Here is a 112070-nt window from a genome sequence, read left to right on the forward strand (position 1 = left end):
TTTTTGCCGCTGTTGAGTTTCTAATTCGATCGATTCAGCTAAGTCTTGAATAATATTTTTACAGTGATCGCCCATTCGCTCAAAATCTTTGGAAAATTCTAGTAGCATCGCTTGTTTTTGACTTTCTAGTGGAGAAAGGGAAGCCGTTGAAATTTTGGCTAAATAATCGGTTAAGGCGACATCGTAATGGTTAATGGCATCCTCGTACTGCATCACGTCTTCGTAGTATTCATCTTTATTTAAACGATAGTATTTGTGAGCGCCTTCCAAAGCTTGGAGGACATAGCTGCCCATTTGTAAAATTTCTGCGGTAGCTTGTTCAATCGCCATAGCTGGAGCAGTTTGAATCAGTTGCTCGTTTAAAGTAACTGTTCGAATATTTAAATTTTTCTCGGTACCTGGGACTATTTTTTTCACTAATTTTTCAATCTGTGGAATAAATTTAAACTGTAGTAATAAGTTGGAGATATTAAATAAACCGTGAGCAAAGGCAATTTGCATCGCTGGGTTTAGATTTAATTGACTGGTTATCGCCATCACCACTTGAGTAAAAGGTGCCAATAATAAGGTGAATATAATGGCGCCAACTAAATTAAAAAAGACATGTGAGGCAGCTGTACGCTTAGCAGCGACACTAGCACCTAACGCAGCAATTACTGCGGTAATCGTTGTTCCAATATTATCACCAAATAAAATCGGTAAAGCGGCAGCTAAATTTAAACTACCTTGCATATAAAGCTGCTGCAAGATCCCGATGGTAGCACTGGAACTTTGCAAAACCATGGTTAAAAGGGTTCCAATTAAGACACCTAAAACAGGATAGTCAGCGACATTTAGCATTAATTGATGGAATTGTGGTAAGTCTTTTAAAGGAGCCATACTATTTCCCATTAATTCTAAACCGAAAAATAATGCCCCAAAGCCAAATAATACTTGACCAATATTTTGAAAATTTTTCCCTCGAGTAAAAAATAAAAGTAAGGCTCCAACACCGATAATTGGTAAAGAATAGGCACCTAAATCAAAACCAATAATAAAGGCGGTGACGGTTGTACCGACATTGGCGCCCATAATGACGCCAATCGCTTGTTTTAAGCTCATAAAGCCGGCGCTGACTAATCCAACTGCTAAAACGGTTGTACCAGAACTACTTTGAATTAACCCGGTTACGATGATTCCTGCTAACACAGCTCGTAGTGGAGTAGAAGTAAAGCGGTTCAAAATTTCTCTCAGACGATTACCAGCAGCTTTTTGTAAACCATCCCCTAAATATTTAATCCCGAATAAGAAAATTCCTAATCCCCCGAGAAAAGTAAAAAACATCTCTTGATATGACATGATTACCTCCATTTAAAAACGTTCTATCTATAAAATAATAAAAATCGGAGCAAAATGAAAGCCTTTTATTAAAAATAATTTTGTGAATTTTTTGTTGTTTTGACTTGAGAATTATTTATTAAAGAATGTTTTGAAATCTTGCTGGTTTTCTTATATCATTAAAGTAAGAAATGAGATAACGTAAATTGATCGGAGGAGATTTTAATGAAAGTCGTTTTTCATGTTGATGAGTTAGAGAAATTGAGACAGGCCCGCCACAGTATCGAAAGTTTACTATTAGATGAACCAAAATGCCAAGTTATTTTAGTGATTAATGGAGAAGCTATTCAAGGCTATTTGTTGCCAAAAATGACAAAATTTATTAAAGAGTATCCGAATGTAGAATTTCATGCATGTCACAAATCAATGCGCGGTTTCCAAGTTCGAACCAAACAATTATCTGAAAAAATTAAAGTTGTACCAGCTGGCATTACTGATTTGGTTCGTTTGCAGGCTGAAGGTGCCCACTATATCAAATGTTAAGTAGTCCAAGATTAAGTTATCGCGAATTTACTGATAATGATTTCGATAAGCTAAAAGAAATTTTGCAAAATCCAGTGTTAATGCTACTAGGTTGGCAAAAAACTTTTGATGATGCGGGCGTTATCATCTGGTTAAAAAAGATTCAAGCGCAATATCGAGATTTTGGTTCCAGCTATTTTTTAATTGAGGAAAAAGAATCTGGAGAGTTTGTAGGAATGATTGGTGTGCTACCAATAGATTTATTCGAACAGCAGCAAATCGAAATGGCGTATCTCATTAAGCCGGAATTTCAAGGTCGAGGTTATGCATTTGAAGCAGCTCAAGCGGCGGAATCATTTATTTTTCAAAAACTGCAGGCTGAGGAATATATTGCACAGTTTGTGGCAGAAAATATTTCTTCAAAAAGAATCGCTGAAAAGTTAGGAATGCATTTTTGGCGAAGCTATGATCGGACAGATCAAGCGGAAACTCGTAAACATCTAATTTATCGTAAAACTGTAGGGCAAAAATAAATCATCTGTTGATTATTTTTGCCCTATTAATTTTTTATAAGTAAGGAGAATATATGGTACACAATAAGATTTTGATTGTAGAAGATGATCAAAAAATCAGCCAAATTATTCAATCAGAGTTGAAAAAGTGGAATTATCAAGTGCAAGGAATTACTGATTTCCAAAATGTTTTACAAGAATTTGCAGCTTTCCAACCTGATCTGGTGTTATTAGATATCTCGTTACCGTATTTCAATGGCTATCACTGGTGTCAGGAAATCCGTAAAACATCTACAGTACCAGTTATCTTCCTGTCTTCAGCAAATGATAAAATGAATATGCTGATGGCGATGAATATGGGCGGCGATGATTTTATCGGAAAACCAGTTGATTTAGAATTATTGACAGCAAAAATTCAAGCAACTTTTCGACGGGCTTATCAGTTTAACGAAACACCACAAGAAATGGTTTATAAAGCAGTAAAACTGAATGTACTAACAGGTGAACTTTTTTACAAGGAGCAAATGGTTCGTTTAACGCCGAATGAAACAAAAATCGTGGCTATCTTGTTTCAGCATCCTGAACAAGCCGTTTCAAAAGAAACCATCATGGAGAAACTATGGGAAAGTGAAGAATTTATCAGTAAGAATACGTTGACTGTCAATCTGACCCGCTTAAGAAAGAAATTAAGCGCCAGTGGATTACCGGTATTGATTCATACGATAAAAGGGGTCGGTTATATGCTAATGATGTCTGATGATTAGAAAAAATATGTATTTTATGAAGCAGCTTCTGAAAGAAAATGCTGGTGTTATTTGGCTCTATATTTTAGTGGTTGTTTTATTTGCGAGCACTTTTTTTCTTTATGACATTCCGACAAATGTTTATCAAGATGCCATAATTTTTACTTTTCCATTGCTAATCATATTTCTGATAATTCGAGGAATCAAATTAACTAGGAAACATCAAAAATTGCAGCATTTGTTGCAAGAACCGATTTTAAATGATTGGCACAAACAAGAGGAAGAATTTTTAACTATTCTTGAAAGTGACTATCAAGAAATTATTACAAAAGTGACCCGGCAAACCCGAGACATGCAGGAGCAACAAGAAAAACAAGAAAAAGAGTTGATGGATTATTACAGTCTTTGGACCCATCAAATAAAAACACCACTGGCAGCCTTGGATCTAATGATTCAAACCTTTGATCAGCCGCAAAAAAACGCTATGCAAGAAGAAACATTCAAAATTCAGCAATATTTAGAGATGATGCTACAGTATTTGAGAATGCAGTCGATTCAACAAGATTTTCGTTTCGAAGTTATCTCGATTGAAAAAGTAGTTAAAAATGTCGTGAAAAAATATGCTCGCTTTTTCATTCATAAAGATTTAGAAGTAGATCTGACCCAGTTGACTGGTGAAATTATTACTGATGAAAAATGGTTTAGTTTTATCTTGGAGCAAATCATTTTTAATGCGATTAAGTATACTCAAATTGGAAAAATCACGATTTATACACCGGTTGATCGTCTTCAAGAAATCGTCATTAAAGATACCGGACAAGGGATTTTAGCGGAAGATATTCCCCGTGTATTTCAAAGAGGTTTTACCGGATATACCGGTCGACAGAATCAAAAAGCTAGTGGACTTGGTTTATTTATGAGTCAAGAGATTGCCCAAGAACTGGGATTAAACCTGCGTTTAACCTCAAAAGTCGGTGTTGGTACAGAAGTAACTATTGACAGTTCGAAGCTGCAGACCTTTTCTTTAGAGTAAGCTTACAAAAATGTAGGATTGGAGCAATTGATTGTCACTGTTTTTTACCTTTGATCGCCCTTAAACTAAAAGTATCAAGAAAAAGAGAAGGGGCAAACAAATGACATTATTAGAAGTAGAACATTTAAAAAAAGTTTACCAACCTAGACTTAGTAATTTACAAGTAGCAGCCTTGAAAGATATTACATTTACGGTCGACAATGGAGAATACATCGCCATCATGGGAGAATCAGGCTCAGGAAAAAGTACCTTGTTAAATATTTTGGCGACTTTGGACCAAGCTTCTAGTGGTCGCGTACTACTGCAAAAAAAAGATCTAAGTCGGATTCCAGAAGGAGAGCTAGCAAAGTTTAGACGAGAACATTTAGGTTTTGTTTTTCAAGATTTTAATTTACTCGATACCTTTAATGTGAAAGATAATATTTTTCTCCCCTTAGTGTTATCGCGAGTAGCCGTCAAAGAAATGAAAAAGCGGATTGAACCATTAGTGAAAGCCTTACAAATTGAAGAACTATTAAATAAATTTCCTTATGAAATCTCTGGTGGACAAAAACAACGTGTAGCGGTGGCAAGAGCTTTAATTACAAAGCCAGACTTAGTGTTGGCTGATGAACCAACAGGTGCTCTAGATTCCCGCTCGGCAGATGCTTTACTGCAATTATTTGATCAAATCAACCGTCAAGGTCAGACAATTTTGATGGTGACTCATAGTGCCATTGCAGCAAGCCATGCACAACGTGTCTTATTTATTAAAGATGGCCAAATTTTTCATCAGCTTTATCGCGGTGATAATAGTCAAGAGGAATTTGTCACTCGAATTACTGAAACGACGACCGTCCTGTTAACAAAGGAGGTCTAGCGATGTTTTATTTTAAATTAGCTTGGGGAAACTTACGAAAAAACAATACAGTCTACTTGCCATTTTTAGCTTCAATGACTTATTTAGTAATTATGAATTTATTGATGCAAGTGATGGTGAATAATCCTGGAATGCGCTCGATGCCAAGTGCTATGACAGTTCATTCGATGTTTAGTTTTGGTAATGTTGTGATTATTATTTTTTCAATTATCTTCTCCTTTTATACCAATAGTTTTCTGATAAAACGGCGCCAAAAAGAGCTAGGATTATATAACATTTTAGGGATGGACAAAAAATCGTTAAGCTTCATGCTAGCGATTGAGAGCTTGTTGAGCTTGATAGCTGTTCTGCTTGTTGGATTGATTTCAGGAAGTATTATTGCAAAATTTTTATTTTTAGTATTGAAGAAAATGACTGGCTTTGGTGAAGATTTCGTTTTTCATCTTTCGCTATCAATGTTTGTAGTAGTGACGGTATTTTTTGTGGTTTTATTTTTATTATTGCTGGTAACAAATATTCTTCAATTGATGAAAACAAACCCTATTGAATTAATGAAAAAGGGAGAAGCAGGTGAAAAAGAGCCGAAAAGTCATTGGTTCCTCACTTTAATCGGCTTAATTTCTTTAGGCAGTGGTTATTATATTTCTTTAACATTAGAATCACCCATTGCAGCACTTAGCGTCTTTTTTGTAGCAATCATTTTGGTAATCATTGGAACATATTTATTAATGATTACAGCTAGTGTGACAATCTTGAAATTTTTAAGAAATAAGGAAACGCTATATTATCGTCCCAAACCATTTATCAATATTTCTGGAATGATTTATCGAATGAAACAAAATGGCGCTGGCTTGGCAAGTATTTGTATATTATCAACTATGGTATTGGTGACCGTAGCTTCCACAGCTGGCTTATATTATGGTAAAGAAGATATCGTCAAACAGCGTAATCCTAGCGATGTGAGTTTTACTACCCAATTGGTCAATGATCAGGTCCAATCGCAATTAAATCAACTTGCTAAAGAACATCAGCTGAAGGTTGATGATAGTTTGAAAGTGGATACGCCTAATATTAACTTAGTCCAACAAAAGGGAACCCGATTTCAAGTTTTTAATGGTAACGATCAAACGCAAAATGGGTTGGTGGCTTTGAAGATCTGGACTGAAGATGATTATTATCAGATGACTGGAAAAAAAGCAAATTTAACAGAGAATCAGATATTGTTTTATCCAGTTACGGGAGAATATTCAGGAAAAACAATCAGCTTTGGCGATGAAACCTATTCGATAAAAAAACAAATTGAAATTTTAAAGCTACAACCTAAAATAAATGATATTTACAATTCCTATATTTTGTTTGTAAAAAATGCTGAATCTGTCGAAAAGATATACTCGGCTTTGGAAACAATAGGAGCACAGGAACCATTAGCCTATTCAACCGAGGTGATGATGAACGTGTCTGGTAGCCAAAAAAATCAAAAGGAATTCACTGACGGAGTATTTAGTTATCAAGAACAGTTAAATCAAGAACTCTCACAACAAGAATTACCAAGTCCTTCTATGCCATATGCTAGAGCCTCCGAGATAGAAAGAGACCGACAAGAAGCTAATCAATTTACGGGCGGATTTTTATTTATTGGCGTTGTTTTCGGGATTAGTTTTACTGTCGCCGCTGCCTTAATCATCTATTATAAGCAGGTATCTGAAGGTTATAGTGATGCCAACCGTTTTGAAATTATGCAAAAAGTTGGTTTGAGTCACCGAGAAGTCAAACAGACGATTAAAAGCCAAATTTTAATGGTCTTTATTTTGCCAATTCTATTAGCCGTCATTCATTTAACTATCGCCTTGCCGATCATTCGGAAATTATTAATTCTCTTTGGTTTAACCAATAATCAATTGATTACGATTGTAACGGTGATTGTGGTGGCAATATTTACACTATGTTATCTATTCTTTTATTGGCAGACATCAAAAGTTTATTATCGTATCGTGAAAAGAAATTAGTCGCACATTTACCGAAGTGAAAACCGCTTCGGTTTTTTTGCGGATCAAATTGACAAGTGGAAATAATACTTTTATAATATAATTGAATGAATGGTTCAATTAATTTAAGAAAAGAGTTGATCTGAATGAAAAAATTTTTTGTACTGTATCTGACGGGTTTCATGTTGTTTATTTTAACCAGTTGTGGAAAAAAGGCTGAACCAGAATTAGTGAATACTGTTGAGATCAAGCAAGTTGTCAATCAGATCAAAGTGGATTATGACGCAGATGATTTGAAGGTAAAATATCATAATCAACCTTCGATTATTCTAAAAGAATATATGAATGAAGATAATCAAAAGTATTATGCAGAAATTGATTCGAGTCAAAAAAGCGTGAAGATTACTGAAGGTAAACGACCGAAACGGACAAGCTTTAAAGCTTTTATCGAACTAATCTTACCTGAGGAATTTGATCAAGACCTGACGTTGCACACTACTAGCGGAGATATTGATCTGCTAGAAACTAAAAAAGAATTTGATAGCATTTCTTTAGATACAACTAGTGGCGAGATTCAACTGAGAAATAGCCAGGCTAAATCAATCAAGCTAACGACGACTAGTGGGAAACTAATGGCAGAAAAACTGGCTGCAACAGATGAAATGATTGTTGAAAGCACAAGCGGGTCGGTCGAATTTAAAGATATCGCTGCTGAAAACTATCAGATAAAAACGACAAGTGGAGAAACAAGTTTAGAAAATGTAACGGGTAATGTGCATTACACAACCACTAGTGGAAAGTTAAATAGTTCAGACTTAGTCGGTGGCGGCAAATTTGAAGCAACAGGTGGTGGAGATATCCAGTTAGTGTATAAAAAAGTAGAACAAGATATTTCTATGGATGCTAAAAACGGTCAAGTTACTTTAGATTTACCAACAAAAACCAATTATCAGATTAAGATCAATACAAAAAATGGAACAATTGAGAGTGATTCAGAATTTAATTTGAAAGGAAATCAACAAGAAAAAATTGGTGGGACAAAGGACCCAGAATATGTAGTAAAATTGGCTACAAAAAATGGTAACATAGATCTTAAAGGTCACTAAAAGGAGTGAATCAGATGAAAAATCGTTTGGATTTATTTTATGGAGCAGGCAGCCATTTATTTATCAACAAAGGCTATGCCCGCACGCAAATGAAAGACATTGCTCAACAAATCGGTTTGTCAACTGGCATGATTTATCAGTATTTTAAAGGTAAGAATGATTTATTGGATTTTATTATCAAGTGTACGATTGAGCCTAGTTATCTGCACCAAGATTTTGACTATCCGATTCAAGGTCAGTTGTTTGAACATCTAGATCAGGAAATAGATGCTGCTTTTGAAAAAAATGCTGCCGACTTTAATAAAGGCATGGAAAATCCCAATTATACCTTGGTAGAAATGTTTTCTGATGCCTTTGATGTGATTGCAAAATATGGAGTGGGTTGTTTAATTATTGAACATAATTTAGATGATTTACCTAAGTTGGCTGAGTCTTACCGTGATTTTAGAAAGATTTATTTTAAACAAGTTTATCAATATGTTGAACGATTTATTAATGAAGGTCAGATGCGAGAAGTTGAGGATAAACATTACACTACTCGGACAATTATTGAACTATTGGCTTTTTGGGGAATGCATATTATGAACGATGCTTTTGAGCGAGACGAAGCTTTGACCCATGAAAAAGCCAAAAAAATCTGTTTGGACAATCTTATACCTGCTTATAGTAAGAAATAATCTGGATGATTAACTATCCAGATTGTTTTAGCACAATTTTATGAATGAATGGTTCAATTAATTCGTGGAGGTGATAAAATGATGAATAAAAAAATGAAGATACGACAGTTTTTTTGGCTTTTTGTAATTGGTTCGGTAATTGGTTTTTTAATAGAAAACTGTTATAGCTGGATTCTTTTAGGAGACTTGAGTTTTAGAAGAGGCTTAGTTTTAGGACCATTTACGCCAATCTATGGTTTTGGAGCGGTCATATTTACTTTATTTTTAAAACCGTTTCGGCGAGAAAATCCAGTGATTATTTTCTTTTTCTCTAGTTTACTTGGAGGAATTATAGAATTTACAGGTAGTCTAATCGAAGAACTAATTTTAGGAATAAAAATGTGGGATTTCAGTCAACAGCCATTTAATTTAGCTGGTAGAACTAGCTTGATATACATGTTCTTTTGGGGTGTGATTGGAGTATTTTATTTGAAATTTCTGTATCCATTTTTAATCAGACTCATTAATCATTATTTAATCCAACAACGAATGATTTATTTTATATTTGTTGGTTTCTTTATCATGAATTTCACCTTATCAGGATTAGCTATCAACCGTTGGACGGAAAGACAATCTTATCAAAAAAGTGACAATCAAATCGATAAAAAATTGGATCATCGATTCCACGATGATTATTTGACTGAAATTTTTCCCAATTTAGAATTAGCTGAACAGGAGGAGTAGAACATGAAACAACTTTATTGTGATTCGGAAAGTATCACTAGTGGCTTAATTCATTTGTGGGGAACCATGTTGGCGATTGGTGGCACAGTTTTATTAATTTTAAATGCCAAAAGTTCTGAGGCAATCGTAGCTACCTGTATTTACGGGGCTAGTTTAATTGGATTGTTTCTTGCATCGACAATTTTCCACATTTTTTATGTATCAACAAAGATTCATCGCATTTTACAAAAAATCGACCATTCATTCGTATTTTGTTTAATCGCTGGAACGTATACGCCTATATGTTTATTGGTTTTAAATAAAACCATCGGACTAGTATTGTTAGTCAGCATTTGGTCATTGGCACTGGTAGGTATTTTAGGAAAAATCATTTGGTTTCAGCAAAGTAAATGGTTTTCGACGATTATTTATTTGCTAATGGGATGGGGGATTGTTGCATTTAGTGGGCCTTTGATGGATAAACTTCCGAGAGAAGCGATCTTGTTTTTACTTACTGGTGGAATATTTTATACTATTGGTGCAATTATTTATGCGACAAAACCTTTACAGTTTCATTTTAAAGCCTTTGGAAGTCATGAATTATTTCATCTTTTTGTGTTAGCTGGAGCTATTTGTCATTATTATTTGATGTATCAATTCATTATCTAATCTTAGAAAATGAGAGAAGAATCTCTATGTGAGGTTCTTTTTTTGTGTTTAAGACAACAAAAAATATAGTGATCCGTTATTTTAAATACACTTATTTGTAACGAAAAAGGAATCTTACTTAAATCATCTGGTTGTCTCTTTTAAAATATCACATGAAGGGTATGAATAATCTGATAATTATTATATATTCAAATTTTTATTTCTAAAAAACAAAGTATGTTTATAGTAGATAGAATGAATAATTAGTTATTTTCTGCGAAGAACCAATTATCTAACATTAATAAAGAATTTTTTGCCGTACCAATCTAGCAAGCCTTCATCTCAATAAATAGGTAATATAAAAAATGTTATCTATATTTATTCAATAATTATTAATATTAAGCAATTGATTTTAAATTAAACGATTGATATTTTTGTGAAAATGAGCTAAAATCAATCTAATTTATAAGAAGGTAGGGAACAGCTTGGACGGAAATATTTTAAGTTTAATTGGGGTGCTGATTGTTATTGTTGGATTCGCCCTGAGATTAGATTCAATTTTAATTGTAGTTGTGGCTATGATTGTGACGGCACTAGTAAGCGGTTTAGGGATTGAAACGATGCTAGAAACTTTGGGTAGTAGTTTTGTCGCAAACCGAGGGATGGCAATTTTTATTATTATTATGTTGGCAACTGGAACTTTGGAACGTAATGGTTTGAAAGAATCCGCTGCACGAATGATCAAAAAATTCAAACGGGTGAATACAAGTGCTATTTTAATGATTTACGGTGTATTCAGAACTGTTTTTGCGGCCTTTAATGTCAGCTTTGGCGGTGTAGCTGGTTTTGTGCGCCCAATTGTATATCCAATGATGGAAGGTGCAGTTGAATCAAAAGGCTTGCCAGATAATGAAGAATATTTTGAAGACTTAAAAGGGATGTCTTCCGCGATGGAAAATATCACTTGGTTCTTCGGACAAAACTTATTTATTGGTGGTGCCGGAGCGTTGCTGGTACAATCTACTTTGAAAAGCTTAGGCTATGATGTTTCATTGGTTAGATTAATGGTAGTAGAAATCCCAGTTGCATTGGTAGCATTAGTCGTAGCATGTATTTATTTCCATTTTAAAGACAAACGATTAATGAAAAAATACTACGGCGACAAGGGGGTTAAGTAGATGTCATTTTTCTTAGGCTCAGAAGCTTTACTTAGTGAAAAATTATTAGAAATTATTTATATCGTAATGGGACTCATTGCAATTGGGACAGGTATCTATAATTTAATGGACAAAACCAACAAAAATCGCTATGGCTCAGGACTTTTCTGGCTGGCGATGGGGATAGTTATCGGTTTTGGTCGTTTTATTCCTAGTTTATGGACAGGTATTATCATTATTATTATGACAATTCCAGCCATCCTACAAAAAGTAACAAAAGGTAAAAGCAATGCTGCAAGTCGTGAATATATGGAAAAAATGTCTGATAAAATTGGCATGCGAATTTTCATTCCAGCTTTAACCATTGGTTTCGTGGCGATTATTGTGGCATTATTTACCGATTTAGGAGCTTTAGTCGGTGTGGGAATTGGTGTCTTACTATCAATTATTATTTTGATGCTATTTTCTAGAGACAACAAACCATCTGTTTTCTTTAAAGATGCGGTAGATATGTTGGGAACAGTTGGTCCATTATCAATGTTACCAATGCTTCTAGCTTCTCTTGGGGCAATCTTTACAAGCGCTGGAGTTGGTGAAGTGATCTCAAGTGGTGTAAGTAGTGTCGTTCCAGCTGGGAATTTACCGCTAGGAATTACGATTTATGCGATTGGCATGGTGATCTTTACGATGATTATGGGTAATGCTTTTGCGGCGATCACTGTAATGACTGTTGGAATTGGCGCACCTTTTGTTTTAGCTTATGGTGCTGATCCAGCATTAATCGGAATGATTGCTTTATCATGTGGCTTCTGTGGTACTTTAATGACACCAATGGCAGCCAACTTTAATGTCGTACCTGTCGCGATTTTAGAAATGAAAGACAAATATGGCGTTATCAAAAATCAAATTTTCGTTGCGTTATTTATGCTAGTTTTCCAAATTTTTTATATGATTCTATTTAGTTAAGAAGGGAATTGATCTTTAATGAAAGTTTTAGTTACCGGATTCGACCCATTTGGCGGAGAAAAAGTAAATCCTGCCTTTGAAGCAGTAAAATTATTACCGTCAGAAATCGCTGGCGCAGAAATTATCAAATTAGAAGTACCAACAGTTTTTGATGAAAGTGGTGAAAAAGTTGCAGCAGCCATTAAATCAGAACAACCTGATCTCGTAATCTGTGTTGGACAAGCTGGCGGACGAGCTTCTGTTTCATTTGAACGGGTAGCAATTAACTTAAATGAAGCCCGGATTGCAGACAATAAAGGCAATCAACCATTAGGTCAAGCGATTCAAGCAGATGGAAAAAATGCATACTTCACCTCATTACCAATTAAAGCGATGGTTCAAAATGCCAATGATCATGGCTTACCAGCGTACATTTCTTATACTGCCGGCACATTCGTCTGCAACGAAATCATGTACAATTTATTGTATACGATCGAAAAAGAAGGCTTAGGTATCAAAGGCGGATTCATTCACGTACCTTTTGAACCAAGCCAAACAATCGGTAAAGCAGTCGACGTACCATCAATGCCAATTGAAACAATTTCTAAAACAATTGAGTATGGTATTGCAGCAGCGGTTACCAATAAAGATGATATTGAAATCAATCTTGGCACCACACATTAGAAAGTAGTTGCTTATGGAGTTCTTTTTAAATTCAGAAATACCTATGAATGATAAATTATTAGAGCTCATGTTTATTGTGATGGGCCTCTTATGTATTTATCTTGCTTTAAAACATTTAAGAAGCTGGCAAGGATTCGCCAGCTTTGAAGCTTTTTTATTCTGGTTCTTATTGGGTGTGGTTTTGGCAGCGGGACGTTGGTTGCCTAGTTATATAACTGGTATTTTAATTTTGATCATGACCCTACCAGCGATTCAACGGAAAAGTCAGCCTTTTACTGGAGTAGCGAAGAAAATTAAGTTTGATCCCCAACTATTTCAAGGAAATAAGATTTTTATTCCCGCTTTATCCATCGGTACAGTCGCTATTTTGTGTTCTTTTTTCACAGATATTAGTTCGCTGGTCGGCATTGGGATTGGCGTCGTTTTAGCGATGTTCATTTTATTCATTTTTTCGCGGAAAAATACTCCACGGGTCTTCTTACGAGATGGCGCTAATATGTTAGAAACAATTGGCCCGTTGTCGATGTTACCGATGTTGCTAGCCTCGTTGGGAGCCATTTATACCGAAGCTGGTGTTGGCGTAACGATTGCAGAAATCATGCAAAACATGGTGCCAAAAGGAAATGTCTATGCAGGGATGATTTTACTTTCTGTCGGCATGGTAATTTTCACGATGATCATGGGAAATTCTTTTGCTTCGATTACAGTGATGTTAGTAGGAATTGGTTATCCTTTTGTTTTGAGCTATGGCGTAGATCCGGTGATTGGCATGATTGCTTTAAGTATCGGCTCCTGCGGAACGTTAATGACACCAATGGCGGCAAATTTTAACATTGTCCCGGTAAATATCCTAGAGATGAAAGACAAGTATGGCGTGATAAAAAACCAGATTGTGGTGTCATTAGCAATGTTTGTTTGTCAGTTGTTGTATTTGTTTATGTTTATATAGTGAGAAGTCAATTCAATTTAGCTTGAATTGGCTTTTTTGTTGTCTAGTTTAAGAAAATTTGAGATGTTATCCTTAATTAAGATGAAAAAATGACTTTATTATTTTTTTCGAATATTTAAAGAGAGAGTTTATAAATGATTAAATTGTTTTCGATCAAGTATCAAGGTCATTATTATGAATTGCTGCAAATACTTGACGAAATCTAGTAGGATAAAACAAAAGCATCTCTAATGATGCGACAATATGAAGTCAAGAGATCAAAAAGAATAAAAAGCCAAAAGATGATTAGTTCGTCAATGCTGTATTTTCATGCCTTTTAAGCATGTTTGAAAATTTAATAAGTATTGGCATCAAACGAATCTCTCCGTTAAAGTTGAATAAACATTAAAAGGAGAATCTGCGATGGAATATACAAAATTAGGTAATACAGGATTAGATGTCTCACGAATTTGTTTAGGAGCGATGAGTTTTGGTGATCCGGTGAATTGGGTGCATAAATGGGCTTTAGAGGAAGATGAAAGCCGGCCGATAATTAAGAAAGCCTTGGATTTAGGAATTAATTTTTTTGACACAGCCAATGTTTATTCGATTGGTCGCAGTGAAGAAATCTTGGGCGCAGCCTTAAAGGATTACGGTAAACGCGATGAGATTGTTTTAGCGACTAAAGTGCATCAAAAAATGTTTGATGGACCAAACGGTGCAGGACTTTCGCGGAAACATATTATGTCGCAAATTGATCAGAGTTTGGCGCGCTTGCAGACGGATTACGTGGATTTATATATTATTCACCGTTGGGACTATGGCACGCCGATCGAAGAAACGATGGAGGCTTTACATGATTTGGTAAAAGCTGGAAAAGTCCGCCATATTGGTGCTTCAGCGATGCATGCTTTTCAGTTTGAGCAGGCGAATCATGTGGCAGAAAAAAATGGTTGGACTAAGTTTGTCTCGATGCAAAACCATTTGAACTTGATTTATCGTGAAGAAGAACGGGAAATGATTCCTTATTGTGAATCTGAAAATATTGCCTTAACGCCGTATAGTCCGTTAGCTTCTGGTCGTTTAGCACGTAGTCCGCAAGAAACTTCGAAACGTTTAATTACTGACGATGTTGCCCGATCGAAATATGATGAGACGGCAGATAAAGATCAGTTAATTATTGATCGTGTTGGTGAATTGGCTGAAAAATATCAGGTTAGTCGTGTGGAAGTATCTTTGGCGTGGTTATTTAGTAAGCCGACTTTAGCAGCGCCAGTAATTGGAGCGACAAAATTATCCCATGTTGAGACAGCCGTAAAAGCAGTTGATTTAAAATTATCTATTGAAGATATACAATATCTTGAAGAACCTTACGTGCCGCATAAAATTGTTGGCTTTTCTTAAAAAAGTAATCTGTGCATAAATTTTATGCGCAGATTATTTTTTTACATTAAATCAATAATTTTTTTTCCGGCAGTTTCTTCCAAAATAATTGAAGTTGATACTTTGCCGTAATGCATCAGTGCAGCTAGTAATTTTTCTATTTCTACAATCGTTTGAGCGCGTCCCTGTATAATATAGTTTTCTTCGCCAGTCACTGAGTCAAAAGATAGAGTGGGGTTAATTTGTTGTGCCTTTTTTATAAAATCGGTGAAAGAGATGGTTAAATTACTTATTTTTACATAAAAAGGGATACTGTAACCCAATTTGCTATAGTCTATATCAATCGTAAAAGCTCTTAAAATTTTAGCATCTACCATTTTTTCAATTCGGCGTTTGACACTTGGCTCTGACAATTTAACGGCTGTTGAAAGATCTTTGATGCGCATGCGGCTATCAGTCGATAGTAATTTCAAAATTTTTAAATCAGTTTCATCAATCGTCTCCATAAGTTGGCTCCTTCAAGATAAAAATTGTGTTTTTTTTCGAATAATGTCATTTTCTCTAAAAAATGATGGGTCATTTGTATTTTAAACGAAAAATTAGTCGAAAGAAACTTTTTTAAGGCATATTCAAACAAATCAATCATTCGATATAATAAGTCCATAGTTTGAAAGCGCTTTTAAATTAATTAAAAGAAGGAGGAAGTCAGTGAATAAATGGATGAAATTTTTCTTACTTTATTTGGGTGGTACCTTAATCGGAATGTCTCAATTAAAAATTGCGCCAGTTATTAATCCATTGTCGCAATATCTCCACACCTCTTTAACCCAGATGTCACTACTAACATCAGTATTTACTATTTCAGGAATTTTTATTGCGATTCCTGGCGGCGCATTAGTTACTAAAATTGGTGCGAAGAAGTTGCTTTTGGGGATTATCGCTTTGTTGGCAATTGGTAATTTCTTAGGAACTGTTGCAGGCTCGTTTTCAATGTTACTAGTCACCCGTGTGATTGAAGGGATTTCTTTTTCGACAATTGTTATGACGGCAGTCGTTTTAATTAGCTACTGGTTTAGAGATAGTCAGTATTCTGGCACGGCGATTGGTATTTTCACAACCTTTCCGGCTTTGGCTTCATTGATCTCAATGAATTTGTTTTTACCTTTGTCAGAAAAATATGGGCATTTTGCTAGTTGGTATTTAATTGGTGGGCTTTCTGTTATTCTATGGATTTTATATTTCTTTTTCTTAGATGCACCGAAGGCAGAAGATCAGTCAGTAGAAGAAAAAATTGATGCACCTTTTCGTACGGTTTTAAAAAATAAATCAGTTTGGATTTTGGGAGTTTTACAAGGTTGTATGGCGTTTGTATTATATGCTTACATCGCTTTGTATCCAGTATTGTTTAGTGATTATTATCATCTATCGCAAGGTACGGCCAATTTTTACTCGGGCTTGTTTGGTTTATTTGGGATTCCTTTTGGTGTTGTGGCAGGATTTTTATTGGATCGAGTGAAAAAATCTGGTTTAGTGATTTTGGTGGCTTTTTCTACGATGGCATTGGCGTGTTTAGCAGCACCTTTTTTAGGTGGAGTTAGTGGTTTGATTATTGCTCAAGTCTTTTTTTTATCAGCAGCAGCCATGTTGGCTTCCTCTTCCATCACCATTTTAGTACCAAGAGCGGCAGGAAAAGAACAGTTGATTGGTTATTCAATGAGCTTTGTCAATTTATTTTATTATACGATGATCGTGATTGGTGCCCCTTTAATTTCTAAAATAGTTGAACAATTTTCTTGGTTGACAGGATTATCAGTTTTAACTGGGGTGGCTTGTATCGGCGTGATTGGATCAATTATTTATTTAGTAACAAATCAGACAATTAAAAATTAGGAGGAATTATTGTGAACACAAATTTTGAAACAGGTTTAAATTATGCCAAAGATTTAGATACTAAGGATGAGTTACATCAATATCGTGAAGGTTTCTTTATTCAACCGGGTGAAATTTATATGGATGGCAACTCTTTAGGAATGGCTTCTAAAGCTGCTGTAGAAAATATCGATAAAATGATTGAACGTTGGAAAAAAGAAGGCGTCAGAGCCTGGAATGATTTATATATTTATGGCGAAAAAATTGCGGCTTTAATGGCGCCAATCGTGAATGCTTCGCCTCAAGAGATTACTGTGACAGGCAGTACGACTTCAGATATCCATTCGGCTTTAGCAACATTTTATCATCCGACAAAAGATCGTTATAAAATTTTAGTTGATGACTTGAATTTCCCAACCGATCGTTATGCTGTCGATAGTATTGTAGAATTAAAAGGATACTCTATTGAGGATGCAGTGAAAGTTGTCAAAAGTCCAGATGGTGAATTTATTGATGAAACAGCTGTGATTGAAGCGATGACAGATGATGTAGCAGTGATTTTATTACCAACTGTTTTATATCGAAGCGCTCAAATTATTGATATGAAACGTTTGACTGAAGAAGCCCACAAACGCGGAATTATTATTGGCTTTGATTTATGCCATGCGATTGGCGCGATTGAGATTGACTTTAACGATGTGCAACCTGATTTTGCTGTTTGGTGCACGTATAAATATTTGAATGGCGGTTTAGGTTCGACGGCTGGCTTATACATTAATCAAAAACATTTTGATAAAAAACCTGGTTTGGCTGGTTGGTTTGGCAATCGCAATGATACCCAATTCCAATTAAAACATCAATTCGAACCACAACCTGATGCCAGCGGTTGGCAAATTGGTTCCCCAGCAATTTTTTCAATGGCTGGCTTAGAAGGCTCGTTACAAATTTTCAATCAATTAGGGATGAAAAAAATCCGCGAAAATTCATTAAACAAAACAGCCTATCTTATGTATTTAATCGATCAAGAATTAGCAGAATATGGCTATTCTTACGGAAACAGCACCGATGATCAAGTTCGCGGCGGCCACGTTTGCTTACAACACGAAGAAGCGTATCGGATTGCTGCAGCTTTAAGAGATAATGGTGTGGTACCGGATTTCCGTGAACCGAATGTGATTCGCTTAGCACCAATTGCTTTATATACTTCCTATGAAGAAATCTATCAAGTTGTTCAAACCTTGAAAAAAATTGTTACAGAGAAAATTTACGAAGATTATAGTAATGTGCGGTCTTCGGTGGTTTAAAATAGAGCAAGAAAATAGGAATTGAGAGGGTAAAGTCTTCTCAATTCCTATTTAAATTTCGCAATTTTTATTTTTCTGCTTTTTCATTCCATTTATTAGGACTCCAAATATTTCCTTCTAACGCAATTTGTAAAGACTCGTTATCATCTTCTAATTGCTCGATATATTTGATGGCTTCTGTGATAGCTAAGTTATTTTCGCTATTTTGTAATTTCGTTAATTCTTCAGCTAACCATGTATTTCGCATTTCCTTCACCTCAAAAAGAGTGTATCATGGATATTGGGAGTCCAATAAAATAATGCTTGTTAGGAGAAATACAATGAGGCTTAATGAAAACGTTATCAAAGAAGTTCAAGCTGAGATTGAAAGTGTCAAAGAGGAACTGGCTTATATAGAAAGCAGTAATTTTTCTGGTGAGTTAAAGGATCAGCGGATTTTAGCATTGACGAAAGCATTAAAAGAAGCAGAAGATTTTTTGGCTGCACAAGCAGAATCTTAGTCTAAAAAAACCTACGATGGTATACTCAAATGGTAGTAAAATTATTAAAAATTTGAGAAGTGGGGGACAGAATTATGACAAACAAAGATGAACTAAAAGGCAAAGTAAATGAAGCCAAAGGTAAAGTGACTGATGATGAGTCCACTGAATTAAAAGGGAAAGTACAACAAAAATTTGGTGAAGCTAAGGATGCTGCGAAAGATAAAATGAACAAAGCTGCTGGCAAAATCAATGAAAAACTAGATAAAGAATAATATTTTACCTGTCTCCTTTAAAGAGGCAGGTTTTTTTCGTATAATATTGCTTAAGACAAAAATTAAGGAGATAGCATGGTAGACTTTAAATATTGTAAAGATTCATTCGCAATTCAAACTCATCGGATTTTCCCATTAGATTTAAATACATACGGTTTCTTATTTGGTGGAAAATTAATGACATTAATTGATGATACAGCGTCTATTTCAATTTCTAGACATTGCCGCCGAGCTGCAGTAACAGGTTCATTGGAGGAATTAAATTTTTTAAATCCACTTCATAGCAATCATTCCGTCTGTGTGGAAAGCTATGTTTCAGGTGCGCATCGTAAATCAATGGAAGTTTTTGTTAAAGTGATTGGCGAAAATTTAATGACAGGAGATCGCTATCTAGCGGCCACTTGTTTTATTAACTTTGTAGCAATTGCTGATTCAGAACATCCAGATAAAGATTTTGTCGTGCCTCAAGTTCAACCACAATCAGAGGAAGAAAAATTGATTTGTGATGGTTATCCAGCAAGACGGGCTGAGCGCTTAGCGAAAAGAACCGATTATAAAGAGTTTATTGAAAAGCTTTCAATTGCTTTACCATGGGAAGCTGAAGCTTAATTTGACAAACAAGTAAAACTTTTCAATAATACTTGAGAATACAAATCCAAATGATTGAAGGAATTTTTGATGCAAAAAGTTGAAATATTAAAGCGATTAGAAAAAACTGGTGTCATTGCTGTTGTTCGTGGTAGCAGTAAAGCTGAAGCGTTACAAGCAGTAGATGCAATTGTTTCTGGTGGGATGAATGGTATTGAATTGACTTTTACTGTTCCCCAAGCAGATCGAGTAATCGCCGAATTAGTCTCAAAATATCATGATCAGCCGGAAGTGGTCATTGGTGCGGGGACAGTTTTAGATGCTGTAACAGCTCGCTTAGCAATTATGGCAGGTGCGCAATATATTGTCAGCCCGAGTTTTGATAAAGAAACCGCTAAAATTTGTAATTTATACCAAATTCCTTATTTACCAGGTTGCATGACAATCACCGAAATGAAAGAGGCTTTAACTTACGGTTCAGATATTATCAAACTATTTCCTGGTAGCGCCTTTGGGCCAAGTGTGATTAAAGCATTTAAAGCCCCACTGCCTCACTTGAATATTATGCCAACAGGCGGTGTCAGTTTAGATAATATGCAAGAATGGTTTGATGCTGGCGTGATTGCTGTTGGTGTTGGTGGAAACTTAATGGCACCAGCTGCCCATGGCAACTTTTTAGAGGTCACCAATATGGCGGAAAAATATATGGCTAAATTTAACGAAATTAAAAAATAATTTTTTGAGCTGAAGATGAAAATCTCAGCTTTTTTTGTATCCAATAAAGAAATCATTTACAATAAAAGTAATATTAATTTAGGAGGATATAATGAAAAAATATTTGTGGGGATCAATTATTTTTTTTGCCTGTTTATTTTTAGGGGGAACTGTCTCGGCTAATGCAGAGGCACAAATGTATCGTTTATACAATTCTAACTCGGGAGAACATTTTTATACAAAAGATCCAGGGGAACGGAATTATTTGATTACTTCTGGTTGGGATTCAGAGGGGATTGGTTGGATTGCGCCAGACAATGGGGAACCAGTTTATCGTGTTTATAATGCAAATGCTGGCGATCATCATTACACCATGAATCTGAGTGAAAGGGATTATTTAATTTCGGTGGGCTGGAAAAATGAAGGAACTGGCTGGTTTTCTGATGAGGATAAGCGAACACCTATTTATCGAGCCTATAATCCAAATGCGAAAGCCGGTAGCCATAACTATTCGGCACATTCTAGTGAACAACAAGGCTTGATTTCTGCTGGTTGGCAAGATGAACAAATTGGTTGGTATGCTGTTGCGGCTGGTGGAAATTACAGTGCTGCTGAAAAAATAGCACAAATAAATGCATTGTCTCAACGCTATAGCAATCGAAATGTTAATATTTATTATGAAGGTTTAGTCGATAACAATGCTGGTACAGCTGGAATCAATCCTGACCGACAAATTTTTGCTGCCTCAGTAGCTAAATTACCGATTGCTGCTTATGTACAAGATCGAATAAATCGTCAGTTGTTGGCGCCATCGGCTGAACTTTTATATTTAAATTCAGCCAATTATGTAAATGAGGCCACTTCAACTGGTGGGACTGGTTCAATCCAATTTGAAACAAATTTTTGGAACAAACACTATACTGTCGATGATTTAATGCGGCGTTTATTTGTGAATTCAGATAATTTAGCTAGTAATCAACTACTCGCGCAAATTTGTTACAATAATATGGAAGACTTTCAGCGTTATATCAATAACGTTTATGGAGTTAGTCAATATTCAAGAATGATGACGGCTAGAGAAGCAGGTAAATTAATGGCTGCTATTCATCGACAAAATGGGATTGCTAATCAGGTCATGTCAGAAACAGATTGGAAAAATGATAAAATTGGCGCTTTACCAGTAAAAGTCGATCATAAAGTTGGTATGGCAAATCGTTACAATCATGACGCTGCAGTTGTTTATGGCAGTCAGCCGTTTATCTTGGTAGTACTAGGAACAGATATTAGTAATCAAGAAATTACCAAAATAGCTCAAGGAATATATCAAATTGTTCAAAGTTAAAAAAGACCTCAAAAGCTAGACTAGCTTTTGAGGTCTTTTATTTGGGAAAAAGTCTTTTTTCATTTGGATTAAACCATAAAGTAAAAAACTGACTGCGAGTAAGACAATAGTTACCAATAAAATAATGCCACCAGATAACAATACAGGAGACTGTAAAACAGTGAGTAATGGATTGATTAAAAAAGTTGAGCCACCTTGCTCTTTCAAATTTTCTAAAGCTCGAATCACATCATTTGTTTGAAAATGATTAGGCATTGACTGACTTAAGCTGGCTAATGGACGATTGGCGATGGCTAAATAGCCAGCAGCGAAATTTCCCAATGCCAACAGACCTAAACCAAAATTCCCCATGCTTAATATGCCAATCGAAAAGTTACCAAAGCCAGCTAATCCAGCTGTAAAATTGCCAAAAGCCAGTAAGCCGATAGAAATGGCACCGATGGAAATCAATCCAAAAGAGAAAACACCAAGACTGAAAATTCCTTGAGAAACGATGCCAAAGGAAACAATTCCCCGTGAAAATAAGGCTAAACTAAAAATGCCAGTGGCTTTTGGGAGTTCTCTTAGCTGATGAAACAATTCTTTTTTAGTAAAGCTTTGCCGATATAACCAATTAAAGTTAGGAATGACTATATGAATTAATGGAAGCATACCAATCATAAATGAACTGCAAAATTCAAAATAAGTGGGTGGCGCTTCTTGATCTAACAATTCGTCAAGCGATATATTTAATAAATTCGAAATTTGTTTCAAAGTTGCAATATCCGGCAGACCTGCTTGACGTTCCCATTTTGAAATTGTTTTATCTGAAACATGTAAAAGGGCAGCCAACTCTTTTTGTGTCAGATGATGATTTGCGCGATAATTTTTTAATTGTTGACTTAAATTATTTTCCATATGCTGCCTCCTCTTTTTTGAAAGTTTAGCAAAATAAACTCGAAAAATGAATAGTTTTTAAGGAATTCATGACTCTACTCTTAGTAGAATACCGATGTAACAGCAAAAAACGACAGATCAACTGCCGTTAGAAATCTATTTCATCTTGATGTTCAGCAACATAAGCTTTGGCTTCTTTGTTGATTGTTTTCAAATCAACACCTTGTTGTTTTGCCGCAAAAACACAACCACAATAACATTGACGATAGACGTCATATTCTTTGCACATTTCTACCGAACGTTTATAGCCTGAATTTTTCTTAAAGTCGCTTGGCAAATAATTAGTATCGTAAATTTTTTGGATATCCATTCCAATTTGATTAATCAATTGACTGTTTTTCTTTGGAGAAATTGTTAAAGCTGAACCAAAGTAATCATAACCCCGCTCAACAGCTTCCTTAGCAGCTAAATCTAGACGCATATTAAAGCACGCAGAGCAACGGGCTCCACCTTCACGTTCTTCAGTCAAATTATTTTCAATCACCATTTTAACAAATTCATTTGGCTTATAATCGTCGACGATTAAATCAACTGTATTACCAGTATTTTCATTAAAATCATCAATAAATTTCTTTTGAACTAAAACGCGCCGTTGATATTCACTTTCTGGATGAATATTTGAATTGGCAAAAAAAATTGTTACATCGGCATATTCAGTTAAAAATTCCAAAGTATAAGTGCTGCAAGGTGCACAGCAAGAATGAATCAAAATTTTGGGACGTGCTGCTTGTTTTTCCCAATCTTGAATCATTTTATGTAACACACGGTCGTAATTGACCTTTTGATTTTTCATTTTATCTACAATCGTTGTTGCATCTATCATTCTCATCACCTGTTGGTATTATAACAAAAATAAGAAAATTTGAAAGTAGCATCCTCAGCCCCGTACTTTCTTAAAAAAAAGAAAGTGTTTTCATCAAACTTTAAGGCGAGTACCTGCGGTTCTTTGATATAATTGACTTGTTAAAATTAAAGGAGGACATTTCATGAAAATCAATCAGTTTGGTTTGAAAAAAACTTCGTTAGCTGATGCTAAGCAGGAATTGCAAGAGCTACAGTTTCTAACTGGAAGTGCAACAGACGGTACAGCATTATGGTTTGAATTTTTACAAAAAAGTTTATTAAAGGTCAAAGATGAGAGTGGTTTTATCGCAAAACTTGGTAATTTCTTGGCGACTGAAACTTCTGATTTAGCAAATTTTTATCAAGAAAAACAAGTATTAACTAAAAAAGTTTTCTATACTGTAGCTTTACAACAGTTGGAATTCTTTAATGAAATTGATTTCAATGTAGAGACTTTAGAAGAAGATCTAGTTAAAATTAATATCCCAGTTGTAGAAGGCGATTTTACTGATCCAGATGTATTAATCGAAGCTTGGTATTTATTATTAAATTCGCATACTAAAAATGGTTTGGCTTTCATTGATAAATTAGCAAATCAAGGTTTTTATGCTGACAAAGAATTACCTAAACCTTACTTTTTCAATGGAAAGGCCCAAGCTGTATTTGCGACAGATAAATTAATCCGTGAGGTCGTCTATGTAGAAGCACCATTAGACACTGATTTAGATGGAAATCGTGATTTATTAAAGCTAGAAATTTTACGGCCATCAGAAACCGAAACTGGTTTAAAAGTACCTACATTATTTACCGCTAGTCCTTACGCACAAGGGGTAAATGGTCCTGCCGGAGAAGCTTTAACTTATGATGTAAATGTTCCATTAGAAAGAAAAAAACCAAAGGATACTCCTTATGAGCAAATTCGCTTTAAAGGAAAAGATGAAACGATTCCTACTGAAAGAGAAGTCAATGGTGAAAGTAAATATGCAACTGAAACTTTCACACGAGAAGGCAGCTATACACTAAATGATTATTTCTTAGCTCGTGGTTTTGCAGTTGTTTATGGTGCTGCAATCGGGACACAAGATTCAGATGGTATTCAAACTTGTGGCTCAGTAGAACAGACTACAGCAATGGTTGCTTATATTGAATGGTTAGCAGGAAATCGCCGGGCTTTTACCAATCGAATAGATAATATCGAAATTAAAGCTTGGTGGTCAAATGGAAAAGTTGCCATGACTGGAAAATCATATTTGGGCACTTTAGCGACTGCTTGTGCGACTCGACAAGTAGAAGGCTTGGAAACAATTATTTCTGAAGCAGCGATTTCTGATTGGTACCAATATTATCGCGACAATGGGTTAGTAATTGCACCAGGTGGATTTCCAGGAGAAGATGCCGATGTATTAGCGGTTGAAACTTTCTCTAAAATGCATAACGCAGGAGATTATTTACACACCAAAGATTTCTTCAATAGCTACTTGAAAGAAATGGCTGTATTGCAAGATCGCACCAGTGGAAATTACAATACTTTCTGGGATGAAAGAAATTACTTGCCATTTATTAAAGATATTAAATGTGATGTAGTCATGGTACATGGCTTAAATGATTGGAATGTGAAACCACGTCAAGTTGGTGATTTGTGGGATGCGCTAAAAGATGTACCAGTATCGAAAAAATTAATTTTACACCAAGGGCAACATATTTATATTAACAATATGCCATCGCTTGATTTTCACGATATGATGAATTTGTGGTTGTCCCATAAGCTTTATGGTGTCGAAAATAATGCTAAAGAAATTTTACCAGATTTATTGGTTCAAAATAATACTAAAGAAGATACCTGGGAAACGTTCAACGATTGGAAAGGCATGGAAGAAAAAGTCTATTATTTCGATAAAAATGAATTATCGGAAAGCGAAACCAATGGTGAAACAACTTTCTCTGATAAATTACCAATCGCACAATACGAACGGTATAGTAAAAATAACCCGCTATGGGAAACAGAAATGCTGACAGACGATGCAATGGAAGGCCATCGATATTTGGCAAAAACATCAGAATTAAGTGAAGAATTGCTGATTAACGGTCGAGTAAAAGTTAAGGTCCGTGTGGCTTCTTCAGTTGATTTTGGCATGTTGAATTTTGAGTTAATTGATTTTGGTACAGCGAAACGATTAAAACCTGTGCCAGACACTTTGGCATTAAAAGGACTACAATTAGGACAAAATTGGCGAGAAGACAACTTAGTTGAAATGAAACTAGGGGCACCAACTGAGTATAAAGTTATTACCCGTGGTCATATCAATTTACAAAATCGTGAAAATCCATGGAAAGTCAATGATTTAATCGCCGGAGAATTTGTTGAAGTAGAAATTGATTTACATCCAACGATTTATCGACTAGTCAAAGGACATAAGTTAGGCTTAGCCATTTATGGAACAGATTTTGCGTATACTGTCCGCGGCAATCAAGACATTGATTACACGATTGATTTTAATGAATCACGTTTAACTTTACCATTGGATTAATTGAGGTGAAAAAATGACAGATTTTGAGGATTTTCAAAAAAAAATGTCACGTGATTTTGCTAAACGGCTTCAAAAACGTCAATCTGATCGAACATTGTGTCGAAAGTATCGCCGTTACGCTTTTAAAGGTGTGGGCTATGAGGACAACAATCAAATTATCTATCGTTTTCCTAACCATTATGGTGCGTCTGTCATTGATGGCTTTGGTAGTCAAGGTTTGGAGTTGATGCCGGTTCATTTCTTTGGTAACGACTATCATCATTATGAGAACATGGCTGATTTTCCTTTGACGTACTTGTCTGATGAAAATTTGCAATTGGTTTTGACTGAAATTTTCGAAACAGGTTACACAACGAAAACAATTTAAAATAAAACCGATACAATTTATTAAATGAATTGTATCGGTTTTTTAATTTATTACATAAATGTTAAATACGTTACTATTATTTTAGAATTTTGAATAAATATCAATGAATAAGGATTTAATTTATAATTTATATATGTTATATTTATTTGTAATTAAGAAAGCTAAAGTGAGGGATTTGTTGTGAGTACTAAAAGAGAGATGATTTTTAATACAGCGCTTTCGATGTTTAAAAGTGAAAAATATGGGAAGGTTACGTTAGATAAAATTGCTGAAGCGTCAGATACGAGCGTATTTGCCATTAAACACAACTTTCATGATAAAAAAGAATTATTTAGGTTGATTATCTTATTAATGATCGAGCCGATAGAAGAGGAATTAAGTGACATTTATGCTACAACAATGGAGTATTCTCAAAAGTTGGTTAAAGCTATTGAATTAATAAATAATCAACTATCAGTAATTATTGAACGTAATTTTGAAGATCACATCTTATCAGACCTTGCTTCAGTCAATCAGATTCAAGAAGAAGTTGAAAAATGGGTAGACTCAGTTTATTTAAGATTTATCAATTTAGGATACAATACTCATGATATTGACAAAAAAATTCAACGAGAAACCATTTTATCTTATATTCAAGCTGCTGTGAATATTCAGAAGAATAAAAAATTTAAAGCAGAAAGCTTCCATTTCAATCATCAATTACTACACTTATTTTTATATGGTTTAGTAGGTATTCCTGAAATTGATTATCAAAATGTTGACTCGCTCCAACTATTAGAAATACTAACGGAAAAAGCCAGAAGAGAACAACCGTCCTCAAATTAATTTTTGAGGGCTTTTTATATGATGTTATTCATGTTAGAATATTCAAAAAATAAGAGGTGAAAAATGATAAAAATTCGAACTGCCACAATAAAAGATGCCACTCAATTATTAGAAATATACCGACCTTACGTCCTTAATACCAATATTACTTTTGAATACACAGTACCAACCATTGCCGATTTTACCCAAAGAATCAGTGGAACTTTACAGCAGTTTCCTTATTTAGTAGCTGTTGAAGAAGAAAAAATTGTTGGCTATGCTTATGCTCACTCCTACAAAGAAAGAGCGGCCTATGATTGGGCCGTGGAAGTGACTGTCTATGTGTCAGTAAAAGATCAGGCAAAAGGAACCGGAAAAATGTTGTATGATGCTTTAGAAAATGAATTGAAGAAACAAAACATTTTAGTTTTGACGGCTTGTATAACGGGTGGAAATGATAATAGTGTCACCTTTCACGAAAAATTTGGCTATCAAAAGGTTGCTGAATTTAAGAAAATCGGCTACAAATTTAATCAATGGCATGATGTCATTTGGATGCAAAAATTTTTAAAAGAACCAACAAACCAAGTCGAGGCAGTGATTCCTCATTCTGAACTGTAATAAATGATAAAGTTGCCACTGTATTCTCATGTAAAACATGTTGAATTGCCCTTTATTATTTTTCTGAAAGAGTGGTATCCTTACATCGTCAAGTAAATTGAGGAGGGCAAAAACAGACCATGAAGAAGAATGCGTTAAAATCGCAATCACCGGTCAAGACTAGCGACATTTTAATTGAAATGTTAGGTTTAGTTATATTGATCTCTTTAGCAGTCTATGCCGTTTCTACCGGGAAAATATTCTAAAGGAAGTTGGGGCTTTGGCCGTCAGCTTATTTTTGTTTTTTCCGAGAAAAAGCTTCAGTTAGGTCAAACTTACCTAGTTGAAGCTTTTTAATTTGATCCATGTTATAGTCAAGTAAAACGCTTGCACGTTTTTCACAGAGTAAAAATGAATTCTAAAATTTTTATCATAATTCTCCACTTTTTTTCCACATGCTAAAAAATTTTTTGTTATAAAAAGGAGTTTATATGTCACGAAAAGAAGATAGTTTGCAAACAAGAGAACGTTTGTTAATAGCTGCATTTAATAATTTTTATGAATTTGGTTTTCAAAGTCCTTCTTTGGAAAAGATTTCACGGTCAGCTTCAGTCAGTCGTGGAGCAGCTTATTGGCACTTTGAGAATAAAAGTCAAATATTTAAAGAAGTGATCAAAGAGGTATTAAGTAAAATTCAATTGGAAAAAGAAAAAATCATTCAAAATGACCAATGGGATTTTCAAGAAAAGACAGCTCGTTTGATTCATGTACCAACTAAACATCTCAAAAATTTTAAATTCCTGCAACAATCCATGCAAACCTTGGAAACAGAGGCTGAGTTTTCTGAAGTGTATCAAGAGATTCAAGCTTCTAAACTACGATTGTATCAATTTTTTGAAACAGGTTTATTGACAATTGGATGCGAAGCTTCTCAGGCCAGTGAGTTAGCCAGTCTTTTTTATACTTACTTTGAAGGAATGTATGTCTCTGGCATCCCTAAAGAAGTAAAACCGACCTATAAATTATCAGTCATTAATAATAATTTAGAAATTATTTTTTCTCAGTTGAAAAAAATTTTGTAGCTTGTTGAAGTTAAATTCGACAAGTTTTTTTTTTTCACTTTATTGACAACGCTTTCAATTGCTTGTTAAACTAGGTTTGTAAACATACAACGATGTATGTCAAAAATGAAAGGAGCTTTTAAAATGACAATTGAAGAGATGGTTGCAAAAGCCCGAACAGCAATGGAGGAAATTGCTAAGTATGATCAAAAACAGGTGGATGATATGCTTTATACGATGTCAAAAGCAATTTTCGAACAAGCAGAACCTTTAGCAAAACTTGCAGTGGAAGAAACAAGGCTTGGTCGTTTCGATCACAAAATTGGAAAAAATCAAAATATGGCAACCAATATTTTTAGCTCATTAAAAAACAAACCATCAGTAGGTATCATCAGAGAAATACCAGAAGAAGGTCTGATTGAAATTGCACATCCAAGAGGGGTCATTGGCTCGGTAACTCCAACAACAAATCCAACTATCACACCGCTTGGTAATGGCTTAATGGCATTGAAAGGAAAAAATGCCATGATTGTTTCGCCACATCCTCGCTCAAAAAAGACAACGAAAAAAACAATCGACATTATGCGCGATGCATTAGAGAGCATAGGTGCACCAAGAGATTTGTTGCAAGTAATTGAAGAACCAAGTATTGAGTTGTCTCAAGAATTAATGAAAAATGTTGATTTAATTGTGGCAACTGGTGGGCCAGGTCTTGTTCGTTCTGCTTATTCCAGTGGCCATCCAGCCTATGGTGTTGGGCCTGGGAATGTTCAAGCAATTTTGGATGAGGATTTTGATGTGGCAGCAGCAGCAGAGTTAAGTGTTATTGGACGCTCATTTGATAATGGGATTGTCTGTGCTTGTCAGCAAAGTTTGATTTATCCAGCAGAAAAAGAAGCCGAAGTTTTTGCAGAATTAGGTAAAAATCAAGCAGCAGTCATTTCCGATCCAGCTGAGGTTGATCGTTTGAGAAAAGTTGTCTTTCCAGAAGGGGTAGCTAATCCAGAAATGATCGGTCAGGATCCTGATATTATTGCTAAAGCAGCTGATGTTTCATTACCTGAAGGTAGTCAAATTATTGCTGTGAAGGTCGAAGAAAATGGCAAAGCAGAATTGTTCTGTAAAGAAAAAATGGTTCCAGTTCTAGCATTGAAGAGCTATCAAAACTTTGAAGAAGCAGTTGGTTTTGCAAAAGAAAATCTAGAATTAGAGGGCGCCGGTCACTCAGCTGGTTTGTTTAGTCACAATAAAGAACATATGATTTATGTTGGTGAGGCATTGCCAGTGAGCCGATTAGTTATTAACCAACCAACAATTGATGCCGGCGGCTCACCTGCAAACGGCTTAAATCCAACTGTTTCATTAGGTTGTGGTTCATGGGGAAATAACATTATTTCAGAAAATTTATATTACAAACATTTAATTAATATTTCACGAATCGCAATGCCAATTGAAGCCAAAGATACAGGATCACCTTGGGATTAGGTGAGAAAATGGATAAATTTGAAAGTCTCTTAAAAAAATTTGACGTAAAACAAAAGGTCCGGATTGGCGTAGTTTGTCCCCATGATAAAGTCAGTATTCAAGCAGTTTTTAATCCTTTAGTAGTTGATTATGTCCAGCCAGTTTTAATCGGTAATAGTCAAATTATCACTGATTTATTAGCTACATTTGATTATCATGCAGAAGTTGTTCCTTCAGAAAGTGAGGAGACTAGTGCAGCTCTTGCAGTTCAATTAGTTAAAGAAGGAAAGTTAGACTGTTTAATGAAAGGACATTTAGCGACTCGCACTTTCTTAAAGGCGATTGTCAATAAAGAACTTGGAATTGCTGAACAACTACTGACTCATGTGGCAGTTAATGATATTCCCAATTACCATAAATTATTATTAACAACAGATGGTGGCATGGTCTTACAACCAACTAAAACCGAAAAAAGAACCTTGATTGCTCATGGTGTGAAAGTTATGCAAAAACTGGGCGTCAAAAAGCCGAAAGTTGGTTTATTGGCAGCTGCTGAAATTGTCAATCCGAAAATTACCTCCAGCGTTGAAGCACAAGAATTAGCAGCCGAATTTGCTGAAACAGCCGATTTTGAAATAGCTGGTCCGATTTCTTTTGATTTAGCAACCAATCGCGAAATTGCTGAAATTAAACACTACGAAAATCCAGTTGCGGGTGAAGCAGACGTGTTAGTTGGACCAGATATTACCACCATGAATGTTTTAGGAAAAAGTTTAACTGGCTTTTCGAAAGCTACCATGGCTGGAATTGTTATGGGGGCCAAAGTACCAATTGTCATGGTATCTCGTGGATCAAATGAAAAAGAGAAGGCTTATTCAATCTTAGTCGCTATGTACTGTAGTAAGGAGTGATCCTGTGAAAATTTTAGCTTTAAATCCAGGCTCTACCTCTACAAAGATTGCCTATTATGTTGATGGTGAAATTATTGAAGAGATGAGCATTGACCATCCGGTGGAAGAATTACAAGATTTTAAATATGTCAGTGATCAGCTTGATTATCGACGAAATCATATTTTGTCATTCTTAGCTGAGAAAAAAATTGATTTAACTCAATTAGATACAATTGTTGGACGCGGCGGTATTTTACCGCCAGTGACTGCTGGAGCTTATGAAGTTAATCAACCGATGTTAGATTACTTAACTAAGAAAACAAAAATTGATCATCCATCAAATTTAGGCGCCTTGCTGGCTTATGAATTAAAAGAGCAAGCCAACAAAAGAACAATTGCGATGATTTATGATCCTGTTTCAGTTGATGAATTTGATGACGTAGCACGTGTTTCTGGATTAAAAGGTGTACCGCGTAAAAGTATCGGTCATGCATTAAATATGCGGGCAGTTGCTATGAAGGTCGCACGAGAAGCTGGAATTGATTATCAAAATGGCAATTTTATTGTCGCCCATTTAGGCGGTGGGAATTCAGTCAGCATACACAGCCAAGGACGGATGATTGATTCAATTTCTGACGATGAAGGACCTTTTTCAACTGAAAGAACCGGTGGATTACCTTTAAAATATGTCTTTGATTTGTGTGAAACCCATAGTAAAAGTGAAATGCTCCGGTTATACAAAAGAGAAGGTGGTTTAAAATCATACGCTGGAACTAGCGATGCCAGAGAAATTGAAGCAGAAATTTCAGCCGGAAATCAAGAATTAGCGATTGTTTATGAGGCTTTTATTTATCAGATAGCCAAAGCGATAGGTAGTCTAGCAACAGTAACTGATGGGAAAATTGATCGAATTGCTTTAACAGGTGGTGTGTCCTACTCACAAAAAGTAGCGAGTGGTGTCAGTAAAAGAGTCCAGTTTATTGCTCCAGTAGTCATTGAAGCAGGAGAACATGAAATGATTGCTTTATCAAAAGGTGGGGAACGTGTCGTCTTAGGGGAAGAAGAATTACAACTATTTAATTATTGAAAGGAGCTTGTTCATGAAAGTCAAAGCAGCGGTCGTTAAAGAAAAAGGTGCCCCTTATGAAATTAGCGAGATTGAATTAGCTGAAGTGGGACAAACAGATGTGTTAGTCAAAATTGTAGCTAGTGGATTGTGTCGTTCTGACTATGGAGAAAGAAACGGCAATAGTATCGAATTTCCCAATGTTTTAGGTCATGAGGGTTCAGGCATTGTTGAGAGAGTCGGCGAAGCAGTTACTTCAGTTGAACCAGGTGATCATGTAATTTTATCTTATGCTTATTGTGGTGAATGCCGTCATTGTACAGACGGTCATCCTTCCAGTTGTGAAAAATGGTTCACAGTTAATAATATCGGAAAGAACCCTCGTGGAGAATATGTTTTACACACTGACGAGGGAGAAGCAGTTAATAATTTCTTTAATCAATCTTCCTTTGCTACTTATAGCTTAACGGATGAATCGAATATAGTAAAAGTATCAAAAGAAATTGATTTACGTTTATTAGGTCCTCTTGGATGCGGGCTAGGTACTGGTAGTGGTGCAGTTTTAAGAGTTTTGAATCCTTCTGTAGGTGAAGGAATTGCGATCTTTGGAACAGGTGCAGTTGGTTTTGCGGCAGTTATGGCGGCAAAAATCGCTGGTTGTTATCCGATTGTGGCAATTGATATCAATGATCAGCGTTTGGAAAAAGCCCAAGAATTGGGAGCAAGCCATATTTTAAACAGTAGTCAAGCAAATCCGCAAGACTTTATTATGGAATTGACTGAGGGTAAGGGCCTAGATTATGTGATTGATTCAACTGGTGTGCCACCAGTAATGACTCAAGCTTTACATTCGCTAGCAAACTCGGGTACCTTTGTACCTTTAGCGGTGACTAAAAAAGAATTTGAAGTGAATACTTTCTTTGATTTAGTTTTCGGAAATAAAAAAGTGCGAGGCGTTTTAATTGGCGATACGATTGCTAAGTATCATTTGCCAAACCTAATTGATTTTTATCAACGAGGAGAATTTCCTTTTGACCAATTTGTAAAATATTATGACTTTGAAGACATCAATCAAGCTGAAGCTGATTCATTAAGCGGTGAAGTGATTAAAGCAGTAGTTGTCATGGACAAAGCTTATCAACCACCTAGTTAGGAGGCTCGCTAATGAAAAAAGGAGATGTTATTTGGCTAGCAATCATGGCTAGTTTAATCTTATTATTTGTCATTCCCGCTACCCGAGCGGCGATTATGGCGCAAAGTGGTGCTCATCCTTACCTTGGTGGATTTATCCAATTTGGCATTTTAGCAACCATGGGTGATTTATTAGGCAAACGAATTGTGACAGGGAATTACCAACTTTCTAAAGAAGTTTTTTCCCGAGCGGTAGTCTGGGGTGTGATTGGTTTAATGGTCACTTTGGTTTTCCCAATCTTCATGGGAGGAGCCGGTTTAGCTCAAATGGAAGGCTTATTACCATTCTTCGAAGTACCATTAGCTCAAGCATTGTTTGGTTCATCAATCATGAATCTGACTTTCGCACCAGCAATGAATACTTTTCATCGTGTCTTGGATGTATTGATTGATAATCGAAGCCAAAACAAAACCAGCACTTTAAAAGGGATTGTTAAACAAATTGATTGGCCAAGCTTTGTGACTTTTAATTGGTTGAAAGTAGGAATTTGTTTTTGGATTCCAGTTCATACGGTTGTCTTTCTATTACCTGAAAATGTTCGCGTAGTGGTAGCTGCCTTCAGCTCGATAGCTTTAGGGATTATTTTATCTTTTGCAGCTAAGAAAAGTAGTCAAATGAGTGATGATGACGGTGCAATTGCATAAATATTTAAGCAAGAATTTTCGGATTCTTGCTTTTTTTATTATTTAGCTTTAGTTCACACCACCTTGTTAATTAGTAGCCCAGCAAGAATTGATGGAAATACGGCAGAAATATTCAGAAAATTTATAAAATTCTCTTTACATTCAAAGGTAAATATGAGAATATCATGAACATATCATGTAAAAAGGGAGTGAATTTTATGAACGGAGTCGTATTATTGGTGTTTGCAATTATTTGTTTTCTAGCAGCTTATTTTGGGTATTCTCGTTGGTTAGAAAAGAAATGGGGCGTTGATCCGAAAGCTCAGACACCTGCTTATGCATTAGAAGACGGCGAAGACTATACGCCAGAACCAGCGTTTGTGGTATTTAGTCATCAGTTTTCTTCCATAACGGGGGCAGGTCCGGTGACTGGTCCGATTATCGCCGCGATGTTTGGTTGGGTACCAGCATTTTTATGGATTTTATTTGGCGGAATTTTCTTTGGCGCCGTTCATGATTTTGGTGCGATGTATGCATCAGTTAAAAATGAAGGTAAATCGATTGGACTAATTATTGAAAAGTATATTGGTAAAGTTGGTAAGCAATTATTCTTATTATTTTGTTGGCTTTTCTCTTTATTAGTTATTGCCGCCTTTGGGGATATCGTAGCAACAACATTTAACGGTTTAACACCGGATGTCGCACAATCAGTTAACAATGCGAATGCTTCAGCAGCTTCAATTTCAATGTTGTTTATTGTTGCGGCAGTAATCGTTGGCTTGATCATGAAACGGGTTCATCTTAGTGGTTGGAAAATGCATGTTTTTGGTATTGTGGTATTGTTAATTACTTTAGCAATCGGTATGAGTTTCCCAATCTTTGCAGATAAAAGCACATGGTTGTTGATTGTTTTTGCTTATTTATTTTTAGCTTCAGTCATGCCAATGTGGTTGTTAATGGCACCTCGTGATTTCCTAAGCACATATATGCTGTTAGGAATGATCATTGCTGCTGTATTAGGTTTGGTTATGCAAAATCCAACGATTGAATTGAATGCATTTAACGGATTTGCAATTTCCGATGCTAATGGCAATATGAACTACTTATTCCCGATTCTTTTTATTACTGTCGCTTGTGGAGCGGTATCTGGTTTCCATAGTTTGGTTTCTTCAGGAACGTCATCTAAACAAGTAAAAAATGAAAAAGATATGCGACCAATTAGTTATGGTTCTATGATGTGTGAATGTGTTTTAGCTGTCGTAGCATTAGTCGTAGCTGGTGCAGTAGCCAAAAATGGTCAATTACCTGAAGGTACACCATTTCAAATTTTCTCTGGTTCAGTTGCTGGCTTCTTAGCAAACTTTGGTTTACCAATCACAGTTGCTCAAGCGTTTATGACGATGTGTGTATCTGCCTTGGCATTGACTTCATTAGATTCAGTAGCAAGAATTGGTCGTATGAGTTTACAAGAATTCTTTATGAATACTGAAGGTGAAACCACTGGTATTGCTAAATTATTAACTAATAAATATGTGGCGACAATCGTAACTTTAGCAGCTGGTTTTGTGCTAGCTTTGGGTGGTTACAACAGCGTTTGGCCATTATTTGGTTCAGCCAATCAATTATTAGCCGCAATGGTAATGATCGCCGTAGCTGTTTATATGAAAACAGCTAAAAAATCTGGCGTGATGTTTTATATTCCGATGGCTATTATGTTAGCAGTGACTTTCACAGCATTAGGAATTTCGTTGTATCGTTTAGTTGCTAAAATGATGTCAGCGACACAATTCTTAATTACGATTCCTGCAGAAGCACAAGCGGGCCAATTTGTTTTATTATCTGATGGTTTGCAACTAGTGTTTGCATTATTACTATTAGGATTAGGTATCATGGTAGCGGTCAAATGTCTAAAAGCATTATTTGCAGTTGATACTAAAGAAAAAGTAAAAGATGTTGCACCAGAAGTAAAATAATTTTTCACTAGCTATCTCGATTGTATTCAGGTAGCTAGTTTTTTTGTGTTAAAATATTCTAAAATGGAATAGGAGAAAATAGATGGATTTCCAGAAGCTTCAATTATTTGTAGATTTGGCTGAAACGTTAAATTATAGTGACACTGCAGCCGAAAATTTCACTACTCAAAGCAATGTTTCAAAAAAAATTACTGCTTTGGAAAAAGAATTAGATAGTCAATTATTTGAGCGTAAGCATCATGTTCATTTGACTGAAGCTGGTGAACTCATTTTGCCCTTTGCCCAACAAATATTAAGAGATTATCAAGGCCTGCAACAGCAGTTAATTACTTTTAAGCAACAACAAGATTTATCCTTAATTATCCATGCTATTCCTACTATGCCCAACTATCAAGCATTTGCTAGCTTGACAACATTCTTAGTGAAAAATCCACAAATTCAGCTGCAATTACATGAAGCTGAAGCCGATGATCTGGCCTTACCCGCTGCCAATAATAGTCTGAGTTTCCTGCGTTCACTGACATTAATTGAAGGAAATGAGTATTTATTGACAGAACAAGATCGATTAGTAGTGGTATTACCGGCAAAACATCCATTGGCTCAAGAAAAATCAATTCAACTAGGACAGTTAAAAAATGAGAATTTTTTATTTTTAGGAAACCATAAGGAAATTTATTATTCTGTGATTGAACTTTGCCAGCAAAATGGCTTTACACCTAAAATTGGTTATCAAGGAACCCGGATCGAATTAATCTTAAGTATGGTAAATCAAGGGATTGGTGTTGCTTTAGTGATGGAGAAAACGACTCAAACGAAACAATCTAATGAAATAAAAACTATCCCTATTGCACCAGAACAAAACAGTTATCTTTATTTCGAGAAGGGTCCAGAAGGAAATGAAGCAGTCCAAAAATTTTGGCAGTTTTTGAAAAAAGAATATTCCAATTTGGAATAGAAGATAAATAAGTCGAATTGAACTTTCTTCACTTGCCTCTTAAACTATAAACATAGAGAGCAAGAAAGAAGGTTTTTTGATGAGTGAATTATACGATCTACGAAAAGTATTAGCCGAATTAAAAGAAATGCCAGGACAATATCATGAAACGGATGAGCAAGTTGATCCTCATGCTGAATTAGCTGGTGTTTATCGCTATATTGGTGCAGGTGGAACGATTATGCGACCAACTCAAGAAGGCCCTGCCATGATGTTTAATAATGTTAAAGGATTTCCTGATACTCGAGTTTTGACAGGTATTTTAGCTAGTCGCAGACGGGTTGGAAAAATTTTTCATCATGATTATCAAACATTAGGTCGACTTTTAAAGGATTCTGTCCAAAATCCAGTCAAACCAGTAAAAGTTTCTCAGAAAGAAGCACCCGCTCAAGAAGTAATCCACTTAGCAACGGATGAGGATTTTGATATTCGCAAAATTTTAGCGGCACCAACTAATACGGAATATGATGCTGGGCCTTATATCACAATGGGGGTTGTTTACGGATCTGATCCCGATAAAACTATGAGTGATGTGACGATTCACCGGATGGTATTAGAAGATAAAGATACAATCGGTATGTACATTATGCCAGGAGGTCGGCATATTGGTCATTTCCAAAAACAATATGAAGCATTAAATAAACCAATGCCTGTAACGATTAATATTGGTTTGGATCCTGCTATTTCGATTGGGACAACTTTTGAGCCACCAACTACCCCACTTGGCTACAATGAATTATGGATTGCTGGAGCTTTACGAAACCAACCAGTTCAATTAGTTGATGGTGTCGCAGTGGATGAAGTCGGTTTGGCACGAGCGGAATTTGTGATTGAGGCAGAAATTTTACCCCACGAAACGATTCGTGAAGATATCAATACCAATACAGGTAAAGCGATGCCGGAATTTCCTGGTTATAATGGTGATGCGAATCCTGCCGTAAATGTGTTAAAAGTCAAAGCGATTACACATCGAAAAGACCGTCCAATCATGCAAACAACAATTGGTCCCAGTGAAGAACATGTATCGATGGCTGGGATTCCAACTGAAGCTAGCATTTTAGACTTGGTGGACAAAGCAATTCCGGGAAAAGTGGTCAATGTTTATAATCCACCAGCTGGTGGCGGTAAATTTATGACAATTCTACAAATTCATAAAGAAACTGATGCGGATGAAGGAATTCAAAGACAAGCAGCAATTTTAGCGTTATCTGCCTTTAAAGAACTGAAAACAGTAATTTTAGTTGATGATGATGTGGATATTTTTGATATGAATGATGTAATGTGGACTCTAAATACTCGGTTCCAAGGAGATCAAGACATTATCGTTTTACCCGGTATGAGAAATCATCCGTTAGACCCGTCTGAACGACCAGAGTATGATCCAAAATCGATTCGGGTAAGAGGAATGAGCTGTAAAACAATTTTAGATGGTACGGTACCTTTTGATTTGAAAGATCAATTTGAACGGGCACAATTTAAAGAAGTACCAGATTGGGAAAAATATTTGAAATAGGTGAGTAGGATGAAAAAAATTGTCGTGGGAATTACTGGTGCGTCAGGCACAGTTTATGCGGTAGATTTGTTAAGAAAACTGCAAGTTGACCCTGAAATTGAAACCCATGTGATCATCAGTAATTGGGCAAAAGAAAACTTAAAGTTAGAAACTGATTTGAAAATGTCAGATTTACGTGCCTTAGCTGATGTTGTCTATGACAACAATAATTTAGGGGCTGCAGTTGCCAGTGGTTCTTTTTTAACTGATGGGATGATCATCGTACCAGCTAGTATGAAAACTGTTGCTGGAATTTCAATTGGTTTTGGTGATAGCTTAATCGCTCGAGCCGCCGATGTAATTTTAAAAGAACAAAGAAAGCTTATTTTAGTGCCGCGAGAAACGCCATTAAATGCGATTCATTTAGAAAATCTGACTAAATTGGCGCAGCTAGGGGTGCAAATCATTCCACCAATTCCAGCTTTTTATAATCATCCAGAAACAATCGCTGACATCATTAATCATCAAACCATGAAGCTACTTGATGCATTAGGGATTGAAAATACCGGTAGAAGGTGGCAAGGATGAGAAAAAAATTTTCAGTCACACAGGCTGGTTATCAAATCAAGCTGACTGCAGAATTTATAGGCAATGATTTGTTATTGGTAATCACTGGCGGAGATACACCACATTTGGGAACGGTTTCGATTTTTAATGCAGAAGAGCAAGACGTTTTACGGTTTCCCAGTCATGATGGGCGATTTCATAAAGACGATTTGTTGGCAGAAAAGCTGATCGAAAATCTGACCGAACAACCAATTGGAAATATTGTGGTCACTAGCGGTGTGCATGTCAATCAAATTACAAAAGAGCAAATTATCGCCAGTTTTCAAATGATTGAAAAGCTAGCTGACCAATTGTCTGGCTGGCTTAAAAATAACCAACCCAATTTACCAGAAGCAGAATATTATCAATAGTAACAACCCACAACATCGTTCTCATTGTTGTGGGTTGTTTTTGGCCAGTTGAGTATACTTTTGAATAAAATCTGTTTTGGCATTTGTATAACCATCACGGTCATGTTCAAATTTTTGCCAAAGGGTTAGTTTCAATTTTTCATATTGTTTCGCAACAGTTGGATGAGTGTTTAGATAATCTTTAAAATAAAGTTCGTCATGATCACCTAAATAACGCAAATGAAGGTGAAAAACTTTTTCAGCAAAACCATTCTCGGTATAGCCTTTATTAAAAGACAATCTACTATCAGACTCAGACATTAGAAGATAGTTCGCTGAGAAGAGGGTCTCTTTTACGCTGATAATATTAGTTTTAGCAGGAATTTCAACTAATATATCAATAATTGGTTTGGCCCAAATCGTATCTATCGCGGTACTGCCGATGTGATTGATTTGAAGGTCGGAGATATTTTTTAAGGAATTTTTCAATAAATTTTTTTCAATTTGATACCAATCGTTCCATTGAGACTGGTGCTCTTGTAACTGAATAGGAAATAATTGCCATAATTCTGCTAAAGACATTTCTGCTAATGGTTTCGTCAAAAGATCCCTCTTTTCTATTGATATTCTTGGTAATAAAAAATTGCTAACTGAGTACGATCACGAACAGCAAGTTTGTCCAATAGCTGACTAATATAATTTCTAACGGTGCCTTCACTTAAAAAGAGTGCTTTAGCAATTTCCTTGTTATTTTTCCCGCGCGCAACTTCCAATAAGATTGCTTCTTCCCGTTCAGATAGTTGAAAGGTCGCTGCTTTTTTTTGAGGTTGTTGCTGTAGGACTTCAGATAATTTTCCTGCAATTTCTGAACCAAAAACGGATTGACCATTGTAAACAGCTTTAATTGCAGGTACGATGGCAGCCAAATTTTGTTTAATTAAATAACCTTTCACACCTAATGATAAAGCTTCGCGGATGTATTCATCATCTGAAAAAGTGGTTAATAATAAGATAATTGCGGCTGTGTCTTGTTGCAATATTTCTTTGGCAGCAGTAATACCAGTGCTATCGCCCATCCGAATATCGCTAAGCAGAACATCTGGTTTTTCTTTTAAGTATAAGGTCACTGCTTCTGAGGCGGATTGGCCAGTTGCAACTACTTTTATTTCACCGCTGGCTTCTAAAATAGTTTTTAGTGATTCGGTTACTAAGCGATCATCGTCAACTACCACTACACGTATCATAAATAAGGCTCCTTTTTCTTACTAAGTTTTTTTAAGAGTGCGGGAATCAGAATGTTTAGGTAAAATAATATTAATTTGAAAGCCTCTATCGGAGGCTTTAATGTGCAGCTGACCATTGATTCGTTCAATTCGTTGTCGCATGCTAGTTAAGCCAATTCCATCATTTAAAGCTAAATTGGGTCGACCGATTTTTCCATTATCAAGGATTTTCAAACGATAAAATGCTGGCAACTCATCAAAGACTAGCTGAACTTGTGTTGCTTGACTGTGTTTCATGACATTAGATAAGGCCTCTTTAATGACAGTTAAAATAACTTTTTCTTCGGTCTGTTCTAAGGAGCTAGGCACCTTGCCGATAATGTCTACCGTGCAAAAGTTAAAGTCTGCAAGCAGTAAATCTACGGATTTTTCCAAATTGAGTGAATCAGCGTGTAAGTCGTGAACACTTTTTCTGACGCTGTTCATTCCGGTATGAATTGTTTCTTCCAGCTTATTTAACAATTCTGTGATGACTTGATTGTTATTAATTGCTTTAATAGCTCCTAGTTGAATAATGGCACTCGAAAGTAAATGTCCGACATTATCATGAATATCTCTAGCAATCCGATTTCGTTCTTCTGCTATTTCTAAATCAAGAAAAGTTTCTCGACTGTCAATTAATTCCTCGTTTTTCTGTCTTAATAATTCTTGCTTTTCCCAGCTATCATCTTTTAATTGCAGTAATTCTCGGCTTAATTGCAAAAAATTTCTTTCACGCAAAGATAAGTATAATGTCAGAACAATTAAGCAAAATAATAATCCGCGCGTCTCCCAAGGCATCGGGACAACCAAGATCAATATGCCTGAACATAACGGCATCAGCCAATCGTATTTTTTCCTTTCGCACCAAACAATTCTTAAAGTGGCCGGTAGAAAAAAACTAAACTTCCAACTCATAATAACTGCAATAAAAATAAATACAAAAGAGTACCAATTGCTGATCTTATTGGTCATTAAGCGAGCTGGTGCCACCAATAAAATAGCTATTAATAAATACCAGATATTTTCAGGTTGAAATTGATCAGCAAATAGTAGAATTGAACCAATGATAAAAAGCCAAAGATATTCCAACCAATAAGTGTATTTTGTCATAAAAACTCCTTGAATGTGACAATTGTCATGTCGTCTTTAGCAGATTTTCACTTTTTTCACTGCTTTATTTCCATTATAGTCATGGTATTAAGAAAAAGAAAAGGAGTTTTCAAGATGAAAATGATTGAGATAGATAATTTAGTTAAGCGGTATGTCGATTTTTTAGCCATTAATCATTTAAATATGAACGTTGAAAAAGGGGATATTTTAGGATTATTAGGTCCTAACGGCAGTGGTAAATCGACCACGATCAATTGCATTTTATCGTTATTGTCTTATGACCGTGGTGAAATTAAAATATTTGGGGAAAAAATGGGACCAGAAAAATATGGTATTAAACAAAAAATTGGTGTCGTGCCGCAAGAGATTGCTGTTTTTGATGAATTAAATGTTCGTGACAATATTGATTATTATTGTGGCTTATACATTAATGATAAAACGATTCGTCGTCAGCATGTGGATGAAGTGATTGAGTTAGTTGGTTTAGAAGATTTTTGTAAATTCCTGCCGAAACAATTAAGTGGCGGTCTAAAACGAAGATTGAACATCGCTTGCGGAATTGTTCATAAACCAGAATTAATTTTCTTAGATGAACCAACTGTGGCTGTAGATCCACAAAGTCGGAATAAAATTTTAGAAAGCATCAAAGAATTGAATCGCCAAGGAGCAACAATTGTTTATACCACTCATTATATGGAAGAAGTCGAAATTTTGTGTAACCGAATTGTGATTATCGATCAAGGCCAAGTAATTGCTGAAGGTAGTAAAGAAGAGTTAAAAAATATGGTTCGTTCAAGTGAAAAAGTTGTGGTAGAGGTTCCTGAAATTCAACAACACCAACTGACTGAGCTGAGCAAATTACCTGGTATATTGGAGATTAGTTATGATGAATTACATCTGGTTGTTTATACCGAAGAGTTGAGAATTAGCATGTTACCTTTATTAAGTTATTTTGAAGCTCAGAATATTCCTTATGCTAATTTAATAACTGAAGAAGCGACATTAAACGATGTTTTCTTAGAAATAACTGGCAAAGAATTGCGGGATTAGGGAGGAAAAAAAGATGTTTTTACGTTTAATTATTTATCGGATTAAAGTTTTATTGAAAAATCGAGTATTGCTTTTTTGGACCTTTGCTTTTCCAGTTGTTTTAGGTTTGCTATTTAATTTCGCTTTTAGTGGTCTAGATGATCAAGGGCAATTGGAAACGACGAAGATCGGAATTGTTTCATCTGATGCAGAAAAAACTGAAAATTTCGAAACAGTTTTATATAGCTTGGAAAATGATGGAAAGCCGGTTTATCAAGGTAAACAGATGAGCAAAAAACAAGCAGTCACACAGCTTTCTGATGAAAAAATTGCTGGTTATTATGAAATAACACCAACGGATATTTCTTTAGCAGTCAGCCAAAGCGGCATTCCACAAACCATCATGGAAGAATTTTTAAATCAATATCTTCAACAAACGACTGAGATTGAAAATTTAATTGCTAGTGGTTCCGTCAATCCACAAGCTATTTCAGAAGATTTATTTGCTTCAACAAATTATGTCGCTGAAGGCCATCAAGCCAGTAGTTATAGCGTGAAATCGTTTTACTTTTTCACCTTGGTAGCGATGGCGATTATGTATAGTTTCATGTGGGGGTTGAAAAATGCCAACGACCAGCAAGCCAATCAATCAGCAAATGGCATGCGGCTATCGTTACTGCCGAAGAATAAACTAACGGTTGCGATAGCGAATTTATTAGCCAGCTTCGTTTTATTTTACAGTCAAAGCATGATTATCTTAGCGATTTTCCACTTTGTCTACCAAGTTGATTTTGGCAATCGTTGGGGCTGGATTTTACTGATTTACGGCGTCGCATCTTTAGCGACACTTTCCTTAGGGACTTTAATAGGAAATGCGTTGCCGAAATTAGGTTTACAGCAAAAAATATCGATTGGTGTAGGGCTCAGTATGGCTATGAGTTTCTTTGCAGGTATGATGGGTTCTCAATCGTTAAAATATTGGATCGATGTCAATTTACCGTTATTAGGCAAATTAAATCTCGTCAACTTGATTAGTGATAGTTTATATCAATTATTTTACTATCAATCACTTAATACTTTTTATATCAATCTGGCTTGGTTAGTCGGTTTTACTATTGTCTTTATGCTATTAAATTATTTCTTTGAAAGAAGGGTGCAATATGACCATCTATAATGCGATTATTCAAATTATTAAAAAAAACAAAGGGGTGCTTTTATTAGGATTGCTAATCACAGTGGTCATTACTTTCTTCTATGCCGGACAATTAAAAGAAGAGCAATCTGATTTAACTGGAGCTAAGATTGTGATTTTAAATCAAGATAACTCTGAAATTAGTCAAAGTTTAGTCACACAGCTGACCCAGCGCAATCAGCAAATTCAGCTGAAAGACACTAGCCAAAAAGGTTTGGATGATGCTTTGTATTTTGAGAGAGTCGACTATATTTTGACGATTCCTAAAAATTTCGGGTCAGATTTATGGGCAGGAAAAAAAGTAACCGTCGATAGCCAAACAAAACCTGGTACCTTTTCTAAAACTTTGGTGGATTCGAATATCAACAGTTTTCTAAATACATTTGAAACTTACCGCTCACAAATGGCTGGAAGTGATCAGGCCGACATTCTAGCTTTAACTAATGACACTTTGGTTCAAAAAGGAACAGTGAAATTTGATCAGACTTATCAGCAGAAAAAACGCCAAGGCTTAGTGGGAAATATTTTCAATTTATTGGCTTACGGTTTATTTAGTACTATATTTAGTGGCTATGCAGTGATTAATTTAGCCTTTAATCGTAAAGAAATTCGTGATCGAAATAGCTGTTCACCAATATCTCGTAGAAAACTAAGTCGTCGAATCTCAACTGCTAGCTTGGTATATTCAATGGTTTGTTTTCTGATTTTCATGGTGTATATGGTGATTGTGACGGAAAGTGGATGGGATGTAATCACCGGATACTTTATTTTAAACAGTTTAATATTCCTATCTGTTATGGTGAGCTTTTCTATTTTAGTCACTAGTATCATGAAAAATAGTGAATCGATTGCCGGAATTAACAATGTATTTATTATGGGAAGCTGCTTTATTGGAGGGATTTTTGTTCCAAGCGAAATTCTACCTGATTTTGTCTCAAAAATTGCTGCTTTTACTCCGACTTATTGGTTTGCTCAGAATAATCTCTTGTTAGGAAAAACAGTCGTCTTTAATCAAGCATTTAAAGAACAATTTCTTCAGCAATCTCTCATTTTATGTGCTTTCACAGCTGTCTTTTTAGTCATTCATCTTATTAGTATGAAAGAAAAAGGTGGATTAAAAATATTCGGGAAAAAATCAACCGTCTCTTTAGAATCATAAACCCAGCCTCCTCACAAAAGAGGAGGTTTTTGTGAATTTAGAAAAAAAGTCTAGTCGAAAAAAATAGTCTCTTGAAAATTCAAAATCAACAACTTAAGAGAATAAATTTTGATCATCAAACAAAAAAATACCAAATATAGCAGTTTTTTTACTTGTTTTAGGCTAAAATAAAAGCTAACTTAGGAGGTTATAAAATGATTGAACTAAAAAATGTCACCAAGAAATATGAAAATAAAACTGCATTAGACCATTTAAACTTAGAAATACCAGCGGGGAAAATTTACGGTTTTCTCGGTCATAATGGTGCAGGGAAAAGTACAACAATTAAAAGTTTGGTTTCAATTATTGAGCCAACAAGCGGAGAAATATATTTTGATGGCAAGCTTTTACCAGAAAACCGTTTAGATATCAAACGAAAAATTGCTTATGTACCAGATTCACCAGATTTATTTTTACAATTAACTGCTAATGAATATTGGGATTTAATAGCGGCTGCTTATGAAATTACCGATACTTCATCTTTGACAGAATTAATGGCTTTGTTTGATATGACGGGTCATCAAAATGAAACCATCGAGAGCTTCTCTCACGGAATGCGCCAAAAAACAGTCATTATTGGTGCTCTTTTAGCGGATCCAGCGATTTGGATTTTAGATGAACCAATGCAAGGTTTAGATCCTCAAGCGGCTTTTGATTTAAAAGGGATGATCAAGAAACATGCGGAAAAGGGCAATACCGTCATTTTTTCTACTCATAATTTAGATACGGCGCAACAATTGTGTGATGAATTGGCGATTTTAAAAAAAGGTGAGCTGATTTATAACGGAACCGTAAAAAATTTATTAGATCAGCATCCTAATGAAAGCTTGGAAACAATTTATTTAGGAATGGCTGGACGGGAGGCGACGGATGAATAGACGTTTAATCCAAAAATTAGTCGGCATCAATATTCTGTACACCAATCCTAAAGCCACCAAACAAGCTCGAGACAAGGGAAAAAAAGGTGCACAAGTTGTTAAAAGCCTGATGTGGGGATACATCATGTCTGGTGGGATTTTTTTAGTTGTTTATGGTCTGATGATGATTTTTATCGATTTTGCCAAAATGCCGGGAAATTTCACTTACTACATGGCTTTATTTGCATTAATCGGGTTTACACAAGGTTTATCGGCAATTTTTAATGTCTTCTTTGACAGCCGAGATTTAATGGACTATTTACCTCTGCCGATTTCCCAAGGAGCCATTTTCATTGCTAAATTTTTAGCCGTTGGTTTAACGATCGTGCCTTTTATTTTACCGTTACTGATTTTATTTTTCTTAGGTAGTCTAAATTCGTTACCGATTGTTTTAGCAGTTGTTTGGTCAATTCTTCTCTTTGTAATTTTCTTTTGCTTACTTTTTGGCATTTGTACTAGTTTAATCTTTGCATTTGCTAGAACAAAATTTTTCCAACAGCATAAAAAAACTTTGACCAGTTTAATGTTAGGTTTTTCGATGATTATTTCAGTGGCAGGGATCATCATGATTAATGCCACGAATTCTAGCAGCTCAATGACTGTAGCCGATCGTCCAGCATTGGCAATATTTATGCCCTTTTATTATGTAGCAGCAACACCGTTTTCTATGAATGGTTTATTATCAATTGCCGGAACCATAGTTGTTTTATTGCTTTTGTTTATCTTACTTAAGAAAATGGTTGTCCCAAGTTTGTATCAACAGATGAGCCAATCTGCAAATGACACACCTAGAAGTAGCCGTAAACATAAAAAACAAGGGAATCTAGTTCAAATTATTCGTAGCTATAATCTACAATTACTTAAAAATCCAAATTTGGTAATGCAAGTAATGAGTGCGACTTTGATTATGCCAGTGGTCTTTATTATTTCTTTTTCCTTGAATGGCGGTATCGCTTTTGACCAATTACCTAATTACTTCTTTGGTGTATTTTTTCTAGTAGGTTTATTTTTAGCAGCCATGATGACCACTCAAAGTTCTTTTGTAGCCAATATGATTTCATTGGATCGAGAGAATTTTTTATTTATCGCTTCATTACCAATTTCATTAAAAGGATATTTAAAAGAAAAATTTCGCTTAGGATTGTTTTTACAGTGTTTAATGGTAGGATTAGTGACGATTTTAAGTGGTGTTGTTTTTAAATTAACTTTTGTATTAATTGTATCAACACTGGTTGGCGGTCTTTTAGGGAGTTATTTACTCTCATTAAGTGCCTTTGCCGGTGATTATCGACATTTAAATTTAAGTTGGAACAATATCAGCCAATTATTTAGTCGTGGTGGTGGTAGTTTTCGCTTGATGTTCCGGTTATTTGGAACTATGTTCGCTGCGATTATTGTCGTTGCTCTTTATACCATGATTATGATTTTTACCAATGGCTTAATGATAGTCAACCTGCTTTTATTTTTAGTGGTGGCAGCTATCTCTGCTTTTTGGATTTGGCGGAATCAAAAAAACTTTTGGCAACGATTGTCAAATTAATTATATTAGCTAGCCTTTTGCTTGAGGCTAGCTTTATTTTTTCGTTGATTTTCAATCACTTCTTTGGCATAATTACGTAGTTTTTCTTCAATTACTGTTTCGCATTTTCCAGGCAAAACAGCAATGTTTCTAATCTTGCTAGTGGAAAATAAGCCTCTTTGAATTGATGCGCTGCCAATTACTTGATCATGATAAGTGGCGATAATCGTCAAGTATTTTTGTTCTTTAAAATAGTCTATTTTATCCTCTAAAACATTCTTCCGTAAATGAATGCCTTCAAAGTATTCTTTACTCATAGGTGTCGTTAAATGTAATTGAATCATCGAACCCCTCCTTATTAATGAAATAAATGTACACCTTAAAGTCCACTTTAAGTCAACTATAAAGTTTAATTAGCACTTATTTTCGTGATAATTATATGGCGAATTTATTAAATAACGATGGTGGATTGATAATTTTTTTTGTCCAATAAAAACATGACTACAGAATTGTTCTTTGCAAGATCAATTATTTTTAATTACTTATGTGAAAAAATATTGTACTTTTTTAAGATTTACTTGAGATATTTTGGTGAAATCGCCATCAATTTTCTGCAAAAAATAGAAAATTCTGACAAAAGAACTCAGGAAATAACAGCGATAGAAAAACTAGATACAACTATATTAAATTTTAATTAATTTATGGTGTCAAAACGAAATGATTTTAATTCATTTTTTTTTGTTATTATAAATGTCTCGATTTAGGATTTTTGACTTTAATATTCCTTGATTTGAAAACAAAAACGACTATAAATTCTACTTTTTTGGTTTTCAAAAAGTATTGCATTTTGTCTTTTTTAGGTGTAAATTTAACGTTGGGGGAATTTTACATAGTCATTTTTATATTTATTTGATTAATAACGAATAATTTTTTCCCAAATAAAATTAAGGAGTGATTTCATTGGATAAAGAAAAAGGCATGAAGCTGGGCGCCTTAGTCATGATGATTTTCACATCAGTTTTCGGGTTCGCTAATGGACCGGTAGCTTACTACTTGATGGGTTATGGATCGATCGTGTTCTACGTAGCTGCAGCAATTCTGTTCTTTATTCCATTCGCTTTAATGATGGCTGAATTTGGTTCATCAATTAAAGGCGAGAACACTGGGATGTACAAATGGTTAGAAGTGAGTGTTGGACCACGTTTCGCATTTATCGGAACATTTATGTGGTTTGCTTCTTATGTTGTATGGATGGTATCAACTTCATCAAAAGTATGGATTCCATTTACAACAACATTTGCCGGTAGTGACCAAACACAAAAATTAGCTATCTTTGGCTTAAACTCAACTCAAGTAGTGGGATTATTAGCTTGTTTATGGATGGTTATTGTAACTTTAGTCTCTATTAAAGGGGTTAAAGGTATCGTTAAGGTAACTAGTTTAGGTGGTTTAGCGGTAACAAGTTTGAATGTTGTGTTAATCGTAATTTCAGGTATTATTTTAGTTGCTAATAAAGGGCAATTGGCACAACCTTTCACAAACATCATGCATTCACATATTCCTAGTTACCAAGGTGGTACAGGGATGTTAAGTTTCGCGGTGTTCGCAATTTTCGCCTTTGGTGGGATTGAAGCAGTTGGGGGTATGGTTGATAAAACGCGTAACCCTGAGAAAACTTTTCCTAAAGCGGTTGTATTTTCTGCCTTAGTTATTTCAATTGGTTACGCTCTTGCAATCTTCTTATGGGGTGTAAGTGCAAACTGGAATGATGCCTTATCAGGTGATACAACAAACTTAGGAAATATCACTTATGTCATGATGAACAACTTAGGTTACACATTTGGTGATGCAATTGGCATGAGCCATAGTGCTGCTATGAGTATTGGTAACTGGTTTGCTCGTTATGCTGGTTTAGGGATGTTCTTATCATACAGTGGAGCCTTCTTTACTTTGACGTATTCACCATTAAAAACTTTAATCATGGGTACACCAAAAGAAATGTGGCCTAAAAAATTTACTGTATTAAATGACAATGGTATGCCATCTGTTGCAATGTGGACACAATGTGCGTTAGTTGTTGGCATTATCTTAATCGCATCATTTGCGACGCCAGATCCATCAGCTTTCTATAACATTTTGACTTTAATGGCTAACGTTTCAATGACCTTACCATATCTATTCTTGATTTATGCATTCCCTAAATTCAAGAAAAAAGATGGTTTGGATCGTCCATTCGAAGTTTATAAAAATCAAAGTATGACTGTTTTAATAGCCGTAGTAATCTTTGTTTTAGTATTGGGTGCGAATATCTTTACAATCTTCCAACCAATCATCGAAGGTGCTGGTGTGCGTGATACATTATGGATGATCGCTGGTCCTGTAGGATTCTCAGCCTTAGCAATTATCTTGTATCAAATTTACGCTAACAAAACAAATAAAGCTTAGTCATTTTCCTAGAAAACAGTAGTCAACACGACTGCTGTTTTCTTTTTTTGGTTCATCAGTTATCATTAAATGGGGTGAAAAAATGACCATAAGCGAAATTTTATACCAAAAGGAAAGTTTTACTGAAACTGAAAAGCGGATAGCCGATTATATTTTGACTCATTTAAGTGAGACCTCAAGATTAAGTGTGCAAGAATTGGCACAAAAAGCTTATGCTTCCCATTCAGCAGTTGTTCGATTGACACAAAAAATTGGTTATAGTGGTTTTCGAGCTTTTCAGACGGCTCTAATCGAAGAAGTTTCAGCTAATCGCTACCTGGGGCAACCTGTTGATCCAAATTTTCCTTTTAATCCTTATGACAATGCTGAAAAGATTGCTCAAAAAATGTTGGATTTAAGTGTTCACTCATTACAAAGAAGTGCGGCGAGCTTACAGTCTGATAGTTTAGAAGAAGTGGCTAAGAAAATGTTGTCAGCTAAACGGATATTTTTATTTGCCACCGGAGATTCTCAAATTCGGGCCCGTAGCTTTCAAAATAAGTTTAATAAAATTAATCGCTACTTGATTATTGCCGATGAATATGGGGAAAATGATTGGGCGGCATTGAATTTAACTAAGGATGATTATGCGATTTTCATTAGCTACAGTGGAGAATCAACAGACTATGAGAAATTTTTAGGATTAATGGTGCAACGAAATATTCAGCATTTATTATTGACTAGTCGTAAAGATTCATCTTTAGCCAAAATAGCCCAACAAATGATAGAAGTTCCTAGCGGAGAAGAAAAAAATGTTAAAGTTGCCACTTTTACTTCTCAGATTGCTTTTGAATACATCTTAAATACGCTATATAGTATCTGTTATGCTAGAAATTACACAACCCATTTAGTAGATTTAAAAGATAAAGAAGAGACGATGGATAGCTGGTACAATTAAATACAGAAAAAAGATGGCGCATGAAGGCCATCTTTTTTTTAATCTTTTTTATCGTACCAAATAATCATATTTATTACGGTTAGTTCTTGGGAAGGGTTCTTGTAAGAATGCTTTTGATCCGCTTTAAACTGGAGACTTTCCTTTTCCGAAATAGTTAATTCATGGGTATTAAAGGTAACTTGAAGACTACCAGAAAAAACAGTAATAAATTCTTCTGTTCCAATTGGATGAGGATCAGCTGCTAAAAAAGCACCAGGCTCAAGTTCAATAGTATAAACTTCAAAGTTTCGGCTATCGGCAAAAAGAAAGATGGGAAAGTTACGGTATTTTCCATCATCTTCCAATAATGGCTGGATGTCATTTTGTCGCACAATTTTATATTCTTCCTCAGGTGCGGCCATTAATTCGGTAAAAGAGATTTTCAATCCGTTGGCAATTTTCCAGACAGTATTTATCGTAGGATTGGCAGTTCCTTTTTCAATTTGGGCTAAGACACTTTTACTAACGCCCGTCAAAGCACTAACATTATCTAGGCTTAAATTTCTTTTTTCACGAAAAAGTTTTAGATTCTGAGCAAATGTTTGATTTATTTCAGACAAAATTTCTCCTCCTTGTTGACATTATAAAGAACGAAATGTACTATAAAAGAAACAAATTGTTATATAGAACATTTTGTTCATTATATCATATTTGAATAAGGAGGAGAAGATTCATGTTTTCAATTGCATTTTTTTCGTATATTTTCTTAACTGCTTTTACTCCCGGGCCGAATAATTTCATGGCGTTAGCGAATGCTGCTAAATATAGCTTAAAAAGAGGTCTGATTTTTTGTCTAGGTATTTTCTTTGGATTTTTAATCGATATGACATTATGTGCGGTGCTTACTTCGGTGATGTATAACTCCATTCCAATCATTGAACCTTATATGAAAATATTAGGGGCTTTATACATGTTCTTTTTGGCATTTACGGTTTTCGTGATAAACCTAAAGTAGAAAAGAAGAATCGTCAATTTTTGAATCCTAGTAGTTTGTTTACTGGAATGGTTATGCAGTTGGTCAATGTGAAAGTAATTATTTATGGTATCACAGCTATGACATCTTTTGTCCTTCCAAATGCATATTCAGTATTTGATATTATTGTAGGAATTTTATTACTGGCGATAGTAGGTTTTTTGGGGACTTGTACTTGGGCAATTTTTGGTTCAGCCTTTCAAAATTTGTTTATTAGATACCATAAACAAACCAATATTATCATGGCTTTATTATTAGTGTATTGCGGGGCAATGGTTTTGAAATAGGGATTAAATAAGGAAGCCAACTAGCTAAATTGTTTGGCTTCCTTATTTGTTTAAATGAAAGATCATTAAATATTCTTCATCATTTTCGTCAATAATTTGAAAGCCAAGGCTTTGGTACATTTTTAAAGCATAATTATCTTTTTGAACTGCTAGTGAAGTATTTTTATAGTCTTTTTCTTTCAGTAATTGCAACATCTCTGCCATCAATTTACGGCCAAGCCCAAGTCCTCGATAGTCTTTGAGTACAGATATAGCAAATTCAGGGGTATCTTTATTAATTTGATCAAACCCAGAAATGATTCTTACCCATACTGCGGCAACAATTTTCCCATTGTGTTCTGCGCATAAGCAATAGTCATCTTTTAAGCTGCCAAAATCTTTAATGTAGATAAATAATTCAGGTTGATAGATTATATTTTTGGGTAGCAAATCTTCTTGGTTACGCTGGAAGATAGCTTCGTATAAAAATTCTTCCAATAAATAATATTCTTCTGTTCTCATTTCGCGAATCAGCATATTTTTCCTCTTTTTAAACAAGTATACTATTTTATTGAACAAGATGTTCAGAGTTAAAAATATTCACAAGAAAATCCTGCACATTTTGACCCAAATATTTAAAAAAAGTCCGATGGGTCCCTTTTCTAGTTATAATCAAAGAAAATAAAGGAGGGCATCACATGCTAAAAATCGCTTATATTGGAAACGGGAAAAGTACCAATCGTTATCACCTACCATTTGCCTTGAAAAATCCCCACGTGGAAGTTAAGACTATTTATTCGCGTAATAATAACAGTTCTTGGGAAAAAATCGAAGGTGTTCATTATACCAATGAGATAGAAGATATTTTTAATGATCCGGAAATTAATCTAGTGGTGGTAGCGACGCCTAGTGAGCAACATTATCCTTGGGCGAAGAAAGTCTTATTAGCAGGTAAAAACGCATTGGTAGAAAAACCTTTTGCTGAAACCTCTGAACAAGCCAAAGAATTATTTGCAATAGCAGAAGAAAAGAATCTATTTTTACAATGTTATCAAAATCGACGTTTCGATTCTGATTTTTTAACAGTCCAAAAGGTCATTAAAAGTGGTGTTTTAGGTGATTTAGTAGAAGTTGAAATGCATTATGATTATTTCCGTCCTGAAGTACCAGAAAATACAATGGCATTTAGTCAGATTAATAGTTATCTATATGGTCATGGCTGTCATACAATTGATCAGGTATTGTCATTTTTCGGTGAGCCGGATGATATTACGTATGATGTTCGTCAATTATTGGGACCAAATCGGATGAATGATTATTTTGACTTAGATTTATTTTATGGCAAGATGAAGGTTTCTGTGAAATCCAGTTATTTTAGATTGAAGGAGCGCCCAAGTTTTGTTGTATATGGCAAAAAAGGTGTCTTTGAAAAAGTCACAAAAGATCGTCAGGAAGAAGATTTGAAACATTTTTATATGCCGACTAATGATGATTTCGGCTTAGATTTTCCTGAACATTATGGTACCCTTACTTATATGGATGAACAAGGGCAATACCACGAAGAAAAAGTTGTCTCTGAGGTGGGGGATTACAGCCGTATTTATGAAGGCGTCTATCAGTCTATTGTTAATGGCGCTGATAAAATTGTGAAAGACCATGAAACGATTAGCCAACTTGAAATTTTGGAAACTGGAATTGAAAAGATGTTAGCTAAAAATAAACAGGAGGTTGAATAGCATGAAATTAGCAATTGTTGGATCAGGGATGATTGTGCATACCTTTTTGGAAATGGCACAAGAATTACCAAATACTGAATTAGTAGCTCTAGTTGGACGAGCAGCCAGCCTTGAAAAGTTGGAAAAAATTAAAGCTGACAACAATATTCAAAAAATTTATACGGATTATGGCGAGAGTTTGAAGGATCCTGAGATTGATACAGTTTACGTAGCTTTACCTAATAATATGCACTTTCAAACGGCAAAAGAGGCTCTGATTGCTGGGAAAAATGTCATTTGTGAAAAACCATTTACTTTGACTTTGGCAGAGTTTTTAGAGTTGAAAGATCTTGCTGCAGAAAAAGACTTGGTGTTAGTTGAAGCAATTACCAATCAATATTTGGAAAATTATCAAGCTATTAAAGACAGTATCAAAGATTTAGGTGATCTGAAAATCATCGAATCTAACTATTCTCAGTATTCTTCTCGTTATGATCGGTTTAAACAAGGTGAAATTTTACCAGCCTTTGATCCCAATATGGGTGGTGGTGCTTTGATGGACTTAAATATTTACAACATTCATTTTGTAGCCGGTATTTTAGGTCGTCCAGAAAAGGTGGAATATTTAGCCAATGTCGAGCGAGACATCGATACTTCTGGTATTTTGCTGCTGGATTATGGTGAAACCAAAGCAGTTTGTATTGGCGCCAAAGATTCTAGTGGGAAAATTTCTTCGATGGTTCAAGGAACGAAGGGTTATGTACGAGTGGAAGGTGCGACTAATACCGTACCTGAAGTTGAAATTGCTGGTGAAATTCAAAATTTTAATACACATCAGCATCGGATGTATAACGAATTTGTGGCTTTTGAAAAAATGATTCGTGAACATGACATGGCAGAAGTTAATAAACAATTAGCCCATTCAGAAATCGTTATGGAAATTCTACAAGCGGCTAAAGATTCAATTTAATAAGACTTATCTTCCAGTGAGATTCTTTCACTGGAATTTTTTTGTTCAAAAGTATCGTGTTGGTTGACTAATTCAAGCAATAGTTAACAATTACTCGATTGTTTTACTGAAAAACTCTTCGTATACTTATAGTGAGGAGTGATTCAGATGGATAATCAAATCGGGCGACAAATATTTGAGCTGCGAAAAGAGCAACAAATTACTCAGCAACAATTAGCGGAATTTTTGAATGTAACCAAAGCCAGTGTTTCAAAATGGGAAAACGGACAAAGTTATCCTGATATTACCTTGTTACCGTTGATTGCTTCGTATTTCAACCAATCAATTGATAATTTACTAGGCTATTCTCAGTTAAGTAAAAAAGAGATCGAAAATATTTACCGACGTTTAAAAAAAGAGCTATCAAAAAAACCTAAGGAAACTTTACAACGAATTCGTCAAATGATAAAACGTTATTGGTCTTGTTACGATTTTGTCTTTTCGATGGCGTCATTGTTGATGAATCATTTAAGTGTATTAGATGAAGATTCAGCAGAAATTGAAGGGGAATGTCTGAGCTATTTGTTACATGTTTTTAAAAATACGGATGAGTTGAGCATCAAAAATCAGGCAAAAATGTTGTTAGGTAGCATCTGGATAGAAAGAGGGGAAACCAGTAAAGTTTTTGAATTATTTGGTGGCAAAGCTCCTACCATTAATGCCGATGAGATGATAATTGCGGCTGCATTGCAAAGGGAAAGTCGTTTTGCTGAAGCCGAAAGTGTTTTACAAATTACCTTGTACCAATATTTGATTATTCAATTAAATATTTTTGGTAGTTATTTGTCTTTGCCTAACTTGTCTAAAGAGAGAATCAATCAGACGATTGGCTTTGCTGAAGGATTAATAGAGACTTTTAAGATTGAAACCTTTCATCCCATGATTGTATTGATGTTGAGATTGTCTTTGGCTCAAATGTTCGTAGCTGAACAACCAGAAAAAGCTTTAAATCAGCTAGAAAAATTTGCGGAACTGTTTGAACAAACGAATTTTCCTATTCATTTAAAAGGGAATGGATACTTTAATAAAGTGGATGTTTGGTTTGATGATTTACTGCTGGGAGATCAGACGCCACGCGATACGATGCTAGTAAAAGAAGATTTGATTCAAGGAGTTATTGCTAATTCAAGTTTTGAATCCTTAGCGGAGCAACCCCGATTTAAAGCTGTCATAGAAATTTTGTTAAGAGGTGAAAAAAATGACAAATCTAAATGAGTATTTACTTTTTTTAATTCCACTGCTCATTTTGCAGTTATTACTTGCTTTAATTGCCTTGATTAAAGTAGTTAAGCAACCAAGTTTTCGTTATGGTAACCGATTATTATGGGGATCGTTGTTTTATTTATTTCGATCTTCGGTCCGATTATATACTTTATGATTGGAAAAGAGGAGAAAAATGAATAGCTTGGTAATCCGTGATTTGAGCAAGCAATTTCACGGCAAGAAAGTCTTAGATCATATGGATTTGACGATACCTCAAGGAACTGTTTTTGGTTTTGTCGGGGAAAATGGTGCTGGTAAAACGACAACCATGAAAATTATTTTAGGTTTAATGAAAAATGACGGTGGTAAGATTGAGATCTTTGGCAAGAAAGTTCATTTTGGGCAAAACCAAAGCAATCAAGAAATTGGTTATTTACCAGATGTTCCCGAGTTTTATGATTATTTAACGGCTCCAGAGTATTTAAAACTTTGTGGGAAAATCACGGGTATTAAAAGTAGAGAATTAAAACGACGAATCGCTCAGACCTTAGCCTTGGTGGATTTAGTAGATAATCACCCAATAAGTGGCTTTTCTCGTGGTATGAAACAACGTTTAGGACTAGCCCAAGCATTACTGAATCGGCCTAAAATTTTGATTTGTGATGAACCGACTTCAGCATTAGATCCGTTAGGACGAAAAAAAATATTAGAAATTCTAGGTAATTTACAAGATACAACTGTTATTTTTTCAACTCATATATTAAGTGATGTGGAAAAAATTTGTCAGCAAGTAGCCATTTTAGATAAAGGCAAAATAGTCCTAACTGGTGATATTCAAAAGCTCAAACAACAATTTTCGAGTACTAATTATCAGTTAGTATTTGCTACTGAACATGAAGCAAATACAATTGCAGAAAAACTTCAGTTGAATCAAATAATATTTCAACAAGCAAAAAAATCATTAACCATTCCATTAATCTCTGAAAAAACGAAAGAACAATTGTTAAGCAGTTTGTCTAACAACGGGATTTTACCGCAAAAGATGGATTTAATGGCACCTACCTTAGAAGATGTATTTTTGGAGGTGGTTAAAAATGATTAGACAAACATTTATTTGGCTAAAAAAAGAGAGTATTGAAGCCTATCGTACGAAAAAGCTAATCATTATTTTATTGGTGTTTGCGATATTAGGGATCATGAATCCTTTATTGGCAAAATTGATGCCAGAAATTATGAAAACTGCCATGCCCGCCAATATGCAAATTAATTTACCAGAACCAACAGCACTTGATGCTTGGACTCAATTTTTTAAAAATCTGACGCAAATGGGTTTAATCGTCTTTATTTTAAGTTTTGGTGATGTGATGTCTAAAGAAATTGGTAGTAGTAAATTGATTCCGTTAGTAACCAAAGGGTTGAAAAGAGGAAGTGTCTTAATCGGAAAATACCTGTTTCTGATTATTTTATGGACAGTTGCAATCACTCTGAATTTTTTAATTTCATGGGGATATACGGTATATTATTTTTCCACTGAATTAGTTAAAAATTTATTTCCCAGTGTTCTAGCAATTTGGTTATTTGGCATTTTATTGATTAGTATTTTGTTGTTAGGCTCGACCATGTTCAGCAAATGGAATAGTTTGTTTGTTTTATTACTGAGTTTGGGTGTGATGTTGATCTTAAATTTTTGGCCCGCATTCAAATCAGGCAATCCCTTAAGTTTAGCTAGCCATAATATGGCCATATTAACCGGAAAAGTTGAGTTGAGTGATTTTTATTGGAGTATTGTTTGGTGTCTGATGATTAGTTTAATCTCAGTTATATTAGCTGGATGGACTTTTCGAAAGAAAAATTTAGGAAGAAATTAAGCTTGGTGATGGACCAGGCTTTTTTTTGTAAAGAAAAATTAAATTTAAATTAGTCTTTTATCATTTAAGTACTTCTGTTATAATTCTAATCACATTAAAGAAGGAGTGAAAGAGATTATGACAATTTATAATTTTTCTGCTGGCCCAGCTGTTTTACCAAAACCCGTACTGGAAACTGCCCAATCCGAAATGTTGGATTTCAAAGGTAGTGGTATGTCGGTGATGGAGTTGAGTCATCGGTCCTCCTGGTTTCAAGCTATTATCGATGATGCTGAAAATTTGTTGCGAGATTTAATGAAAATTCCAGAAAATTACCAAGTTTTATTTTTACAAGGGGGAGCAAGCTTACAATTTACGAAAATCCCTTTGAATTTCGCTCAAAATAAAAAAGCTCTTTATGTAAATACAGGTTCTTGGTCTAAAAAAGCGATTCAAGCTGCTGAAGCATTAGACAATGTTACAGTTGAAGTAATTGCTTCATCAGAAGATCAAAACTTTACTTATATTCCCGAAATACCTGCAAATGTAGATCAGGATGCAGCTTATGTGCACATTACCACCAATAATACAATTGAAGGTACAGCTTACCAAAGTATTCCTAATTTTGGCAAAGTACCAGTTGTAGCTGATATGTCATCAAATATATTGGCTAATGATTACAATGTAGAAGATTTTGGCGTGATTTATGCTGGTGCGCAAAAAAATATTGGGCCTGCAGGATTAACGGTGGTCATTATCCGTGATGATTTATTAGGTGAAAGTGATATCTCAGCGCCGATGTTAGATTATACTTTATTAGCTAAAAATGATTCATTATATAATACACCTCCGACGTACGCTATTTATGTTGCCAAATTGGTTTTTGAATGGTTACAAGAACAAGGTGGCGTTGCTGGTATCACTGCCCAAGATCAAGCCAAATCAAAACTTTTATATGATGCGATTGAAGCATCAGAATTATTTAAGAGTCCAGTTCGCGCTGACAGCCGCTCATTAACCAATATTCCTTTTGTGACTGGTAATGATGAATTGGATAAAAAATTCAATCAAGAAGCCTTAGCTTATGGCTTTGAAAATCTAAAAGGTCATCGCTCAGTCGGTGGTATGCGGGCAAGCTTATACAATGCTTTTCCGGTAGAAGGTGTCAATGAACTTGTGACATTTATGGAAAAATTCGAAGCTGAAAACGGAGGGAAATAGATGTATCATATTCAAACATTTAATGCGATTGCTTCAGAAGGTCTGGAGCGTTTTGAAAAAGAAAATTATGGAATCAACGATTGTGAAAAACCAGAGGGGATTATTTTAAGAAGTAAAAAGTTACACGATTATGATTTTCCCGATTCAGTTGTGGCGATTGCTCGCGCTGGAGCTGGTACTAATAACATTCCCGTTAAAGAATGTACCGAAAAAGGAATCGTAGTTTTTAACACACCGGGTGCCAATGCCAATGCCGTCAAAGAATTAGTGATTGCGTCTCTATTACTTTCAGTTCGTCCAATGGTAAAAGGGATTGAATGGATTCAAACACTAAGTGGATCTGATGTTGAAGAACAAGCCGAAGCAAATAAAAAACAATTTGCTGGTCACGAATTAGAAGGAAAAAAATTAGGCGTAATTGGTTTAGGAGCAATCGGGGCAATGGTGGCTAATGATGCTTATCGCTTAGGAATGGAAGTTACCGGTTATGATCCTTATGTGTCAGTTGATACAGCTTGGAGCATTTCAAGAAGAGTGAAACGGGCACAAAGTATTAAAGAAGTGTTGGCAAATTGTGATTTTATCACTGTCCACGTGCCTTTAAACGAAAACACTCGCCATATGATCGGCGCTCAAGAAATTGCTCAAATGAAAGAAACAGCACATTTATATAACTTTGCTCGTGGCGAAATTATTGATACTGATGCGATTTTAGATGCAGTTAACGAAGACCGGATTGCTGGATTTACGACTGATTTTGCAGAAGAAAAATTATTACATCATGAAAAAATTACCGTGCTGCCCCATTTAGGTGCATCAACTGAAGAAGCTGAAATCAACTGTGCCAAGATGGCAGCGCGAACGTTGAAACGCTTCTTAGAAACAGGTATTATCAAACGTTCAGTCAATTTTCCTAATGTTGAAATGGCTTTTGAATCACCTTACCGGATTACTGTAGTCAATAAAAACGTACCTAATATGTTAGGCTTAATTGCTTCTGACATTGCTGATTTGGATGTTAACATTGATAATATGGTGAATCGCGGGAAAGATGATTTTGCTTATACTTTAGTGGATGTCGATGAACAGGACGAAGCGAAAATCGAAGCGATTGAGAAAAAATTAAAAGAACATCCTGGTATCGTCCACGTACGGACAATCAAGCAAGAAGGAGTGGTTTTATAATGGTCAGAGTCGAACCTTTTAAAGCCATTCGTCCAGCTGAAAAGTTAGCGGATCAGGTAGCGTGTTTACCTTATGACGTCTTAAATTCTAATGAAGCTAGAGAATTGGCTAAAGATAATCCTTATAGTTATTTTCATATTGATAAAGCTGAAATTGATTTGCCTGAAAATTTGTCGCCCTATGATGAAAAAGTTTATCAAAAGGCCGCTGACAATTTAGCTGATTTTTTAACCAAAGAGTGGTTGAAAAAAGACCAGCAAGATTATTTTTATTTGTATCAGCTGACTATGAATGGTCGTAGTCAAACTGGGATTGTTGCTGCTACAGCTATCGATGATTATACTTCTGGTAAAATAAAAAAACATGAATTTACCCGTCATGAAAAAGAAATTGATCGCATGAACCATATCCGTGCCACCGATGCGAATACTAGCCCGATTTTCTTAAGTTATCGTCAAAAAGCTGACATTCAAGACTTATTAAAAGATTGGCAAGCTAATCACACACCGATTTATGATTTTACCAGTTTCCATGATGTGAATCATAAGGTTTGGCAAATTGACGATCCTGCCACGATTGAAAAACTAAAAAATGATTTTAAAGAAGTTGAGGCATTATATATCGCAGATGGGCATCATCGGACCGAATCAGCTGTAAAAATTGGTTTGGAAAAAAGAGCTCAGGGAAAAAATTCACCTGAAAGTGAACGCTTCTTATCAATTATCTTTCCAGATGATGAATTAGCTATTTTAGAATACAATCGTGTTTTAAAGGTTGCTCCACCAGAAAATTTCTGGTCAACGATTGAGCAATATTTTACAGTCACTAAAAACGGCGTAAAAAAACCAGTACAAGCTGGCGATATTTCCTACTATGATGGACAAGATTGGTATACTTTGACCATCAAAACAGAATTAGTTGCAGACGATCCAGTGGAAGGCTTAGATGTTGCGTATTTACAAGCCCATGTGTTTCAAGAAATTTTTGACATTCAAGACATTCGGACTGATAAACGAATTGATTTTGTTGGTGGGATTCGTGGAACGGATGAGCTAGAAAAACTAGTTGATGCTGGTGAGTTTCAGTTGGCTTTTTCAATGTATCCGACAGCTATGTCTGATTTACTAGCAGTGGCAGACGCTGGAAAAATCATGCCTCCAAAATCAACATGGTTTGAGCCAAAATTATTAAGTGGTCTATTTTTACATGATTTAGAAACGAAATAACAGTAAAGCGATGAGATTTCTCGTCGCTTTTTTGTATGTAAAGCTATTTTTACATCAGAGAAAGCCCGATGTAAGGGGATTTAGCTAGTAATCTACAAAATCGAATGCTATGGTTTTGTCAATCGAAGGGAGCGATCAGATGGAAATTGGAACCAGATTAAAACAAGCGCGTGTGGAAGCAAAGTTCACCCAAGAAAAATTAGCTGAAAAAATACAAGTTACGCGACAAACGATTTCAAGTTGGGAAAATCAGCGGAGTTATCCAGACATTAGTAGTATTGTGCAGTTAAGTGAAATCTATAACATTTCTTTGGATATTTTATTAATTACAGTAGAGTGGCAAATCATGTTGGCACGGGGAATGATTATTGTCGTTCTGATGATTCCAGCGATTTTGATTTTCAAGAAGTTGGGGTAAATTCTCACCGCATTTTCTTTATCTTATCATCTCAAATTGACTAAAAAACAAGGCTATCATATATTCTAATTGAGAGAATAATATAGAGGAATGGAGTTTTGAAAATGATGCGTTACATGAAGCAGCGACAGCAGTTGGTCGATTTTGGTAAAAAAATGATGACTGAAGGATTGACCACTGGTACTGGCGGTAATCTGTCAATTGTTGTGCCAGACGAAGCAGCGATGTTAATTACCCCTAGTGGGATTGCCTATAATGAGACAAAAATAGAGGATATCGTATTGATGGATCTTTTTGGCAATGTTTTAGAAGGAGACTGTAAGCCATCTAGTGAGTATCATATGCATGCTATTTTTTATCAAAATAATCCTGAAATAAAAAGTGTCGTTCATACCCATTCAGATTATGCGACGGCGGTTGCTTGTTTGCAACAGGATATTGAACCGTTCCATTATATTATTGCTTCTGTAGGAGATCGCGTGCGATGTAGTGGCTACCAAACGTTTGGCACACAAGCTTTAGCTGAAGAAGCTTATCGGGTGATGGGAAATAATAAAGGCATTTTACTAGGAAATCATGGCGTTTTAGCAGTGGGAAACAGTTGCAGTGAAGCTTTTTCTGTCGCAAAAGATATTGAATTTTTGGCAAAATTAAAAATCCGTGCCCAATCAATTGGTCGGCCTGTATTATTAAGCCCAGAAGATATTGCGATTACACAAGAAAAATTTGCCAACTATGGTCAACCAAAAAAAGAATTTTCAAAACTATAAGCATAAGAGATGAAGCGAAAAACTTCATCTCTATTTTTTTGCAAAAACTACTTTACAAATATATTATCTATGTTACAATTATATTACAAAAACATTACAAGAGGTGATCACGATGAAAAAAATTTTTTTAGTTTGTGTATTGAGTTTGGCATTTCCCGTAGCTGCAATGGCTGATACTACAGAATCTGTTACTAATTCTAGCATTCAACAGGAGCAAAAAGGATATGGTGCAATTGTTACAGACAAAGATGAAATAAATAGTGAAACTAGCAGTAGCAATAGTCTTGAAAAAGAAAAAACAGCAACGACTGATTCAACTGCGACTGATGCAGTAAAAGAGCAGATCGAAGAAACGACTCAATCTGCGCAATCGGAAAAATCTGAATCATCTACCACTTCTAGTGAAGAAAATGCTAAAAAAGATGATGTTAAAGATGTGGAAGATTATACACCAGCTTACATTCGAGAATTATTAACCGATTCAGCTTATCCGATTGATGCTAAAGAATTAGCTGGTTATTCTGATGAACAGTTGGCAAATGCTATGAAATTATTTGAACGTTACAATCAAGATGTTACTGGAATGGATATGGGCGGCTATGTCAGAGTATTACGAATGGTTTATAAAGACCATGTGATTTCTTGGGAGGCGGCCGAAAAAGCTTTAACTTTCAATCCTAATCAATATCAAACAATCAATGAATTATTGGCAAATGTCGATCAGTTATACGATTATGTTCAAGTACTTTATCCAGAAAACACCTTTTTCTCTCTGAAAAATCTATCGAAAACTGAATGGATCCATATTTTAAATTATTTGGCAGATTCAGGAATAGACATGAAACAATTTGGTGGTGGTTCTAGTGTCTTTTCTGGTGTAGCTTGGTGGATTCAAGATTCTTCTGAAGGTAATGCACCTTATGATAACGGTCCAAAGAAAACTGAAGAAGTGAAAAATCTTGCAACAACAGCTAAACCAGCGACTACTCAGGCTGAATTACCAAAAACTGGCACAAGAAACAACGTTTTCTTAACGGTTGCTGGCGTATTCATTTTGGGGCTAGCGGTCTTTGGTATTAGAAAAGTCCGTCATTAAAATAGTAAAAGCCAGCTGGTTAGCAGCTGGCTTTTTTTGCATAAATTGACTAAAGTTGTCTGGGAGCGTATATTTTTAAAAAGAACTTTTTTTGGAGGCTGAAAATGACAAATTATCAAGCACATTTTTTGATGGATGATGAAGCCATTAAAGATTTCGTTGTCAGTGAATTGCAACTTTTTCCTGATAAAAAAACTTTAGAGGTTGCTGAAATTGGCGATGGCAATATTAACTATGTTCATCAAGTAATAGATCAAGCAACTAAAAAAACAGTTGTGGTGAAGCAGGCCGATAAGTTTTTAAGAGCATCAGGTCGCCCATTAGATTTAGCTCGCAATCGAATTGAAGCTGATATTTTAAAAATTCAAGGAGAGTTGGCGCCACAATTTGTACCAGCAGTTTTCAACTATCACGAAAAAATGGCAGCTTTGACGATGGAAGATATCTCAGATTATCAAAATATGCGTTATCAAATGATTGAAAAAAACATATTTCCTAAATTTAGCCAAGAGATCAGTCAGTTTTTAGCTGAAGTTTTGTTGCCGACCACCGATTTGGTCTTAGCACGAGATGAGAAAAAACAGCGGGTGAAAGCTTTTACCAATATCGAAATGAGTGATATCTCTGAAGATTTGGTCTTAACTGAACCTTATTGGGATTATAAAAAGCGGAATATTATCACAGCAGGTAACGAAGATTTTGTGATGGAAAACTTGTATCAAAACGATGCATTGCAGGTTGAAGTTGCATACTTACGAAATCAATTTATGAATAATAGCCAGGCACTGATTCATGGTGATTTGCATACGGGTTCGATTTTTATTAATCATACAGGTATTAAAGTAATTGATCCTGAGTTTGCTTTTTATGGACCGATGGGCTATGACATTGGTAATGTATTGGCACATTTAGTCTTTCCGCTGATTTTAAATCAGATGGATGGTCATTTTGATCAAGATTTTGATCATTGGTTGACGCAATCAATTGAAAAAGTCTTTGATTTGACCTTTGAAAAAATAGCAAATACTTACGATGATCAGGTAAAACTACCGATGTATCTTTTACCAGGTTTCAAGGAACAATATTTGGCTGAAGTGATGGCAGACAGTTTAGGTTACGCCGGTACCGAAATCATTCGTCGCGTCGTGGGTGATACTAAGGTAAAAGAATTGAGTTTATTACCAGAAAAGGCTAGAATTCCAGCAGAAAGAATTTTAATTCAGTTTGCTACTGATTTAATTATGAACCGTGATAAAATTACTCATGGACAAGAAATCAGTGCAATCTTTACAAAGAGGGAAAAAGATGAAACGACAAGATAACGGTATGCCGACTTTATTACAATATGAAAATGTTGCGTGGTATGAGAATGGTGTAGTTAAAATTTTAGATAGGCGAGTATATCCACGAGAAATTAATTTTGTTACTTGTCAAACTTATCAAGATATCGCACAAGCCATCACTGACATGGTGACACAAAGTGCTGGACCTTACACTGCGGCTGGAATGGGAATGGCTCTAGCAAGTTTTCAAAGTCAAGAACTGACAGATGAAGAAAGAATCGCTTTTTTGAAAAAGGCCAGCGAAACAATTGCCAACGCCAGACCAACAACTGCGAATCGCATGCGGATTATTACCGAAAAAGCATTAGAGTTAGCCAAACAAACTTTAGCTGAAGGTCAAGATCCGACTGAAGCAATTTTCCAGCAAACGATTGACTCACTAAATCGTCGCTATTTCACGATGAACAAAGTGGCAGAGCATTTAATTAAAAAAATTCCCAATAACGGAACTGTTTTAACCCAATGTTACGGTGAAACGATTGTCGGTATGTTGTTAAGAGCCGCTAAAAATACAGGAAAAAACTTGAAATTCTACTGTGCAGAAACACGCCCCTATTTACAAGGTGCTCGTTTAACGGCTTCTTGTTGCGCCGAGCTAGGCTTCGATACCACAGTTATTTCTGATAATATGATTGCTTACCTAATGACTCACGAGAAAATCGATTTGTTTACATCAGCTGCTGATACGATTGCCTTAGATGGGCATATTGCTAATAAAGTTGGTACTTATCAGATTGCTATTTTAGCTAATCGGTTTGGTATTCCTTACTTTGTAACGGGGATTCCAGATGAAGATAAAAAAGATCATCATGATATCAAAATTGAAATGCGGGATCCGCAACAAGTGCTAGAATTAAATGGTATTAAACATACTTTAGCTGGTGTAAAAGCGATTTACCCATCTTTTGACGTAACGCCACCAGAACTAATTGGCGCTGTGGTAACAGATCTAGGATTCTTTTCGCCCTATGATTTGGCCAGCTATTATGAAGAAAAACCAGAGAATGATTTTTATTAATCCAATTATTTTTGACTTGATGAACTTTTGCTATTCATCAAGTCTTTTTTTAGTTATGATAATGGCGGAGGGATGAATGTGGGGAAAGTACTGGGATTTATTAAGCAAAATTGTTTGTTTAGTGGGGCATTTTTATTAGCAATAATCGCCAGTTTCATCGGTCGTTTCAGTCTGAACTTTGTTGATTGGAAAGTTATTTTGACCTTGTTTGGCTTAATGTTGGTGATTCAAGGCTTTGAAGTGTTAGGTGTTTTACGTTTTTTTGCTGAAAAATTGTTAGATTATTCAAATAGTAATCGTCAACTAATTCAATTATTAGTTTTATTGTCATTAGTTGGCTCAATGTTTTTAACTAATGATGTTGCCGTTTTGACTTTGCTACCGATTTATTTGAAATTATATATTGAACTGAAGCACTTTAAAGGCGGTATTTTTGGCGCTGTTTTGATTGTTGTTGCGGCGAACTTGGGTAGTAGTTTTTTCCCATTTGGTAATCCGCAGAATTTGTATTTATATCATTATTACCATGTGCCATTAGGGCAGTTTTTATTATGGATGGCTGGATTATTAGCGCTTAGTTGTCTTTTTTTATTTTTACTAACTTTGCGAATCCCCAAAGAAACATTGCCTAAAATTGTTGCTGAAAATGATACGATTGATAAAAAGGGTGTTTTACTGTTTAGTCTTTTGATGGGTGCCATGATTTTGGTCGTTTTAGGTCTGTTACCGGATCTGTGGACGGTTATTGGATTGATTTTAGTGGTATTTTGCTATCAAAAAGACTTATTAAAGCGGGTCGATTATTTGCTATTACTCACTTTTGTCTGTTTTTTTATAATTGTAGGAAACATCGCTGAAGCAGCAGTTGTGAGGGATATTTTAGCCCAACTTTTATCATCAGCAAAACGAGTTTACTTAATCGCTATCGCTCTGAGTCAAGTGATTTCAAATGTGCCGGCAGCCTTCTTAATGGCGCCATTTACCCAGTACCATCAAGCTTTAATCCTCGGTGTAAACGTTGGCGGTTTAGGCACGTTGATTGCTTCCTTAGCCAATTTAATTGGTTTAAACATCATTAAATTGTACACTCCAGAACAACAAAAAAGTTTCATTAAAATTTTTACTTTAGTGAATTTTTCTTTACTAATTGCAATCGGCTGCATTATTTTATTTTTTATCCATTAAAAAGTGGCGAAATAAACTGAAAAATAAATAAAATTCTCATGAAGACTCCTCCACAATTCAGATAAAACGTTTACAAAGGTGTTACAATCCATCTGAGGGGGAATAATCATGAAAGACAATACAAAATACATCCACGGCTACCCAGTATTCGATGAAACTACGGGAGCATCTTCAATACCGATTTACCAATGTTCAACATTTAAACAAGAATCTATTAGAGATAGTCAACCTTATACTTATTCACGCTTTGGCAACCCAACTCGACACGCTTTAGAAGAAGGGATTGCGGCGATTGAAGATGGACGTTTTGCGACAGCATATGCATCTGGTATGGCGGCCATTTCAGCTGTCTTACTAAGTTTCAGTCAAGGTGATCACATTGTGATGTGCAAAAGTATCTACGGTGGGACGTTCCAATTAGTCAACGAAGTGATGAATCGTTTCGGCATTGAAGTTACCTTTGTCGATGAAACAGACTTAGCTGAATGGGAACATGCCATTCGACCAAACACGCGGGCCCTTTATTTAGAAACCCCATCAAATCCATTATTAAGTGTGACTGATATTCATGGTGTTGTAGCCATCGCGAAAGATCATCACTTAATGACGATTATTGACAATACTTTTATGACGCCACAATTCCAAAAACCATTGGCTTTAGGTGTCGATGTCGTGATTCACTCTGCAACTAAATTTATTAACGGTCATTCTGATGTTGTCGCTGGGTTAGTCATCACAAACGATGAAGAATTTGCGAACCAAATTGTCCTACAACAAAAGGTTTTAGGTGGTATTTTAAGTGTTGAAGACTGTTGGTTAATTATGCGAGGTATGAAAACTTTAGGAATTCGCATGAATCAAAGTGTATCCAGCGCAGAAAAAATTGCCGAAGTATTAGAAAATCATCCGGCTGTTAAAAAAGTTCATTATCCAGGCTTAAAGAGTCATCCAGGCTATGAAATTCAAAAACACCAAGCAACGAGTGGCGGAGCAGTAATGTCCTTTGAATTAGAAAATCAAGAAGCCGTTTATACTTTTGCGGATCATTTAAAAATTCCGATCGCTGCTGTAAGTCTTGGCGGTGTAGAATCGATTCTATCTTATCCTGTCACCATGAGTCATGCTTGTGTACCGAAGGAAGAACGAGAAAAACAAGGCGTTACCGATGGTCTATTACGTCTATCTGTCGGGATTGAAGATACGGAAGATTTAGTTGAGGATTTGATGCAAGCATTAAGCTATGTGAAAATTTCAGAAAAAGTTTAATATTTTAAGCAGTAATTGACAGATTTATCTGTTAAATTGCTGCTTTTTTGCTACAATAGAAAGAAAAAAAGGAAGTGTTGGTATGGGGAAAGAACAAGAAGTCTACGATTTGTTGGATTCAAACGGAATAACTTACGATGTGATTGAACACCAAGCAGTATTTACGGTGGATGAGATTGATTTTGATATTCCTGATGGGACCGAAGTAAAAAACTTACTGCTAAAAGCGAAGAAAAAAGAAAACTATTATTTTGTCATTTGTCCAGGAGAAAAACGAGTAAATCTTAAAGCGTTAACGAAAAAGTTAGACGAAAAAAATCTTTCTTTTGCTTCAGCAGACAGACTATTAGAATTATTGGATTTGACGCCAGGATCTGTCTCGCCATTGGCACTATATAAAGATAAAGAACATAAAATTAAATTAGTGATTGATGAAAGTATCGATCGTAACAAAAATATAGGTTTTCATCCCAACGTAAATACGGCTACGATTGTAATTAATTTCCAAGAATTTTTGAAATATTTAAAAGTAATCGGTGTGGAACCTCACTATGTGGAAGTGCCATCACCAGAATAAAAATAGCGAAATGACCGCCAAGATTAGATGAAATTCTAATTCTTGACGGTCTTTTTTTATAAATGAATCCTAATTGTCACGGTTGATATTTTTTTATTAGTTTTTATGTCACGTAAATGATTGGTACATTTAAAAAAATTCTCGACTCAATACTACTCAATAGATTTTTAAATCCACGACATTTTGAAAAGTTATTATTTAAAAAGGGAAGCATGTAGAATTTACCGATGTCGTGGATTTTTTAATCTGTTGCGTATGGCTGGCAGAGAAGGGAAAAATAGGAGTCAAAAGTAGTAAAAAGCATCCTTTAACTGCTGCTAAAAGCTCGATTTGCCATTAAGTGAGGCGCACCCGGATGAAATGGACTTCTTGACTTTGTATCGTCTGTACAATCCAAATCAATTTGCCTTCAATCATCATTACAGTCAGAATGGGACTGAGCGTGATTGGGTTGTGGGACTTGGCTGGAAATATGAGCTTGTAGCATTTTATGGGAAATAATTTTTATAGATAATCAAAAAAATAGACAGAGACAAAAATCAAATGATTTTCGTTTCTGTCCATTTTTTATTTCATTCCTAGCCGACGTCTAATTCCTGCCACACGGCTACCTAATAATTGATCGGCTGTCCGTGTTTTTAAAGCCAATAAGATATAAACCAAGGCACCTACTGCTGCGGTAATCAAAATAATAATCATCGATTGAACTTTGGAATCTGAACTTAAAACTAAGCTTAAACCAAAACGAACGACAAATGCTACAACCGCCATGATTAAAGCCATTCCGAAAGTTTTTATCACACCTTTGGCAGTCGCTTTAAAATCAAATTGACTGCGGACATGGATTTGGTCGATAATAAACATATTTCCCACCAATAAACCAACAAAAGTTGCAATTAACGGACCGTAGGATTTAAATAAGAAGATTAACGGTACTTGCGTGATTAGTTTAACTAAGACGGCAATTCCTAATAAACGCATGGTTACTTTGTTGCCATCCATTCCTTGAAGCATCGTTGAAGTAACGATGAAAAGCCCCATTAAAATTCCCGAGATACAAGAAGCAATTAATAAATTTGAACCTAGCTGATCCGGCCAATAAAATAGTGTATTTAGTGGATACGATAAGACAATCATCCCTAAGGTTGCCGGCGCCATAACAAAGAAAAATAACTGTAGATTATTCGAAACTAAATGAGACAGTCCCGCTTTATCTTTTTGGGTAAATTTTTCTGTAATTAAAGGTAGACCAGCTGTAGCTAATGCTGTACCCAAAGCAATTACTACCATCGATAATTTATCTGGATTGGCAGATACTAATGCAAATAAACTAGTTAGTTCTCGTGGAGAATAATTGGTAAACAGAGCCATTGTATTTTCAAAAGTGTATTGGTCAATGATTTTAAAGATACTCGTTCCACTACCGATAACAATAAAAGGAACCGCTTGTAAAACCATTTGCCAAACCAATTGACGACCGGAAAAAGAAATTTTATTGTCACTCTCTAAAATTTCTTGACGATAAGCCCGACGATTTTTAAATAAACTATAAAGTAAAACAGCAAAAGCGCAAATAACCCCGATAAAAGCAGCGAAGGTTGATTGGACAACAGCTGAACGATAGTCACCACTACCGATTTTCATGATTAGGTATGTTGCAGCTAACAGATAGACTACCCGAGCAATTTGTTCAACAATTTGTGATAACGCATAGGGTTTCATGTTGCTATTGCCTTGGAAAAATCCTCGTAAAACACTCATTGAAGGAAAAATCAGTAAGACAACACTCAAAGAGCGCATCACTGGAATCAAATCTTGATTTCCTTCAGCTAATATCGGTGCTCCAAAATACATCAGTAAGGTACAGATAACACCCGCGACCATCATTAAGCGCAAAGTGTAAAAAAGTAAATCACGACTTAATTTATATTCATTCATGGAATTATAACGAGCGGTTTGTTTAGCTACCGCAGCAGGAATTCCGGCAGTTGATATCATTAAGAATAAAGCATAAATATTATAGCCTTTAGAAAATAGCGCGTTGGCGACATCTGCGTCAGACCCTAGCCAAATGATCCAAGGAATCATATAAACTGCACCAAGTAAGCGCGATGTAATATTTCCAAACGTCAACCAAGCAGTACTTTGGACCATTTGTCCTTGGGCTGAAGTTGGTTTTTGTGTTTTTTTTGAATTGGTGGGGGCTTTTTCCTCTTTTTGTCGACGAGCAGCACGAGAATTTGTTTTTTCACTTTGCTGAGCTTTTTCTAATTGTTCTTGAAAGGCTTGCGGATCATAAATTTTCGTCTCATCGAAATTATTTTCTTCAGTCATATAAACCAGCTTTCTAAAAAGATTCCTATCTATTTTAACTTTTTCTGACAGTACTTACAATAGAGGATCAAATGAACAAAGAAAATATTTAAGAGTTTGTTCTCTTTACAAAACGAACGTATGTTTGTATTCTGTTATTGAGGTGATGAATATGAATTTTAAATATGAGCTGGAGCCTCGGGGAGATTATGCTTTTATCGATATGAAATCTTTTTACGCCAGCTGTGAGGCAGTGGCTCGCGGAGAAGATCCATTGAAGGCTTTGTTAGTTGTTATGAGTCACACAGACAATACGTCCGGTTTAATTTTAGCTAGTAGTCCGATGGCAAAAAAAGAATTTGGGATTACTAATGTTACAAGAGCTTGGGAGCTGCCATCGGTTGAGGAAAATCCTAAAGTTGCTAAATTAATTAAGGCTCCGCCACGCATGCGGTATTATATTGAGCAAAATCTGATTATTCAAGACACCGTTAGAAAATATGCGGCGGAAGAAGATATTTTATGGTATTCGATTGATGAAGGCGTCGTAGATTTAACTGCTTCATTGAATTATTTTCAGCCAGATGAAAAAACTCGGGCCGAAAAACTCAATAAATTATCCAGAAAAATTCAACGTGATATTTATCATAAAACTGGAATTTATTCAACTATTGGTATGTCCAATAGCAACCCACTATTAGCAAAGTTAGCCTTAGACAATGAAGCCAAAGAAGCAGAAAATATGCGTGCTTTATGGAATTATGAAGATGTCACTGAGAAAGTCTGGAATATCCCCGAAATGACTGATTTTTGGGGGATTGGTCGACGAATGAAAAAGAACTTGCATTTAATGGGGATCACTAATATTCGAGAACTAGCTAATGCGGATCCTGGCTCATTATCTAGCCGCCATGGCGTTATTGGTTTACAGCTGTATCATCATGCTAACGGAATTGACCGTACAAAATTACAAGATCGGTATATTCCTAAAGGTGAAAATATTGGTAATAGCCAAATTTTACCGAGGGATTATCAAGGATCTGAGATGCCGCTAGTCATTCGAGAAATGGCTGAACAAGTAGGGATCCGCTTAAGACGAAGAAAAGCCAAAACACAAACTGTGCATTTATTTATTGGCTATAGTCGCGATGAAGCTGCTTCTGGTTTTAGCCGGCAAACGAAAATTACTCCAACTAACAACACTAAAGAATTAGCTGATGCACTGCTATTTTTATTTAATAAGTTTTATCAAAAAGGTGTTTTCGTACGTCAAATTGGTGTCACTTTTGGTCATTTGGTTTATCAAAATGGCAGTCAGTTAAATTTATTTGAAGAGCCAGAAATTCAGATAAAGCAAGAAAAGATCGATCAAGTTACTGATCGGATTCGCGAAAAATATGGATTTGTGAGCATTGTAAGAGCCAGTAGTAAACTAGAAAATGCGAGAAGTATCAAACGGGCTGGTTTAGTTGGTGGACATAATGGAGGAGCTGGCGGACTGGATGGATTGTAAATGACAAAGTATTTCATTTTTGGTTGATTTTGAATAGCTAAAGTTGTGATGCTTTTTTATGACTGCTATAATAATTAAATCTTTTCAAGTTAAAATTTTTAATAAAAATGACTTGTATATGCTATTTTTAATAGGTCATTAAGGAGTGAAAAATAATCAATAAAAAAATCAAAACTTTAGCCATTATTTCCGCTGCTGCAACGATGGTCAGTTGTCTGGTTCAGTTACTGATTGCCTTGGGTTTTCCGTTGGGAGAATTTGTTTTAGGAGGGGAATATATTGTTGCACCGAGTTCGAAAATAATGATTCATCTAATCTTTTCAGTTGTTTGGGGTATCGTTGTCGCAAGCTATTTATCCTACGGTGGTATATTGCCACTAAAAACAAAAAAACTGACGCAGTTGATTATTTGGTTGAATACCTTATTTGTAAGCTATGCAATTATTTGGAATTTCTTTTTGACAACAAGTATAAAAGAAACACTCCTGATGGGTCCACTAACATTAATAACTGCCGTATACAGTTGGGCCTTGATCTTTTTAAAAAGCGAAAGATCCTTGTGTTTTAAGAAATCCTATTAGAAAGGGGAATTTTCGTGTCTGAGAGGCCACTATTAGAGCAATCATTGTCACCAGAAGAATTTCAGGATTATTATTTTTTAAAAGAAGAATTAGTTGCTTTTCTACGTAACCATCAATTACCAACCTCTGGCAGCAAAGAATTGTTAAATCAGCGAATTGTTGCTTTCTTAACTGATGGAACGATCTTGAAAACAGCATCGAAAAATAAAAATCAGCAACAAATAACTGAAATTTCACTAGAATCATTGATTGAAGAAAACATTATTTGTTCTGAAGTCCATCGGAAATTTTTCAAAGAAACTATTGGACCGAATTTTACCTTCAAAGTGGCTTTTCAAAATTGGTTGAAAGCAAATGCCGGTAAGACTTATGCTAGCGCAATTGAAGCCTATCAGGAAATAATCCATCAAAAACCAATTCGTAAAAAGATTGATGGTCAATTTGAATACAATACGTATATTCGTGATTTTTTTGAAAATCAAAAAGATAAAACACTAACTGAGGCTATAATATGTTGGAAATATAAAAAAAGTTTACCAGGACACAATCGTTATGAAACGTCAGATTTAAATAGTTTAATTTAGAGACTTTATGGAATAACATAAAGTCTTTTTTTATTGATTAAAATATTCTAATAATATATACTAATCGTATTAGTTTAGAGAGAAGTGATGAAATGAAGCAATCAATTTTTAAAAATCTGCGCCAAATTACTTTTATGGCGATAATTTTTCCCGTCAATTGTTATGTTTATGAAACGAAAAATTCATTAATTGTAATCGACATGGGAATGAAAGGTTTCGTGAAGGAAATTGAAGAAATCAAAAGGGCAACCAACAAACCGGTTGAAATGTTATTACTGACCCATGCCCATGGCGACCATATCAATGGTATTCCACAGTTTAAAAAAAGTTTTCCTGAAGTTCCTATTGGAATTTCAAAAAGAGATTATCGTTTATTAAAGGGAGATTTTTCGTTAGATACTGATGAGATGCCTGGCAAAATTAAAGGCGGTTATCCTAAAGTTGAAATGCCAATCGATTTTACATTTGATGATGGAGAACAACTTGCAGATATTCTTGTAATAGTGACACCAGGACATACGCCTGGATCAGTTACTTTCTTGACACCAGAAGGATTTGCGATTGCCGGGGATGCTTTTCAATCAAGGGGACGACTCGCCGTTTCAGGGGATCGGGTGAACTCTTTTCCTTTTCCAGCTTTCGCAACTTGGAGTAAAGAAACTGCTTTAAATAGTGCTAAGAAATTTCAACATTTAGATCTACAACTTTTAGCGGTTGGTCATGGGGATATGTTAGAAAATCCTGATAAAGCTATTGAGCAGGCGGTCAAAGAATTTGAGGTGAAAATAAATGGAAAGAAAAATTGATCGAACAGATATTGTCAGAGAAGGTATGCAACTTTTAAATCAAGCAGAACTTGACGGTGTCACGTTGAAAGCTTTGGCAGAACGGTTGGGGATTAAGTCTCCGTCACTTTATAACCATTTTAAAAATCGGGAAGAATTGTTAGGTATTCTGGCTGAAGCTAGTTTAGCAAATTTCTATCAGGCATTATTCAGTGCAAAGAATACTGAAGAACCAATAAAGAATATTCGCTTGATGGCAGACGCTTATTTAACTTTTGCGTTGGATTATCCTAGTCAATATATCTTGGTGCAAAATCCTAATTATTGGCGTAGTAAAGAAGCAGTCGAAATTTCAAATCAGATTGTTTCTTTAGTCCAAGACGAGTTACAGAATTTCTCCTTATCACCAGAAAAAGAAATTCATTTTGTCCGTTTGTTGCGGGCCTATCTAGATGGTTTTTCCAGTTTTTCCAATCGAGAAGCCTTTAAACTTCCAGTTAGTATTGAGAAAAGTTTTATCTTCGGTTTGGATTTAATTATATCTGGCCTAGTTGAGGAGCGTGAGAAATAATAAATATAATTGAAATTTTGATTGTTACTGTTCGTTTCTTATTAGAAATTTTTACTGTTGGAGGTTTAATTTTCGGAAGTTTTCGTGCGGATAAATTAAGTGGGAAAATTATCTATTTGAGTTTGGCAGTATTCATTGTAGCGGTTTGGATGCTTTTTGGTGCGCCCAAGTCAACTTACCATCTAGCGGGAATCAATAAAATTTTATTAGAGAGTGGTATTTTTTTCATTGGTGGTGTGGCTTATTCGTGGATTTTTAATAAAGAAATTGGCTATGTTTATTTTACTGTAGTTGTAATTGATACAGTATTGCTGCATTTTCTTAAGCTATAAAACAGACTTCAGAAAAAAATAGTTTGACAGACGATATTTGATTCGGTATAGTTCATTTTAGATACCAATGGTATGTAAGAGGTGATTATTTGCCAAGAGGACGAAATCCAGAAGAAACAAAACGAAAAATTTTGGCAGTTGCAGAAGGTCTTTTTTTAGAAAAAGGGTATGACAATACTTCTATTCAAGATATTGTTGATGGTTTAGGTGGCATGACAAAAGGAGTGATTTACCATCATTTCAAGTCAAAATTTGATATTTTACAACAAATCGTCGAAGTAAATGCGCCTGATCCTGCCGAGCACATTTGGATAGGAGAAAATGGATTAGAGAAATTGCAAAATGCATTTAAAGAAGCTTTTACAAATTTCCGCAGACAAGAATTAGCCTATTCGGGGGCGATTGTTGTCAGAAGTCCAAGATTATTGGGAGAACAATATTTAGACATGTTTAAATATTCTGTACCGCGTTTGCAAGAAATGGTGGACGAAGGTGTCGCCGATGGTTCTATTGTGACGGATTTTCCCAAAGAATTAGCTGAGTTAATTGTGCTAACTTTAAATGTTTGGGTTGGTTTTCAAATGTTTACCTTATCTAAAGAAGAATTAAAGCGTAAATTGGCTTTCATTAAGCTTACTTTTGATGGCTTAGGTGTACCAATTATCTCAGATGATTTGTTAACAACAACCTATGATTTATTCGATTATTTAAAAAAAGATGACTGAGGATTCAGTTATTTTTTTAACACTATACATACCGGTGGTATCTATAGTGTTTATATTTTAAAATAATACATACCAATAGTATGTAAAATGAAGGATGATAAAATGAACGGCTTGGTAGAGGTAAAAGACGTAAGAAAGAATTACAACGGAAACGAAGTACTAAAAGGAATTGATTTAGTTGCATTTCCAGGAGAGGTTCTTGTGGTTCTTGGAAAAAATGGTGCTGGAAAATCAACATTGTTTAAACTAATTGGCGGTTTAGCCGAACAAACCAGTGGCGAGATTCAACTCAATCAAAATAATACTGGTTTTAGCATTAATGAACCTGTGTTTTATGAGCATTTAAGTGGCTGGGAGAATTTGGCAATTCATTGTCAATACTATAATGTTTCCGAAGAGAAAATCGGCTATTGGCTGAAAAAAGTTGGACTATCGGTAGAAAATCAGCAACCAGTCAAAAATTATTCATTAGGGATGCGACAAAGACTGGTCATTGCTCGATGTTTAATTCATAATCCGGATATTCTGTTAATTGATGAACCCTTAAATGGATTGGATCCTAAAGGAATTAAAGATTTTCGTGAACTATTGCAAGAATTAAAAGAGCAAAATAAAACGATTATTATCTCTAGCCATATTTTGTCTGAAGTCCAATCAATCGCAAATCGGATTGTCGTTTTGTATGAAGGGAAAATGGTTTTACAAACACTTGCAAAAGATTTTTCGACAGAAAGTCCAACAGTCTTTGAGAATAAAATGATTAATTGGATGGAGGGAATTTAAATGTTTAAATTGATGAAATTAGAAATGAAGAAGAATGATTTTAAACCATATATTTTAGCAGCTGGCATCATTTTGGTTGTCACTCTCATGTTTGCGTATTTTTTTGCAGCTATTCCACTAATTGATCCGTCAGTAAGAGAAGGCTCTCCTGAAGTTACAACCTTAAGTTTTAAGTTAATGATGGTTTTTATTTTAAATACGGCTGCGTTTACTTGTTTGAGCACCACCATGTTGGGAAAAATTGTGATGGCAGCTTATCAAGAAAAAAATGGTTATTTAACCTTGAGTTATCCAATCCAACGAAAGAAAATTTTGGTTAGTAAAATTTGGTTAGTTATATTATTAAATACCCTTTGGACAATTGTGAGTATTACAGTGGTGGATATTATCTTTTTAGGAACCCAAAGCTGGTTGCCATTTTCAAATGAGCCTGTGACTGTTGGGTTACTTGTAGATCAGATTCCACTAATTTTTACAGCTGTTTTTTTAGTTACTTCAATCAGTTTACTGGCATTAGCGATCGGCTGGTGGCGGAATTCATTACCGGCAGCATTATTTTCAGGCTTGTTATTAGTTTGTGTCCCGAGTAATTTGTCTTCCCTCCAGAATATTTTTTTAATTATAGTTGTGGCAGCGATCTACACACTTGCTGCAGTGATCGCTTATCATTTAATGGTAAACAAAGTTAAAAGGATGGAGGTCTAATAATGCGACAGAAAAATTTGATTTTTTTGGTTCTGAGCCAAGTGTTCTCGGTGTTGGGAACGATGATTGTTCAATTCACATTGTCCTTATATGTTTTAGATTTAACAAAATCAGCTTTAACTTTTAGTGTTATTACAGCTTTGTCTATGATTGGTCGATTGGTTAGCCTGCCTTTTTGTGGTATTTTGGCTGATCGCTTACCTAAAAAAAGATTGATGATTTTAATGGATAGTTGTTATTTGGTTTTAACGTTAGGTTTACTAGTAGTGATATTTTATCAGCAATCTTTGGTTTTGATCGGCGGTTTAACAGTCTTGATTGGGATTGTTTCTGCTTTTGAAACACCAGTGGTTCAATCAACTATTCCCTTAGTTGCTGACGAAGCAGCTATTCCAAAAGTTAATAGTGTGATCAGTTCAGTGGGGATGTTAGGAAATTTACTGGCGCCGGTTTTAGCAGGTATGATTTATCGTTTTGATCGTGTAAATCTGATTTATTTTTTATGTATCTTGTTATTTTGTTTAGCTCTAATTTGTGAATTCAGTTTAACCATACCTTATTTAAAAAGACCTATGACAACCTCTGTTTTTAAAATGGTAAAAGACGATTCAAAAGAAGTAATCAATTATTTGAAACAATACCGAGTGATTTGGCATATTTGCTTGATTGCTTTTGCTTTAAATTTCTTTTTGTCTTCCTTTATTCAAGTGGTAATTCCTTATTTTAGTCGAATTCATTTGCAAATTAGCAACCAAGAATACGGCATCATGAACGGCATTTTTGCCTTAGGTAGTTTGATTGGTACGATTATTTTTGGGTTATTGGCAAACAAAATAAATATCCAGTTTATATCGAATTTCTTATTTCAAGCAGGAATATTAATTTTATTATTAATTGGTCCTTTTAAATTTATTTCAAACCCTGCAATCGCCTTTTGGACGATGGTTATCTTAATGGCTCTTATGTTGGCCTTAGTTTCTTTAGTCTCCATGCAAATGCTGGTCTACGTTCAAACCCGCGTAAGACAAGAATTATTGGGAAGAATGATGTCTTTAGTTTTAATTGTAAGTACTTTAGCGATGCCTCTAGGACAGTTATTGTATGGTTGGTTGAGCCAAGTGATGGCAGTAGAGAATTTGTTTTATATTGTTATAATTATTAGTCTTTTAACCTGCTTAATGGCATTTTTAGCTGGAAGAGCTTTTCGAGTTAAACAAAAAGTAATTCATGTAGAATAAGTTTTAAAATGAGGCCGGTAAATCCTGCCTTTTTTTATTCAACGCCACTATGGTAAAAAGTCGTAATAATTTTGGCCATTTCTTCTGGTGATTCAGGCTTTGCTTGTTCTAACCATTGGGATACAGCGTTTAAAAATCCACCTGCTTTAAAAGCTAATTGATAGGGCTGTTTATTTATTGGAAAGTCACTTGATTGAAAAACAGACTCAAAAAGATGGTTATAGCTACTAAAACTAGTTAGCAGGAAATCAAATAAATCATTTTTTTTAAGTATTTGTAGTAGTTGCCACTGATCTTTTAGAAAATAAAAATGTTGGCAAATGATTTTTTCTTCGTCTGTAATACCAAGGTTCTTTATCTCTTGAAAATGAACGAGCAAAAGTTGAGTAAGATGGTCATGGATGATGTCTTTTTTAGAGCGATAATGTCGATAAAAAGTGCGCCGATCTAATTGCGCTTTTTCAGCAATCTGTTTAATCGTAATTGATTCATAAGTTTGTTCTTCCATCAAATTATATAATGCTTGCCAAAGCCACATTTTTGATTGGCTAATCTGTTTATTTTTTTTCATTGGATTCCTGCCTCATATTGAATAATTTGTAGCACTTTTTAAAAAGAATTGAATTCCTTATTTTCATCAGTATATAATCATTCCATAAATGTCACAAGTGTGACAAAAGGAGACTTATATGGAATTACGAAGATTTGGTGGAACGGAATTAAAATTGTCACCATTAGGTTTAGGAACTTGGCAGTTTTCTAATAATGTAGGAATCGGTGCGCGATTTTGGAAAGATCTTTCCTACGAAAAAATGAAAGAAATTGTACAATTTAGTTTGGATCAGGGAATTAATTGGTTAGATACTGCCGAAGCTTATGGGAATGGTACATCAGAAAAAAATATTGGGAAAATATTATCAGAACTAGAGCAAAAGCCTTACTTAGCCGATAAATGGTGGCCCTTCATGCGATCAGCTAAATCAATTGGTCAAACAATTGACCAAAGATTAGAACTGCTTCAAATAAATCAGATTAGTCTTCATCAAATTCATCATCCTACTTCTTTTTCATCAATTGAAAGACAAATGGATCAAATGTGTCAATTGATCCAAAAAAATAAGATTCAATATGTAGGCGTTAGTAATTTTTCAGCCAATCAGATGAAAAAAGCCGAAAAATATTTACGGAATGCAGGAGCAAAATTAGTGTCCAACCAAGTGCGCTATAATTTAATTGATCGCAGAATTGAAGATAATGGTGTCTTGGCTTTGGCAAAAGAACTTAATGTCGCGATTATTGCCTACTCTCCATTACACCAAGGATTATTAACTGGAAAATATCATGATAATCCCCAGCAGCTAAAACAATTATTTTGGTTAAAAAAATTCCAATATGGTTTAACTGAAAAAAATCTCAAGAAAACCCAGCTATTAGTTGATCATTTAGTAGAACTAGGCCAAAAACATCAGAAAACTCCTGCTCAAATTGCATTGAATTGGCTTATTAATGTTCAGGGAGAGACAGTTTTTGCGATTCCAGGAGCTAGCAGTTTAGGACAGGTTAAACAAAATGTCGCAGCTGCGAATTTCAGATTGTCTCAGTCAGAAATTTCTTCCCTCAGCGGCTTCAAATAATTCTCTATTCAAAAAAAAACTCCCTTAGATAACTAATGATCTAAGGGAGTTATGTTAATCGTTTAGTGGAACTAATACATCAATTTCCACTTTGAAATCGGGATGAACCAACCCTGCGACGATAACTAAAGTCATCGTGGGTTTATTTTCTCCATAAAAAGCAGTTAATTTTTCTCTAACGGCGTTTAAGTATTGACTATGGGTTAAATAGACATTCATCTTGCCGATATTTTTGCGGGATGCTTGATTTTCAGAGATAATTAGTGCAATTTTTTCTAACACAATGTCTAGCTGTTCTTCGATTGAATCAGGAATAAAATTGTCCTTTTGAGGTGTCTGGCCTGAGATTATTAATAACGGTTCCCTAATGATTTTACTATCAGTATAAATTGCCATAAAAATCCTCCTTTTTTTGAAATTATAGCACAAATGAAGCGGTTTATTTATGGTAGACTGATATCAAGACATTCCACGAGGAGGAGCTACATGAAAAGAAATTCAACAATCAAATGGAAAATCCCAGCAAATGTTGAAAGAGTTTGGGGGATTGTTACGAATAATCAAGATGTTCGTTGGCGTAGTGACGTAGAACATTTAGAAATTATTTCTGAAAATGTTTTTATTGAGCATTTTAAAGGTGGCGGTCAGACGAAGTTCACTATCGTCGCAAAAGAAGCCAATCAAATTTATGCGTTTCAAATGGGAAATAAATTTTTTCAAGGGGAATGGGTCGGTCGTTTTGAAGAAGTTTCTTCTGAAGAGACCGTTTTGAATTTTAGTGAGCAGCTTGACATAAAAAATCCAATTATCTATGTTTTATCGTTTTTCATGATGAATTTAAAGAAAATGCAGCGAACCTATATGGAGGATTTACAAAGGCGGGTTGCTGATGAAAATTGATGAGATCGTCATTCATTTACAAGAACAAGCTTCGGAAAAATATAAAAATAATGTAATTAAATTGGGTATTCCCGCTGAAAACACAATCGGTGTTGCTACGACTGATTTAAGGAAAATAGCACGTAAACTACCAAAAGAGACTGAATTTTTATTAGAGTTATGGGATACAGGTTACCACGAGTGCAAAATATTGTCTGTCTTGGCGCTGAGACCGAAAGACGTGACTGAAGAGATGGTTGAGCAGCTTATGACAGAGATTGTCTCTTGGGACTTGTGTGATTTATTTTGTAAAAATATTTTAATTAAAAAAGATTTTGACCAATATATCCAACGCTGGGTTAGTGAGGAAAGTTTGTATTATAAAAGGGCAGCCTTTACTTTAATCGCTAGTACATCTGTTCATGCCACTTTATCGGAAGAAGAAATCCAAAAATATTTACAATTGATTCAAGTGCAATCAAACGATGAGCGTATACTAGTGAAAAAATCGGTCTCTTGGGCGTTAAGAGAGTTAGGCAAAACAAACGAAACAGCAAAAGAACTAAGTATTTTGACTGCTGAAGAATTGCTTGCTTCTGAAAACAAAGCGCAACAATGGATTGGCAAAGATGCCCTAAAAGAATTGGTAACATTGGTCAAAGTCAGTGGACGACAGCGATTAATTTCTGACAAATCCAAGATGGGACGAGTAGCAAAATAGCTTGATTTTTAATTAAAAGTCTCAATATTGCCGTACAAAAGGTGGCGTATATGAGGCGATAAATTCTTCTATCTCAGTTAAGGAATCAGAGAAAAGAATTTTTTTACGGTCTTCAGCGAAAAGAAAATTTTTATCTACCATATTGTCGTAAGTTTTAGCAAGAAAATCATAAAACCCGTCAACATTAAATAAGATACAAGGGTGAGGATTTTGACCAATCCGACCCCATGAAATCATTTCAGTGATTTCCTCTAATGTGCCAGGACCACCAGGTAAGGCGATGAACACTTCAGCTAACTGAAACATTTGCTCTTTGCGGGCAATCATATCAGGAACTTCGTACATTTTAGTCAAATTAGGATGAGCCAGTTCTCGTTCTTTCAAAAATGTTGGAATTATGCCAATGGCTTTTCCGCCAGATTGAAGGACAGTATCAGCTACAATACCCATTAGACCGGCTTTCCCACCGCCAAAAATTAAAGTATGCCCGTTTTCAGCAATCCATTTACCTAAACGCACTGCTGATTCTTGAAAAATTTCTTGATTTCCTTTATTTGCACCACAATAGACTGTAATATTCATTATTTAAACTCCTTTTTGATAGGTTCAAGTAAATTATACCAAAATCTAAGTCAAGAACAAAAGAATTATTCAAAAGTACTAATTATCTATTACTACTTATTTTCAAAAAAGATAAAAGTATCTCACTAAAAAGCAATTATTAATTTAAATTGAAGGAGTAGATTCAACTATGAAGATATCAGAAATGAAAAATCTAGGTCCTGTAGCTGAAGAAAAATTAATGGCTGTAGGGATTAACGATAGTCAAGCACTAAAAGAAGTAGGTACCGAAACAGCATTTTTAAAAGTGCGTCATCTTGTAGATGAAGGAGCTTGTTTACATTTTCTTTATGGTTTAGATGCAGCTATTCTAGATATTCCCAAAAAAGAATTAACCCACCAACGGAAAGAAAGTTTGAAAGAATTCTTTAATGAATTAAAGTGATGGAGATAATTATTCAATTTTTGATCAGAATAAAATGTAAAAAAGATTTTACATTTTATTTTGATTCAGCTATACTAATTTTTGTAAAACATGTTTTACATTTGAGGTGAAATAATGCAAAATTCGATTCGTCAAAGGCGAAAACAGTTGAAGATCTCGCAAGAAGAATTAGCGAAATTAACTGAGGTAACTAGACAAACGATTTTAGCAGTCGAAAATGATAAGTATGACCCGTCATTAAGATTGGCATTCTTATTAGCGGATGAATTAAACACGACGGTGGATGATTTATTCGAATTTAATCGGGAAATGGGGAAGAAAGATGACTTCTGAAAGCTATTTAAAATTTTTAGCAGTAACAAATTGCGTAAATTATGGGATGTATTGTATCTCAGCCTTTATTCTCTTAAATTATAATGACCGTAGTTTAAGGTTGGGCACGTTGATTGCACTGGTGATTGTTTTCACGGTAACTTCTTTTATTCAAATTCGTTATCCTGCGAGTAAAGGAATATCCACTACTAGAACAGGAAATAAAGATCCTATGAAACAAAGTATTTTATATTGGGCCAAAGATGAACGTGAATTAATGAGTGCTTTGAAAACTACTGCTCATGGTTATGTTTATTCAGCCAATTTTCTGATGATTGTACCTTTTCTTATTTTATTCTTTGCTTTAACGAAATTGCCACTGGTTCAGCTGTTAAATCTTATTTTACTTATATTTTTCTTGTTTTGGGCTTTCTTAAATGTCAAATATGTTACAGATTTTAAGAATTATAGTCAAGAAGGGTAGATAGTTGTTACTTTTGTATTCCATCTGCTAAGATAAATGAAAAGGCGTACTTTAATTAAATAGTAAGAACGATTTTCATGAATACGGAGAAAATATGAAAAAAAATATATTAGTGATTGGTGCTTCCGGCAGTCTTGGTTTTGAAATTTGTCGTAGTCTTCACAAAGTCTTTGACGAAAAAGTCACAGTTTTAGTTGGCGACTATCGAAAAGAACGAGGACCCAAGACTGTTGAACGCTTAGAAAAATTAGAAATCGCAGCCAAATTTATTTACACAGATTTTTCTGAATACAAAAGCTTAGATGATGCAATTAACCAACCACTAGACTGTGTGATAGTGGCCGTAAAACAAAATAAACCAGTCTTGCAGGAATTGTGTTCCATTTACAGTATTCCTTGTATCGATTTGACAGCTTATGGAAGTTTTACTAACTTTGTTGAGAATGTCTTACCGAATAATGGTGCGCCCTCAATCATGATGGCAGGTTTTTTTCCGGGATTATCTGGGGTGCTAGTCCATTCAGCTGTTAGCGATTTTAGTGAGATTCAACAAGTAAAAGTTAATTTGGTCCAAAATAAAAATGCCCAAGTTGGTCTGTCTGGAATTGAAGACATGTTGAAGATTATTCACCAACCTGTGGGGGATGCCGCTCATGGCTTTCGAGAAGTAGAGACGATTAATATTAAACAACGGACATTTAAAATAAGAAAAATTGCCCATGATGAAGGAGCAGTTTTGGATGAGAAATTGGGAATCGGACTACCAACTTATCAAACAGGCTGGAATCAAAATGGTTTTAATCATTTGGTTAGTTTTCTGTTGGAGTATGGCTTAGCTGAGCCTTTGTTAAAGATTGCCAAAAAATTAAAGTTAAAATTTAATGCACGACATAATGATGAGCGGGTTTATTTAGAAGTAGAGGCTTCCGGTATCAAATTTCAAGAACAGACTACAGAAAAAATTCAAATTGAAGCCACTTCAGATTATGGAATAACCGCCGATTTTTGCGCGCTGGTAACCAAAAAAATATTAAATAATCGTGCGATCAAAGGAGTAAAGTATCCTTTTCAATTTATGGGTCTTGAAGTTTTAGATCAATTAGCTCAATTAGGACAGCTGAAAAAAATTATTCCCGCTTAAATAAAAGGGGGAAATGAGCATTCGAATCATTATCGGAATTGTTATATCGTTAGCAGTGTTAATCATTTTGTACCGACAATTATTACAACAATCAAAAATGCCAACTGGTTTTTTAGGAAAGATTATGATGAAGCTCTGGAATCGTGTCTACCTACCAATGGTTTATTGGAGTACTAATGAAATAAAGGATAAAAAGGTCACAGATATTTTAGATGTAGGTATTGGCAATGGTGCGTCGACCGAATATTTAAATCGATTATTTACACCAACTAAAACGATTGGGATTGATATTTCTGAAACTGCAATCGCCCTTGCTCAAGAAAAATATACGCATCCAACATTATCTTTTTCGGTAGATGATGTATTAGCAACCGACTTTGTAGCTGAAAGCTTTGATTTAATTTGTGCCTTTCAAAATCATTTTCACTGGAATGATCTTTTTGCAGGTTTATCAGAACTGAAACGAGTCTTAAAAAAGGACGGCTTAATTTTAATTGCTTGTGAGCAAACTAAAATTAAGTATTATTTGCCGGAATTAACCGATGATAAATTTCAAGCTGAGTTAAATCAAATTGGTTTAGTTTTAAAAAGCAACCAACATAAAAATGGTTGGACAGCTTATCATATTTGTAATAAAACGTAGAAATTCACGACAGAAATGTTGTGTTTTTTTGTTATACTTAGAAAATGGAGGTGGATAATGTCTGAACAATTATTTATTATTATTTTGTTGATAGCGGTAGCAATTATTATTATAACGATTACTATTCTAAGTCGTTTACGTCTACGTAAGATGGTGAAAAATAGTTGGGGGAAAATTCCAAGAGTGACTAATTTTGATCAAGAAAATAGTCTAAAACAAGCATTTCTAGAAGCGAAAAAATATCATCAAACAGATAGTGAAATCGATGATATTACTTGGTATGACTTAGATATGATTCGACTTTTTGAAGAATTGAACCACACCTATTCAAGTATTGGGGCAGAAGCCTTATATCAACGCTTGCGGGGATTCGATTTTAACCAAGAAGATCAGCTGGAATTGGAAGAATTAATCGCACTTTATGAAAAAGATCCCCAACTAAGAGAAGATATTGAATATGCTTTTGCCACTTTAGGGAAAAGAGACAATAATTTTGTCGTCAATTATTTGTCACAAAATTATAGCCAACGTCTAGGAAGATTGTGGCAGTTTATTGGGTTAGGGTTATTGCCGATTGTTGGTATTCTATTAGTGATAGGAGGCATGAAGTTCGGGATATTTATTACGATTGGTGTACTTTGTTTTAACTTACTTTATTATCTTGCTAAGAAACAAGAGGTGGAAACTGAATTAAACAGTATGGCATATTTGGTTCAGTCAATTGCAGTGGCTAAAAAAATTGCTAAACTAAAGACTCCGCGAAAAGAAGAGTTGACCACAGCGCTAAAGCCGTTAGCGTCGATTTTAAAATTTGGTTTTTCTTTTCGAATTAAAAGCAATACTGAAGCTGAAATGCTATTTGAATATGTGAATATCATTTTTATGTTGCCGTTTATTTCTTATCATTTTATATTTGAAAAGGTGATGAAAAATAGTGATGCCGCAATTACTTTGTGGAAAATTTTAGGGGAATTCGAGGTTGCCGCAGCTGTTTTAAATTATCGAAGCTTGCTGCCAGTTAGTTGTCAGCCGACTTTTAAAAAGGGCGGTATCAAGGGCGAGACAGTTTATCATCCATTGATTTCTGAACCGGTCGCAAACCTTGTTGACTGGGAAAAGAATACATTGGTTACTGGATCAAACGCCTCTGGTAAATCTACTTATGTCAAATCAATTGCGATCAATACTATTTTGGCCCAGACGATTTATACGTGTTGCGCCGAAGAATTTACTTTACAAAGGGGACATGTACTAACGTCAATGGCGGTGGAAGATGATTTATTTGCTGGTGACAGTTATTTTGTGGCAGAAATTAAATCAGTTAAACGGGTGTTAGCAAAAGTACAAACAAGGGAACATTGCTATTGCTTTATTGATGAAATTTTAAAAGGAACTAATACGATCGAACGAATTTCTGCTTCTTCTAGTATTGTTAAATGGCTAAGCCAATATTCTTCACTAGTTTACGTGGCTACCCACGATATTGAATTGACGGAAATTTTGCGAAATTATTGTCAAAATGTTCATTTTGAGGAACAAGTGACTGAGGAAGATGGTGTGACTTTTGATTACACTTTAAGAGCTGGACCGGCAAAAACAAGAAATGCGATTCGGTTACTAAAAGTCTTAAACTACCCAACTGAAATAGTCGAGAAAGCACAAAAAGAAGCCGTCGAATTTGATCTGAATCGTCAGTGGACAATCTTTGAATGAAACGATTTTTAATGAAATTATTTAACTTAAATTAATAATAAACTGTAAGATTGTTTTTTCATAAATAGTATGGTAAAGTCTTTCAGGTAAGGTATTTTGATATGTGATTAACAGGTTATATATTTGGCTTCTTGTTACACGTCATTTTTCATTACAAATAAATGCACTTGATGTGTAATTTGGAGGTATTCGTTATGAACAACGGTACAGTAAAATGGTTTAACTCAGAAAAAGGCTATGGTTTCGTGACTGATGAAAATGGACAAGATTATTTCGCACATTTCTCAGCTATCCAAGGCGACGGTTTCAAAACTTTGGAAGAAGGCCAAGCAGTAACTTTTGATGTTGAAGAAGGTCAACGTGGCCCTCAAGCAACTAACATTGTTAAAGCTTAAATAAAAAATATAACTAGGGGATTGAGTAATCAATCTCCTAGTTTTTTTATGCCATACTTTTCTCTTTTAAAATAGCTGCTTCTTTAATAAAATATCCTTCATCTTTTTTTTCTAATAAGCCCTCATCAATAAAATGATTAAGTATTCGAAATAAATGTCGATAACTTAATCCAACCGATCCTGCCACATCTCTTAAATTATCCTGGAAATAATTTTTATAGGCATTTTCTAAAATATAATAAGCCAAACGTGCTTCTCCTGAGTAGACTGCTGACGCAAAATAATTATGGGAATTTTCATTTAATTTTTTTGCCAATTCTTCTGCCAGCGCATTAATAAACTGTAAATTGTTCCTAAGAATCTGATCATTCTCTTTGATTGGAATGGCGACACAGATGCACTCAGAAATAGAAACAATTGTAGAGGTCGCTGTTTTTTGATGAGTCATTAGTTCTACGTCACCTATTAATCCAGCCGAAATATAATAGCCTAAGATGAGATTTTTTCCATTGCTGGCAAAATTACAAACTTTTGCCCGACCAGAAACCATCAAGAGAAAGTAGTTTATTTCTTCATCTTCAGTGACAATCCGTTCCCTCGGATTAAAGATAAAAATCTGACAATCTTTCAGCTCTTGAGACTTTAGTTGCCATTTTTGTAAGATTGGTAAGTATTCTTCGGTTAACTCACTTCGATTCATCCGATCACCTCCTAAAAAGTATGACATATGTCCTACCTCAAGTAAAACATTTTCTCTTATATTATTTGTAGGGAAGGTGATAAAAATGAATCAAATAATCATACTAATAATTATTTTAGCTGCCTTAATGATGATCGAAAAAGGCTTAAATGAAAGAAAAATCCGTCAGATTCAAAAACAAGTACAAGCAAATCAACTAAATGAATCCAAAAGACAAAAATATTTAGCTCGAAAGTATTTTACTAGTAAAGCTTAAAATTTCTACAGTTGTAATTCTCGAAAAAAAGTTTGCGTAAAGCTTGGAATCACTCGCCAGTAGAGCAAGTCATCCACTGTCATTTTTTCTTCTTTTTGTGTTATATTTATTATGTAGAGGACAAAGAGGAGGTAAGCGTATGGCTAATTTACGACTATTTGAAACACCGATCCAAGCGACTGCAAAGCTAAATCGTGTTTTTCCAGTTTTGGATCAAATTTTAAAAGAGTATTGCAAGTCAGTCTCTTTTTGGAAAGTTTATACTGTGAACCACACCACCGTTATTTTGGTGGAAAATAATGTAGAGCGGGTCGTTGTTTTAGCAAATCAAAAGACCCCAATTTCAAAGGAAGAAATTGCTTTTATTCAAGGGAAATTAATGGATGAAACAAAAGACACTTCAATCATCTATATTCCTGAAGATATAAAAGCTCAGTATGAAGAGGCTTATAAAACCAATTACAAGTCGATTATTATTTTGAAACAGTATATTATATAAGTTGCGGTGTCTTGCAATACTTATTAGATAAAAAAATTGATGAACTCATATTTTTTGAGTCCATCAATTTTTTTATTTTGCAATAATACGACGCATTTGAGGCAGTTTAATCATCCAAGCAATTAGTAGACAAGAAAGAATTTTATCAATAAAGTTCCCGGCGACAGCTCCCCAGTAAACAGAAGAAATCATTTCTTTTCCTGAAGCACGTAAAGCCATAATTACCACATCCGTACCTGAGCCGGTGAATCCACCAAATAAAGCTAAACGGATCGGTGCGCCAATCATTGGGGCAATAAAGGACAAAAGAATTCCTGCTAACAAAGCCTTTTTATAAGTAAAACCATTTTTTGCACATAAGGCAACGACAATTGCTACGGCAATATTTACTAATGCAAAAGGAATTGACAAAGGACCACTAATTAAGCCCATTAATAAATTAGTTGTAACACCGGTGATTATTCCATAACTCATTCCATAAGTGGCTGCAATGAAAATTGTACCAACTGTATCTAAAAAAAGTAGAGGAATACTCATCATTGAGACTGCCTCACCTAAAACAACATTGATAGTGACTGCTAATGCACAAAAAATTATAATTTTCGTTTTATTCATAATTTAATCCTCCAAAAATTTTGCCAGATTTTCATGAAAATCTACTTGATGATTTTCTTCATACCATGTAGGAACTTCAAAACTTTTTAGGGAGATATTTTCTTGCTGACAAAGCGAGAAAAATTCTTCCATCAAGACACCTCTTTGTCCGCTAATTGAACAATTTGGACTTTCATGAATTCCGATTACACCAAGACATTGATAATCTTCAGCTAAATATAGCTTAACTTGTTCGATAATGGGTAAAAGTAATTCACGGCATTTTTCACGAAACCCCAATAATTTTACATATTCTTCATAAGTCATAGGAGGTCTATTTCCACCTAGAAAAATAAATTCAGGGCAAGGAAGTTGAATAACTGCAATTCCTTGATCTAAAATTTCTAAAATAAACGGAAAGGCTCCCCGAGCGCGTTCCCAGCCATGAATCACGGCATTTTGATTTAAAATACAGTGGGAAGCAATAACAAATTGTTTTTGTGGTTTAATAAATAACTCCCCCAATCTAAAATATTCTTTATTCAGTTAAAAATTTAATTTAACCTGGAGTAAGAGGTTCTTTTCTTAGAAAACTCTAAGCATACGAAAGGATTTCAACTTGTATTTAAGAATTTCATCTAAAAACCTCCTAAAAAATAGAATAAACTGACACATCAAGTATATCCTGTTTTATTTTTTTGACAATAAGAAAAAAATAATTTGCTCATTTTTTCACTAATTGTGAGGAAAGCCAGTATTAAAAGCATAAAAATAGGAATAAAGGCTATTAAAAAAACACTGAAAGTATAACATTTCAGTGTTTTTCTTTAGAAATATTGTCTGGAATTAACTTGGAAAATAATCATGTTTATTGGAGACTTTGGGGAATTGATGGCGCTGTTCTTTTTGCACCATTAAGAAATAGAGCAAAGAAGCAATAATTGTGGAACTAAGAATAATTTTTTTCATAAAAAAGCCTCCTTCATAACGTGGAAGGTAGGAATTGAACCTACATCTGTTAGATCTGAGACCTGCAGTGCTACCAAGTCATCCACTCATTTATCTTAGCTGAAATACTTTAAAGAAATCAAAAGGAAACAAGTAAAATTTGTGAAGAGTGGTAAAGATTTACTTAAACTAAGGACGAAAATTTTCTTTAAAATCATCCGTTGTCATCAGTGATGAAATTTCTATTGGCTTTTATTGGTAAAAAAGTTATCATAGCAAAAGGAAGGAAAGAAACCGATGTATTTGATGATTTTATCTGTATTGATACTAGTGAGTATTGGTGCACTTATTTATTATTTTAAAACTAAAAATAAACCGGAAAAGATTATTCCAGTAAGAAGGCCTAGTTTTGTAGTAACTCTTCCTAAAGATAATCCTACTAAAAATTTTTATGTGAGTTTTGAATTATCTCGTAACATGTTAAAAACTTATCGAAAGCATCTTCAACAAAGAGATTTCAATTATTTTCAAGAGCAGACACCACAAATGCTTCATGCTTTGAGGCGAGTAAAAAAATACTTAAAGGCCCCTGAAAATCTTAAAACAACGCCAGAAGAAGAGCAATTGTATGAGCTAGGCGACTATCTTTTCGAAAATAAAGTGCAATTATTAGAGGAATTATATCACCAATTATCAAAAGCCTATCAAACTGGGGAAATTAGTCACCAGCAAGCGGTCATTAAGATGCTAAACTTGGTTAATAAGATTGTGATGCAGTGGAATAAAGTTTTAGTAGAGCCAGTTGAATTTTTTCAAAAAAAGCCTTGACCTTCTCGTTGCGTCAAGGCTTATTCTTTATTTATCAGGAGGAATGAGTCATGTATACAATTAAAGAAATTGCTGATTTAAGCGGTGTTAGTCCACGAACGTTACGCTTTTATCAAGAGCAAGAAATACTAATGCCAGCAGCTTTTTCCGAAAGTGGCTATCGTTTATATGGTGAAGAAGAAGTTGATCGTCTAGCTTTGATTTTATTGTATCGCTCCTTTGACTTATCCATAAAAACAATTCGGCAAATGCTCAATCAACCTGACGATAAAAACAAAAGAGTGCTGATGGATCAAAAAGAACAGTTGTTGGCAAAACGGGCCCAGTTGGATCAACTTGTTGCTTTAATTGATGCCAATCTCAATCAGCCAAAAGGAGGAAATAAAGTGGCTAATAAAAATGATTTTGAAACGCTAAGAGAACAAGCGATTAAAGAAAATGAAGCGCAATACGGTAATGAAATTCGTGAAAAATATGGTGAAACAATCATCAACGAAACCAATCAAAAATTTAGAAAAATGTCACAAGAGGAAGTTGACAATATCCAAGAAACTGAAGGAAGATTGTTAAAGAATCTTAGTGAATACTTAACAAAGCCAACAAAAGAACTAGCGGAGCTAATCTTTGCTGATCATAAAAAATGGCTAGGTAGTTATTTACCTCATTATGAGTTGAAAATTCATCAAGGAATTGCTGCTATGTATTTAATCGATGAACGATTCACCGCATATTACGATCAAAAAAGCGGTACTGGTGCAACAGAGGCTTTAGTAAAAATTATTGAAGCACAGTAAATAAAGATAACACTTTCTAAGAAATTAGAAGGTGTTTTTCTCCTTTAAAGGAAGATTAAAATAAATTTAAAATATTTGTGTTTTTTTTCACAAAATCTATTGAAATCAGAAAATAGGTATGCTATTCTTTGTTCAAGGAGATGATGACAAATGAGAACAGTTACAAATGCAGTCGAATTAAGAGATGCACTAAGATGCGAACGTGGGAGCATTGCTGTTAATAACAGTTTTGCAAAAGTATTGCGTCCGTTTGCAGAATTTCAAAAAAACAATGTAAGTAACAAGGTTTCTGGCGATGAAATCTCTGAAAAATTAGATTTACCAGTCTTTATGAAATTAACTTTAGACCCAGAATTATTGGAAACACTTTTTAATCGTTACGCTTTTATTTTAAACGAAGACGATACGGTGGAAATTTTATCAGAAAGTGCAGCAGTTTAATTTTTTTAAATTTATTTGTGAAAAAAGTATCAAAGAATTAGTTATCAAGTTTAACTGCTATAATAAATTAAAATATCATATCATATAAGATTGTTGATCTTTTTCTTTCTTTTTACTATACAAAACGCCTATGTTTTGTATAAAATAAAGGAAAGAATAGGAGGGATCAACATGAGAGAAGTTTATCAAAAGATTTTGGTAGCCGTTGATGGATCCGAGCAGGCCCATAATGCTTTTTTGGAAGCGTTATCAGTAACCCGCAGAAATAGTGGAAAATTATTTCTTTTATCTGTAGCAGATACAAGTCATTTAGCTGGCGAGCCGTATGCTGTGAATTATGCGATGGATGCTGCAAAGAAAGCAGCTGATGGAGTAGTGGAAAATCTAAAAGAAAAAATTCCTGAGGATGTTGATTACACGATAATAGAAGCAGAAGGTAATCCGAAATTGAAGATCATTGAAGCTGCTGAAGAATTGAAAATTGATTTAATTATGATGGGAACCACAGGAACCGGTACTTTTTCAAGGTTGTTAGTTGGGTCTACAACTTCCTATGTTGTCAACAATGCACCATGTAATGTGATGGTGGTGCGATAAAAAAAGTAAGCCAATTGACTTACTTTATACACCAGAATAACTTAAATTTTTAAAATCTTGCATCAACTGAGTCTGTCCGATGACACCATATTTTCGGACGATTCGTTGATGCTTTTTGTTAGTGGTAAAGGCAACGGCAATGTGACTATCGATACTAACATCTGCTAGAAAGTTTAAAGAATGATGAGCAATCAAAAAGTCTTGTTGGTCGATTCGGAAATAAACCAAAGGTTGGCTATCGAAACGGATAATTTTTATTTTGGTAACAATTCCTTGATAAGTTTTCATTCTTAAACCTCCTAACCATGAGTGCCTGTAAAAATCAATTCGCCATCTCTTCTTTCAAACTGAAAATAAATGATCTGTTGATCTACATGAACTGTGAAATAATCGCGCTTTTCTTGATCCATTTTGGCAGTAATATCACTTAAAATTAGGGGAAGCGCCGCATTTGTACCAACTAGAGAGTCATAGGTTTGATAAAATTTGTTAACTGAATCATTACTAAGCATAGACATTTTTCTCACCTCATAAATATTATACGAACATTTGTTCTCTTTGTAAAGTGAAATCATTCAAAAAAAATGGTAGAATAAAATAAAAAAAAGGAGGACTCGCGATGACTGATGAATATCGTAATATTTTAGTAGCAGTTGATGCTTCACCTCAGGCTAAACAGGCTTTTGCTGAAGCCATTAATATCGCCAAACGTAATCATGGACGAATGACACTAATGACAGTGATAGATACAAGTAGTTTTCGAGGGACAACCGGAGCAAATTCAGTTGCATTACTTGATGAAGTGAGGCAACAAGCTCAAGAATTGATTCGTCAATTAGAAGCTGAGGTCAGTATAAAAGAAAGCCAAGTACCAATTTCTTCAAAAGTAATTGCTGGATCTCCCAAAAGAGAAATTGTTAGTTTGGCAAGTCAGATTAATGCAGATTTAATCGTGATGGGAGCAACCGGATTAGGAGCTATCTCACAAGTATTAGTAGGGTCAACGACAGCCTATGTGGTTAATCAAGCAAGTTGTAATGTCATGGTTATAAAATAAAATTTCAACGCTTTTCATAGTGAAAAGCGTTTTTTATATGTTAAAAATTGCTATAATAGTAAAAAATTGCTGAGAGGATCATAAAAATAATGACACAAACGAAAATTGCAGTAGTTGAAGATGAAAAAGATATACGTGAATTATTATTTGAAGAGTTAACTAAGCAAGGCTATCAAGTTTTAACGGCAGAAGATGGCTGGCAAGCGGAAGAATTATTTAAAAATGAAAAAGAGTTGAGCTTAGTAATTTTAGATTTGATGATGCCTGGAAAAGATGGCATTAGCCTAATGCAAGAATTACGAAAGAATAACACGGTACCGATCTTAATTTTATCAGCCAAAAATACAGAATTTGATAAAGTTGTTGGTTTAGAACATGGGGCAGATGATTATTTAACTAAACCTTTCTCGGTCTTTGAATTACTGGCCCGTGTGAAGTCAATGCTTCGGCGCAATGATCAATATAACCATGTGGCAAATAGAGCAACTGATTCGAACGATTTAGGTTTTGAATTATTACCAGAAGCTTTCTCAATTCGAAAAAATCAACAGGAGATTCAATTAACAAAAAAGGAATTCGATTTATTACAGCTTTTTGTTGATCATCCAAAGAAAATATTTACCAAATATCAATTGTATCAAGAGGTTTGGGATGACGAATTTCTGAATGATGACAATGTTTTAAATGTGACGATTCGACGCTTAAGAAAAAAAATCGAAGACGATCCTTCAAATCCTAAATATGTTGTCACAGTGTGGGGGATCGGTTATAAGTTAGGAGATAGTCAATGATTTTCTTACTACTCAGCGGAATTATTCTGCTAAGCTTAACTATTTATTTCTATTATAAATTCCGGCAATCACAAAAAGATCTAAAAGCAGTAGTTTTTGAGGTGAAAAATAGCCATGAGCATCCCAATCGCACGCTTACCTATGGGACTTCGGATAAAAATATTCAAGAACTTTTAAATAGTTTTAATACTTTTGTTGAAGATCATCGCCAATTCCAAAAAGAGTTTAATCAATTAGATAGCGCTATGAAAAATACGACAACCAATCTTTCTCATGACTTAAAGACTCCTTTAACAGTTATTTCAGGCTATACGGAAGTGCTAAAATCTAATTTAGCAGAATTAGATCAAGGAGAAATTAGCCAAAAGCTTGATAAAATCGGTCGTCAAGCCGACAAACTGACTAAGACCATTAACGGTTATTTTGATTTAAATAAGTTACAAGCTGGAGAAATGAAGCTTACAAATGAAAAACTCGATTTGGTGGAGCTTTTACGTGAAGAAATTTTAAGCTATTATGAAAAAATTGATTCTTTACAGTTGGAACTAGTGCTTGAACTTCCTGAGGAAACGATTTTTGTCTTAGGAGATAAATTGGCTTTTCATCGTATTTTTGGCAACTTAATTAGTAATGCCATAAAGTATGGGGAGGCGGGTCATTACTTGTCGATAAAAGTGTGGCAAACAACTGAACAGGTACTAGTAGAAGTCATGGATAAAGGCAAGGGAATTATGGAAGAGAATCAAGAAAAAATTTTTGAACGAATGATTACTTTAGAAGATGCAACTGATAAGAATTACAGTGGTAGTGGCTTAGGGCTAGCAATTACAAAGAAATTAGTTGAAAGCATGCAGGGGAAAATTACTGTGTATAGTCAACCTTATGTAAGAACCTCTTTTACTGTGAAATTTCCAAAAACACGATGAAAGGAACGTTTCAGAATAAAGTAAGAAATATGTCATAAGTTTCAAGCTTTATTTCGCTAAGATAGATTCAAGCAAGAGATGAGGGGGAAACAAAATGAAACAAGCATTTCAAATTACTGAGCTTTCTTATACGATGAAACAACAAAAAATTTTAGATAATATTAGTCTAACTGTCGATCAAGGCACAATTTATGGATTTTTAGGTCCCAATGGCGCAGGAAAAACGACTTTAATGAAAATGTTACTAAATCTTTTACATCCAGATACTGGTAGCATTGAGGTATTAAATCAAGCAGTAAACGAAAAATCTTATGAATATCTACGTTACATCGGTAGTATTATTGAAATCCCGGTATTTTATGACAAATTAACGGTAGTTGAAAATCTAATGTTGCAGGCTGAATATTTAGGTATCTATGACCAAAAGAAAATTGAGGAAAAACTAAAACTAGTCGATTTATATGCCGTTAAAGACAAAAGAGCGAAAGAACTTTCTTTAGGAATGAAACAGCGTTTAGCTATCGCTAGAGCGTTAATTAATGAACCAGAGCTCTTAATTTTAGACGAACCAATCAACGGATTAGACCCTTTTGGAATTAAAGAAATTCGGGAGCTACTCTTACAAATCAATCGTGAATTTGGCACAACAATCTTTATTTCTAGTCATATTATTTCAGAAATTGAATCGCTGTGTGACGTAATCGGATTTATTGATCACGGTCGACTAGTAAAACAAATGAGTTTACAGGAAATTGCAGAAGAATCAAAAAAATATATTGAAATTCAGGTAGATCAGCTGGAAAAAACAGCCTCATTATTAGATGAAGAATTGGCCATTACTAATTTTAAAGTGATTGATGAGCAAACCATTCGAGTATACGATAGTCACATTACGCAGCAGCACATCATGGAAACCTTAATTCATCACCAAGTTCAGCTTTTTAGTATTAAAGAACAAACAGGCGATTTGGAAGATTATTTTTTAAGATTAATGAATCAAGGGGAGAAAAAATGATGCGATTAATGAGATTAGAATTAAAAAGAGTACCGCTAATGAAATATATTGTGGGGATTGCCATTACAACAATCGCTAGTTTTATCTTTATTGTCTCACCATTATTTTTCTTAGAGCCAAGTGAAATAAGTTTATTGTATCCAAATGGGGATTCATACCTAGAAATGAGTGGTATTTTCATTCGTTTGATCTGTACGATTTTTGTAGGAATTTTAGTGGCGAATATTATTACAAAAGAATATGAACGAGGAACAATTGCAAATTTATTTTTATATCCGATTGCTAAAAAGAAGATTTTAATGAGTAAATTAAGCTTAGTTATTCTGCTAGCATTTATTCTTGATTTTGCTAGCCAAATTATTTTGACTTTTGCTATGACCATCTTCGTCAATCAAACACAATTTATAGATGGCACTGTAAGTAATCAAAAAATATTAGACTTTTTGATAGTTTCTGCTATTTTAATGGTTGCCACGATAGCGACAAGTATGACTTGTTTATGGGTGGGCTTGAAGACCAAATCAAGTACAGCAACAATTGTCACAGCAGTTGTGATCGGCCTAGTGGTAAATGGTAATTTGGGATCGACTGGCAATCGTCTATCTTCTAATGTCTTAGCGATGGTCATTTTTTCGCTGATTGGTTGTGGCATTGTTCTACTTAGTATTAAAAATGTTAATCGTGAAGCCGTCTAAAAAACGTTGATAAGGAATGCAGCCTCCATAAAAGAATTATCTTTTGGAGGCTGTATAACGTATCAACGTTTTTTTAGGTTGTTTTTCCTTGAATTAATTTTACTGGTAAGGAATAATTTTGTTCTAATTCTTTTTCAGGATTTTCAATTCGTTGTAGCATTAAATCTACTAATAAATCTGCAAAATCACTCATTGGTTGTGCGATCGTAGAAAGAACTGGGAAATAATTTTGAATAAATTTTGTTCCATCATAGCCGATAATTCTCATTTCCTCTGGAATTTTAATGGCTAATTCTTGGCAGATATTATGGACTAAAATGGCAGTCAAATCGTCGGTACAAAAAATGCTATCAATTTCCTCTTGAGAAAGAATTTTTTTTATCTCAATATTTTTTAAGGCGCTAGATCGTGCTTTGGTATGAAATTGAAAAATTTGCGGTGCTAGATTTTTCTCTTCAATAAATTTTAAATAACCTTGTAAACGATCATTGGTAGGGGAATCTGATTCTTGTGAACCTGTTAAAATCGCAATGTTTCGTCCACCGTGCAAGTAAAGATTTTCCGTTGCTAAGTAGCCACCTTGAAAATTATCACTACTAACAATTGGAATCCCAGCCGCTAAAAAGCGATCGAAAGAAACAATCGGCAATTCGATATTTTCATATTCTTGAATACCTAAATTATGCGCTCCAGCAATAATTCCGTCGACTTTATTTGCAGCCAACATGTTTAAATAATTACGCTCTTTTTCTTTATTATTTGCACTATCACATAAGATTGTCCTGTAGCCTAGCTCAAATAATTTTGATTCGATTTTTTCAACCAATTCGCCATAAAATGGATTTGCAACAGTTGGGAAAATGACGCCGATGAGTTGCGTATTTTTTCCTTGTAGAGAGCGGGCTAAAGAATTCGGCTGATAATTTAGCTCCTTCATGGCAACATTTACTTTATCAATTGTTTTTTTGCTGAGTGAGCCATAATTATTAATCACGCGAGAAACTGTTGTCGGCGAAACACCGGCTTTTTTTGCTACGTCTGTTAATTTAATTGCCATAATGACTCCTTATTTCATTGAACGGAGTGTCCAAAAATTTCCGGAAAAAGTTCCTTGTTTTGCTGATAATAACAAATCAGTTGTTGTTTGTGTTGGAAAAACACGAGCTGTCGCCACTTGTTTGCCACCATTTACAAAAATTTCAATCAAACTTGTATCAACGAATATCTGTAACTCCAACGGACCTTTATCAATTGTAAAGCGCCGTTCTTGACCATATTCTTCCGCAAAAGGAATACCAACTTTTTCACGATTTATGGTCATTGTACCATTTTGAGTGTCAAAAAGGAGGGTAAATCCATGTCCTGTTTCATCTGCAAATAAAGTTAATTCCCCTTGAGTCTGTTCGTTAATGACTAAATTCAGTTCATATTGTGATAAAACATTTTTCTTTAAAAAAACTGCTTTGGAAGATAACGATCCAGCTAGAGGAGTATTTTCTAATCTTAACTCTTTCATTTCGGCAACAGGTTTTTGTACAAGTTGCTGGTTTTCCACTGAGATTTCTTTAATCATACTTAAAACATGCGCCCAACCATCTTGATCAGAAGGATAGGAAATCTCAGGTAATCCAACCCAGCTAACTGACAAAGCACGTCCATCAGGTGCATTATAGGCTTGTGTTGCATAGACATCAAAACCTTCATCCAGGTTTTTCAAGTCACTCGTATTGGTTAATTGATTATTTTCACTATCAAATGCGTCAGCAATCACATAGGTATTTGGATAAATATTTTGATAATTTAGTTGCTCGTGATCAATTCCTTGTGGACAAAATAGCAATACTGCATGATCATCAGTAAAAATTAAGTTGGGACACTCAATCATAAAACCCATTTCTTTATCAGTAAAATTCAGCTCACCAAGTAGCTGCCAATTCATTAAATCATCAGAACGATAGGTTAGGATTTTACCATTTAAATCGGCATCTTGGGCCCCTAGCAAAATATAATAGCTTTCTTCATTTAGAAAAATTTGCGGATCACGAAAATGATCATTATACCCAGGTTCTTGTAAAATCAAAGGCTGCTCAATTTTCTTGATTTGATTTTCTTGATTAAGCCAAGCGCCCATTTGATAGCTTGAGCGTTGCCATTGATTATCACGAACATTACCGGTGTAGACTAAAAATAATTGATCATCGATCGCTATTCCAGAACCAGAATAAACCCCATGACTATCATATGGATTGTCAGGAACTAATGCTAAGTCTTCATTCTGCCAATCAACTAAATTATCAGATGTTACATGATACCATGATTTCAAACCATGAACTGGTCCCATCGGATAAGCTTGATAAAATAAATGCCATTTCCCATTAAAATAAGAGAAGCCGTTGGGATCATTTAATAAACCAGTGATTGGTTGGATATGATAATTTAAACGCCATTTTGATTGATGCACAGTCGTGGTTAATGTTTCTAAATAAGAATCTGACCATTGTTGATAAGGTAAGTAACGTAAATCAGTGGTCCATTTTTTTATTAAATCCATGATTTTTCTCCTTTTAAGTAAGCGTCTTCTTAATAGGTATCTTAATTGTAAACTGTAAAAATGTCAAACGTTAATCAATTTTAAATTCGTCTTCTAATCCTTTTAAACAAAGAAGCTATAATTATTTTAATATTTTCATAAAATATTTTTGATAAACGTTTGACAATTATCTGAAAAAATGTAATACTCTGGTTAAGAAAAACGGTTTCATTTTAAGGAGGATAATAAATGAATCACAAAAAGGTTGCAGAAGAGATTATTCAAGCTTTAGGAAAAGACAATGTCCAAGCCGCGGCGCATTGCGCAACACGCTTGCGTTTAGTTTTAAAAGATACCACTGCGATTGATCAAGAGGCATTAGATAATAATGATGATATTAAGGGGACATTTTTAGCGAATGGTCAGTATCAGATTATTATTGGCCCTGGGGATGTTGATTTTGTCTATAAAAATTTTGTCAAAATTGCCAATGTTGGCGAAGCTTCGACTGAAGATTTAAAAGCGGTTGCGGCTGATGGCAAAAAAATGAATCCTATTATGGCAGGAATAAAAGTATTATCAGATATTTTTGTGCCGATAGTACCAGCGTTAGTAGCTGGTGGTTTGTTAATGGCCATCAATAATGTATTAACGTCAGCTGGATTATTTGGTCCACAATCAGTTGTAGAAATGTTTCCAGCAGTAACTGATTTTGCTAGTATTATTAATTTAATGGCTTCCGCTCCTTTTGCCTTTTTACCAATTTTGGTTGGCTTCTCGGCAACTCGACGCTTCGGTGGTAATCCTTATCTAGGTGCTGCGATGGGAATGGTTATGGTTATGCCAGACTTAATTAATGGTTATGGGGTAGCAAATGCGATTGCCGACGGGACAATGAATTATTGGCATTTGCTTGGCTTAGATGTGGCACAAGCGGGTTATCAAGGTTCAGTCCTACCAGTCTTGGTAGTTGCTTGGATTTTAGCCACTTTAGAAAAATTCTTCCATAAGAAAATTCCTAATGCTTTTGATTTTACTTTTACTCCAATGCTGGCTCTTATTATCACAGGATTTTTAACTTTTATCATTGTTGGCCCAGTAATGCGTGGAGTTTCTGACGGTTTAACGAATGGCTTGGTTTGGTTATATGATACAACAGGTGCAGCTGGGTTAGGTATATTTGGTTTATTCTATTCACCGATTGTAATCACGGGTCTGCATCAAAGTTTTCCTGCGATTGAGACTACGTTATTGGCTGATGTCGCTAGAACAGGTGGGTCATTCATTTTCCCAGTCGCTTCAATGGCAAATGTGGCACAAGGTGGCGCAGCCTTAGCAATTTTCTTTTTGACTAAAAATCAAAAACAAAAATCATTGGCTTCTTCAGCAAGTATCTCTGCTTTATTAGGAATTACTGAACCAGCAATTTTCGGCGTGAACTTAAAATTAAAATTTCCATTTATTTGTGGCATGATTGCATCAGGAATCGCTTGTGCAGTTATTGGATTTTTCCATGTTTTATCAGTTGCGATGGGACCAGCTAGTGTCATCGGCTTTATTTCAATCGCACCAAAATCAATTCCGTTCTTTATGCTAGGAATTTTGATTAGTTTAAGTTGTGGTTTTGCTTTAACTTTCTTTTATGGTCGTAACAAAATGAACGATTTGGTAACCGATGAAGTAACGGATACAGCAGCGGTTGAAATCAATGAAAGTCCAGAAAAGAATGACTTACCAAAAGATGAAACCATTGCGGCAGTTGTTAGTGGTCAAGTTGTTGCATTAAAAGATGTAAATGATCCAGTCTTTTCGACTGAGATGATGGGACAAGGTGTGGCGATTAAACCTGATGATAATACGATTTATGCTCCAGTAGATGGTCAATTGACAGTGGCTTATGATTCACGTCATGCTTATGGTATGACTAGTGAAAAAGGGGCAGAAATCTTAATTCACATTGGTTTAGATACTGTTAATTTAAATGGAAAATATTTTACTAGCTCCCGTAAACAAGGCGAATTAGTTAAAAAAGGTGATATTTTAGGAACTTTTGATCGCGAAAAAATCCTTAACGAAGGTTATGACGATACTGTCATGCTTATTATTACAAATACGATGGCTTATGGAGAAGTTGCAGTAATAGATCATCAAACGGTAACTGCAGGAACAGACATCTTAGCAGTGAGTGAAGCTTATGAAGACTAATTGGTGGAAAAAAGCCGTCATTTATCAAATATATCCTCGCAGTTTTCAAGATAGCAATGGAGACGGCATCGGTGATTTAGCAGGTATCATCAGCCGATTAGATTACTTAAAGAAACTGGGGATTGATGCAATATGGCTTAGTCCAGTTTATCAGTCACCCAATGACGATAATGGATATGATATTAGTGATTATCAGAAAATTGGTTCGGAATATGGCACGATGGAAACGATGGATCTGTTAATCTCTGAAGCGAATAAGCGCAATATAAAAATTATAATGGATTTAGTGGTGAATCATACTTCGGATGAGCATCCATGGTTTCAATCAGCATTAAAAGGTCCTGAGAGTCCATACTATGATTTTTATGTCTGGCGCAACCAACCAAATCAAATAGTTTCAAATTTCGGTGGTTCGGCTTGGGAGTATGTACCACAATTGGATCAATATTATTTACATTTGCATTCAATTAAACAACCAGATCTAAATTGGGAAAATAAAAATATGCGTCAAGCAATTTGGGATATGATGAATTTTTGGTTAAATAAAGGGATTGGCGGCTTTCGTTTAGATGTGATTGATTTGATTGGAAAAGAACCAGATCAAGAAATTACCAAAAATGGTCCCCGTCTACATGAATTACTGCAAGAAATGAACCAAAAAACTTTTGGACACTATGATGTGGTGACTGTCGGAGAAACATGGGGTGCTACTCCTGAGATTGCTCAATTATACTCCGGTGAAGAACGCCAAGAGTTGTCAATGGTTTTTCAGTTTGAACAAATAGGTTTAGATAAACAAGCTGGAAAGCGTAAATGGGATTTAAAAAAATTAGATCCGCAAGAATTACATCAGGTTTTGTCGAAATGGCAAATCGAATTAGCTGGTAAAGGCTGGAATTCTTTATTTTGGAATAATCATGATTTGCCAAGAATCATTTCTCGTTGGGGTGATGATCAGAATTTTCGTATTCTAAGCGGGAAGATGCTGGCTATCTATTTACATTTCATGCAAGGAACGCCGTATATCTATCAAGGCGAAGAAATTGGCATGATTAATCATCCCGTCACTGATATTAGTGAAGTAGACGATATTGAAAGCCGGCGAATGTATCAAGAAAGATTGGCTGCAGGATACACTAATGCTGAACTACTAGACTCAATTAATGCTAAAGGCCGAGATAATGCGCGTCATCCAATGCAATGGGATAGTAGCTCTAATGCAGGATTCACGACGGGAACGCCATGGTTACCGGTTGGAGATGCAACAGAAATTAATGTCGCTGATAGTTTAGCAGATCCTGAATCATTATTTTATACTTATCAGAAATTGATTCAACTACGCAAAAGTGAAGAGACAATTATCTCAGGGAGCTATCAAGTTGTTGAAACTGGAAACCTCCAAGTTTTAGCCTATCTGAGGGAACTGAATAACGATAAAATTTTAGTTGTTGTTAATTTTTCTGCTGAAAAACAATCGTACAAATTAAATTTTAAACCTGAAGTACGCGAATGGTTGATCACTAATTATCAAGAGCAAATCAGTGAAGACTTGAAACCTTATGAAGCTTTTGCTGTTCGTATCAAGTAAATAAAAGACTATGCCTTTATTCGGCATAGTCTTTTGTTTAATCAACTTTCTTAAAATGATACATAACCGTCGCAAAGTCTTCTTTGATGCGGGGAATTAACATACCCGCATGATTTAATTCACTGCCACTAAATTGTTCACCTGATGCTAATTCCTGATAATTGGCATGATTGTCTAGATAAATCATTTTTAAATAGTGAATCGGAACAGCAGGTTGTGCTAAACCATTAGAGTAGATTACTAATACTTCTGTTTGGTTCTTAAATAACCAAGCACTGGCAAAATTTTTATCAGGCGCTTGTAAACGATAAAACTCGCCGAATTGTAATAATTTTCGATGTTCTTTATAAAATGCAACTTGCTGACTTATTTCTATTAAATCAGTTTCTGTTTGTTTAGCTAAATCTAATTCATAACCAAAGTTACCGCTCATAGCAATCAATCCCCGGGTATTTAATGGTGTTATCCGTCCAACTTGATGATTTGGCACATCAGAAACATGGGCGCCTAACATGATTGGAGGATAAAGATAGCTATAACCATATTGAATAATTGACCGGCAAAGAGCGTCTGAGTTATCACTAGTCCAAGTTTGCGGCATATATGCCATCATGCCAGGATCGAAACGACCACCACCGCTGGAGCAATTTTCAAATAAAACCGATGGAAACTTTTGAGTTAATTTTGCTAAAATACGATAAAGTCCTAACACATAGCGATGGGAAAGCTCTTTTTGTTGTTCAGGAGGCAAGATAACATTTCCAATCTCAGTTAAATGACGGTTCATATCCCATTTTACATAATCAATTTTTGCTTCTTCTAAATGCTGACTAAGGACGTGGACCAGATAATCTTGAATCTCTTCACGACTTAAATCTAAAACCAATTGTCGCCGACCTTCAGTCATGGGATAATTCTGAACTTGCAAGGCCCAATCAGGATGAGCACGAAATAAATCACTGTTTTTTGAAATCATTTCTGGTTCAAACCATAGACCAAACTGCATCCCTAATGCATGAATTTTTTCAGATAAATCCTTCAATCCATGAGGTAACTTATTTAAATCAGTCTGCCAATCACCTAAAGAGCTGGAAGAATCATCTCGCTTACCAAACCAACCGTCATCTAAGACAAATAATTCGATTCCCAAATCTTTAGCTTTTTGTGCTTGTTCTAATAAAGCCGTTTCAGCAAATTCAAAATAATTGGCCTCCCAAGTATTTAATAAAATTGGACGTTCTTTGTTAATAAAACCGGTTGGAATTAACTCCTTTTGATAAATTTGATGGAAGGTTTGAGACATCTGGTTAAATCCTCGTTGACTATAATTCATAACAACTTCAGGCGTCTGGAATATAGCCTTTGGTTGTAGTTGCCATTCGAAATTATCTGGGTTGATTCCCATCTGTAAACGACTAGAGCCGTATTGCTCCACTTCTACTTGAGCCACAAAGTTACCGCTATAAACGAAGTGGAAAGCAAAAACTGGACCAGAAGTTTCAGTAGTTTCTGGATTTACTAAAGCCAAAAACGGCTGATGTTGTGGACTACTTGTTCCCCGACTACTTTCGATTTTTTGAATACCAGGATGTAATTTTTGCCGTGCAATATTGGCTTCACAAGTGTGAGAACCATTCAAGGTTACGAGTTCATAATCGGTACTGGGAAAATCAATTAAAAGGGAACCGGCATTTTCTAAATAAACAGTTTCGTATCCTTGATTCTCAAAATGAACATTTCGGGTAATAACTGGATAATTTTCATATAAATTATAAGTTAAAGTCATTAACAAATTTTGGTTGTGGTCCTTTAAGGTAATCGCTAGTGTAGTTACATTGTTACCACGAAGACTGGGTAAACTAGGTAGTATTTTTTTTCCTTCAGTAATTTCATGAGTGTAATAGATAAAATTAGTGACGTTTTGCCCGAAGTGATTACGAATTTGATAATTGCTGATACGGTGGTCGCCATTTCCTTGAGAGCTTGTTTCTAATGGTAAAGCATTTAAAGAAAAAGTGCGTTCTTGGCTATCAGGGTTAGTAGCAAAACCACGGTCAATCATTTGTAATTGATTACTACCAGCATAGGAAGATAAGACTGGTCCGTAGTAACGATGGGTAATATATTTGTTTTTTTCTAAACCGATAATGTAACTAATCTCTGAGTTTTTCAAGTGGAAAAATCCTTTTTCTTGATCAAATATTATTGGCATATTAAGGCTCCTTTATTTATTATATACTAAGAGTAAAAGATAATCTGAGTGAAAACAAGAATAAGAAATTGAAGAGAGGGTAATAAATTGCAAAATTTCCAACGACGATTCAACTATTTAAATCACGAAAATTTACCATTGATAATAGGATTAGGTGTGGGTCAAGGGAGTCCCGATTATTTTTGGGATAGCAATCAACGGAAAGATCATCTGATTGTTTTTCAATTTACTCTATCTGGTTCAGGTAATTTTAAAAGTGGAGGACAAGTTTTTGCTCAACAGACTGGGGATTTTTTCTTGACTGAGATTCCCAGTAAAAGTAGTTATACTGGTGAAAATTGGCAATTTATCTATTTGGAATTAACACCAATTATGCGGCAATGGGTAGAACAATCTAGTGTAGTTGTAAAAACTGCCAGTATAGAATTCCAGAATAAATTATTTAGCATGGTCGATTACTTGAAAAATGAAGAAATAGATTTGTATCAAAATGCCCGAATAGCCTTTGAATTTCTTTTGATGATTAAAGCTGAGGTAGCAAAACAAATGCAGAGCGCCAATCCTCAAGCTGAGAAATTGAGACAGTATTTAGATCAGCATTATCAAACGGATTTAAGTTTAGATCATTTAGAAATTATTTTTGAGGAATCAAAATACCGATTAATCAAGACCTTTGAAGCGGCTTATCAAGATACACCCATGGCTTATTTACGCAAAGTACGAATTTTAAAAAGTCTAGAATTATTATGGGGAAAGCAAACGATTTATCAAATTGCTGAAGCAGTTGGCTTTTCCAGCAGTAATTATTTTTCTAAGGTATTTAAGAAAGAAATGGGCCTTAGTCCGACAGAATATATTGCCAGTAAGCAAATAAAAAAAGCAGATTAATCTGCTTTAGTCGAGTTTTAGCACCATCTCGTTACCCATATCATGAATATAAACTCTACTTGGAAAGTTTATATTGGCAAATTCTGGGATATAAGGTGCTGTTACATTATCAGAAAAAGCCGGCTCAGCTTGAGAATGAACCACACTTAAAGTTTGATGTACTGGGTCTTTAAAAAAATTAAAACGTTGCGGTGAGACCAAGGTCATGCCTTTTTGCTGGCGTCTAAAAATCATATTCCATAATTCAAGTTGGATTTGTTTTGGGATAATGTCTTCAGATATTTCACTGCGGATTGGTTTATTTTGTTCGAACATTGCAGCTACCTCCTTATTGTTATTCTTATGATACCAGTTTTTTTAATAGATGCTAAGTAATTATTTTGAGTATCAAAAAAAATATAAAATGAGAAAAAAATGATTGCCAAAAACGAGCTGTTTCTTTGAGGTTAGCCTATAAATTTTGTTAATCTTAGGTTGTCAAAACGAGAAGGAGTCCCCATTATGAATAACGAAATTGAAGAATTATTACAAAAGGCTGATGCATTTACTTTAGCTACAACAGACGATGGTCAATTTCCCCATTTGATCGCTGTCTCGAGTCCAATTGAACGAAGAGATCATTATTATTTCAAATTCTATATTAACGGAGATGGTCAAACGGCAAAGAATATTTCTCGAGATCATGCCGGTACATTATTTGTGGTTGATTCGGATAATCACGAAAGTATAGCGCTAAAAGGATTTTTTATTATTGAAGAAATGACTGCTTATGAAGAGTTAGCTGCTGAAAAACTAAATGATTTTCAAAAAGGGTTAAAATATCCTAATCCGGTAATTGCTACTTTTGAAACTCTGGCGGTCAAACATTATAAAAACCGTCAAGCCCATTTCATGGATATGACGAGATAGTTAAGGCTAAACCTGACAACTTTGTCGGGTTTTTTTGATTTCGTCTTGCTATTTATTAATGAATGTCATAAATTTAAAGATGTAAATATATTTATGATAATTAAAGATAAATATTACGAATAAGGGAGGCTGTCATGAAAAAAGTAACAATCAAGCAAGTAGCAGAGCTGGCAGATGTTTCAAAAACAACAATCTCTCGTTTTTTAAATGGCCATTATGGCAATATGAGTCAAGAAACCAAACATCGAATTGAAAAAGTCATAAAAGATTTAGATTATCGTCCAAGTCGACAAGCCCAAGCTTTAAAATCAAAACATAGTTTCTTGATTGGTGTAGTGGTGGCTGATATTTCTAATATGTATGCCTCTTTACTGTTAAAAGGTGTAGGAGACGTATTAGCGAAAAATAATTATCAAATGGTGATTGTTGATTCAGCTAATTCGATTGAAAGAGAACACGAATTGATTCAAAAATTATTGGATCAAGGGGTAGAAGGGATTATTTTACAACCTTGTAGTCGCTATGCCAAACAATATCAATTTCTGTTAGACCGTCGTTTACCTTTACTTCTGGTTGACCGGCGAATCGAACCAGATCTATGTCCAGCAGTTGTAACGAATAATCATGCTTCGGTAGTAAATGTCCTTACTGAAGTTTTTAAGAAAGACTATCAACAAATTGTCGTAGTTACAGAACCTATCGCTGAAGTTACTACTAGAGAAGTTCGTTATAATACAGTCAAAGAAATGACCGAATCTGCAGGGAAAACAGTCCAATTAGTGGAGGTTACTGAAAGCTTAGATTTACGATCGATAGTCTTAAAAATGGTGAAGAATAGTAAAAAAACGTTATTATTTGCTTCTAATGGACGGGTCTTGATGGAACTTTTAACTATTTTAGCAGAAGAAAAAATTATTATTCCTGACGATTTAGGAATCACTGGTTTTGATGATTGGAAGATTACTGCTTTAGTAGGACCAGGAGTAACTAGCATTGAACAACAGTCACAAAAAATTGGTGAAGTGGCTGCTCAAAAGATGATTGATTACTTAAAAAATGGAGAAACAATTAAAGAAGAAACCATTGTACCTGCCAAATTGCGCTGGCGAAATTCAATCTAAATGATTATTCATCGAAAAAATATTTTAAATCAGAAACGAAAAACGATAAAATATCAACGTTATTTAAAAAATAATTTTACTGCGAGGGGAACCGGTTTCCAAAGCTCGCAGTTTTTTTCTGGCCAAATTTTTTGTTTTTTAAAATGAAAGCGTTTGACAAATTTAGGGAACCGGTTTACTATGAATCCATAAAGTTTATGAGAAAAGAAAGGGATGGAAGAATATGAGAGATTTAGTCTTAAATTTTTTAGTCTATGCTGATAAAGTTGCAAACGGTACCAAGCAAAGTGAATTAATAAAGGAAGCTGTTGATCTAGGTTTTAACAAAGTAGAAGTTCGTCGCGAATATTTTAATGATTTAGCTATTGAATTACCTGAAGTGAAAAAGGTAGCTGCAGAAAATAATGTTGAATTATTTTATAGTGTACCAGATGAAGTTTTTGTTGATGGAAAAATAAATCCCAAATTATCAGGGTATTTAAAAGAAGCAGAAGATACTGGCATCAAACATATTAAATGGAATATTGGTGATTTTACAGAAGAATCATCTTTAGAAGAACTTCATATGTTAACCGGTTCACCAGTAGCAATTAATATTGAAAACGACCAAACTTTAACCAGTGGAACAATTGAAGCGATTGAGACATTTATGAAAGCTATTTGTAAAGCCGATATTAATGTTGGTTACGTGTATGATTTAGGTAATTGGCGTTTTGTTGGCGAAGGTTTAGATGAAAAAGAAGCAGCAGAAAAATTAAAAGATTATGTTCGCTATATTCATGTAAAAGATGTCTCTTATCTTGATGATAAACCACAAGCTGAATTTTTAGATCACGGCGTTTTAAACTGGCGGGAAATTTTAGCAATTTTACCTCAAGATGTTCCGGTTGCCATTGAATATCCAACTACTGCAAATGATCAAATTCTTGAAGCGAAGAATCTTTTAGAGGAGGAGTAATCATGCAAGATCAACAAACTAAAATTGATCCAGAAAAATTTGCTTATCATTTTATGGATAGTTTAACGATCGATTTTTCAACTAAAAAAACCGAAGCAGCAGCAAAAGAAGCATTGGCGGGTTATCTTTCAGCATATTATTTAGCTCAAAGATTTAATAATCTAGAAAATGATTTCTTTAATGAAGAAACCGGTAAACCAATGTCGACTTATCAAAAAATTTTAAGTGAACTAAACCAATATTAGGAGGTGGCAGCGTTGGGTAGTATTATTACTGGATTATTATTAGCATTAACATTTATTATCTTTGTCGTCTACGCTATGAAAGGCGGAAACTTAACAGTTGGTTTCTTCGTAATGGCGGTTTTGTGGACCATCATTGGTTTAGTACCATTTAATGTAGCAGTCAAAGAAATTTTTACAGAGCCTGTTTTAAATTACGGGAAAACGGCCTCCTATATTATTTTTGGTTCTTGGTTTGGTCGAGTTTTAGTTGATACCGGAATTGCTGGAAGTATTTCTCGCCGAACAGAAAAAGTTGGTAAAAAGAGTCCGGTTTTAGCAACGGTTTTAATCGCTTTAGTAATTGCTTTGATTTTTACTAGTTCATACGGTGTGGGCTCTGCAATTGCTGTTGGGGTAATTTTATTTCCGATTATGTTTTCAATTGGTGTACCTAAAAATATTGCCGTTTCTGTTTTTACTTTATCAATCGGGGCAGCAATGTATGTAAACAATGTCTTGTTCGTTCAATTCCAAGTTTTCTTCCCAAAAGTTGCTTGGGGCGCTCATTACCAACGTTTTGGTTTTGTTGCAATGGCGGTTCAAATGGTAATCGTGATTTTATTTATACTATTTAATGCCAAAAAAATTCGCAACGGTAAACCATTTATTGTTGAAAGTGAGACAGTTGAAGAAGTACGTGAAGTTG

At 35.0% G+C, this 112070-nt stretch carries 128 protein-coding genes (2 of these 128 cut by a window edge); 103 read left to right on the plus strand and 25 right to left on the minus strand.

The features are described 5' to 3' along the window. Window positions 1-1338 carry the 5' portion of a Na/Pi cotransporter family protein gene (locus tag ACVWNY_RS16940; protein ID WP_454072030.1) on the minus strand. The gene continues 387 nt to the left of window position 1, outside the view, so 1338 of the gene's 1725 nt are visible here — the first part of the coding sequence; it begins with the start codon at window positions 1336-1338; its stop codon lies off the left edge, out of view. 204 nt (window positions 1339-1542) lie between these two features. Between ACVWNY_RS16940 and ACVWNY_RS16945 the strand changes: the two genes are divergently transcribed. The 15 genes from ACVWNY_RS16945 to ACVWNY_RS17015 all read left to right on the plus strand — a co-directional run bounded on the left by ACVWNY_RS16945 (window position 1543) and on the right by ACVWNY_RS17015 (window position 15222). Continuing rightward, entirely contained in the window at window positions 1543-1860 is a 318-nt protein-coding gene (locus tag ACVWNY_RS16945) for a DsrE family protein (RefSeq protein WP_218325767.1), read from the plus strand. Beyond that, a complete protein-coding gene (locus ACVWNY_RS16950) occupies window positions 1854-2372 on the plus strand; it encodes a GNAT family N-acetyltransferase (RefSeq protein WP_454072031.1) in 519 nt (172 codons plus the stop codon). The genes ACVWNY_RS16945 and ACVWNY_RS16950 overlap by 7 nt, the downstream gene beginning before the upstream one ends. A 53-nt stretch (window positions 2373-2425) precedes the next feature. Beyond that, entirely contained in the window at window positions 2426-3115 is a 690-nt protein-coding gene (locus ACVWNY_RS16955; RefSeq protein ID WP_218325769.1) for a response regulator transcription factor, read from the plus strand. Then, window positions 3108-4127 carry a sensor histidine kinase gene (locus ACVWNY_RS16960; RefSeq protein WP_454072032.1) on the plus strand — a complete coding sequence of 340 codons (1020 nt, stop codon included), beginning with the start codon at window positions 3108-3110 and terminating at the stop codon, window positions 4125-4127. The genes ACVWNY_RS16955 and ACVWNY_RS16960 overlap by 8 nt, the downstream gene beginning before the upstream one ends. Before the next feature lie 100 nt (window positions 4128-4227). Further along, complete coding sequence (locus ACVWNY_RS16965; RefSeq protein ID WP_454072033.1) at window positions 4228-4986, plus strand: ABC transporter ATP-binding protein; 759 nt, start codon at window positions 4228-4230, stop codon at window positions 4984-4986. Window positions 4987-4988: 2 nt separating this feature from the next. Continuing rightward, window positions 4989-6992 (plus strand): FtsX-like permease family protein, encoded by a 2004-nt coding sequence (locus ACVWNY_RS16970; protein ID WP_454072034.1) that lies wholly within the window; start codon window positions 4989-4991, stop codon window positions 6990-6992. Window positions 6993-7117: 125 nt separating this feature from the next. Continuing rightward, entirely contained in the window at window positions 7118-8077 is a 960-nt protein-coding gene (locus ACVWNY_RS16975) for a DUF4097 family beta strand repeat-containing protein (protein ID WP_454072035.1), read from the plus strand. 14 nt (window positions 8078-8091) lie between these two features. Further along, complete coding sequence (locus tag ACVWNY_RS16980; RefSeq protein ID WP_218325774.1) at window positions 8092-8754, plus strand: TetR/AcrR family transcriptional regulator; 663 nt, start codon at window positions 8092-8094, stop codon at window positions 8752-8754. A 78-nt stretch (window positions 8755-8832) separates the two neighbouring features. Continuing rightward, on the plus strand, window positions 8833-9477 hold the full coding sequence (locus tag ACVWNY_RS16985) for a putative ABC transporter permease (RefSeq protein ID WP_218325775.1): 645 nt from the start codon (window positions 8833-8835) through the stop codon (window positions 9475-9477). Between the two features lie 3 nt (window positions 9478-9480). Continuing rightward, a complete protein-coding gene (gene trhA, locus ACVWNY_RS16990) occupies window positions 9481-10125 on the plus strand; it encodes a PAQR family membrane homeostasis protein TrhA (protein ID WP_454072036.1) in 645 nt (214 codons plus the stop codon). 464 nt (window positions 10126-10589) lie between these two features. Then, entirely contained in the window at window positions 10590-11282 is a 693-nt protein-coding gene (locus ACVWNY_RS16995) for a DUF969 domain-containing protein (RefSeq protein ID WP_218325777.1), read from the plus strand. After that, window positions 11283-12227, plus strand: coding sequence for a DUF979 domain-containing protein (locus tag ACVWNY_RS17000; RefSeq protein WP_218325778.1), 945 nt, complete (start codon window positions 11283-11285; stop codon window positions 12225-12227). An 18-nt stretch (window positions 12228-12245) separates the two neighbouring features. Next, window positions 12246-12890, plus strand: a complete 645-nt coding sequence (pcp, locus tag ACVWNY_RS17005; protein WP_454072037.1) for a pyroglutamyl-peptidase I — start codon at window positions 12246-12248, stop codon at window positions 12888-12890. A 13-nt stretch (window positions 12891-12903) separates the two neighbouring features. Beyond that, the gene (locus ACVWNY_RS17010) at window positions 12904-13839 is read left to right on the plus strand and encodes a 5-oxoproline transporter, DUF979 family subunit (protein WP_454072038.1); all 936 of its coding nucleotides are present in this window, start codon (window positions 12904-12906) and stop codon (window positions 13837-13839) included. Between the two features lie 402 nt (window positions 13840-14241). After that, entirely contained in the window at window positions 14242-15222 is a 981-nt protein-coding gene (locus ACVWNY_RS17015) for an aldo/keto reductase (RefSeq protein ID WP_454072039.1), read from the plus strand. Between the two features lie 41 nt (window positions 15223-15263). Here ACVWNY_RS17015 and ACVWNY_RS17020 read toward each other — a convergent pair whose 3' ends face one another. Further along, window positions 15264-15707, minus strand: coding sequence for an Lrp/AsnC family transcriptional regulator (locus tag ACVWNY_RS17020; protein ID WP_218325781.1), 444 nt, complete (start codon window positions 15705-15707; stop codon window positions 15264-15266). 202 nt (window positions 15708-15909) lie between these two features. On the opposite strand from ACVWNY_RS17020, the gene ACVWNY_RS17025 reads away from it, so the two are divergent. Together ACVWNY_RS17025 and kynU are read left to right on the plus strand one after the other, a co-directional pair. Continuing rightward, a complete protein-coding gene (locus tag ACVWNY_RS17025) occupies window positions 15910-17091 on the plus strand; it encodes an MFS transporter (protein ID WP_454072040.1) in 1182 nt (393 codons plus the stop codon). A gap of 11 nt (window positions 17092-17102) precedes the next feature. Beyond that, window positions 17103-18374, plus strand: coding sequence for a kynureninase (kynU, locus tag ACVWNY_RS17030; RefSeq protein WP_218325783.1), 1272 nt, complete (start codon window positions 17103-17105; stop codon window positions 18372-18374). 67 nt (window positions 18375-18441) lie between these two features. Here the strand turns inward: kynU and ACVWNY_RS17035 are convergent, their stop codons facing one another. Further along, window positions 18442-18621, minus strand: coding sequence for a hypothetical protein (locus ACVWNY_RS17035; RefSeq protein ID WP_218325784.1), 180 nt, complete (start codon window positions 18619-18621; stop codon window positions 18442-18444). 73 nt (window positions 18622-18694) lie between these two features. Here ACVWNY_RS17035 and ACVWNY_RS17040 point away from each other — a divergent pair, with 73 nt between their 5' ends. The 5 genes from ACVWNY_RS17040 to ACVWNY_RS17060 all read left to right on the plus strand — a co-directional run bounded on the left by ACVWNY_RS17040 (window position 18695) and on the right by ACVWNY_RS17060 (window position 21772). Next, window positions 18695-18874, plus strand: a complete 180-nt coding sequence (locus tag ACVWNY_RS17040; RefSeq protein ID WP_218325785.1) for a hypothetical protein — start codon at window positions 18695-18697, stop codon at window positions 18872-18874. Between the two features lie 74 nt (window positions 18875-18948). Next, a complete protein-coding gene (locus ACVWNY_RS17045) occupies window positions 18949-19128 on the plus strand; it encodes a CsbD family protein (RefSeq protein ID WP_218325786.1) in 180 nt (59 codons plus the stop codon). Window positions 19129-19203: 75 nt separating this feature from the next. Continuing rightward, on the plus strand, window positions 19204-19737 hold the full coding sequence (locus tag ACVWNY_RS17050; protein ID WP_218325787.1) for an acyl-CoA thioesterase: 534 nt from the start codon (window positions 19204-19206) through the stop codon (window positions 19735-19737). Window positions 19738-19806: 69 nt separating this feature from the next. After that, entirely contained in the window at window positions 19807-20451 is a 645-nt protein-coding gene (locus ACVWNY_RS17055; RefSeq protein ID WP_454072041.1) for a bifunctional 4-hydroxy-2-oxoglutarate aldolase/2-dehydro-3-deoxy-phosphogluconate aldolase, read from the plus strand. A gap of 91 nt (window positions 20452-20542) precedes the next feature. Further along, window positions 20543-21772, plus strand: a complete 1230-nt coding sequence (locus ACVWNY_RS17060; protein WP_218325789.1) for a serine hydrolase — start codon at window positions 20543-20545, stop codon at window positions 21770-21772. A gap of 15 nt (window positions 21773-21787) precedes the next feature. Here the strand turns inward: ACVWNY_RS17060 and ACVWNY_RS17065 are convergent, their stop codons facing one another. Both ACVWNY_RS17065 and ACVWNY_RS17070 read right to left on the minus strand, forming a co-directional pair. Continuing rightward, window positions 21788-22669 (minus strand): helix-turn-helix domain-containing protein, encoded by an 882-nt coding sequence (locus tag ACVWNY_RS17065; protein WP_218325790.1) that lies wholly within the window; start codon window positions 22667-22669, stop codon window positions 21788-21790. A gap of 127 nt (window positions 22670-22796) precedes the next feature. Continuing rightward, complete coding sequence (locus ACVWNY_RS17070; RefSeq protein WP_218325791.1) at window positions 22797-23531, minus strand: epoxyqueuosine reductase QueH; 735 nt, start codon at window positions 23529-23531, stop codon at window positions 22797-22799. 163 nt (window positions 23532-23694) lie between these two features. Between ACVWNY_RS17070 and ACVWNY_RS17075 the strand changes: the two genes are divergently transcribed. The 16 genes from ACVWNY_RS17075 (at window position 23695) to lpdD (ending at window position 39582) form a co-directional block, all read left to right on the plus strand. After that, window positions 23695-26079: a Xaa-Pro dipeptidyl-peptidase gene (locus ACVWNY_RS17075; RefSeq protein WP_454072042.1), complete on the plus strand. Its 2385-nt coding sequence runs from the start codon at window positions 23695-23697 to the stop codon at window positions 26077-26079. A 13-nt stretch (window positions 26080-26092) separates the two neighbouring features. Then, window positions 26093-26446, plus strand: coding sequence for a hypothetical protein (locus tag ACVWNY_RS17080; RefSeq protein ID WP_454072043.1), 354 nt, complete (start codon window positions 26093-26095; stop codon window positions 26444-26446). Between the two features lie 180 nt (window positions 26447-26626). After that, complete coding sequence (locus ACVWNY_RS17085; RefSeq protein WP_218325793.1) at window positions 26627-27271, plus strand: TetR/AcrR family transcriptional regulator; 645 nt, start codon at window positions 26627-26629, stop codon at window positions 27269-27271. 66 nt (window positions 27272-27337) lie between these two features. Continuing rightward, complete coding sequence (locus ACVWNY_RS17090) at window positions 27338-27871, plus strand: GNAT family N-acetyltransferase (RefSeq protein ID WP_454072354.1); 534 nt, start codon at window positions 27338-27340, stop codon at window positions 27869-27871. Between the two features lie 119 nt (window positions 27872-27990). Next, entirely contained in the window at window positions 27991-28116 is a 126-nt protein-coding gene (locus ACVWNY_RS17095; protein WP_281419018.1) for a hypothetical protein, read from the plus strand. A 225-nt stretch (window positions 28117-28341) separates the two neighbouring features. Further along, complete coding sequence (locus ACVWNY_RS17100; protein ID WP_218325794.1) at window positions 28342-28932, plus strand: TetR/AcrR family transcriptional regulator; 591 nt, start codon at window positions 28342-28344, stop codon at window positions 28930-28932. A gap of 105 nt (window positions 28933-29037) precedes the next feature. After that, window positions 29038-30396 carry an aldehyde dehydrogenase family protein gene (locus tag ACVWNY_RS17105; protein WP_218325795.1) on the plus strand — a complete coding sequence of 453 codons (1359 nt, stop codon included), beginning with the start codon at window positions 29038-29040 and terminating at the stop codon, window positions 30394-30396. A gap of 8 nt (window positions 30397-30404) precedes the next feature. Next, the gene (locus ACVWNY_RS17110) at window positions 30405-31286 is read left to right on the plus strand and encodes a phosphate acyltransferase (RefSeq protein WP_218325796.1); all 882 of its coding nucleotides are present in this window, start codon (window positions 30405-30407) and stop codon (window positions 31284-31286) included. A 4-nt stretch (window positions 31287-31290) separates the two neighbouring features. After that, entirely contained in the window at window positions 31291-32352 is a 1062-nt protein-coding gene (gene buk / locus ACVWNY_RS17115; RefSeq protein ID WP_218325797.1) for a butyrate kinase, read from the plus strand. Window positions 32353-32365: 13 nt separating this feature from the next. Continuing rightward, a complete protein-coding gene (locus ACVWNY_RS17120; RefSeq protein WP_218325798.1) occupies window positions 32366-33484 on the plus strand; it encodes an NAD(P)-dependent alcohol dehydrogenase in 1119 nt (372 codons plus the stop codon). Between the two features lie 11 nt (window positions 33485-33495). Next, window positions 33496-34167, plus strand: a complete 672-nt coding sequence (locus ACVWNY_RS17125) for a hypothetical protein (protein ID WP_438720644.1) — start codon at window positions 33496-33498, stop codon at window positions 34165-34167. 197 nt (window positions 34168-34364) lie between these two features. Beyond that, a complete protein-coding gene (locus ACVWNY_RS17130; RefSeq protein ID WP_218325800.1) occupies window positions 34365-36119 on the plus strand; it encodes a carbon starvation CstA family protein in 1755 nt (584 codons plus the stop codon). 82 nt (window positions 36120-36201) lie between these two features. Further along, window positions 36202-37074, plus strand: a complete 873-nt coding sequence (locus ACVWNY_RS17135; RefSeq protein WP_218325801.1) for a LysR family transcriptional regulator — start codon at window positions 36202-36204, stop codon at window positions 37072-37074. A 79-nt stretch (window positions 37075-37153) separates the two neighbouring features. Beyond that, window positions 37154-38626 (plus strand): UbiD family decarboxylase, encoded by a 1473-nt coding sequence (locus ACVWNY_RS17140; protein ID WP_425514605.1) that lies wholly within the window; start codon window positions 37154-37156, stop codon window positions 38624-38626. 9 nt (window positions 38627-38635) lie between these two features. After that, window positions 38636-39193 carry a UbiX family flavin prenyltransferase gene (locus ACVWNY_RS17145; RefSeq protein WP_218325803.1) on the plus strand — a complete coding sequence of 186 codons (558 nt, stop codon included), beginning with the start codon at window positions 38636-38638 and terminating at the stop codon, window positions 39191-39193. Then, window positions 39190-39582 carry a prenylated flavin chaperone LpdD gene (lpdD, locus tag ACVWNY_RS17150; RefSeq protein ID WP_218325804.1) on the plus strand — a complete coding sequence of 131 codons (393 nt, stop codon included), beginning with the start codon at window positions 39190-39192 and terminating at the stop codon, window positions 39580-39582. Before ACVWNY_RS17145 ends, lpdD begins: the two co-directional genes overlap by 4 nt. Window positions 39583-39603: 21 nt before the next feature. On the opposite strand, the gene ACVWNY_RS17155 is transcribed toward lpdD, so the two are convergent. Genes ACVWNY_RS17155 through ACVWNY_RS17165 form a run of 3 tightly spaced genes read right to left on the minus strand, consistent with a single transcriptional unit; the run spans window position 39604 to window position 41936 of the window. After that, window positions 39604-40164 carry a GrpB family protein gene (locus ACVWNY_RS17155; RefSeq protein ID WP_454072044.1) on the minus strand — a complete coding sequence of 187 codons (561 nt, stop codon included), beginning with the start codon at window positions 40162-40164 and terminating at the stop codon, window positions 39604-39606. Window positions 40165-40178: 14 nt separating this feature from the next. Beyond that, window positions 40179-40805: a response regulator transcription factor gene (locus ACVWNY_RS17160; RefSeq protein WP_218325806.1), complete on the minus strand. Its 627-nt coding sequence runs from the start codon at window positions 40803-40805 to the stop codon at window positions 40179-40181. Between the two features lie 21 nt (window positions 40806-40826). Continuing rightward, window positions 40827-41936 (minus strand): sensor histidine kinase, encoded by a 1110-nt coding sequence (locus tag ACVWNY_RS17165; RefSeq protein WP_218325807.1) that lies wholly within the window; start codon window positions 41934-41936, stop codon window positions 40827-40829. 114 nt (window positions 41937-42050) lie between these two features. Between ACVWNY_RS17165 and ACVWNY_RS17170 the strand changes: the two genes are divergently transcribed. From ACVWNY_RS17170 to ACVWNY_RS17190, 5 genes are all read left to right on the plus strand, one after another. Beyond that, window positions 42051-42986, plus strand: a complete 936-nt coding sequence (locus ACVWNY_RS17170) for an ABC transporter ATP-binding protein (protein WP_218325808.1) — start codon at window positions 42051-42053, stop codon at window positions 42984-42986. Window positions 42987-42999: 13 nt separating this feature from the next. Then, complete coding sequence (locus tag ACVWNY_RS17175; RefSeq protein ID WP_218325809.1) at window positions 43000-44139, plus strand: ABC transporter permease; 1140 nt, start codon at window positions 43000-43002, stop codon at window positions 44137-44139. Continuing rightward, window positions 44126-45316 carry an ABC transporter permease gene (locus ACVWNY_RS17180; protein ID WP_218325810.1) on the plus strand — a complete coding sequence of 397 codons (1191 nt, stop codon included), beginning with the start codon at window positions 44126-44128 and terminating at the stop codon, window positions 45314-45316. The genes ACVWNY_RS17175 and ACVWNY_RS17180 overlap by 14 nt, the downstream gene beginning before the upstream one ends. Window positions 45317-45510: 194 nt before the next feature. Then, on the plus strand, window positions 45511-46233 hold the full coding sequence (locus ACVWNY_RS17185; protein ID WP_438720633.1) for an ABC transporter ATP-binding protein: 723 nt from the start codon (window positions 45511-45513) through the stop codon (window positions 46231-46233). Continuing rightward, the gene (locus ACVWNY_RS17190; protein ID WP_218325812.1) at window positions 46226-47812 is read left to right on the plus strand and encodes an ABC transporter; all 1587 of its coding nucleotides are present in this window, start codon (window positions 46226-46228) and stop codon (window positions 47810-47812) included. The genes ACVWNY_RS17185 and ACVWNY_RS17190 overlap by 8 nt, the downstream gene beginning before the upstream one ends. Window positions 47813-47817: 5 nt before the next feature. Here the strand turns inward: ACVWNY_RS17190 and ACVWNY_RS17195 are convergent, their stop codons facing one another. Then, window positions 47818-48135, minus strand: coding sequence for a hypothetical protein (locus tag ACVWNY_RS17195; RefSeq protein ID WP_218325813.1), 318 nt, complete (start codon window positions 48133-48135; stop codon window positions 47818-47820). 607 nt (window positions 48136-48742) lie between these two features. On the opposite strand from ACVWNY_RS17195, the gene yjeM reads away from it, so the two are divergent. Further along, window positions 48743-50236, plus strand: coding sequence for a glutamate/gamma-aminobutyrate family transporter YjeM (gene yjeM / locus ACVWNY_RS17200; RefSeq protein WP_343214711.1), 1494 nt, complete (start codon window positions 48743-48745; stop codon window positions 50234-50236). Window positions 50237-50318: 82 nt separating this feature from the next. Continuing rightward, window positions 50319-51173, plus strand: a complete 855-nt coding sequence (locus tag ACVWNY_RS17205; RefSeq protein WP_218325814.1) for a MurR/RpiR family transcriptional regulator — start codon at window positions 50319-50321, stop codon at window positions 51171-51173. A 38-nt stretch (window positions 51174-51211) separates the two neighbouring features. On the opposite strand, the gene ACVWNY_RS17210 is transcribed toward ACVWNY_RS17205, so the two are convergent. Then, on the minus strand, window positions 51212-51772 hold the full coding sequence (locus ACVWNY_RS17210; protein WP_218325815.1) for a helix-turn-helix domain-containing protein: 561 nt from the start codon (window positions 51770-51772) through the stop codon (window positions 51212-51214). 113 nt (window positions 51773-51885) lie between these two features. Here ACVWNY_RS17210 and ACVWNY_RS17215 point away from each other — a divergent pair, with 113 nt between their 5' ends. Together ACVWNY_RS17215 and ACVWNY_RS17220 are read left to right on the plus strand one after the other, a co-directional pair. Further along, a complete protein-coding gene (locus ACVWNY_RS17215; protein ID WP_454072045.1) occupies window positions 51886-52167 on the plus strand; it encodes a LysE family translocator in 282 nt (93 codons plus the stop codon). A gap of 20 nt (window positions 52168-52187) precedes the next feature. Beyond that, the gene (locus tag ACVWNY_RS17220) at window positions 52188-52472 is read left to right on the plus strand and encodes a LysE family translocator (protein WP_461211752.1); all 285 of its coding nucleotides are present in this window, start codon (window positions 52188-52190) and stop codon (window positions 52470-52472) included. A 42-nt stretch (window positions 52473-52514) separates the two neighbouring features. Here ACVWNY_RS17220 and ACVWNY_RS17225 read toward each other — a convergent pair whose 3' ends face one another. Next, window positions 52515-52988 (minus strand): GNAT family N-acetyltransferase, encoded by a 474-nt coding sequence (locus ACVWNY_RS17225; protein ID WP_218325817.1) that lies wholly within the window; start codon window positions 52986-52988, stop codon window positions 52515-52517. A gap of 161 nt (window positions 52989-53149) precedes the next feature. Here ACVWNY_RS17225 and ACVWNY_RS17230 point away from each other — a divergent pair, with 161 nt between their 5' ends. The 18 genes from ACVWNY_RS17230 (at window position 53150) to ACVWNY_RS17315 (ending at window position 70031) form a co-directional block, all read left to right on the plus strand. Beyond that, window positions 53150-54187 carry a Gfo/Idh/MocA family oxidoreductase gene (locus ACVWNY_RS17230; protein ID WP_454072047.1) on the plus strand — a complete coding sequence of 346 codons (1038 nt, stop codon included), beginning with the start codon at window positions 53150-53152 and terminating at the stop codon, window positions 54185-54187. A gap of 1 nt (window position 54188) precedes the next feature. After that, window positions 54189-55136: a Gfo/Idh/MocA family protein gene (locus ACVWNY_RS17235; protein WP_454072048.1), complete on the plus strand. Its 948-nt coding sequence runs from the start codon at window positions 54189-54191 to the stop codon at window positions 55134-55136. 147 nt (window positions 55137-55283) lie between these two features. After that, window positions 55284-56390, plus strand: a complete 1107-nt coding sequence (locus tag ACVWNY_RS17240; RefSeq protein ID WP_218325820.1) for a helix-turn-helix transcriptional regulator — start codon at window positions 55284-55286, stop codon at window positions 56388-56390. Then, the gene (locus tag ACVWNY_RS17245; RefSeq protein ID WP_454072049.1) at window positions 56374-56553 is read left to right on the plus strand and encodes a hypothetical protein; all 180 of its coding nucleotides are present in this window, start codon (window positions 56374-56376) and stop codon (window positions 56551-56553) included. Before ACVWNY_RS17240 ends, ACVWNY_RS17245 begins: the two co-directional genes overlap by 17 nt. 18 nt (window positions 56554-56571) lie before the next feature. Further along, the gene (locus ACVWNY_RS17250) at window positions 56572-57480 is read left to right on the plus strand and encodes an ABC transporter ATP-binding protein (protein WP_454072050.1); all 909 of its coding nucleotides are present in this window, start codon (window positions 56572-56574) and stop codon (window positions 57478-57480) included. Continuing rightward, complete coding sequence (locus ACVWNY_RS17255) at window positions 57473-58246, plus strand: ABC transporter permease (protein ID WP_454072051.1); 774 nt, start codon at window positions 57473-57475, stop codon at window positions 58244-58246. Before ACVWNY_RS17250 ends, ACVWNY_RS17255 begins: the two co-directional genes overlap by 8 nt. 117 nt (window positions 58247-58363) lie before the next feature. Further along, window positions 58364-59446, plus strand: a complete 1083-nt coding sequence (gene serC / locus ACVWNY_RS17260) for a 3-phosphoserine/phosphohydroxythreonine transaminase (RefSeq protein ID WP_454072052.1) — start codon at window positions 58364-58366, stop codon at window positions 59444-59446. Continuing rightward, window positions 59447-60631, plus strand: a complete 1185-nt coding sequence (locus ACVWNY_RS17265) for a 3-phosphoglycerate dehydrogenase family protein (RefSeq protein WP_438720616.1) — start codon at window positions 59447-59449, stop codon at window positions 60629-60631. Further along, window positions 60631-61857, plus strand: a complete 1227-nt coding sequence (locus ACVWNY_RS17270) for a DUF1015 domain-containing protein (RefSeq protein WP_438720614.1) — start codon at window positions 60631-60633, stop codon at window positions 61855-61857. Before ACVWNY_RS17265 ends, ACVWNY_RS17270 begins: the two co-directional genes overlap by 1 nt. A gap of 139 nt (window positions 61858-61996) precedes the next feature. Continuing rightward, window positions 61997-62275: a helix-turn-helix domain-containing protein gene (locus ACVWNY_RS17275; protein ID WP_438720612.1), complete on the plus strand. Its 279-nt coding sequence runs from the start codon at window positions 61997-61999 to the stop codon at window positions 62273-62275. A gap of 104 nt (window positions 62276-62379) precedes the next feature. Continuing rightward, window positions 62380-63045, plus strand: coding sequence for a class II aldolase/adducin family protein (locus ACVWNY_RS17280; protein ID WP_454072053.1), 666 nt, complete (start codon window positions 62380-62382; stop codon window positions 63043-63045). A gap of 112 nt (window positions 63046-63157) precedes the next feature. Further along, window positions 63158-64141 (plus strand): LPXTG cell wall anchor domain-containing protein, encoded by a 984-nt coding sequence (locus tag ACVWNY_RS17285; protein WP_454072054.1) that lies wholly within the window; start codon window positions 63158-63160, stop codon window positions 64139-64141. Between the two features lie 104 nt (window positions 64142-64245). Then, entirely contained in the window at window positions 64246-65463 is a 1218-nt protein-coding gene (gene mtnK, locus ACVWNY_RS17290) for an S-methyl-5-thioribose kinase (protein WP_454072055.1), read from the plus strand. Then, window positions 65447-66502, plus strand: a complete 1056-nt coding sequence (locus ACVWNY_RS17295) for an S-methyl-5-thioribose-1-phosphate isomerase (protein WP_454072056.1) — start codon at window positions 65447-65449, stop codon at window positions 66500-66502. The genes mtnK and ACVWNY_RS17295 overlap by 17 nt, the downstream gene beginning before the upstream one ends. A gap of 72 nt (window positions 66503-66574) precedes the next feature. Beyond that, window positions 66575-67687, plus strand: coding sequence for an SLC13 family permease (locus ACVWNY_RS17300; protein ID WP_454072057.1), 1113 nt, complete (start codon window positions 66575-66577; stop codon window positions 67685-67687). Between the two features lie 108 nt (window positions 67688-67795). Beyond that, window positions 67796-68953 (plus strand): trans-sulfuration enzyme family protein, encoded by a 1158-nt coding sequence (locus tag ACVWNY_RS17305; RefSeq protein WP_438720600.1) that lies wholly within the window; start codon window positions 67796-67798, stop codon window positions 68951-68953. An 82-nt stretch (window positions 68954-69035) separates the two neighbouring features. Continuing rightward, entirely contained in the window at window positions 69036-69530 is a 495-nt protein-coding gene (locus tag ACVWNY_RS17310) for a YbaK/EbsC family protein (RefSeq protein ID WP_438720598.1), read from the plus strand. Window positions 69531-69890: 360 nt separating this feature from the next. Beyond that, on the plus strand, window positions 69891-70031 hold the full coding sequence (locus ACVWNY_RS17315; protein ID WP_454072058.1) for a hypothetical protein: 141 nt from the start codon (window positions 69891-69893) through the stop codon (window positions 70029-70031). A 66-nt stretch (window positions 70032-70097) separates the two neighbouring features. On the opposite strand, the gene ACVWNY_RS17320 is transcribed toward ACVWNY_RS17315, so the two are convergent. Continuing rightward, window positions 70098-71864, minus strand: a complete 1767-nt coding sequence (locus tag ACVWNY_RS17320) for a putative polysaccharide biosynthesis protein (protein ID WP_438720594.1) — start codon at window positions 71862-71864, stop codon at window positions 70098-70100. A 151-nt stretch (window positions 71865-72015) separates the two neighbouring features. Between ACVWNY_RS17320 and ACVWNY_RS17325 the strand changes: the two genes are divergently transcribed. The 9 genes from ACVWNY_RS17325 to ACVWNY_RS17365 all read left to right on the plus strand — a co-directional run bounded on the left by ACVWNY_RS17325 (window position 72016) and on the right by ACVWNY_RS17365 (window position 79660). After that, window positions 72016-73356: a Y-family DNA polymerase gene (locus ACVWNY_RS17325; protein ID WP_454072059.1), complete on the plus strand. Its 1341-nt coding sequence runs from the start codon at window positions 72016-72018 to the stop codon at window positions 73354-73356. Between the two features lie 595 nt (window positions 73357-73951). Continuing rightward, a complete protein-coding gene (locus tag ACVWNY_RS17330; protein ID WP_454072061.1) occupies window positions 73952-74521 on the plus strand; it encodes a DUF6434 domain-containing protein in 570 nt (189 codons plus the stop codon). Window positions 74522-74613: 92 nt separating this feature from the next. After that, a complete protein-coding gene (locus tag ACVWNY_RS17335) occupies window positions 74614-75327 on the plus strand; it encodes an MBL fold metallo-hydrolase (protein WP_454072062.1) in 714 nt (237 codons plus the stop codon). After that, window positions 75311-75877, plus strand: coding sequence for a TetR/AcrR family transcriptional regulator (locus ACVWNY_RS17340; RefSeq protein WP_454072063.1), 567 nt, complete (start codon window positions 75311-75313; stop codon window positions 75875-75877). The genes ACVWNY_RS17335 and ACVWNY_RS17340 overlap by 17 nt, the downstream gene beginning before the upstream one ends. Window positions 75878-75894: 17 nt before the next feature. After that, complete coding sequence (locus tag ACVWNY_RS17345; protein WP_218325840.1) at window positions 75895-76209, plus strand: DUF2568 domain-containing protein; 315 nt, start codon at window positions 75895-75897, stop codon at window positions 76207-76209. 89 nt (window positions 76210-76298) lie between these two features. After that, window positions 76299-76934, plus strand: a complete 636-nt coding sequence (locus tag ACVWNY_RS17350; RefSeq protein ID WP_218325841.1) for a TetR/AcrR family transcriptional regulator — start codon at window positions 76299-76301, stop codon at window positions 76932-76934. 102 nt (window positions 76935-77036) lie between these two features. Next, window positions 77037-77717 (plus strand): ABC transporter ATP-binding protein, encoded by a 681-nt coding sequence (locus ACVWNY_RS17355; protein ID WP_218325842.1) that lies wholly within the window; start codon window positions 77037-77039, stop codon window positions 77715-77717. Next, window positions 77718-78422 (plus strand): hypothetical protein, encoded by a 705-nt coding sequence (locus ACVWNY_RS17360; protein ID WP_454072064.1) that lies wholly within the window; start codon window positions 77718-77720, stop codon window positions 78420-78422. It abuts the gene before it with no gap. Window positions 78423-78424: 2 nt separating this feature from the next. Continuing rightward, entirely contained in the window at window positions 78425-79660 is a 1236-nt protein-coding gene (locus ACVWNY_RS17365; RefSeq protein ID WP_454072065.1) for an MFS transporter, read from the plus strand. 34 nt (window positions 79661-79694) lie between these two features. Here the strand turns inward: ACVWNY_RS17365 and ACVWNY_RS17370 are convergent, their stop codons facing one another. After that, entirely contained in the window at window positions 79695-80231 is a 537-nt protein-coding gene (locus ACVWNY_RS17370) for a TetR/AcrR family transcriptional regulator (protein WP_454072066.1), read from the minus strand. Between the two features lie 118 nt (window positions 80232-80349). Between ACVWNY_RS17370 and ACVWNY_RS17375 the strand changes: the two genes are divergently transcribed. Then, window positions 80350-81294: an aldo/keto reductase gene (locus tag ACVWNY_RS17375; RefSeq protein ID WP_454072067.1), complete on the plus strand. Its 945-nt coding sequence runs from the start codon at window positions 80350-80352 to the stop codon at window positions 81292-81294. Between the two features lie 54 nt (window positions 81295-81348). On the opposite strand, the gene ACVWNY_RS17380 is transcribed toward ACVWNY_RS17375, so the two are convergent. Next, complete coding sequence (locus tag ACVWNY_RS17380; RefSeq protein WP_454072068.1) at window positions 81349-81690, minus strand: RidA family protein; 342 nt, start codon at window positions 81688-81690, stop codon at window positions 81349-81351. Between the two features lie 90 nt (window positions 81691-81780). On the opposite strand from ACVWNY_RS17380, the gene ACVWNY_RS17385 reads away from it, so the two are divergent. Continuing rightward, entirely contained in the window at window positions 81781-82194 is a 414-nt protein-coding gene (locus ACVWNY_RS17385) for an SRPBCC family protein (RefSeq protein WP_454072069.1), read from the plus strand. Beyond that, window positions 82184-82894 carry a DNA alkylation repair protein gene (locus ACVWNY_RS17390; RefSeq protein ID WP_454072070.1) on the plus strand — a complete coding sequence of 237 codons (711 nt, stop codon included), beginning with the start codon at window positions 82184-82186 and terminating at the stop codon, window positions 82892-82894. The genes ACVWNY_RS17385 and ACVWNY_RS17390 overlap by 11 nt, the downstream gene beginning before the upstream one ends. Window positions 82895-82915: 21 nt before the next feature. Here ACVWNY_RS17390 and ACVWNY_RS17395 read toward each other — a convergent pair whose 3' ends face one another. Beyond that, the gene (locus ACVWNY_RS17395; RefSeq protein WP_454072071.1) at window positions 82916-83476 is read right to left on the minus strand and encodes an LOG family protein; all 561 of its coding nucleotides are present in this window, start codon (window positions 83474-83476) and stop codon (window positions 82916-82918) included. 169 nt (window positions 83477-83645) lie between these two features. On the opposite strand from ACVWNY_RS17395, the gene ACVWNY_RS17400 reads away from it, so the two are divergent. The 7 genes from ACVWNY_RS17400 (at window position 83646) to ACVWNY_RS17430 (ending at window position 88588) form a co-directional block, all read left to right on the plus strand. Then, the gene (locus ACVWNY_RS17400) at window positions 83646-83900 is read left to right on the plus strand and encodes a TfoX/Sxy family DNA transformation protein (protein WP_454072072.1); all 255 of its coding nucleotides are present in this window, start codon (window positions 83646-83648) and stop codon (window positions 83898-83900) included. A 114-nt stretch (window positions 83901-84014) separates the two neighbouring features. Further along, window positions 84015-84233 (plus strand): helix-turn-helix transcriptional regulator, encoded by a 219-nt coding sequence (locus ACVWNY_RS17405; RefSeq protein WP_438720572.1) that lies wholly within the window; start codon window positions 84015-84017, stop codon window positions 84231-84233. Beyond that, a complete protein-coding gene (locus ACVWNY_RS17410; RefSeq protein WP_454072073.1) occupies window positions 84223-84696 on the plus strand; it encodes a hypothetical protein in 474 nt (157 codons plus the stop codon). The genes ACVWNY_RS17405 and ACVWNY_RS17410 overlap by 11 nt, the downstream gene beginning before the upstream one ends. 94 nt (window positions 84697-84790) lie before the next feature. Then, on the plus strand, window positions 84791-85837 hold the full coding sequence (locus ACVWNY_RS17415; RefSeq protein ID WP_454072074.1) for a hypothetical protein: 1047 nt from the start codon (window positions 84791-84793) through the stop codon (window positions 85835-85837). A 13-nt stretch (window positions 85838-85850) separates the two neighbouring features. Further along, window positions 85851-86480, plus strand: coding sequence for a class I SAM-dependent methyltransferase (locus tag ACVWNY_RS17420; protein ID WP_454072075.1), 630 nt, complete (start codon window positions 85851-85853; stop codon window positions 86478-86480). A 57-nt stretch (window positions 86481-86537) separates the two neighbouring features. Beyond that, window positions 86538-88193 carry a MutS-related protein gene (locus ACVWNY_RS17425; RefSeq protein ID WP_454072076.1) on the plus strand — a complete coding sequence of 552 codons (1656 nt, stop codon included), beginning with the start codon at window positions 86538-86540 and terminating at the stop codon, window positions 88191-88193. 194 nt (window positions 88194-88387) lie between these two features. Then, on the plus strand, window positions 88388-88588 hold the full coding sequence (locus ACVWNY_RS17430; RefSeq protein WP_218325856.1) for a cold-shock protein: 201 nt from the start codon (window positions 88388-88390) through the stop codon (window positions 88586-88588). 46 nt (window positions 88589-88634) lie between these two features. On the opposite strand, the gene ACVWNY_RS17435 is transcribed toward ACVWNY_RS17430, so the two are convergent. Continuing rightward, window positions 88635-89288 carry a cyclic nucleotide-binding domain-containing protein gene (locus ACVWNY_RS17435; RefSeq protein ID WP_454072077.1) on the minus strand — a complete coding sequence of 218 codons (654 nt, stop codon included), beginning with the start codon at window positions 89286-89288 and terminating at the stop codon, window positions 88635-88637. A gap of 85 nt (window positions 89289-89373) precedes the next feature. Here ACVWNY_RS17435 and ACVWNY_RS17440 point away from each other — a divergent pair, with 85 nt between their 5' ends. Continuing rightward, complete coding sequence (locus tag ACVWNY_RS17440; RefSeq protein WP_218325858.1) at window positions 89374-89544, plus strand: hypothetical protein; 171 nt, start codon at window positions 89374-89376, stop codon at window positions 89542-89544. 139 nt (window positions 89545-89683) lie between these two features. Next, window positions 89684-90043: a DUF1827 family protein gene (locus ACVWNY_RS17445; protein WP_218325859.1), complete on the plus strand. Its 360-nt coding sequence runs from the start codon at window positions 89684-89686 to the stop codon at window positions 90041-90043. 72 nt (window positions 90044-90115) lie between these two features. On the opposite strand, the gene ACVWNY_RS17450 is transcribed toward ACVWNY_RS17445, so the two are convergent. The 3 genes from ACVWNY_RS17450 to ACVWNY_RS17460 all read right to left on the minus strand — a co-directional run bounded on the left by ACVWNY_RS17450 (window position 90116) and on the right by ACVWNY_RS17460 (window position 91606). Beyond that, entirely contained in the window at window positions 90116-90658 is a 543-nt protein-coding gene (locus ACVWNY_RS17450) for a CD3073 family putative ECF transporter S component (protein WP_246601446.1), read from the minus strand. Window positions 90659-90661: 3 nt separating this feature from the next. Further along, entirely contained in the window at window positions 90662-91162 is a 501-nt protein-coding gene (locus ACVWNY_RS17455; protein WP_454072078.1) for a CD3072 family TudS-related putative desulfidase, read from the minus strand. A gap of 321 nt (window positions 91163-91483) precedes the next feature. After that, window positions 91484-91606, minus strand: coding sequence for a hypothetical protein (locus tag ACVWNY_RS17460; RefSeq protein ID WP_281419020.1), 123 nt, complete (start codon window positions 91604-91606; stop codon window positions 91484-91486). 276 nt (window positions 91607-91882) lie between these two features. Here ACVWNY_RS17460 and ACVWNY_RS17465 point away from each other — a divergent pair, with 276 nt between their 5' ends. The 4 genes from ACVWNY_RS17465 to ACVWNY_RS17480 all read left to right on the plus strand — a co-directional run bounded on the left by ACVWNY_RS17465 (window position 91883) and on the right by ACVWNY_RS17480 (window position 94245). After that, complete coding sequence (locus ACVWNY_RS17465) at window positions 91883-92413, plus strand: hypothetical protein (protein WP_454072079.1); 531 nt, start codon at window positions 91883-91885, stop codon at window positions 92411-92413. A 50-nt stretch (window positions 92414-92463) separates the two neighbouring features. Further along, on the plus strand, window positions 92464-93207 hold the full coding sequence (locus ACVWNY_RS17470) for a MerR family transcriptional regulator (RefSeq protein WP_454072080.1): 744 nt from the start codon (window positions 92464-92466) through the stop codon (window positions 93205-93207). 150 nt (window positions 93208-93357) lie between these two features. Beyond that, complete coding sequence (locus tag ACVWNY_RS17475) at window positions 93358-93648, plus strand: hypothetical protein (RefSeq protein ID WP_218325862.1); 291 nt, start codon at window positions 93358-93360, stop codon at window positions 93646-93648. A 171-nt stretch (window positions 93649-93819) separates the two neighbouring features. Then, window positions 93820-94245 (plus strand): universal stress protein, encoded by a 426-nt coding sequence (locus ACVWNY_RS17480; protein WP_218325863.1) that lies wholly within the window; start codon window positions 93820-93822, stop codon window positions 94243-94245. Between the two features lie 24 nt (window positions 94246-94269). On the opposite strand, the gene ACVWNY_RS17485 is transcribed toward ACVWNY_RS17480, so the two are convergent. Together ACVWNY_RS17485 and ACVWNY_RS17490 are read right to left on the minus strand one after the other, a co-directional pair. Continuing rightward, on the minus strand, window positions 94270-94533 hold the full coding sequence (locus ACVWNY_RS17485) for a hypothetical protein (protein ID WP_218325864.1): 264 nt from the start codon (window positions 94531-94533) through the stop codon (window positions 94270-94272). 11 nt (window positions 94534-94544) lie between these two features. Beyond that, complete coding sequence (locus ACVWNY_RS17490) at window positions 94545-94763, minus strand: DUF5960 family protein (protein ID WP_218325865.1); 219 nt, start codon at window positions 94761-94763, stop codon at window positions 94545-94547. A 101-nt stretch (window positions 94764-94864) separates the two neighbouring features. Between ACVWNY_RS17490 and ACVWNY_RS17495 the strand changes: the two genes are divergently transcribed. From ACVWNY_RS17495 to ACVWNY_RS17515, 5 genes are all read left to right on the plus strand, one after another. Beyond that, window positions 94865-95302, plus strand: coding sequence for a universal stress protein (locus ACVWNY_RS17495; protein WP_218325866.1), 438 nt, complete (start codon window positions 94865-94867; stop codon window positions 95300-95302). A gap of 89 nt (window positions 95303-95391) precedes the next feature. After that, window positions 95392-96093 carry a response regulator transcription factor gene (locus ACVWNY_RS17500; RefSeq protein ID WP_438720564.1) on the plus strand — a complete coding sequence of 234 codons (702 nt, stop codon included), beginning with the start codon at window positions 95392-95394 and terminating at the stop codon, window positions 96091-96093. Continuing rightward, a complete protein-coding gene (locus ACVWNY_RS17505) occupies window positions 96090-97019 on the plus strand; it encodes a sensor histidine kinase (protein ID WP_438720563.1) in 930 nt (309 codons plus the stop codon). The genes ACVWNY_RS17500 and ACVWNY_RS17505 overlap by 4 nt, the downstream gene beginning before the upstream one ends. A gap of 94 nt (window positions 97020-97113) precedes the next feature. Further along, window positions 97114-98034 carry an ABC transporter ATP-binding protein gene (locus tag ACVWNY_RS17510; protein WP_218325869.1) on the plus strand — a complete coding sequence of 307 codons (921 nt, stop codon included), beginning with the start codon at window positions 97114-97116 and terminating at the stop codon, window positions 98032-98034. After that, the gene (locus tag ACVWNY_RS17515; protein WP_218325870.1) at window positions 98034-98729 is read left to right on the plus strand and encodes an ABC transporter permease; all 696 of its coding nucleotides are present in this window, start codon (window positions 98034-98036) and stop codon (window positions 98727-98729) included. Before ACVWNY_RS17510 ends, ACVWNY_RS17515 begins: the two co-directional genes overlap by 1 nt. A 73-nt stretch (window positions 98730-98802) precedes the next feature. Here the strand turns inward: ACVWNY_RS17515 and ACVWNY_RS17520 are convergent, their stop codons facing one another. Both ACVWNY_RS17520 and ACVWNY_RS17525 read right to left on the minus strand, forming a co-directional pair. Beyond that, window positions 98803-99786, minus strand: coding sequence for a LacI family DNA-binding transcriptional regulator (locus tag ACVWNY_RS17520; RefSeq protein WP_218325871.1), 984 nt, complete (start codon window positions 99784-99786; stop codon window positions 98803-98805). A gap of 9 nt (window positions 99787-99795) precedes the next feature. Further along, complete coding sequence (locus ACVWNY_RS17525; RefSeq protein ID WP_438720561.1) at window positions 99796-101280, minus strand: sucrose-6-phosphate hydrolase; 1485 nt, start codon at window positions 101278-101280, stop codon at window positions 99796-99798. Window positions 101281-101508: 228 nt separating this feature from the next. On the opposite strand from ACVWNY_RS17525, the gene ACVWNY_RS17530 reads away from it, so the two are divergent. Next, entirely contained in the window at window positions 101509-103464 is a 1956-nt protein-coding gene (locus tag ACVWNY_RS17530) for a sucrose-specific PTS transporter subunit IIBC (RefSeq protein WP_438720560.1), read from the plus strand. Next, window positions 103454-105052, plus strand: a complete 1599-nt coding sequence (locus ACVWNY_RS17535) for a glycoside hydrolase family 13 protein (RefSeq protein ID WP_218325874.1) — start codon at window positions 103454-103456, stop codon at window positions 105050-105052. Before ACVWNY_RS17530 ends, ACVWNY_RS17535 begins: the two co-directional genes overlap by 11 nt. A gap of 37 nt (window positions 105053-105089) precedes the next feature. Here the strand turns inward: ACVWNY_RS17535 and ACVWNY_RS17540 are convergent, their stop codons facing one another. Next, window positions 105090-107264 (minus strand): alpha-galactosidase, encoded by a 2175-nt coding sequence (locus tag ACVWNY_RS17540; RefSeq protein ID WP_454072081.1) that lies wholly within the window; start codon window positions 107262-107264, stop codon window positions 105090-105092. 87 nt (window positions 107265-107351) lie between these two features. Between ACVWNY_RS17540 and ACVWNY_RS17545 the strand changes: the two genes are divergently transcribed. After that, window positions 107352-108152, plus strand: coding sequence for an AraC family transcriptional regulator (locus tag ACVWNY_RS17545; protein WP_218325876.1), 801 nt, complete (start codon window positions 107352-107354; stop codon window positions 108150-108152). A 6-nt stretch (window positions 108153-108158) separates the two neighbouring features. Here the strand turns inward: ACVWNY_RS17545 and ACVWNY_RS17550 are convergent, their stop codons facing one another. Beyond that, window positions 108159-108467 (minus strand): DUF960 family protein, encoded by a 309-nt coding sequence (locus ACVWNY_RS17550; RefSeq protein ID WP_218325877.1) that lies wholly within the window; start codon window positions 108465-108467, stop codon window positions 108159-108161. A gap of 186 nt (window positions 108468-108653) precedes the next feature. Between ACVWNY_RS17550 and ACVWNY_RS17555 the strand changes: the two genes are divergently transcribed. The 5 genes from ACVWNY_RS17555 to ACVWNY_RS17575 all read left to right on the plus strand — a co-directional run. Then, complete coding sequence (locus tag ACVWNY_RS17555; RefSeq protein ID WP_218325878.1) at window positions 108654-109061, plus strand: pyridoxamine 5'-phosphate oxidase family protein; 408 nt, start codon at window positions 108654-108656, stop codon at window positions 109059-109061. Window positions 109062-109180: 119 nt separating this feature from the next. Next, window positions 109181-110182, plus strand: a complete 1002-nt coding sequence (locus ACVWNY_RS17560) for a LacI family DNA-binding transcriptional regulator (RefSeq protein ID WP_343214718.1) — start codon at window positions 109181-109183, stop codon at window positions 110180-110182. Between the two features lie 223 nt (window positions 110183-110405). After that, complete coding sequence (locus ACVWNY_RS17565; RefSeq protein WP_218325880.1) at window positions 110406-111140, plus strand: sugar phosphate isomerase/epimerase family protein; 735 nt, start codon at window positions 110406-110408, stop codon at window positions 111138-111140. A 2-nt stretch (window positions 111141-111142) separates the two neighbouring features. Next, window positions 111143-111385, plus strand: a complete 243-nt coding sequence (locus ACVWNY_RS17570; RefSeq protein ID WP_218325881.1) for a hypothetical protein — start codon at window positions 111143-111145, stop codon at window positions 111383-111385. Between the two features lie 12 nt (window positions 111386-111397). Further along, on the plus strand, window positions 111398-112070 hold the 5' portion of the coding sequence (locus ACVWNY_RS17575; RefSeq protein ID WP_218325882.1) for a gluconate:proton symporter. The gene runs 599 nt beyond the window's last position; the window shows 673 of its 1272 coding nt (coding positions 1-673); its start codon is at window positions 111398-111400; its stop codon lies beyond the right edge, outside the window.

The organism is Enterococcus sp. JNUCC 77 (assembly GCF_054819945.1).

What these genes read in the sequence shown, in the direction of transcription:
- trhA (WP_454072036.1), top strand. Translation starts at nt 9,481, where the DNA reads ATGAAACAACTTTATTGTGATTCGGAAAGTATCACTAGTGGCTTAATT.
- ACVWNY_RS17360 (WP_454072064.1), top strand. Translation starts at nt 77,718, where the DNA reads ATGTTTAAATTGATGAAATTAGAAATGAAGAAGAATGATTTTAAACCA.
- ACVWNY_RS17365 (WP_454072065.1), top strand. Translation starts at nt 78,425, where the DNA reads ATGCGACAGAAAAATTTGATTTTTTTGGTTCTGAGCCAAGTGTTCTCG.
- ACVWNY_RS17495 (WP_218325866.1), top strand. Translation starts at nt 94,865, where the DNA reads ATGACTGATGAATATCGTAATATTTTAGTAGCAGTTGATGCTTCACCT.
- ACVWNY_RS17205 (WP_218325814.1), top strand. Translation starts at nt 50,319, where the DNA reads ATGACCATAAGCGAAATTTTATACCAAAAGGAAAGTTTTACTGAAACT.
- ACVWNY_RS17175 (WP_218325809.1), top strand. Translation starts at nt 43,000, where the DNA reads ATGTTTTTACGTTTAATTATTTATCGGATTAAAGTTTTATTGAAAAAT.
- ACVWNY_RS16970 (WP_454072034.1), top strand. Translation starts at nt 4,989, where the DNA reads ATGTTTTATTTTAAATTAGCTTGGGGAAACTTACGAAAAAACAATACA.
- ACVWNY_RS17450 (WP_246601446.1), bottom strand. Translation starts at nt 90,658, where the DNA reads ATGAATAAAACGAAAATTATAATTTTTTGTGCATTAGCAGTCACTATC.
- ACVWNY_RS17300 (WP_454072057.1), top strand. Translation starts at nt 66,575, where the DNA reads ATGAATGTGGGGAAAGTACTGGGATTTATTAAGCAAAATTGTTTGTTT.
- ACVWNY_RS17120 (WP_218325798.1), top strand. Translation starts at nt 32,366, where the DNA reads ATGAAAGTCAAAGCAGCGGTCGTTAAAGAAAAAGGTGCCCCTTATGAA.
- ACVWNY_RS17400 (WP_454072072.1), top strand. Translation starts at nt 83,646, where the DNA reads ATGAAGATATCAGAAATGAAAAATCTAGGTCCTGTAGCTGAAGAAAAA.
- ACVWNY_RS17075 (WP_454072042.1), top strand. Translation starts at nt 23,695, where the DNA reads ATGAAAATCAATCAGTTTGGTTTGAAAAAAACTTCGTTAGCTGATGCT.
- ACVWNY_RS17095 (WP_281419018.1), top strand. Translation starts at nt 27,991, where the DNA reads ATGAAGAAGAATGCGTTAAAATCGCAATCACCGGTCAAGACTAGCGAC.
- ACVWNY_RS17510 (WP_218325869.1), top strand. Translation starts at nt 97,114, where the DNA reads ATGAAACAAGCATTTCAAATTACTGAGCTTTCTTATACGATGAAACAA.
- ACVWNY_RS17125 (WP_438720644.1), top strand. Translation starts at nt 33,496, where the DNA reads ATGAAAAAAGGAGATGTTATTTGGCTAGCAATCATGGCTAGTTTAATC.
- ACVWNY_RS17000 (WP_218325778.1), top strand. Translation starts at nt 11,283, where the DNA reads ATGTCATTTTTCTTAGGCTCAGAAGCTTTACTTAGTGAAAAATTATTA.
- ACVWNY_RS17020 (WP_218325781.1), bottom strand. Translation starts at nt 15,707, where the DNA reads ATGGAGACGATTGATGAAACTGATTTAAAAATTTTGAAATTACTATCG.
- ACVWNY_RS17080 (WP_454072043.1), top strand. Translation starts at nt 26,093, where the DNA reads ATGACAGATTTTGAGGATTTTCAAAAAAAAATGTCACGTGATTTTGCT.
- ACVWNY_RS17285 (WP_454072054.1), top strand. Translation starts at nt 63,158, where the DNA reads ATGAAAAAAATTTTTTTAGTTTGTGTATTGAGTTTGGCATTTCCCGTA.
- ACVWNY_RS17405 (WP_438720572.1), top strand. Translation starts at nt 84,015, where the DNA reads ATGCAAAATTCGATTCGTCAAAGGCGAAAACAGTTGAAGATCTCGCAA.
- ACVWNY_RS17460 (WP_281419020.1), bottom strand. Translation starts at nt 91,606, where the DNA reads ATGAAAAAAATTATTCTTAGTTCCACAATTATTGCTTCTTTGCTCTAT.
- ACVWNY_RS17265 (WP_438720616.1), top strand. Translation starts at nt 59,447, where the DNA reads ATGTATCATATTCAAACATTTAATGCGATTGCTTCAGAAGGTCTGGAG.
- ACVWNY_RS17310 (WP_438720598.1), top strand. Translation starts at nt 69,036, where the DNA reads ATGGGGAAAGAACAAGAAGTCTACGATTTGTTGGATTCAAACGGAATA.
- ACVWNY_RS16950 (WP_454072031.1), top strand. Translation starts at nt 1,854, where the DNA reads ATGTTAAGTAGTCCAAGATTAAGTTATCGCGAATTTACTGATAATGAT.
- ACVWNY_RS17475 (WP_218325862.1), top strand. Translation starts at nt 93,358, where the DNA reads ATGAGAACAGTTACAAATGCAGTCGAATTAAGAGATGCACTAAGATGC.
- ACVWNY_RS17230 (WP_454072047.1), top strand. Translation starts at nt 53,150, where the DNA reads ATGCTAAAAATCGCTTATATTGGAAACGGGAAAAGTACCAATCGTTAT.
- ACVWNY_RS16965 (WP_454072033.1), top strand. Translation starts at nt 4,228, where the DNA reads ATGACATTATTAGAAGTAGAACATTTAAAAAAAGTTTACCAACCTAGA.
- ACVWNY_RS17385 (WP_454072069.1), top strand. Translation starts at nt 81,781, where the DNA reads ATGAAAAGAAATTCAACAATCAAATGGAAAATCCCAGCAAATGTTGAA.
- ACVWNY_RS17440 (WP_218325858.1), top strand. Translation starts at nt 89,374, where the DNA reads ATGAATCAAATAATCATACTAATAATTATTTTAGCTGCCTTAATGATG.
- ACVWNY_RS17275 (WP_438720612.1), top strand. Translation starts at nt 61,997, where the DNA reads ATGGAAATTGGAACCAGATTAAAACAAGCGCGTGTGGAAGCAAAGTTC.
- ACVWNY_RS17355 (WP_218325842.1), top strand. Translation starts at nt 77,037, where the DNA reads ATGAACGGCTTGGTAGAGGTAAAAGACGTAAGAAAGAATTACAACGGA.
- ACVWNY_RS17325 (WP_454072059.1), top strand. Translation starts at nt 72,016, where the DNA reads ATGAATTTTAAATATGAGCTGGAGCCTCGGGGAGATTATGCTTTTATC.
- ACVWNY_RS17070 (WP_218325791.1), bottom strand. Translation starts at nt 23,531, where the DNA reads ATGATAGATGCAACAACGATTGTAGATAAAATGAAAAATCAAAAGGTC.
- ACVWNY_RS17445 (WP_218325859.1), top strand. Translation starts at nt 89,684, where the DNA reads ATGGCTAATTTACGACTATTTGAAACACCGATCCAAGCGACTGCAAAG.
- ACVWNY_RS17335 (WP_454072062.1), top strand. Translation starts at nt 74,614, where the DNA reads ATGAAGCAATCAATTTTTAAAAATCTGCGCCAAATTACTTTTATGGCG.
- ACVWNY_RS17235 (WP_454072048.1), top strand. Translation starts at nt 54,189, where the DNA reads ATGAAATTAGCAATTGTTGGATCAGGGATGATTGTGCATACCTTTTTG.
- ACVWNY_RS17195 (WP_218325813.1), bottom strand. Translation starts at nt 48,135, where the DNA reads ATGATTCAATTACATTTAACGACACCTATGAGTAAAGAATACTTTGAA.
- ACVWNY_RS17170 (WP_218325808.1), top strand. Translation starts at nt 42,051, where the DNA reads ATGAAAATGATTGAGATAGATAATTTAGTTAAGCGGTATGTCGATTTT.
- ACVWNY_RS17050 (WP_218325787.1), top strand. Translation starts at nt 19,204, where the DNA reads ATGGTAGACTTTAAATATTGTAAAGATTCATTCGCAATTCAAACTCAT.
- ACVWNY_RS17225 (WP_218325817.1), bottom strand. Translation starts at nt 52,988, where the DNA reads ATGCTGATTCGCGAAATGAGAACAGAAGAATATTATTTATTGGAAGAA.
- ACVWNY_RS16975 (WP_454072035.1), top strand. Translation starts at nt 7,118, where the DNA reads ATGAAAAAATTTTTTGTACTGTATCTGACGGGTTTCATGTTGTTTATT.
- ACVWNY_RS17055 (WP_454072041.1), top strand. Translation starts at nt 19,807, where the DNA reads ATGCAAAAAGTTGAAATATTAAAGCGATTAGAAAAAACTGGTGTCATT.
- ACVWNY_RS16960 (WP_454072032.1), top strand. Translation starts at nt 3,108, where the DNA reads ATGATTAGAAAAAATATGTATTTTATGAAGCAGCTTCTGAAAGAAAAT.
- ACVWNY_RS17130 (WP_218325800.1), top strand. Translation starts at nt 34,365, where the DNA reads ATGAACGGAGTCGTATTATTGGTGTTTGCAATTATTTGTTTTCTAGCA.
- ACVWNY_RS17435 (WP_454072077.1), bottom strand. Translation starts at nt 89,288, where the DNA reads ATGAATCGAAGTGAGTTAACCGAAGAATACTTACCAATCTTACAAAAA.
- ACVWNY_RS17525 (WP_438720561.1), bottom strand. Translation starts at nt 101,280, where the DNA reads ATGGATTTAATAAAAAAATGGACCACTGATTTACGTTACTTACCTTAT.
- ACVWNY_RS17505 (WP_438720563.1), top strand. Translation starts at nt 96,090, where the DNA reads ATGATTTTCTTACTACTCAGCGGAATTATTCTGCTAAGCTTAACTATT.
- ACVWNY_RS17160 (WP_218325806.1), bottom strand. Translation starts at nt 40,805, where the DNA reads ATGATACGTGTAGTGGTAGTTGACGATGATCGCTTAGTAACCGAATCA.
- ACVWNY_RS17060 (WP_218325789.1), top strand. Translation starts at nt 20,543, where the DNA reads ATGAAAAAATATTTGTGGGGATCAATTATTTTTTTTGCCTGTTTATTT.
- ACVWNY_RS17010 (WP_454072038.1), top strand. Translation starts at nt 12,904, where the DNA reads ATGGAGTTCTTTTTAAATTCAGAAATACCTATGAATGATAAATTATTA.
- ACVWNY_RS17465 (WP_454072079.1), top strand. Translation starts at nt 91,883, where the DNA reads ATGTATTTGATGATTTTATCTGTATTGATACTAGTGAGTATTGGTGCA.
- serC (WP_454072052.1), top strand. Translation starts at nt 58,364, where the DNA reads ATGACAATTTATAATTTTTCTGCTGGCCCAGCTGTTTTACCAAAACCC.
- ACVWNY_RS17245 (WP_454072049.1), top strand. Translation starts at nt 56,374, where the DNA reads ATGACAAATCTAAATGAGTATTTACTTTTTTTAATTCCACTGCTCATT.
- lpdD (WP_218325804.1), top strand. Translation starts at nt 39,190, where the DNA reads ATGAGAAAAAAATTTTCAGTCACACAGGCTGGTTATCAAATCAAGCTG.
- ACVWNY_RS17035 (WP_218325784.1), bottom strand. Translation starts at nt 18,621, where the DNA reads ATGCGAAATACATGGTTAGCTGAAGAATTAACGAAATTACAAAATAGC.
- ACVWNY_RS16955 (WP_218325769.1), top strand. Translation starts at nt 2,426, where the DNA reads ATGGTACACAATAAGATTTTGATTGTAGAAGATGATCAAAAAATCAGC.
- ACVWNY_RS17270 (WP_438720614.1), top strand. Translation starts at nt 60,631, where the DNA reads ATGGTCAGAGTCGAACCTTTTAAAGCCATTCGTCCAGCTGAAAAGTTA.
- ACVWNY_RS17255 (WP_454072051.1), top strand. Translation starts at nt 57,473, where the DNA reads ATGATTAGACAAACATTTATTTGGCTAAAAAAAGAGAGTATTGAAGCC.
- ACVWNY_RS17540 (WP_454072081.1), bottom strand. Translation starts at nt 107,264, where the DNA reads ATGCCAATAATATTTGATCAAGAAAAAGGATTTTTCCACTTGAAAAAC.
- ACVWNY_RS17015 (WP_454072039.1), top strand. Translation starts at nt 14,242, where the DNA reads ATGGAATATACAAAATTAGGTAATACAGGATTAGATGTCTCACGAATT.
- ACVWNY_RS17555 (WP_218325878.1), top strand. Translation starts at nt 108,654, where the DNA reads ATGAATAACGAAATTGAAGAATTATTACAAAAGGCTGATGCATTTACT.
- ACVWNY_RS17315 (WP_454072058.1), top strand. Translation starts at nt 69,891, where the DNA reads ATGGACTTCTTGACTTTGTATCGTCTGTACAATCCAAATCAATTTGCC.
- ACVWNY_RS17305 (WP_438720600.1), top strand. Translation starts at nt 67,796, where the DNA reads ATGAAAGACAATACAAAATACATCCACGGCTACCCAGTATTCGATGAA.
- ACVWNY_RS17570 (WP_218325881.1), top strand. Translation starts at nt 111,143, where the DNA reads ATGCAAGATCAACAAACTAAAATTGATCCAGAAAAATTTGCTTATCAT.
- ACVWNY_RS17250 (WP_454072050.1), top strand. Translation starts at nt 56,572, where the DNA reads ATGAATAGCTTGGTAATCCGTGATTTGAGCAAGCAATTTCACGGCAAG.
- ACVWNY_RS17550 (WP_218325877.1), bottom strand. Translation starts at nt 108,467, where the DNA reads ATGTTCGAACAAAATAAACCAATCCGCAGTGAAATATCTGAAGACATT.
- ACVWNY_RS17190 (WP_218325812.1), top strand. Translation starts at nt 46,226, where the DNA reads ATGAATAGACGTTTAATCCAAAAATTAGTCGGCATCAATATTCTGTAC.
- ACVWNY_RS17520 (WP_218325871.1), bottom strand. Translation starts at nt 99,786, where the DNA reads ATGGCAATTAAATTAACAGACGTAGCAAAAAAAGCCGGTGTTTCGCCG.
- mtnK (WP_454072055.1), top strand. Translation starts at nt 64,246, where the DNA reads ATGACAAATTATCAAGCACATTTTTTGATGGATGATGAAGCCATTAAA.
- ACVWNY_RS17320 (WP_438720594.1), bottom strand. Translation starts at nt 71,864, where the DNA reads ATGACTGAAGAAAATAATTTCGATGAGACGAAAATTTATGATCCGCAA.
- ACVWNY_RS17140 (WP_425514605.1), top strand. Translation starts at nt 37,154, where the DNA reads ATGAGTGAATTATACGATCTACGAAAAGTATTAGCCGAATTAAAAGAA.
- ACVWNY_RS17240 (WP_218325820.1), top strand. Translation starts at nt 55,284, where the DNA reads ATGGATAATCAAATCGGGCGACAAATATTTGAGCTGCGAAAAGAGCAA.
- ACVWNY_RS17485 (WP_218325864.1), bottom strand. Translation starts at nt 94,533, where the DNA reads ATGAAAACTTATCAAGGAATTGTTACCAAAATAAAAATTATCCGTTTC.
- ACVWNY_RS17135 (WP_218325801.1), top strand. Translation starts at nt 36,202, where the DNA reads ATGGATTTCCAGAAGCTTCAATTATTTGTAGATTTGGCTGAAACGTTA.
- ACVWNY_RS17530 (WP_438720560.1), top strand. Translation starts at nt 101,509, where the DNA reads ATGAATCACAAAAAGGTTGCAGAAGAGATTATTCAAGCTTTAGGAAAA.
- ACVWNY_RS16985 (WP_218325775.1), top strand. Translation starts at nt 8,833, where the DNA reads ATGATGAATAAAAAAATGAAGATACGACAGTTTTTTTGGCTTTTTGTA.
- ACVWNY_RS17065 (WP_218325790.1), bottom strand. Translation starts at nt 22,669, where the DNA reads ATGGAAAATAATTTAAGTCAACAATTAAAAAATTATCGCGCAAATCAT.
- ACVWNY_RS17390 (WP_454072070.1), top strand. Translation starts at nt 82,184, where the DNA reads ATGAAAATTGATGAGATCGTCATTCATTTACAAGAACAAGCTTCGGAA.
- ACVWNY_RS17535 (WP_218325874.1), top strand. Translation starts at nt 103,454, where the DNA reads ATGAAGACTAATTGGTGGAAAAAAGCCGTCATTTATCAAATATATCCT.
- ACVWNY_RS17480 (WP_218325863.1), top strand. Translation starts at nt 93,820, where the DNA reads ATGAGAGAAGTTTATCAAAAGATTTTGGTAGCCGTTGATGGATCCGAG.
- ACVWNY_RS17425 (WP_454072076.1), top strand. Translation starts at nt 86,538, where the DNA reads ATGTCTGAACAATTATTTATTATTATTTTGTTGATAGCGGTAGCAATT.
- ACVWNY_RS17395 (WP_454072071.1), bottom strand. Translation starts at nt 83,476, where the DNA reads ATGAATATTACAGTCTATTGTGGTGCAAATAAAGGAAATCAAGAAATT.
- ACVWNY_RS17380 (WP_454072068.1), bottom strand. Translation starts at nt 81,690, where the DNA reads ATGGCAATTTATACTGATAGTAAAATCATTAGGGAACCGTTATTAATA.
- ACVWNY_RS17515 (WP_218325870.1), top strand. Translation starts at nt 98,034, where the DNA reads ATGCGATTAATGAGATTAGAATTAAAAAGAGTACCGCTAATGAAATAT.
- ACVWNY_RS17105 (WP_218325795.1), top strand. Translation starts at nt 29,038, where the DNA reads ATGAAAGGAGCTTTTAAAATGACAATTGAAGAGATGGTTGCAAAAGCC.
- ACVWNY_RS17145 (WP_218325803.1), top strand. Translation starts at nt 38,636, where the DNA reads ATGAAAAAAATTGTCGTGGGAATTACTGGTGCGTCAGGCACAGTTTAT.
- ACVWNY_RS17420 (WP_454072075.1), top strand. Translation starts at nt 85,851, where the DNA reads ATGAGCATTCGAATCATTATCGGAATTGTTATATCGTTAGCAGTGTTA.
- pcp (WP_454072037.1), top strand. Translation starts at nt 12,246, where the DNA reads ATGAAAGTTTTAGTTACCGGATTCGACCCATTTGGCGGAGAAAAAGTA.
- ACVWNY_RS17215 (WP_454072045.1), top strand. Translation starts at nt 51,886, where the DNA reads ATGTTTTCAATTGCATTTTTTTCGTATATTTTCTTAACTGCTTTTACT.
- ACVWNY_RS17110 (WP_218325796.1), top strand. Translation starts at nt 30,405, where the DNA reads ATGGATAAATTTGAAAGTCTCTTAAAAAAATTTGACGTAAAACAAAAG.
- ACVWNY_RS17500 (WP_438720564.1), top strand. Translation starts at nt 95,392, where the DNA reads ATGACACAAACGAAAATTGCAGTAGTTGAAGATGAAAAAGATATACGT.
- ACVWNY_RS17165 (WP_218325807.1), bottom strand. Translation starts at nt 41,936, where the DNA reads ATGACAAAATACACTTATTGGTTGGAATATCTTTGGCTTTTTATCATT.
- ACVWNY_RS17045 (WP_218325786.1), top strand. Translation starts at nt 18,949, where the DNA reads ATGACAAACAAAGATGAACTAAAAGGCAAAGTAAATGAAGCCAAAGGT.
- ACVWNY_RS17180 (WP_218325810.1), top strand. Translation starts at nt 44,126, where the DNA reads ATGACCATCTATAATGCGATTATTCAAATTATTAAAAAAAACAAAGGG.
- ACVWNY_RS17100 (WP_218325794.1), top strand. Translation starts at nt 28,342, where the DNA reads ATGTCACGAAAAGAAGATAGTTTGCAAACAAGAGAACGTTTGTTAATA.
- ACVWNY_RS16980 (WP_218325774.1), top strand. Translation starts at nt 8,092, where the DNA reads ATGAAAAATCGTTTGGATTTATTTTATGGAGCAGGCAGCCATTTATTT.
- ACVWNY_RS17415 (WP_454072074.1), top strand. Translation starts at nt 84,791, where the DNA reads ATGAAAAAAAATATATTAGTGATTGGTGCTTCCGGCAGTCTTGGTTTT.
- ACVWNY_RS17280 (WP_454072053.1), top strand. Translation starts at nt 62,380, where the DNA reads ATGATGCGTTACATGAAGCAGCGACAGCAGTTGGTCGATTTTGGTAAA.
- ACVWNY_RS17185 (WP_438720633.1), top strand. Translation starts at nt 45,511, where the DNA reads ATGATTGAACTAAAAAATGTCACCAAGAAATATGAAAATAAAACTGCA.
- ACVWNY_RS17040 (WP_218325785.1), top strand. Translation starts at nt 18,695, where the DNA reads ATGAGGCTTAATGAAAACGTTATCAAAGAAGTTCAAGCTGAGATTGAA.
- ACVWNY_RS17295 (WP_454072056.1), top strand. Translation starts at nt 65,447, where the DNA reads ATGAAACGACAAGATAACGGTATGCCGACTTTATTACAATATGAAAAT.
- ACVWNY_RS17410 (WP_454072073.1), top strand. Translation starts at nt 84,223, where the DNA reads ATGACTTCTGAAAGCTATTTAAAATTTTTAGCAGTAACAAATTGCGTA.
- ACVWNY_RS17430 (WP_218325856.1), top strand. Translation starts at nt 88,388, where the DNA reads ATGAACAACGGTACAGTAAAATGGTTTAACTCAGAAAAAGGCTATGGT.
- ACVWNY_RS17565 (WP_218325880.1), top strand. Translation starts at nt 110,406, where the DNA reads ATGAGAGATTTAGTCTTAAATTTTTTAGTCTATGCTGATAAAGTTGCA.
- ACVWNY_RS17340 (WP_454072063.1), top strand. Translation starts at nt 75,311, where the DNA reads ATGGAAAGAAAAATTGATCGAACAGATATTGTCAGAGAAGGTATGCAA.
- ACVWNY_RS17490 (WP_218325865.1), bottom strand. Translation starts at nt 94,763, where the DNA reads ATGTCTATGCTTAGTAATGATTCAGTTAACAAATTTTATCAAACCTAT.
- ACVWNY_RS17370 (WP_454072066.1), bottom strand. Translation starts at nt 80,231, where the DNA reads ATGAAAAAAAATAAACAGATTAGCCAATCAAAAATGTGGCTTTGGCAA.
- ACVWNY_RS17375 (WP_454072067.1), top strand. Translation starts at nt 80,350, where the DNA reads ATGGAATTACGAAGATTTGGTGGAACGGAATTAAAATTGTCACCATTA.
- ACVWNY_RS16945 (WP_218325767.1), top strand. Translation starts at nt 1,543, where the DNA reads ATGAAAGTCGTTTTTCATGTTGATGAGTTAGAGAAATTGAGACAGGCC.
- ACVWNY_RS17470 (WP_454072080.1), top strand. Translation starts at nt 92,464, where the DNA reads ATGTATACAATTAAAGAAATTGCTGATTTAAGCGGTGTTAGTCCACGA.